Source organism: Microvirga sesbaniae (assembly GCF_025460805.1).
In the GTDB taxonomy this organism is placed as follows: Bacteria; Pseudomonadota; Alphaproteobacteria; order Rhizobiales; family Beijerinckiaceae; genus Microvirga; species Microvirga sesbaniae.
The window spans coordinates 1-113,623 of record NZ_JAMXFJ010000006.1; the positions used below are offsets into that span (position 1 = coordinate 1).

At 66.8% G+C, this 113,623-nt stretch carries 98 protein-coding genes, 1 tRNA gene and 1 pseudogene (1 of these 100 cut by a window edge); 54 read left to right on the plus strand and 46 right to left on the minus strand.

The genetic code is table 11. The annotated features are described in order from the left end of the window. From OCW50_RS10850 to glpD, 3 genes and pseudogenes are all read left to right on the plus strand, one after another. Positions 1–391 (plus strand): annotated as a pseudogene (locus tag OCW50_RS10850) (aldehyde dehydrogenase family protein); the annotation flags it as partial. Positions 392–424: 33 nt separating this feature from the next. Further along, positions 425–1,915, plus strand: coding sequence for a glycerol kinase GlpK (gene glpK, locus OCW50_RS10855; protein WP_262297515.1), 1,491 nt, complete (start codon positions 425–427; stop codon positions 1,913–1,915). Between the two features lie 418 nt (positions 1,916–2,333). Continuing rightward, entirely contained in the window at positions 2,334–3,839 is a 1,506-nt protein-coding gene (gene glpD / locus OCW50_RS10860; RefSeq protein ID WP_262297516.1) for a glycerol-3-phosphate dehydrogenase, read from the plus strand. 341 nt (positions 3,840–4,180) lie between these two features. On the opposite strand, the gene OCW50_RS10865 is transcribed toward glpD, so the two are convergent. Beyond that, positions 4,181–5,515 carry an adenylate/guanylate cyclase domain-containing protein gene (locus OCW50_RS10865; RefSeq protein WP_262297517.1) on the minus strand — a complete coding sequence of 445 codons (1,335 nt, stop codon included), beginning with the start codon at positions 5,513–5,515 and terminating at the stop codon, positions 4,181–4,183. 632 nt (positions 5,516–6,147) lie between these two features. Between OCW50_RS10865 and OCW50_RS10870 the strand changes: the two genes are divergently transcribed. From OCW50_RS10870 to OCW50_RS10880, 3 genes are all read left to right on the plus strand, one after another. Beyond that, positions 6,148–6,918, plus strand: a complete 771-nt coding sequence (locus tag OCW50_RS10870) for an IclR family transcriptional regulator (RefSeq protein ID WP_262297518.1) — start codon at positions 6,148–6,150, stop codon at positions 6,916–6,918. A 78-nt stretch (positions 6,919–6,996) separates the two neighbouring features. Further along, positions 6,997–8,229 carry an MFS transporter gene (locus OCW50_RS10875; protein ID WP_262272638.1) on the plus strand — a complete coding sequence of 411 codons (1,233 nt, stop codon included), beginning with the start codon at positions 6,997–6,999 and terminating at the stop codon, positions 8,227–8,229. 234 nt (positions 8,230–8,463) lie between these two features. Next, complete coding sequence (locus tag OCW50_RS10880; protein WP_262272643.1) at positions 8,464–9,600, plus strand: alpha-hydroxy acid oxidase; 1,137 nt, start codon at positions 8,464–8,466, stop codon at positions 9,598–9,600. 99 nt (positions 9,601–9,699) lie between these two features. Here the strand turns inward: OCW50_RS10880 and OCW50_RS10885 are convergent, their stop codons facing one another. Continuing rightward, positions 9,700–10,581, minus strand: coding sequence for a LysR family transcriptional regulator (locus tag OCW50_RS10885; protein ID WP_262297519.1), 882 nt, complete (start codon positions 10,579–10,581; stop codon positions 9,700–9,702). 191 nt (positions 10,582–10,772) lie between these two features. Here OCW50_RS10885 and OCW50_RS10890 point away from each other — a divergent pair, with 191 nt between their 5' ends. From OCW50_RS10890 to OCW50_RS10910, 5 genes are all read left to right on the plus strand, one after another. Further along, entirely contained in the window at positions 10,773–11,765 is a 993-nt protein-coding gene (locus OCW50_RS10890; protein WP_262297520.1) for a hydroxyacid dehydrogenase, read from the plus strand. A 49-nt stretch (positions 11,766–11,814) separates the two neighbouring features. Further along, on the plus strand, positions 11,815–12,498 hold the full coding sequence (locus tag OCW50_RS10895; protein WP_262297521.1) for an RraA family protein: 684 nt from the start codon (positions 11,815–11,817) through the stop codon (positions 12,496–12,498). Positions 12,499–12,712: 214 nt separating this feature from the next. After that, positions 12,713–13,669 carry a tripartite tricarboxylate transporter substrate binding protein gene (locus tag OCW50_RS10900; protein WP_262297522.1) on the plus strand — a complete coding sequence of 319 codons (957 nt, stop codon included), beginning with the start codon at positions 12,713–12,715 and terminating at the stop codon, positions 13,667–13,669. Continuing rightward, a complete protein-coding gene (locus OCW50_RS10905) occupies positions 13,669–14,139 on the plus strand; it encodes a tripartite tricarboxylate transporter TctB family protein (RefSeq protein WP_262297523.1) in 471 nt (156 codons plus the stop codon). The genes OCW50_RS10900 and OCW50_RS10905 overlap by 1 nt, the downstream gene beginning before the upstream one ends. 3 nt (positions 14,140–14,142) lie before the next feature. Next, positions 14,143–15,651, plus strand: coding sequence for a tripartite tricarboxylate transporter permease (locus tag OCW50_RS10910; RefSeq protein WP_262272632.1), 1,509 nt, complete (start codon positions 14,143–14,145; stop codon positions 15,649–15,651). 337 nt (positions 15,652–15,988) lie between these two features. Here OCW50_RS10910 and OCW50_RS10915 read toward each other — a convergent pair. The 4 genes from OCW50_RS10915 to OCW50_RS10930 form a co-directional block, all read right to left on the minus strand. Further along, positions 15,989–16,079: transfer RNA gene (locus tag OCW50_RS10915), tRNA-Ser, on the minus strand. Positions 16,080–16,841: 762 nt separating this feature from the next. Next, complete coding sequence (locus OCW50_RS10920) at positions 16,842–17,105, minus strand: hypothetical protein (RefSeq protein ID WP_262297524.1); 264 nt, start codon at positions 17,103–17,105, stop codon at positions 16,842–16,844. A 125-nt stretch (positions 17,106–17,230) separates the two neighbouring features. Further along, positions 17,231–17,536, minus strand: coding sequence for a hypothetical protein (locus tag OCW50_RS10925; protein WP_262297525.1), 306 nt, complete (start codon positions 17,534–17,536; stop codon positions 17,231–17,233). Between the two features lie 233 nt (positions 17,537–17,769). Next, a complete protein-coding gene (locus tag OCW50_RS10930) occupies positions 17,770–18,279 on the minus strand; it encodes a YidB family protein (RefSeq protein ID WP_262297526.1) in 510 nt (169 codons plus the stop codon). Positions 18,280–18,694: 415 nt separating this feature from the next. On the opposite strand from OCW50_RS10930, the gene OCW50_RS10935 reads away from it, so the two are divergent. The 3 genes from OCW50_RS10935 to OCW50_RS10945 all read left to right on the plus strand — a co-directional run bounded on the left by OCW50_RS10935 (position 18,695) and on the right by OCW50_RS10945 (position 23,037). Next, positions 18,695–20,368, plus strand: a complete 1,674-nt coding sequence (locus OCW50_RS10935; protein WP_262297527.1) for a calcium-binding protein — start codon at positions 18,695–18,697, stop codon at positions 20,366–20,368. A 379-nt stretch (positions 20,369–20,747) separates the two neighbouring features. Beyond that, a complete protein-coding gene (gene solA / locus OCW50_RS10940) occupies positions 20,748–21,887 on the plus strand; it encodes an N-methyl-L-tryptophan oxidase (RefSeq protein ID WP_262297528.1) in 1,140 nt (379 codons plus the stop codon). A 31-nt stretch (positions 21,888–21,918) separates the two neighbouring features. Continuing rightward, entirely contained in the window at positions 21,919–23,037 is a 1,119-nt protein-coding gene (locus OCW50_RS10945; protein WP_262297529.1) for a branched-chain amino acid ABC transporter substrate-binding protein, read from the plus strand. Positions 23,038–23,118: 81 nt separating this feature from the next. Here OCW50_RS10945 and OCW50_RS10950 read toward each other — a convergent pair whose 3' ends face one another. From OCW50_RS10950 to OCW50_RS10960, 3 genes are all read right to left on the minus strand, one after another. Then, on the minus strand, positions 23,119–23,577 hold the full coding sequence (locus tag OCW50_RS10950; protein ID WP_262297530.1) for a hypothetical protein: 459 nt from the start codon (positions 23,575–23,577) through the stop codon (positions 23,119–23,121). A gap of 153 nt (positions 23,578–23,730) precedes the next feature. Further along, on the minus strand, positions 23,731–24,012 hold the full coding sequence (locus OCW50_RS10955) for a hypothetical protein (RefSeq protein WP_262297531.1): 282 nt from the start codon (positions 24,010–24,012) through the stop codon (positions 23,731–23,733). A gap of 100 nt (positions 24,013–24,112) precedes the next feature. Continuing rightward, positions 24,113–24,898, minus strand: a complete 786-nt coding sequence (locus OCW50_RS10960; protein ID WP_262297532.1) for a Crp/Fnr family transcriptional regulator — start codon at positions 24,896–24,898, stop codon at positions 24,113–24,115. Between the two features lie 288 nt (positions 24,899–25,186). On the opposite strand from OCW50_RS10960, the gene OCW50_RS10965 reads away from it, so the two are divergent. The 5 genes from OCW50_RS10965 (at position 25,187) to groL (ending at position 30,216) form a co-directional block, all read left to right on the plus strand. Further along, entirely contained in the window at positions 25,187–26,710 is a 1,524-nt protein-coding gene (locus OCW50_RS10965) for an amidase (protein WP_262297533.1), read from the plus strand. A gap of 313 nt (positions 26,711–27,023) precedes the next feature. Continuing rightward, on the plus strand, positions 27,024–27,779 hold the full coding sequence (gene trhO, locus OCW50_RS10970; RefSeq protein ID WP_262297534.1) for an oxygen-dependent tRNA uridine(34) hydroxylase TrhO: 756 nt from the start codon (positions 27,024–27,026) through the stop codon (positions 27,777–27,779). Then, positions 27,772–27,984, plus strand: coding sequence for a SlyX family protein (locus OCW50_RS10975; protein WP_262297535.1), 213 nt, complete (start codon positions 27,772–27,774; stop codon positions 27,982–27,984). Before trhO ends, OCW50_RS10975 begins: the two co-directional genes overlap by 8 nt. A gap of 235 nt (positions 27,985–28,219) precedes the next feature. Beyond that, positions 28,220–28,534 carry a co-chaperone GroES gene (gene groES, locus OCW50_RS10980; RefSeq protein WP_262297536.1) on the plus strand — a complete coding sequence of 105 codons (315 nt, stop codon included), beginning with the start codon at positions 28,220–28,222 and terminating at the stop codon, positions 28,532–28,534. A 56-nt stretch (positions 28,535–28,590) separates the two neighbouring features. Further along, the gene (gene groL, locus OCW50_RS10985; protein ID WP_262297537.1) at positions 28,591–30,216 is read left to right on the plus strand and encodes a chaperonin GroEL; all 1,626 of its coding nucleotides are present in this window, start codon (positions 28,591–28,593) and stop codon (positions 30,214–30,216) included. 349 nt (positions 30,217–30,565) lie between these two features. Here groL and OCW50_RS10990 read toward each other — a convergent pair whose 3' ends face one another. Continuing rightward, positions 30,566–31,348: a hypothetical protein gene (locus OCW50_RS10990; RefSeq protein ID WP_262297538.1), complete on the minus strand. Its 783-nt coding sequence runs from the start codon at positions 31,346–31,348 to the stop codon at positions 30,566–30,568. Positions 31,349–31,892: 544 nt separating this feature from the next. Between OCW50_RS10990 and OCW50_RS10995 the strand changes: the two genes are divergently transcribed. Continuing rightward, positions 31,893–32,981 (plus strand): TRAP transporter substrate-binding protein, encoded by a 1,089-nt coding sequence (locus OCW50_RS10995; RefSeq protein WP_262297539.1) that lies wholly within the window; start codon positions 31,893–31,895, stop codon positions 32,979–32,981. 279 nt (positions 32,982–33,260) lie between these two features. Continuing rightward, a complete protein-coding gene (locus OCW50_RS11000; RefSeq protein ID WP_262297540.1) occupies positions 33,261–34,259 on the plus strand; it encodes an LLM class flavin-dependent oxidoreductase in 999 nt (332 codons plus the stop codon). Between the two features lie 217 nt (positions 34,260–34,476). Here OCW50_RS11000 and OCW50_RS11005 read toward each other — a convergent pair whose 3' ends face one another. From OCW50_RS11005 to OCW50_RS11015, 3 genes are all read right to left on the minus strand, one after another. Next, entirely contained in the window at positions 34,477–35,319 is an 843-nt protein-coding gene (locus tag OCW50_RS11005) for an ABC transporter permease (RefSeq protein WP_262297541.1), read from the minus strand. Next, positions 35,316–36,263: an ABC transporter permease gene (locus OCW50_RS11010; protein ID WP_262270974.1), complete on the minus strand. Its 948-nt coding sequence runs from the start codon at positions 36,261–36,263 to the stop codon at positions 35,316–35,318. Before OCW50_RS11010 ends, OCW50_RS11005 begins: the two co-directional genes overlap by 4 nt. A 211-nt stretch (positions 36,264–36,474) precedes the next feature. Then, positions 36,475–37,956: an ABC transporter substrate-binding protein gene (locus OCW50_RS11015; RefSeq protein ID WP_262297542.1), complete on the minus strand. Its 1,482-nt coding sequence runs from the start codon at positions 37,954–37,956 to the stop codon at positions 36,475–36,477. A 198-nt stretch (positions 37,957–38,154) separates the two neighbouring features. On the opposite strand from OCW50_RS11015, the gene OCW50_RS11020 reads away from it, so the two are divergent. After that, positions 38,155–38,442, plus strand: coding sequence for a DUF2218 domain-containing protein (locus OCW50_RS11020; protein ID WP_262297543.1), 288 nt, complete (start codon positions 38,155–38,157; stop codon positions 38,440–38,442). A 343-nt stretch (positions 38,443–38,785) separates the two neighbouring features. Here the strand turns inward: OCW50_RS11020 and OCW50_RS11025 are convergent, their stop codons facing one another. From OCW50_RS11025 to OCW50_RS11035, 3 genes are all read right to left on the minus strand, one after another. Further along, positions 38,786–39,535 (minus strand): SDR family oxidoreductase, encoded by a 750-nt coding sequence (locus tag OCW50_RS11025; RefSeq protein WP_262270971.1) that lies wholly within the window; start codon positions 39,533–39,535, stop codon positions 38,786–38,788. 162 nt (positions 39,536–39,697) lie between these two features. Then, positions 39,698–41,170, minus strand: coding sequence for an aldehyde dehydrogenase family protein (locus OCW50_RS11030; protein ID WP_373371370.1), 1,473 nt, complete (start codon positions 41,168–41,170; stop codon positions 39,698–39,700). Between the two features lie 13 nt (positions 41,171–41,183). Further along, positions 41,184–42,797: an ABC transporter ATP-binding protein gene (locus tag OCW50_RS11035; RefSeq protein ID WP_262297544.1), complete on the minus strand. Its 1,614-nt coding sequence runs from the start codon at positions 42,795–42,797 to the stop codon at positions 41,184–41,186. 134 nt (positions 42,798–42,931) lie between these two features. On the opposite strand from OCW50_RS11035, the gene OCW50_RS11040 reads away from it, so the two are divergent. Next, positions 42,932–44,359, plus strand: a complete 1,428-nt coding sequence (locus OCW50_RS11040) for a coniferyl aldehyde dehydrogenase (protein ID WP_262297545.1) — start codon at positions 42,932–42,934, stop codon at positions 44,357–44,359. Between the two features lie 249 nt (positions 44,360–44,608). On the opposite strand, the gene OCW50_RS11045 is transcribed toward OCW50_RS11040, so the two are convergent. Continuing rightward, a complete protein-coding gene (locus OCW50_RS11045) occupies positions 44,609–46,717 on the minus strand; it encodes a sensor histidine kinase (RefSeq protein WP_262297546.1) in 2,109 nt (702 codons plus the stop codon). Between the two features lie 308 nt (positions 46,718–47,025). Between OCW50_RS11045 and OCW50_RS11050 the strand changes: the two genes are divergently transcribed. Next, complete coding sequence (locus tag OCW50_RS11050) at positions 47,026–48,864, plus strand: ABC-F family ATP-binding cassette domain-containing protein (RefSeq protein ID WP_315974418.1); 1,839 nt, start codon at positions 47,026–47,028, stop codon at positions 48,862–48,864. Positions 48,865–49,100: 236 nt separating this feature from the next. Continuing rightward, positions 49,101–50,066: a DUF6454 family protein gene (locus tag OCW50_RS11055; RefSeq protein WP_262297547.1), complete on the plus strand. Its 966-nt coding sequence runs from the start codon at positions 49,101–49,103 to the stop codon at positions 50,064–50,066. Between the two features lie 206 nt (positions 50,067–50,272). Here the strand turns inward: OCW50_RS11055 and OCW50_RS11060 are convergent, their stop codons facing one another. Next, positions 50,273–50,488 (minus strand): dodecin, encoded by a 216-nt coding sequence (locus OCW50_RS11060; RefSeq protein ID WP_262270966.1) that lies wholly within the window; start codon positions 50,486–50,488, stop codon positions 50,273–50,275. A 120-nt stretch (positions 50,489–50,608) separates the two neighbouring features. Further along, positions 50,609–51,628: a fumarylacetoacetate hydrolase family protein gene (locus OCW50_RS11065; protein ID WP_262297548.1), complete on the minus strand. Its 1,020-nt coding sequence runs from the start codon at positions 51,626–51,628 to the stop codon at positions 50,609–50,611. 73 nt (positions 51,629–51,701) lie between these two features. On the opposite strand from OCW50_RS11065, the gene OCW50_RS11070 reads away from it, so the two are divergent. The 5 genes from OCW50_RS11070 to OCW50_RS11090 all read left to right on the plus strand — a co-directional run bounded on the left by OCW50_RS11070 (position 51,702) and on the right by OCW50_RS11090 (position 57,370). Continuing rightward, complete coding sequence (locus OCW50_RS11070; protein ID WP_262271002.1) at positions 51,702–52,790, plus strand: TRAP transporter substrate-binding protein; 1,089 nt, start codon at positions 51,702–51,704, stop codon at positions 52,788–52,790. Between the two features lie 192 nt (positions 52,791–52,982). After that, positions 52,983–53,486, plus strand: a complete 504-nt coding sequence (locus OCW50_RS11075) for a MarR family winged helix-turn-helix transcriptional regulator (RefSeq protein WP_262297549.1) — start codon at positions 52,983–52,985, stop codon at positions 53,484–53,486. Further along, the gene (gene maiA, locus OCW50_RS11080; RefSeq protein WP_262297550.1) at positions 53,483–54,109 is read left to right on the plus strand and encodes a maleylacetoacetate isomerase; all 627 of its coding nucleotides are present in this window, start codon (positions 53,483–53,485) and stop codon (positions 54,107–54,109) included. Before OCW50_RS11075 ends, maiA begins: the two co-directional genes overlap by 4 nt. Before the next feature lie 87 nt (positions 54,110–54,196). Then, positions 54,197–55,312, plus strand: a complete 1,116-nt coding sequence (gene hppD, locus OCW50_RS11085) for a 4-hydroxyphenylpyruvate dioxygenase (protein WP_262297551.1) — start codon at positions 54,197–54,199, stop codon at positions 55,310–55,312. Between the two features lie 783 nt (positions 55,313–56,095). Continuing rightward, positions 56,096–57,370: a porin gene (locus OCW50_RS11090; RefSeq protein ID WP_262297552.1), complete on the plus strand. Its 1,275-nt coding sequence runs from the start codon at positions 56,096–56,098 to the stop codon at positions 57,368–57,370. A gap of 863 nt (positions 57,371–58,233) precedes the next feature. On the opposite strand, the gene OCW50_RS11095 is transcribed toward OCW50_RS11090, so the two are convergent. Next, positions 58,234–60,273 carry a lytic transglycosylase domain-containing protein gene (locus OCW50_RS11095; protein WP_262297553.1) on the minus strand — a complete coding sequence of 680 codons (2,040 nt, stop codon included), beginning with the start codon at positions 60,271–60,273 and terminating at the stop codon, positions 58,234–58,236. A 207-nt stretch (positions 60,274–60,480) separates the two neighbouring features. On the opposite strand from OCW50_RS11095, the gene dapA reads away from it, so the two are divergent. The 3 genes from dapA (at position 60,481) to OCW50_RS11110 (ending at position 62,653) form a co-directional block, all read left to right on the plus strand. Further along, complete coding sequence (gene dapA, locus OCW50_RS11100) at positions 60,481–61,365, plus strand: 4-hydroxy-tetrahydrodipicolinate synthase (RefSeq protein ID WP_262297554.1); 885 nt, start codon at positions 60,481–60,483, stop codon at positions 61,363–61,365. A 10-nt stretch (positions 61,366–61,375) separates the two neighbouring features. Then, positions 61,376–61,849, plus strand: coding sequence for an SsrA-binding protein SmpB (gene smpB / locus OCW50_RS11105; RefSeq protein WP_262270780.1), 474 nt, complete (start codon positions 61,376–61,378; stop codon positions 61,847–61,849). Positions 61,850–62,122: 273 nt separating this feature from the next. Then, a complete protein-coding gene (locus OCW50_RS11110; RefSeq protein WP_262270779.1) occupies positions 62,123–62,653 on the plus strand; it encodes a glycine cleavage system transcriptional repressor in 531 nt (176 codons plus the stop codon). A 56-nt stretch (positions 62,654–62,709) separates the two neighbouring features. Here OCW50_RS11110 and OCW50_RS11115 read toward each other — a convergent pair whose 3' ends face one another. The 4 genes from OCW50_RS11115 to OCW50_RS11130 form a co-directional block, all read right to left on the minus strand. Next, complete coding sequence (locus tag OCW50_RS11115) at positions 62,710–63,354, minus strand: LabA-like NYN domain-containing protein (RefSeq protein ID WP_262270778.1); 645 nt, start codon at positions 63,352–63,354, stop codon at positions 62,710–62,712. 242 nt (positions 63,355–63,596) lie between these two features. After that, positions 63,597–64,181, minus strand: coding sequence for an orotate phosphoribosyltransferase (pyrE, locus tag OCW50_RS11120; RefSeq protein ID WP_262270777.1), 585 nt, complete (start codon positions 64,179–64,181; stop codon positions 63,597–63,599). Between the two features lie 159 nt (positions 64,182–64,340). Continuing rightward, entirely contained in the window at positions 64,341–65,093 is a 753-nt protein-coding gene (locus OCW50_RS11125) for a gamma-glutamyl-gamma-aminobutyrate hydrolase family protein (RefSeq protein WP_262297555.1), read from the minus strand. 15 nt (positions 65,094–65,108) lie between these two features. Next, the gene (locus tag OCW50_RS11130) at positions 65,109–65,849 is read right to left on the minus strand and encodes an alanyl-tRNA editing protein (RefSeq protein WP_262297556.1); all 741 of its coding nucleotides are present in this window, start codon (positions 65,847–65,849) and stop codon (positions 65,109–65,111) included. 390 nt (positions 65,850–66,239) lie between these two features. On the opposite strand from OCW50_RS11130, the gene OCW50_RS11135 reads away from it, so the two are divergent. Further along, positions 66,240–66,377 (plus strand): hypothetical protein, encoded by a 138-nt coding sequence (locus OCW50_RS11135; protein WP_262297557.1) that lies wholly within the window; start codon positions 66,240–66,242, stop codon positions 66,375–66,377. A gap of 152 nt (positions 66,378–66,529) precedes the next feature. On the opposite strand, the gene OCW50_RS11140 is transcribed toward OCW50_RS11135, so the two are convergent. Together OCW50_RS11140 and rpoZ are read right to left on the minus strand one after the other, a co-directional pair. After that, positions 66,530–68,698 carry a RelA/SpoT family protein gene (locus OCW50_RS11140; RefSeq protein ID WP_262270774.1) on the minus strand — a complete coding sequence of 723 codons (2,169 nt, stop codon included), beginning with the start codon at positions 68,696–68,698 and terminating at the stop codon, positions 66,530–66,532. Positions 68,699–68,882: 184 nt separating this feature from the next. Then, on the minus strand, positions 68,883–69,290 hold the full coding sequence (gene rpoZ / locus OCW50_RS11145; protein WP_262270773.1) for a DNA-directed RNA polymerase subunit omega: 408 nt from the start codon (positions 69,288–69,290) through the stop codon (positions 68,883–68,885). A 395-nt stretch (positions 69,291–69,685) separates the two neighbouring features. Here rpoZ and fabD point away from each other — a divergent pair, with 395 nt between their 5' ends. From fabD to gmk, 7 genes are all read left to right on the plus strand, one after another. After that, positions 69,686–70,633 carry an ACP S-malonyltransferase gene (gene fabD / locus OCW50_RS11150; protein WP_262297558.1) on the plus strand — a complete coding sequence of 316 codons (948 nt, stop codon included), beginning with the start codon at positions 69,686–69,688 and terminating at the stop codon, positions 70,631–70,633. A 12-nt stretch (positions 70,634–70,645) separates the two neighbouring features. Continuing rightward, positions 70,646–71,383, plus strand: a complete 738-nt coding sequence (gene fabG, locus OCW50_RS11155; protein ID WP_262270771.1) for a 3-oxoacyl-[acyl-carrier-protein] reductase — start codon at positions 70,646–70,648, stop codon at positions 71,381–71,383. Between the two features lie 234 nt (positions 71,384–71,617). Next, the gene (locus OCW50_RS11160) at positions 71,618–71,854 is read left to right on the plus strand and encodes an acyl carrier protein (RefSeq protein ID WP_009764365.1); all 237 of its coding nucleotides are present in this window, start codon (positions 71,618–71,620) and stop codon (positions 71,852–71,854) included. A gap of 69 nt (positions 71,855–71,923) precedes the next feature. Further along, positions 71,924–73,186: a beta-ketoacyl-ACP synthase II gene (gene fabF / locus OCW50_RS11165; protein ID WP_262297559.1), complete on the plus strand. Its 1,263-nt coding sequence runs from the start codon at positions 71,924–71,926 to the stop codon at positions 73,184–73,186. Positions 73,187–73,281: 95 nt separating this feature from the next. Beyond that, positions 73,282–74,643: an endolytic transglycosylase MltG gene (gene mltG / locus OCW50_RS11170; RefSeq protein WP_262297560.1), complete on the plus strand. Its 1,362-nt coding sequence runs from the start codon at positions 73,282–73,284 to the stop codon at positions 74,641–74,643. 296 nt (positions 74,644–74,939) lie between these two features. Then, positions 74,940–75,827, plus strand: coding sequence for a YicC/YloC family endoribonuclease (locus tag OCW50_RS11175; protein WP_262297561.1), 888 nt, complete (start codon positions 74,940–74,942; stop codon positions 75,825–75,827). Then, positions 75,817–76,482 carry a guanylate kinase gene (gene gmk / locus OCW50_RS11180; protein WP_262270791.1) on the plus strand — a complete coding sequence of 222 codons (666 nt, stop codon included), beginning with the start codon at positions 75,817–75,819 and terminating at the stop codon, positions 76,480–76,482. Before OCW50_RS11175 ends, gmk begins: the two co-directional genes overlap by 11 nt. A 73-nt stretch (positions 76,483–76,555) precedes the next feature. Here the strand turns inward: gmk and OCW50_RS11185 are convergent, their stop codons facing one another. The 6 genes from OCW50_RS11185 to lptF all read right to left on the minus strand — a co-directional run bounded on the left by OCW50_RS11185 (position 76,556) and on the right by lptF (position 84,656). Then, the gene (locus OCW50_RS11185) at positions 76,556–77,668 is read right to left on the minus strand and encodes a D-alanine--D-alanine ligase family protein (protein ID WP_262297562.1); all 1,113 of its coding nucleotides are present in this window, start codon (positions 77,666–77,668) and stop codon (positions 76,556–76,558) included. Positions 77,669–77,972: 304 nt separating this feature from the next. Continuing rightward, positions 77,973–78,827 (minus strand): 16S rRNA (adenine(1518)-N(6)/adenine(1519)-N(6))-dimethyltransferase RsmA, encoded by an 855-nt coding sequence (gene rsmA, locus OCW50_RS11190; protein ID WP_262270766.1) that lies wholly within the window; start codon positions 78,825–78,827, stop codon positions 77,973–77,975. Beyond that, positions 78,824–79,825: a 4-hydroxythreonine-4-phosphate dehydrogenase PdxA gene (gene pdxA / locus OCW50_RS11195; protein WP_373371371.1), complete on the minus strand. Its 1,002-nt coding sequence runs from the start codon at positions 79,823–79,825 to the stop codon at positions 78,824–78,826. Before pdxA ends, rsmA begins: the two co-directional genes overlap by 4 nt. Positions 79,826–79,849: 24 nt before the next feature. Beyond that, positions 79,850–82,372 carry an LPS-assembly protein LptD gene (locus tag OCW50_RS11200; RefSeq protein ID WP_262297564.1) on the minus strand — a complete coding sequence of 841 codons (2,523 nt, stop codon included), beginning with the start codon at positions 82,370–82,372 and terminating at the stop codon, positions 79,850–79,852. 35 nt (positions 82,373–82,407) lie between these two features. Beyond that, on the minus strand, positions 82,408–83,493 hold the full coding sequence (gene lptG, locus OCW50_RS11205; protein WP_262297565.1) for an LPS export ABC transporter permease LptG: 1,086 nt from the start codon (positions 83,491–83,493) through the stop codon (positions 82,408–82,410). A 2-nt stretch (positions 83,494–83,495) separates the two neighbouring features. Further along, positions 83,496–84,656: an LPS export ABC transporter permease LptF gene (gene lptF / locus OCW50_RS11210; RefSeq protein WP_262297566.1), complete on the minus strand. Its 1,161-nt coding sequence runs from the start codon at positions 84,654–84,656 to the stop codon at positions 83,496–83,498. 204 nt (positions 84,657–84,860) lie between these two features. Between lptF and OCW50_RS11215 the strand changes: the two genes are divergently transcribed. The 4 genes from OCW50_RS11215 to OCW50_RS11230 all read left to right on the plus strand — a co-directional run bounded on the left by OCW50_RS11215 (position 84,861) and on the right by OCW50_RS11230 (position 89,149). Continuing rightward, on the plus strand, positions 84,861–86,348 hold the full coding sequence (locus tag OCW50_RS11215; RefSeq protein ID WP_262297567.1) for a leucyl aminopeptidase: 1,488 nt from the start codon (positions 84,861–84,863) through the stop codon (positions 86,346–86,348). Between the two features lie 67 nt (positions 86,349–86,415). Next, positions 86,416–86,868: a DNA polymerase III subunit chi gene (locus OCW50_RS11220; protein WP_262270760.1), complete on the plus strand. Its 453-nt coding sequence runs from the start codon at positions 86,416–86,418 to the stop codon at positions 86,866–86,868. A 308-nt stretch (positions 86,869–87,176) separates the two neighbouring features. Next, entirely contained in the window at positions 87,177–88,766 is a 1,590-nt protein-coding gene (locus tag OCW50_RS11225) for a S10 family peptidase (RefSeq protein ID WP_262297568.1), read from the plus strand. Next, positions 88,766–89,149, plus strand: coding sequence for a hypothetical protein (locus OCW50_RS11230; RefSeq protein ID WP_373371372.1), 384 nt, complete (start codon positions 88,766–88,768; stop codon positions 89,147–89,149). Before OCW50_RS11225 ends, OCW50_RS11230 begins: the two co-directional genes overlap by 1 nt. A 453-nt stretch (positions 89,150–89,602) precedes the next feature. Here the strand turns inward: OCW50_RS11230 and OCW50_RS11235 are convergent, their stop codons facing one another. From OCW50_RS11235 to OCW50_RS11260, 6 genes are all read right to left on the minus strand, one after another. Continuing rightward, positions 89,603–90,085 carry an AAC(3)-I family aminoglycoside N-acetyltransferase gene (locus tag OCW50_RS11235; RefSeq protein WP_262297569.1) on the minus strand — a complete coding sequence of 161 codons (483 nt, stop codon included), beginning with the start codon at positions 90,083–90,085 and terminating at the stop codon, positions 89,603–89,605. A gap of 83 nt (positions 90,086–90,168) precedes the next feature. Then, entirely contained in the window at positions 90,169–90,444 is a 276-nt protein-coding gene (locus OCW50_RS11240; protein ID WP_262270757.1) for a hypothetical protein, read from the minus strand. A 156-nt stretch (positions 90,445–90,600) separates the two neighbouring features. After that, the gene (locus OCW50_RS11245) at positions 90,601–90,738 is read right to left on the minus strand and encodes a hypothetical protein (protein ID WP_173949114.1); all 138 of its coding nucleotides are present in this window, start codon (positions 90,736–90,738) and stop codon (positions 90,601–90,603) included. An 89-nt stretch (positions 90,739–90,827) separates the two neighbouring features. Further along, positions 90,828–91,010 carry a hypothetical protein gene (locus OCW50_RS11250; protein ID WP_262270756.1) on the minus strand — a complete coding sequence of 61 codons (183 nt, stop codon included), beginning with the start codon at positions 91,008–91,010 and terminating at the stop codon, positions 90,828–90,830. Positions 91,011–91,151: 141 nt separating this feature from the next. Further along, positions 91,152–91,550: a hypothetical protein gene (locus OCW50_RS11255; protein WP_262297570.1), complete on the minus strand. Its 399-nt coding sequence runs from the start codon at positions 91,548–91,550 to the stop codon at positions 91,152–91,154. Positions 91,551–91,703: 153 nt separating this feature from the next. Next, positions 91,704–93,581 (minus strand): ABC-F family ATP-binding cassette domain-containing protein, encoded by a 1,878-nt coding sequence (locus OCW50_RS11260; RefSeq protein WP_262297571.1) that lies wholly within the window; start codon positions 93,579–93,581, stop codon positions 91,704–91,706. Between the two features lie 185 nt (positions 93,582–93,766). Between OCW50_RS11260 and OCW50_RS11265 the strand changes: the two genes are divergently transcribed. Beyond that, positions 93,767–94,453 (plus strand): Crp/Fnr family transcriptional regulator, encoded by a 687-nt coding sequence (locus tag OCW50_RS11265; protein ID WP_262270753.1) that lies wholly within the window; start codon positions 93,767–93,769, stop codon positions 94,451–94,453. Here OCW50_RS11265 and OCW50_RS11270 read toward each other — a convergent pair. After that, positions 94,413–95,114: a TetR/AcrR family transcriptional regulator gene (locus tag OCW50_RS11270; RefSeq protein ID WP_262297572.1), complete on the minus strand. Its 702-nt coding sequence runs from the start codon at positions 95,112–95,114 to the stop codon at positions 94,413–94,415. The genes OCW50_RS11265 and OCW50_RS11270 overlap by 41 nt on opposite strands. Positions 95,115–95,263: 149 nt before the next feature. Here OCW50_RS11270 and OCW50_RS11275 point away from each other — a divergent pair, with 149 nt between their 5' ends. Both OCW50_RS11275 and OCW50_RS11280 read left to right on the plus strand, forming a co-directional pair. Next, the gene (locus tag OCW50_RS11275) at positions 95,264–96,472 is read left to right on the plus strand and encodes an HlyD family secretion protein (RefSeq protein WP_262297573.1); all 1,209 of its coding nucleotides are present in this window, start codon (positions 95,264–95,266) and stop codon (positions 96,470–96,472) included. Positions 96,473–96,477: 5 nt separating this feature from the next. Beyond that, complete coding sequence (locus OCW50_RS11280) at positions 96,478–98,073, plus strand: DHA2 family efflux MFS transporter permease subunit (protein ID WP_262270750.1); 1,596 nt, start codon at positions 96,478–96,480, stop codon at positions 98,071–98,073. A 409-nt stretch (positions 98,074–98,482) separates the two neighbouring features. Here the strand turns inward: OCW50_RS11280 and OCW50_RS11285 are convergent, their stop codons facing one another. From OCW50_RS11285 to OCW50_RS11295, 3 genes are all read right to left on the minus strand, one after another. Further along, complete coding sequence (locus OCW50_RS11285) at positions 98,483–99,598, minus strand: HlyD family secretion protein (RefSeq protein WP_262270749.1); 1,116 nt, start codon at positions 99,596–99,598, stop codon at positions 98,483–98,485. Between the two features lie 7 nt (positions 99,599–99,605). Further along, positions 99,606–101,174: an MFS transporter gene (locus OCW50_RS11290; RefSeq protein WP_262297669.1), complete on the minus strand. Its 1,569-nt coding sequence runs from the start codon at positions 101,172–101,174 to the stop codon at positions 99,606–99,608. Between the two features lie 127 nt (positions 101,175–101,301). Continuing rightward, positions 101,302–101,736 (minus strand): MarR family winged helix-turn-helix transcriptional regulator, encoded by a 435-nt coding sequence (locus tag OCW50_RS11295; protein ID WP_262270748.1) that lies wholly within the window; start codon positions 101,734–101,736, stop codon positions 101,302–101,304. Between the two features lie 397 nt (positions 101,737–102,133). Between OCW50_RS11295 and OCW50_RS11300 the strand changes: the two genes are divergently transcribed. The 3 genes from OCW50_RS11300 to OCW50_RS11310 are packed head-to-tail and all read left to right on the plus strand — an operon-like array spanning position 102,134 to position 105,014. Beyond that, positions 102,134–103,306: an ABC transporter ATP-binding protein gene (locus OCW50_RS11300; protein ID WP_373371377.1), complete on the plus strand. Its 1,173-nt coding sequence runs from the start codon at positions 102,134–102,136 to the stop codon at positions 103,304–103,306. Positions 103,307–103,308: 2 nt separating this feature from the next. Then, entirely contained in the window at positions 103,309–104,214 is a 906-nt protein-coding gene (locus tag OCW50_RS11305) for an ABC transporter permease subunit (protein ID WP_262297574.1), read from the plus strand. After that, positions 104,211–105,014, plus strand: a complete 804-nt coding sequence (locus OCW50_RS11310) for an ABC transporter permease (protein WP_262270745.1) — start codon at positions 104,211–104,213, stop codon at positions 105,012–105,014. The genes OCW50_RS11305 and OCW50_RS11310 overlap by 4 nt, the downstream gene beginning before the upstream one ends. Here OCW50_RS11310 and OCW50_RS11315 read toward each other — a convergent pair. After that, positions 105,008–106,819: an AsmA family protein gene (locus tag OCW50_RS11315; RefSeq protein WP_262270744.1), complete on the minus strand. Its 1,812-nt coding sequence runs from the start codon at positions 106,817–106,819 to the stop codon at positions 105,008–105,010. The genes OCW50_RS11310 and OCW50_RS11315 overlap by 7 nt on opposite strands. Before the next feature lie 433 nt (positions 106,820–107,252). Between OCW50_RS11315 and OCW50_RS11320 the strand changes: the two genes are divergently transcribed. From OCW50_RS11320 to OCW50_RS11330, 3 genes are all read left to right on the plus strand, one after another. Then, complete coding sequence (locus OCW50_RS11320; protein WP_262297575.1) at positions 107,253–107,987, plus strand: CoA transferase subunit A; 735 nt, start codon at positions 107,253–107,255, stop codon at positions 107,985–107,987. Further along, a complete protein-coding gene (locus tag OCW50_RS11325) occupies positions 107,987–108,667 on the plus strand; it encodes a 3-oxoacid CoA-transferase subunit B (protein WP_262297576.1) in 681 nt (226 codons plus the stop codon). Before OCW50_RS11320 ends, OCW50_RS11325 begins: the two co-directional genes overlap by 1 nt. 136 nt (positions 108,668–108,803) lie before the next feature. Beyond that, positions 108,804–109,394, plus strand: a complete 591-nt coding sequence (locus tag OCW50_RS11330) for a cysteine hydrolase family protein (RefSeq protein ID WP_262297671.1) — start codon at positions 108,804–108,806, stop codon at positions 109,392–109,394. A gap of 12 nt (positions 109,395–109,406) precedes the next feature. On the opposite strand, the gene OCW50_RS11335 is transcribed toward OCW50_RS11330, so the two are convergent. From OCW50_RS11335 to OCW50_RS11345, 3 genes are all read right to left on the minus strand, one after another. Beyond that, on the minus strand, positions 109,407–110,543 hold the full coding sequence (locus OCW50_RS11335) for a DJ-1/PfpI family protein (protein ID WP_262297577.1): 1,137 nt from the start codon (positions 110,541–110,543) through the stop codon (positions 109,407–109,409). Between the two features lie 315 nt (positions 110,544–110,858). After that, complete coding sequence (locus tag OCW50_RS11340) at positions 110,859–112,577, minus strand: ABC transporter permease (RefSeq protein WP_262297578.1); 1,719 nt, start codon at positions 112,575–112,577, stop codon at positions 110,859–110,861. Between the two features lie 81 nt (positions 112,578–112,658). Beyond that, positions 112,659–113,623, minus strand: partial view of a Fe(3+) ABC transporter substrate-binding protein gene (locus OCW50_RS11345; RefSeq protein ID WP_262297579.1) — the 3' portion only. Its footprint extends 73 nt past the window's final position; only the last 965 of its 1,038 coding nucleotides appear in the window; its start codon lies off the right edge, out of view; it ends in the stop codon at positions 112,659–112,661.

The window sequence follows — 113,623 nt, forward strand, 5'->3', positions numbered from 1 at the left end:
TTCGAGCCGACGGTGATGACCGGGGTGCGGCAAGGCATGAAGGTGACGAAGGAGGAGACGTTCGCGCCGCTGGCGCCGATCATCGCGTTCCAGGACGAGGCGGAGGTGATCGCGATGGCCAACGACTCGGAGTTCGGGCTGGCGTCGTATTTTTATGCCCGTGACCTGGCGCGGGTGTGGCGGGTGGCGGAGGCGCTGGAGAGCGGCATGGTGGGGGTGAACACGCCGGCGCTGGCCAACGAGATGGCTGGTGGGGGTGAACACGCCGGCGCTGGCCAACGAGATGGCGCCGTTTGGCGGGGTCAAGCAGTCGGGGCTGGGGCGCGAGGGCTCCAAGTACGGCATCGAGGGCTTCCTCGAAATCAAGTACGTCGCCCTCGCAGGATTGTGAGATCCTTGAACCCCATCGTGAGAGGAGGAACGCATGGCCGACTTCGTGCTGGCTCTCGACCAAGGCACCACATCGTCCCGCGCCATCGTGTTTGACGGCACCTACAGGATCCGCGGGCTGGCGCAGCGCGAGTTCCCCCAGATCTACCCGAAACCCGGCTGGGTCGAGCACGATCCCCGGGATCTCTGGGACACGATCCTGGAAACCATGCGGTCCGCCCTCGCCGATGCGGGACTGGCCGCCTCCGACATCGCGGCCATCGGCATCACCAACCAGCGCGAGACCGCGATCCTCTGGGACCGCGCGACGGGGCGCCCGGTCCACAACGCCATCGTCTGGCAGGATCGACGCACGGCGGATCGCTGCGCCGCGCTGAAGGCCGACGGGTCCGAGAGGATGATCACCGATCGGACCGGACTGCTCGCCGACCCGTATTTCTCCGCCACGAAGATCGAATGGCTCCTGGACAATGTCGAAGGCGCCCGGACCAAGGCCGAGCGCGGCGCGCTCGCCTTCGGCACCGTCGACACGTGGCTGCTCTGGCATCTCACCGGCGGCCGGCGGCACGTCACCGATGCGACCAATGCGTCGCGGACCATGCTGTGCAACATCGACACCGGCGAATGGGACGAGGACCTGCTGCGCCTGTTCCGCATCCCGCGATCCATCCTGCCCGAGATCAGGGACAGCATCGACGAGTTCGGCAGCACGGATCCGGGTCTCTTCGGCGTCGCCATCCCGGTCAGGGGCGTGGCCGGCGACCAGCAGGCCGCCATCGTGGGACAGGCCTGCTTCAGGCCCGGGATGATGAAGTCGACCTATGGGACGGGCTGCTTCGCGCTCCTCAACACGGGGCACGAGCGCGTGCCTTCCAAGAACCGCCTTCTGAGCACCATCGCCTACCGCATCGAGGGCCGGACCACCTATGCGCTCGAAGGCTCGATCTTCATCGCCGGAGCGGCCGTGCAATGGCTGCGGGACGGGCTCGGCATTCTCCAGCGCGCGGACCAGTCCGGATCCTTCGCCGCCCAGGCCGATCCGCAGCAGGAGGTCTATCTCGTTCCGGCCTTCACGGGCCTCGGCGCCCCGTGGTGGCAGCCCGATGCGCGCGGAGCGCTCTACGGCCTCACGCGCAACACGGGCCCGAACGAGATCGCCCGGGCGGCGCTCGAATCCGTGTGCTTCCAGACGCGGGACCTCCTGGACGCCATGCGTCAGGACTGGTCGGCCGCGGCCGATACGGTTCTGCGCGTCGACGGCGGCATGGTGGCGAGCGAATGGACGATGCAGCGCCTCGCCGACATTCTGAACGCTCCCGTCGACCGGCCGGTCATTCTCGAGACGACCGCTCTGGGCGCCGCCTGGCTGGCCGGATGCGGCGCGGGAGTCTGGCCGGGCAGCGACGGATTCGCGGCGAGCTGGCGCGCCGATCGTCGCTTCGCGCCGGCCATGGCCGACGGCGAGCGCGAGCGGGCGCTTTCCGGCTGGCGCCGCGCCGTGCAGCGGACGATCTGGCAGGGCTGAAGCATTGGACGCAAAAGTGGGAACCGGTTTTGCGTGAAAAGATGCTTCACAACAAAAGCTCAAAGCATCGTGCGCAAAAGTGGGAACCGGTTTTGCGTGAAAAGATGCTCCAGGCCCGCGCCACTCCCGGCCAGGATAGAAACGCTCCCTCGTCATGGCCGGGCTTGTCCCGGCCATCCCGATCCGGTGAGGCGCGGCGCTTCACAGTATCGAGATCACCGGGACAAGCCCGGTGATGACGGGGAGTGGGGGCAGGGCCGGCACTGCCACCCGCCCCACGTCATGGCCGGGCCTGTCCCGGCCATCCCGATCGGAAGAGCGCGGCGCTTCACAGTATCGAGATCACCGGGACGAGCCCGGTGATGACGTGGAGGGGGGCAGGGCCGGTGCCGTCGGCATCGCCCCGGAGGAGTTGGCAATGTCTCGTTCAGAGTTCGACATCGTGGTGATCGGCGGGGGCATCAACGGCTGCGGAATCGCCCGTGACGCGGTCGGGCGCGGCTACAGCGTCCTGCTGGCGGAAATGCGGGATCTGGCCAGCGGGACGTCGTCGGCCTCCACCAAGCTGATCCACGGCGGGCTGCGCTATCTCGAGCACTACGAGTTCCGCCTGGTCAGGGAATCCCTGATGGAGCGCGAGGTGCTCTGGTCCATGGCGCCTCACATCATCTGGCCGCTCCGCTTCGTCCTGCCCCATCACGGCGGTCTCAGGCCGGCCTGGCTCCTGCGGCTCGGCCTGTTCCTGTACGACCACATCGGCGGGCGCAAGCGGCTTCCGAAAACCACCACGCTCGATCTCGCGCGCGACCCGGCCGGGAAACCTCTGCGCAAAGGCTACAGCAAGGCCTTCGAATATTCCGACGCCTGGGTGCAGGATGCCCGGCTCGTGGCCCTCAACGCGCGGGATGCGGCCGACCGGGGCGCCGAGATCCTGACGCGCACGAAGGTCACCCGGCTCGAACGCGGCGATGCCGGGTTCCGGGTCGAACTCACCGATCAGGAAACGGGCCGGACCCGCGAGGTGACGGCGAGGCTCGTGGTGAACGCCGCCGGGCCCTGGGTCGATCAGGTCCTTCGCCAATCGACCGGCTCGAACGAGCGCCATGTCCGTCTCGTCCAGGGCAGCCATATCGTGGTCCGGAAGCTGTTCGATCACGACAGGTGCTACATCTTCCAGAACAAGGACAACCGGATCATCTTCGCCATTCCCTACGAGGGCGATTTCACCCTGATCGGCACGACCGACCGGGACTTTTCCGGCAGTCCGGACGAGGTCCGGATTTCCGACGAGGAAATCGCCTATCTGTGCGAGGCCGCATCGGAGTATTTCGAGCGCGGCGTCACCCCGGACGACGTGGTCTGGACCTATTCCGGCGTCCGGCCCCTGTACGATGACGGCGCATCGAAGGCTCAGGAAGCCACCCGGGACTACGTGATCAAGGTCGACGGAACCGGCCGCGAAGGCGCGATCGTCAACATCTTCGGCGGCAAGATCACCACCTATCGGCGCCTGGCCGAGTCCGTCCTGGAGACCATCGAAGAGACGCTCGGCGCCCGCGGGCCCGCCTGGACGGCGGGGGCGACCCTGCCCGGGGGCGATTTCCCCGTCCTCGGTTTTGAGGAACTCGTGTCCCGCCTCAAGACGGAGGCGCCCTCCGTGGCCGAGGGCACGATCCGCCGGCTCGCCCGCAACTACGGGACTCGCGCGCGGCACATCCTAGAGCCGGCGGGAAACCTGGGCAGGATCTTCGCCGCCGATCTCGGCGGGAACGAGGTCGATTACCTGATGGACCAGGAATGGGCGCGGGACGTGGACGACGTCCTGTGGCGCCGCTCCAAGCTGGGTCTCAGGATCGGCGCCGACGCGAGGGCCGAGATCGCCGCCCATATGAGCGCCCGGAGCGGTCCGGGGCGAGCTCGGTGATGACGGGGAGGGAGACCATCGCTGTGGCGCGACCCCTCCCGCGTCCCTCCCACGTCCCTCCCCATGTCATGGCCGGGCCTGTCCCGGCCATCCCGATCTTCTAGGGCGCCGAGCCTCACCGGACCGGGATCACCGGGACAAGCCCGGTGATGACGTGGAGAAGGTGGAAAGGGCCGGTGACAACACCCTCCCAACGTCATGGCCGGCCCTGTGCCGGCCATCCCGATAAGGTGAAGCGCCTCTCAGAAGCGGGATCACCGGCACAAGGCCGGTGATGACGTGAGAGGGTGGTGTGAGCGGGTGATGACGGGGAGAGGGTCGGGGTCCGTATGCTCGGGCGATTAGTCGGACTTCCGCGCCGGCCGGTCCGTCTCACCTGGCGATGGGGACGAGCTGGCGATGTGGACGAGAAGGCCTTGCTGCCTGCCGCGGAGCTGGACGTGGCGGGAGGACCGGAACCTCGCGCGCCATGCCGGATCCGCCGCGGCGCGGATGCAATCCTCCGACGCGATGAGCGAGCCCCCGATCTCGCGCGTCGCCTCCTCGAGCCTGCTCGCCACGTTCACCACGTCGCCCACGACGGTGAACTCGATGCGCTCCCGGCCACCGAGATTGCCGACAGTCACCGGTCCGCAATGGACTCCGACCGAGACACGCAGCGGATCGGCGCCGCGGCCGGACCGTTTTCGGCTCCAGCGCTCGATCTCCTCCTGAAGTTCGAACGCGCATGCGAGCGCGCGGGCCGGCGCGTCCGGTTGCAGGCCGATGGACCCGAAGGTCGCCATGAAGCCGTCGCCGAGATATTTGTCGAGGGTGCCGCCATGCCTGAACACCACGGCGCTGCTCCGCTCCTGGAAGCTCCGCAGCAGGGCGAACGTGCGCTCGGGCGAGAGGGTTTCGGTGAGCTTGGTGAAGCCGACGATGTCCGCGAACAGGATGGCGACAATCCGTGTCGCCGGCTCTCCGAACGCGGTCGCGCCGCGGCTGGAGAGGGCCTCGGCCACGTCCGGAGAGACATAGCGCGCGAGATCCGCGCGCACGACCTCGGCCTCGACCTGGTTCAGCAAGGTCCGGCGGCTGCGCCAGACGGTCAGCGTCAGGAGCAGGGTGAACAGGGAGGTTGCCACGAGCTGGGTGTACCATGCGGTCAGGCTGACAAAGGCGGGCTTGAAGGAGAGGTCCAGGACGGCGGCCGACGTCAGCGCGCCCTCCGCGGCGGCATCGTTGAACCGCAGCGTGTCCGGCAGGGAGTAGACCGTGAAGACCCCGACCGACCAGATCACGATGATCGACACGCCCGTCCACAGCACCCGCCTCGGGGAGTAGGTGAGGGCGGCCTCGCCGAGGAGAAGGAGAACGTAAAGAAATTCCTGCCCGCGCAGACGGGTCTGGATGGGCCAATCGCCGCCGAGGCCGGCGGGCGGAGGGACCAGGATGGCGGCCGTCACCAGGGCCACGTCGAGGACGATGAAGCCGAGCTTGATCGCCTCGCCGTGGCGATGGCGACGCAGGCGGTAGGGGATGTAGCCCAGGAGGAAGAACCCGAACGCGTAGGCTCCGTAATAGAGATCCCGTGGCCACGGCACGAGCCAGATCAGCCAGACCGAAACCACGATGATCGCGGTCAGCCGCGCGTAGAAGGCGAACTGGAGGCCTTCGAGCTCCGCCCGTCGCATGTTCGCCTGAAGGTGAACCTGCGAGGTCCGGAGGGACCGAAGCGATCGGAGCCCCTCCAAGGCCCTGGATACGAAGCCGACGCTCCGGGTTGCCAAGTCAAACATCGACTCGCTCTGTTGATGCCGAAAGCTTTAGCGCACCCTACGAGAAAGTGGACCCGGTTTTTCGTGTCGAACGGTGCGCCACTTCGGGAGTTGAGCATCGGACTTATCGGCAGGGCAACTCGGCCTCGGAGCGACGCTCATCCCGGGTGAGGGTCGTGTGGGCGGGTGTTGTCACCGCCTCCCACACCCTCCACGTCATCACCGGGCTCTTCCCGGTGATCCCGCTTCCGTAGGGCGCCGCGCCTCAAACAATCGGGATGGCCGGCACAAGGCCGGCCATGACGTGGGGAGGGTGGCAGGAAGAGCGGAGGGTGCCATGACCGGGAGGGTGTTGTCACCGACCTTTGCCACCTTCTCCACATCATGACCGGGCTCGTCCCGGTGATCCCGCTTCATGCGGGCAAGGCGTTCCGCATGGCCGAGGTGACGTGCCTCAGAAATTGTCTCGCTCGACGGTGCGCTTTGACAGAAGCGCGTTTCCGCAGTATTTCATGGTAGGAAATGTCGTTACGCAGAGTGAAACGATCGTGGCAAGACAGGCCTTGGACATCGAAGCGCGGGAAGAAGGTGGGGTCATCGCCGTGGAGCGGGCCTTGGCCGTGCTCGACGCGTTCACGGCCGATGACCGGTTCCTGAGCCTGGCGGAGCTCGCCCGTCGCGTCGGCCTGTCGAAACCGACCGTTCTGCGCTTCACGAAGTCGCTGGTCCGGGCCGGCTACCTGGTGCGCAACGACGATGCGACCTTCCGGCTCGGACCGAAGCTCGCCCGGCTCGGAACCCTGTACCAGGCAAGCTTCCGGATCGAGGATTACGTCCAGCCGGCCTTGCGGCGGCTCGCTCAGGAGACCGGCGAGAGCGCGGCATTCTACGTTCGCGAAGGCGATATGCGGGTCTGCCTCTTTCGTGTGGATTCGCCGCAATCGATCGGGCATCACGCAAGGACCGGCGATCTGCTGCCCCTCGACCGAGGTGCGCCGGGACGCGTGCTTCTCGCCTTCGCCGGCGAACCCGGCGAGCCATACGATCAAATTCGCCGTGACCTGTTCCATATCACGTTCGGCGAGCGCGATCCGCAAGTGGCCAGCATTGCCTGTCCGATATTCAGCTTCGGCCAGCAGGTCGCCGGGGTCATTGGCGTGGCAGGCCCGACAAGCCGATTCGATGAAAGGGCCGTCGCCCACCATTTCGAGTTGCTGAGGTCTGTCTCCACGGAACTGACACGACATCTGGGCGGAACGCCTGCGGGCCAGGCTTCGACCCGCAGGCCAGGCACGTCTTCCCGCGTCCGCGCTGATTGAACCCGGTCAGCCGCAATCATCAAGAGAGGAAGCCGTGCTGACCATTCCAGAAACACCGTGTCCCCGTGCATGGGCCGCATGACCATGCAAAAGGGATGGCATGGCGTACGCGCGGCCTTGTCCGAGGCCAATTATCGCACTTTCACCATCGGCAACGTCTTCTCGCTCGTCGGAACCTGGGTTCAGCGGGTTGCGCTCGGCTGGCTCGTCTGGGAACTGACGGGCTCAGGGGCATGGCTGGGCGCGGTCGCTTTCGCCGACCTGTTTCCGATGGTCCTCGTGACCCCCTTGGCGGGCGCCATGGCCGACCGGTCTGAGCGACTGCGGGTCACGCGGATCAGCCAGGCCTTGCTCATGGTGCATGCGGGGCTGCTCACCCTTCTCAGCGCCCTCGGCCTGCTCAACCCGGGCCTCGTGCTGGTGCTCGCCCTGGTCGGCGGAATCATCACGGCCTTCAACCAACCCTTCCGGATGGCGCTTCTCCCCAGTCTCGTCGAGCGCCCGAACCTGATCAGTGCGGTCGCGATCAACTCTGTCGCGTTCAACGTTGCCCGCTTCGTCGGACCCGCCATCGCGGGCCTCGTGATTGCGAAGGGCAGCCTCACACTGGCTTTCGCGATCAATTTCGGGACGTTCGCAGTCTTCTCCTGGACGCTTGCCAGGATCCGTCTGGTTTGCGTCGAAACCACCCGACCCGCCAAGGGCGGATTGATCACGGCAGTCGTCGAAGGTTGGCGCTATGCCGCCGGGCATGTTGGCCTCGGCGCCATGTTCCTGACGCTGACGGTCGTCTCGCTCTGCATACGGCCTGTTCTCGAGCTCATGCCGAGCTACGCGGCCCTGTTCGGCCCTGACGCTGGCAAGTTCGCCTTCATGACATCCGTGATCGGCCTCGGCGCCCTGGTCGGGGCGCTCTGGCTCAGCCGGCAGGCCGATCCTGCGGCCCTGGCCAAAATGTCTCTGTCGAATGGCCTTGCGATGGGCGCGGCATTGTTCGTCGCGGCGGTCGCCCGTCACGAGCCGTTGGGGGTCGTGGCCCTGTTCATTGTGGGCTTCGGCATGGTCGTGAGCGGGATCGCCAGCCAGACCGTGATCCAGCTCGCCGTGCCCGATCACCTGCGGGGCAGGATGCTTGCTCTGCACAGCATGATCTTTCGGGGGGCGCCGGCCCTTGGTGCCTTGGTCATCGGAGCCTTGTCGGACCTGACGGGGCTGCGTGGTCCCCTGGTCGCAGGCGCAGCCGTGACCTTCGCCTTCAGCGGGATCGTCTATTCCCGGCGCAAGCTGATCCTCGAGAGCCTCGGTCTGTGAACGTGATCCGGGACAGTCGGTGCACGGACTACGCGACGGGTCACAGCGGCAAGGCGCACGGCTTATTCATTGGTAACCGGAGAGAAGAGTCTCATGAGCAGTCCTGACACGCCGCGCGGCATGGAGCGCTCCACGACGGATCTGGAATCGACGCCGGTCAAGGGGATCGTGCAGACACCGCCTGCTGCTCTGCCGCGGCGCCTCCGCCGGGTCCTGGCATTCGACGACTTCGAGATGGCGGCGCGCCGCCACCTGCCGCGGCCGATCTTCGGCTACGTGTCAGGGGCTGCCGAGACCAACGCCTCCCTCCGCGACAACCGATCGGCCTTCGAGGAGTTCGGCTTCGTCCCGCGGGTGCTCGTCGATGTATCGAGGCGCACTCAGGCCGTCGAACTGCTCGGCAGGACATACGCGGCCCCGTTCGGGATCGCCCCGATGGGAATCAGCGCCCTGTCGGCCTATCGCGGCGATCTGGTCCTGGCGCGGGCAGCCGGGCAGGCCGACATCCCGATGGTGATGAGCGGATCCTCCCTGATCCGCCTGGAGGAGGTCGCCAAGGCGAATCCTGCGGCCTGGTTCCAGGCCTATCTGCCGGGTGAACCGGACCGGATCCTCGGATTGCTGGAGCGGGTGGAACGGGCCGGCTTCGGGACGCTCGTGCTGACCGTCGACACGGCGGTCCTGGCCAATCGGGAGAACAATGTCCGGAGCGGCTTCTCCACGCCCCTTCGGCCCAGCCTTCGCCTCGCCTGGGACGGCATGATGCGGCCGAACTGGACGCTGAACACGTTCCTGCGGACTTTGCTGAAGCACGGCATGCCCCATTTCGAGAATTCCTACGCGACACGCGGAGCGCCGATCCTGGCGAAAAGCGTGATGCGGGACTTCGGAGCGAAGGATCACCTGAACTGGCGTCATCTGGAACTGATCCGCGAGCGGTGGAAGGGACGCCTGGTCGTCAAGGGCATCATGTCCAAGGACGATGCCCGCATCGCCCGGGACAGCGGCGTCGACGGCATCGTCGTGTCGAACCATGGCGGCCGGCAGCTCGATGGGGCAGTCTCACCCCTGCGCGTCCTGCCGGCCATTGCGGATGCCGTGGGAGCGACAATGCCCGTCATGATGGACGGCGGTATCCGTCGAGGCTCCGATGTGCTGAAAGCCATCGCTCTCGGCGCGGCATTCGTCTTCGTGGGCCGTCCCTTCGTTTATGCGGCCGCCATCGGAGGCGAGACGGGCGTCAGCCATGCCATCACCATCCTCTCGACCGAGATCAACCGGAACATGGGCCTTCTCGGCATCAACTCGCTCGGTGAACTGGGTCCGGAGCGGCTTCTCAGGATCAGGGGCGTCGATGGGTCCGGGACCTGAGAGAGCCTCGGATGGCCGGCACGACGGAAACACGCGACAGCATCGCCCAAAGATGTGGTGGACCTCGACGGGTGCGGGATCGGCTGTGGAAGGCGTGTCTCAGCGCGCCACCCCGTACTCGCCGCTGAAGCTCACCAGATGCTGGTGCAGCCGGTCGATCACGATCGTTCGCGTGCTCGTGCGGCGCTCGATCAACCCGATCTGACGATAGACCTGCGGATTCCCGAACGGAGCTGACACGACCTCGCCAATCGCCTCCTTCAGGGCGCTGTAAGGGGCGACGGATGCACCAAGGCCGTTGACCACGCATGCGACGACAGCCGTCATGGTGTCGGTTTCCGCGATCAGGTTCGTCACGATGCCGCTCCTTGCCAGTTCGGTATCGATCAGTTGAGTCAGACGGAACCTGCTGTTGAACCTCACATAGGGGAGGGTCGAGAGCATTTCCGTTGCCGACATTTGCGGCGTGCCGGGCGGTGCGATCGCGAACAAGGGCTCGTTGATGAAGGGACTCCATCTCAGCGCCGAGGGAACCCCGGAGTGCTCGGCCACCATCGCCGAATCGAGCCTTCCCGATACGACATCGTTCAGGAGTCCGTCGCTGTTGGCGACATGAAGCTTGATCTTGAGATCGGGATAATCCGCCTTCAGCGCGACGATCGCCCGGGGCAACAAGGACAGGACACTGGACCGGATGGAGCCGATCGTGAAGGTGCCCGTGATCGCCTTTCCGGATATGGCGTCGATCACGTCATCGGCGGACCGGACGAGGTTGCGCGCGGCCTCGAGCATCTGAAGCCCGTGACTGTTGAGCGTCATCGGCCGGGTCGAGCGGTCGAACAGCTCGGCCTGGACCTCGATCTCCAGGGCCTGGATCTGTTGGCTGACCGCGGAGGGCGTCAGCCCGACGGCATCCGCCGCCTTGGCAAAGGTTCCGTGCTCGGCAATCGCGATGAATGTCTTCAGTTGGCGGATGTCCATCGAACCTTGGCCGGCGCTTATTAAGAAAATCTGTTCATGTTTGCCAGAATTATTCGCTTTTTTCAAGAAATCCTTATGTTACGAATCGACGCCAACGAAACACCGAGCAGAAAAGCTTCGGGACATGGGAGGATGTGATCCAAGGTGCGATACCTCGCACCGCGTCCTCGCTCGTTCCGATCGAGGTACGCATGGACAGCCGCAATATCCTGGTCACTGGCCCCGCCATCAACGAGCAAGCCGTCAAGCTCATCGCCGACAACGGCTACAGCGTCGCTTATGTCCCTCCCTATACGAGCGAGGAGGACCTGGTCCGGATCGTCGCCGAGGTCGACCCGGTCGGGGTCGTGGTCCGGATGGGACGCTTCGGGGCTTCCGCCATTGACGCCGCGCCATCGCTGCGCGTCCTTTCCAAGCACGGTGTCGGGGTGGACAACATCGACGTCGATGCCGCGACCCGTCGTGACATCCCTGTTGTCGTCGCAGCCGGCGCGAACGCCCGTTCCGTCGCCGAGCATGCGATGACGCTCATGCTGGCCACCGTCAAGCGCATCGTACCGCTCGACAGCGGTCTGCGCGCCGGCCGTTGGGAAAAGGCCGGGTTCTCGGGCGTGGAGGTCGCGGGTCTGACCATGGGCCTGGTCGGCTTCGGGGCCATCGCAAGGCACACGGCCGTCTCTGCGAAGGCTCTCGGAATCCATGTCCGCGCCTTCGACCCCTTCGCCGATGACGCGACCTTCGCCGATGCCGGCGTCACCCGGGACGCTGCCGTCGAGGACCTTCTCGCCGCGTCCGACATCGTCAGCCTGCACTGTCCCCTGACGCCTGAGACGCGCAACCTCCTCGACGACCATGCGATCGGCCTGATGAAGCCTGGGTCCTACGTGGTCAACACGGCCCGCGGCGGACTGATCGACGAGGACGCCCTGGTCAGGGCCATCGACAGCGGCCACATCGCGGGCGCCGGCCTCGACACGTTCGCAACCGAACCTCCCGCTCCTGATCATCCCTTCTGGGGACGGCAGCAGATCGTCGTGACCCCGCATGTCGGCGGCGTGACAAAGCAGGCCAACGTCCGGGTCGGAGTCGACGCGGTCGAGGGCATCCTAGCCGTCATCCAGGGCCGGGATCCGGGTCGGGAGAGGATCGTGAACTACCGCGCCCTCGCGAAGGCATCGACCTGAGCGACTTTCGCATTCGACATCCAGTACCGAAAACCATGAGGAGAAGACGTTGAGCATAGGATTGAGGGTTCGGAACCGGGAGCGCGCCGTCGGCCAGGAATGGGTCGAGAAGTTCAAGGAGCTGCCCGTCGCGAATGTCAGCGACAGCATGTACCGCATGTACGCCGCCGGCGCGCAGCTCCGCCCGATGCACCGCGAGGGCAAGCTCGCCGGCCGGGCCCTGACCGTCAAGGCTCCGCCCGGGGACAACCTGATGCTGCACAAGGCGATGGACATGGCCGAGCAGGGTGACGTCATCGTCATGGATGCCGGCGGGGACGTGACCCATGCCCTCATGGGCGAGATGATGCTCGACTATGCGCGCAGGCGCGGCATCGTCGGCTTCGTCCTCAACGGCGCCATCCGCGACGCGGATGCCTTTGTGGAAATGAACGTTCCGACATTCGCCGTCGGAGTGACCCATCGCGGGCCCTACAAGAACGGTCCCGGCGAGGTGAACGGCCCGATCGCCATCGGCGGAATGGTCATCATGCCCGGCGACCTGGTCCTCGGGGATTCCGACGGCGTGGTGGTCGTGCCGATCGACGACGTGGCGGACGTCTACGAGAAGACTGTCGCCAAGTACGCCGCCGAGAACAAGCAGATGGACGCCATCAAGGCAGGCACGCACAAGCCGACCTGGTTCAACGAAACGCTCGCCAAGATGGGCTGCGAATTGCCGTCAAAGGCCTGACCCCGGCATCGTGGCCAGTAAGAGCAGGCTTGGCACCGGCTCATGAGCCGGTGCCAAGCAAAACCGATAAGAGCAGGCTTGGCGCCCGCCTGACAGGCCGGTGCCGAGCGAAACCCAATCCTCCATCAGTGTCGTGATGGAGCCTGAATGAGTTCGGAAGTGAATTCCGAAACGCTTGAGCGGTCACGTCGACCGCCATCAATGGGAGGTACGAATGAAGCAACTGATCTCGACTGCCGCACTTGTCACATCGATGCTGGCTGGTATCGGCGCCGCTCATGCCGAGTGGCCGAAGGACAGGCCCATCGAAATGATCGTGGCCTTCGCCCCGGGCGGCGGCACGGATGTGATGAACAGGACGCTCGCGCCCTACATCGAAAAGGAACTCGGCGCGAAGATCACCATTCTGAACCGGCCCGGGGCGTCCGGTGAAATCGCCTACACGGCGATGACGCAGGCCAAGCCCGATGGCTACACGTTGTCCTCTCTCAACACCCCGGGCTACCTGACGATGCAGATGGACCGGAAGGTCCGCTTCGACCCCAAGAAGATCTGCCCGGTGGCCCGCATTGTCGAGGACCCCGGCTCGTTCATCGTGCAGGCGAACTCGGAGTTCAACTCACTCAAGGACCTGGTCGCCTACGCCAAGGCCAATCCGGGCAAGGTCACCATCGGCACGACCGGCCTCGGGACCGACGAACACCTCGCTCTGCTGCAACTGGAAAAATCGGCTGGCGTCGATCTGACCGCGGTCACCTTCAACGGTGCGAACGAGGCGCGGACCGCGCTGCTCGGCGGGCACGTCATGGCCATCGGGATCAACGTCGGGGAGCTCATGGGTGGCGATCACTCGGCCTTCAAGTCACTCGGCCAGTTTGCCGATCAGCGCGCCGTCATCGCTCCGGATCTGCCGACGGCCAAGGAGCAGGGCTATGACGTCATCGTGAGCTCCGAGCGCGGCATCGCGATGAATTGCGATGTCCCCGAAGCGATCAGGTCGAAGTACTCGGATGCCGTCAAGAAGGCTCTCGACAATCCGGAATTCCAGGAAAAGGCCAAGCAGCAGTCTCTCGCGCTTTCCTATCGCTCGTCCGAAGAGTGGAACAAGGAAATGCCGGCACGGGCCGAGCGGCTCGGGGAAATCTGGAAGCTGGTCAAGGAACAGAAGTGATGGCAGATCCACGCAAGGTTGGGGAGACCGGCAATCGGCCGGATCTCCTGACGGCCGTCATGTTCGTGGGCATCGGTGCGCTCGGCCTCTGGGCCGGGCGCGACCTGACCATGGGCACGGCCTCAACAATGGGGCCGGGCTATCTGCCGAGGATCGTCTGCTGGCTCCTGGTTCTCGTCGGGCTGGCCGTCGGCGGGATCGGCCTGTTCCGGGCGCGGGAGGACATCGCCGCCCCGAAGCTTCGTCCCCTGTCGATCATCCTGCTGTCTGTCGTCGGCTTCGCCTTCATCGCCGAGTACTTCGGCTTTGTGGCCGCGTCGGTCTGGCTGTTGGTGATCGGAAGCCTGGCGGATCGTGAATCCAGATGGCGTGAGGTGATCCTCCTCACGGCGGGCCTGACCGCCTTTGGCGCGCTGGTCTTCATCGTTGGTCTCGGCGTCCAAATGCCAATCTGGCCGTTCTGGGAGTGAACCATGGAATTCCTCCACCTGCTCGCGCTCGGGTTCGGCGAAGCGATGACTCCGATGAACCTGGGCTTCTGCCTGCTCGGTGCTCTCCTCGGGACCCTGATCGGAGTCCTGCCGGGGATCGGCCCGACCGCGACGATTGCCGTTCTCCTGCCGATCACCTTCTACCTGCCCCCGTTGGCCGGCATCATCATGCTCTCCGGCATCTACTACGGGGCGCAGTACGGCGGATCGACAACTGCCATCCTGGTCAACCTGCCCGGTGAGGCATCATCGGTGGTGACCGCGATCGACGGTTACAAGATGGCCCAGAAGGGCAAAGCCGGATCTGCCCTTGCCGTCGCGGCGCTCGGATCGTTCTTTGCCGGAACCGTGTCGACATTCGGCATTGCCGTCGCAGGCCCGACGCTCTCGTCATTCGCGCTCTCGTTCGGCCCTGCCGAATACGTGTCACTGATGCTCTTCGGCCTCCTGGCGGCCACCGTCCTTGCCCGAGGGTCCGTCCTGAAGGCGATCGGCATGATCCTGCTCGGCCTGGTGCTCGGCATGGTCGGCATCGACGCGGCATCCGGCGAGGAACGCTTGACGTTCAGCGCGATCGAACTTTTCGACGGCATCGACTTCGTCGTGATCGCAATCGGCGTTTTCGGCTTTACCGAGATCATCGAGAACCTCGAGAACGTGGAAGCACGAGGCGTCCTGGTCAGTAAGCTCAGCCGCCTCTGGCCGACGCGGGAGGACTTCCAGAAGGCCTGGCCGGCCGTCCTGCGGGGGACGGGGATCGGGACGTTTCTCGGAATCCTGCCGGGCGGCGGTGCGACGCTGGCGTCATTCTGCGCCTACTCCCTGGAAAAGAAGGTCGCGAAGAACCCCCGGGAATTCGGGAACGGAGCCGTCCAGGGCGTGGCAGGGCCCGAGGCCGCCAACAATGCCGGCGCTCAGTCGTCGTTCATTCCGCTGCTCACGCTCGGCATCCCGTCCAACAACATGATGGCGATGATGCTGAGCGCCTTCATCATCCATGGCATCACCCCTGGTCCCACCGTCCTGCAAAACCAGCCGGAGATCTTCTGGGGCCTCGTGGCGAGCATGTGGGTCGGCAACCTGATGCTGGTCGTCATCAACCTGCCGCTGATCGGCGTCTGGGTGAAGCTGCTGACGGTCCCGTACCGTCTCCTGTACCCGGCCATCCTGTTGTTCTGCTGCGTCGGCGTCTACAGCATCAACAACCGGATCTTCGACGTGGTGCTCGCCGCAGGTTTCGGGTTGCTCGGATACCTGTTCCGGAAGGCCAAATGCGAACCGGGCCCTCTGCTGCTCGGCTTCGTGCTCGGTCCCTTGCTCGAAACGAACGTCCGTCGCGCCCTGGTGATCTCTCACGGAAGCCCGAGCGTGTTCTTCGAGCGGCCGATCAGCCTCGTCCTGCTGCTGGCGACCGCCGCGATGTTCATCCTGATGGTCCTGCCGTCCTTCCGCAAGACCCGCGAAGTGGCGTTCCAGGAGGAAGAGGCCTGAGGCCGGCCATGACGTGGGGGGTGTTCGCACCGCCTCACACCACCCCTCTCCACGTCATCACCGGGCTTGTCCCGGTGATCCCGATGGATTGAAACGCGGCGCCCCAAAAGATCGGGATGGCCGGCACAGGGCCGGCCATGACGTGTGGAGGGGCATGGAAGGGGTCGCGCCACAGCGATGGTCACCCTCTCACGGCGTCACCGGGCGACAACCTCATGGGTGGACACGCAACGGAGTTCGCCCCATTCCCGAGACGCGCGAGATCAGGACCGGAGCAGGTCCGAGGGTGCCGATGATTCAGAAGAACTCAATCTTTTCGGCCACTTGCAAAGGCAGGTGGCGGAGACGGAGGGATTCGAACCCTCGATACCCTTTTGGGGTATGCTCATTTAGCAAACGAGTGCCTTCAGCCGCTCGGCCACGTCTCCAGGCGAAAAGGCCGGATCTGGGATCCGCTTCGCAGGTGGCGCAATAGACGCGAACGGGGTCCCTTCGTCAAGGTCCAAAATCGCACGGCCGCCTGCGTGGGAAAGGGGAAGACAGCCTTCGCCCTCAGGGGGCCTACCAGAACAGATGGGACAGGGCGAGGCTTGCGATCCCAATGCCGGACAGGAAGACCGGAAACCACTTCGGACAGGGGCCCTGTGCTTCGTCGAGTTCCACGCTGTCCCTCCGTCGCTTGCTGAACACGCCCTATCAGAACAGCCGCGGGTCCGGGAGGGAAGGGGCCGGGCTGGTGAAAGTTGGGCTTTTCCGCTCAAATGGAGGGCATCGGGCCCGATGAGCGCTCAAGCACCGGACCCGATCCGAGAAGTGAGCCCGCTTTTCACGTCCGATGCTCTCGCGCACCGTGCGAAAAACCGGGTCCACTTTTTCGCGTCGAACGGTGTGCCGGCCAAGAGGGGAGCATCGGACAATTGGGATCACCGGCACAAGGCCGGTGATGACGTGGGAGGGTGGAATGAGCGGGTGATGATACCCTCTCCACGTCATGGCCGGCCTTGTGCCGGCCATCCCGATCTTTTGGGGCGCCGCGCTCCACCGTATCGGGATCACCGGGACAAGCCCGGTGATGACGTGGTGATGGACTGGACGAGCCCGGTGATGACGGGGTGGTGGATCGGCCGGGCGATCAAGACAGGGTCCCGAACGGTGCGCCGCTCAAAGGCTTGAGCGTCGGATCCGATGCGCTAGGACGCGTTCGCCGTCTCGGCGGCCTCGTACAGGCGCCGGATCTCGTCGAAGCTGCGGATGGCCGGGGCCGAGGGGCGGACGATGACGGCGCTCAGCTGCCTGAACTTGTCGTCGGCCCAGTCCTCCACGACCACCGCGATGGCGTCCCGGAGCGGCAACGTCGCGACCTTGCACGCCATGGTCGAGCCCCGCGACCGTTCGAACGGCCGGCTCAGGGCAAGAAGATCCACCATCTCGTCCAGGTCATGGGCTACGGTCACAATGCTCTCCACTGCGAAGGTTCCGACGGCCTCGGCCATTGGCAGCCAATTGTGGCAACCCAATGCCCAAGCTTGCGGCAAGCTTGCCTGGAGGCGCGATGGTCAGGGGGAGGAGCCGCTTCGGCTCACGGAACAGGTCTTCGGGCCGGGTACCGGAAGTGCTTGAGGAGCTCGTCGCTGTGGCCGACCAGCAGGGCGGCCTCCGAGGGCAGGGCGTCCTCGGTCACGCATTCGAAGCCCGAGAAGAACCCCAGGAACGTCGTGTTCGGAAGGCTCATGAGAAGGATCGATTGTCCGGATGTCGGGTCGGCCGCCGCGGCGAGCATCATCTGCTTCGGGCCACCGAGCTTGACGAACAGCTCTTCGAACTGGTCCTGCGTCGGGCCCCAGTCCGCGGGGCCGATTGCCTTCTTCGCCCAGAGCATGGCCACGTCCCGCTCCCGAGGAGCCCATCACCCGTCGCATCCTAACCCAGTCCGGCTCCACAAGCGAGAGACTGCCCGCCGACCCGCGGAGGCGGCCCGCGGGATGCGCCAGCCGAAGGCGGTTCGTCGGAGGAGGACGGCGATGGTGGTCGCAAGCAGGTCAACAGGAGAGAGCGCCCGGCCGTCCGGAACGGCCGGGCGCTCAGCCAGGATCATCCTCGGATGACCGGGCGATGCCGTCAGGCGCTGGGGATCCGGCCCTCCGGGGTATACTGGTCGACAGCCCGCGGAAGCTCCCTGGACAGCCGGGCCAGGATCTCCTCACGGGACAGGCCGGTCTGCTGCGTCAGGGTCGCCAGGGTGTCGGGCCCGATCGCCTGCTCCAGCTGGTGCGGAGCGACCTCCTTGTTGGGGCCGGTTCCAACCCAGGAATCGGCGATGTCGCCCTGGCCGTTCTGCCGGAAGCTGTCGACGAGCTCGCCCAGGCCGCCGCTCAGAAGGCCGCCCGGATTCTGACCGCTCAGGCCACCCAGGAGCCCGCCCAGGCCTCCGAGCCCGCCCCCGAGGGCGCCCCCCAGGGCGCCGCCCAGGCCGCCTTGCTGCGGTGCGGAACCGCCCGGGGCTCCCGGGGCTCCAGCCGGATTGTTGCCCAGTCCTCCGAGCATCTCGGCGATCTTGTCCCGGTTCTGAAAGCCCGCAACGGCAAGCAGTCCCAACAGGGCTGTCATGGATGGAAAGCCACGGCTCATCTGTTCCTCCTCGTCTGATGCACGAGAACCGCAGCAGCGCGGAAACGGTTCCATGATTCCGTCGCCCGGATGATCCTGCGTCACCCGCTTGAATCGCGCGGAGCGGTCGGGCATGACCGAGCAGCCTGGGGCGAGGTCCGTTGCTCCAGGTGGAGAGGACAGCGCGCGTTCAATCCAGGGATGCCGAACGCTATCACGTGCCCTGTGCGGCGACGCACGCCCTGCGCAGGAGGCGAATCCTAGCGCAGGAACATCCAACATGCTGAACGGATTGGGCAAATCATTCCGTTGATCATTTCCGAGGGCCTAGCCCCTCACCTTTGCAATCTTGCAGGCGCTCTTTGCACATGCGTAAACGGCCGAGCTCGGGCCTGAGCAAACAATCCTAAACACGCATGTTCAAGAGGATAGAGTTTTGTCTGAACAATATCAGTATCTCGGCGCTTCGATCGGTTCATCGGCCCTGGCTGCGATCGCCCCCGAGGCGATCCACGGCTCTGACGCCAGTGAAGTGCTGAACGGGCGCAACGATGCTGCCGTGGATCACGCCGACGTCATCTATGGCCATGGCGGCAACGACACGATCAACGGCGGAGACGGCAAGGATTATCTCGACGGCGGCGCCGGAAACGACGTTCTCAACGGCGGCGACAACAACGACGACACTCTCGTCGGCGGCGACGGCGCGGACGTTCTGAACGGCGGTTCCGGAGTGACCTACTGGGATTACGCATCCTATGCCGGTTCGGCGACCGGGATCGTCATCAACCTGCGCGACACGGCGCTCAGCACCGGCGAAGCGGCGGGCGACGTGTACAATTCCATCGAGGGAATCATCGGCACCGCCCACGGCGATCTCATCGTCGGCAACGGCGACAAGCACGTGCTGACGGGCGGGGCCGGCAACGACACCATCATCGGCGGATCCGGGCAGGAGATCATGGACGGCGGCGACGGAATCGACACCGTGTCCTACGCCCTGTCGGGACAGGGCGTTTCCGTCAGCCTCAATGCGGGCGGGGGCGGGGTCAACGACTCGCTCAGCGATACGTGGGTGAACTTCGAGAACGTCATCGGGTCCAGCTACAACGACTCGCTGACCGGCGACGGCAAGGCCAACGTCCTCTCCGGCGGCCTCGGCAACGACTCGCTCTATGGCTCCGGCGGCGACGACACCCTGGATGCGGGCGCGGGCACGGACCATATGCAGGGCGGCGAGGGCAGCGACGTCTATTACGTCGACGATGCCAGGGACGAGGCCCGCGAGCAGTCCTACCATGCGGGCACGGACACGGTGATCGCGAGCGTGAGCTACGATGTCGGCATGAGCGCCGTGGAGGTTCTCCGCGCCGCGGACGGCCATGCGCCGATCAACCTGACGGGCAATGAATACACCACGATTCTCATCGGCAACGAGGGCAGCAACGTCCTCAGCAGCAAGGGGCGTGGCAGCGTCATGCAGGGCGGCGGCGGAAACGATGTCTACTACGTCGACAACGCCAACGACGTCGTCATCGACACGGGCGGCGTGGATGTGGTCTATGCCAGCACCAGCTTCACCCTGGCGGCGAATTCCGGCATCGACACGGTCTATGCGGTCGGCGACGTGCCGGTTCTGAACGGCAACGCGTTCGACAACGTGCTGCTGGGGACCGCGTCGAAGAACACGATGGACGCGGGAGCCGGAAACGACATGATCTACGGCAAATCCGGCAAGGACGTCCTGACCGGCGGCGCCGGAAAGGACTGGTTCGTGTTCGATACGGCGCTGGGAAAGTCCAACACCGACACGATCCGGGACTTCAAGCCAGGGCAGGACAAGATCGTGCTGGACAACGCTCTGCTCAAATCCAGCAAGGCGTTCTACGCCGCGGTCAGGAAGGGCACTCCCGATAAGCCCCTCAAGCTCGCCAAGGCGTTCTTCACGGTCGGCAGCCATGCCGACGACGGGAACGACCATCTCGTCTACAACAGGAAGACGGGCGTGCTGTCCTACGACAAGGACGGCTCCGGCGGCGCCGCGGCCGTCGAGATCGCCCGGTTCAGCAACAAGACGGCGATCAGCGAGAAGGACTTCTTCATCATCTGATCCTTGTGCATCGGGCGTCACCCCGTCGTCATCGCCGGGCACACCACCCTCCACGTCATCACCGGCCTTGTGCCGGTGATCCCGCTTCCGTAGAGCGCCGCGCCCGACAGTATCGGGATGGCCGGGACAAGCCCGGCCATGACGTGAGAGGGTGGTGTGACCCGGTGCGAACACCCTCCACGTCATCACCGGGCTTGTCCCGGTGATCCCGATTGCTTTCGGCGCTGCGCCCCAAAAGATCGGGATGGCCGGGACGAGCCCGGCCATGACGGGAGAGCGTTGCGGTCGCGCCCGGACGCGCGCCCCCGTCGGATTGACGAAGCGGCCGCCCGTGCGGAATCTATGCGCCCAATGCGGGATGGCTTCGACGGGGTGGGCGATGACGACGTTCGATGTGGCTGTGATCGGGCTCGGCGCCATGGGAAGCGCCGCCCTTTTCGAGCTCGCGCGCCGGGGACGGCGCGTGATCGGCATCGAACAATTCGAGCCCGGTCACGACAGGGGTTCGTCGCACGGCGAGAGCCGGATCATCCGGCTGTCCTATTTCGAGCACCCGTCCTATGTGCCGCTGGCCCGCCGCGCCCTGGAGAAATGGCGCGAGCTCGAGGCCCTGAGCGGTCAGACGATCCTCACCGTCACGGGCGTCCTGGAGGCCGGCTATCCGGGCTGCCCGATCGTCGAGGGATCCCTCGACGCGTCCAGGACGCACGGCCTCACCCATGAGGTTCTGAGCGCCGCCGAGATCAACAGGCGCTTTCCCGCGTTCAGGCTCCCGTCCCACTGGTCCGGATTGTATCAGCCGGACGGCGGTTTCCTGCGTCCGGAACGCGCGATCCGGCAGTTCGTCCGCCTGGCGGAGCATCACGGGGCCGAGGTCAGGGCCGGGACCCGCGTCCTGGCGATCGAGCCGCGCGGCTCGGGCGTGCGCGTGAAGACCGGTTCCGGCGAGATCGAAGCCGGGTCCGTGATCGTCGCCGCCGGGGCCTGGATCGGGGATTTCGCGCCCGGGCTGAAGCCGCATCTCAGGGTGACCCGGCAGGTGCTCGGCTGGTTCGACCCGCTGAAGCCGGCCTCCTACGCTCCGGAACGCTGTCCGGTCTTCATCCTCGAGTCCGAGGACGATGCCTGCTACGGGTTCCCGGACTTCGCCGGCACCGGCGTCAAGACGGCCTCCCACCGCCGGGGCGACGACCTCGCCTCGGCCGACGACCTCGCGCAGGACGGCGGAGCGGACGACGAGGCGCAGATCCGCCGCATGCTCGCCCTCGCGATGCCGGACGCGAACGGGCCGCTCAAGGCGATGCGGACCTGCATGTACACCCGCACCCCGGACGAGGATTTCGTGATCGACCGGTCCGCGGCCGATCCGCGGGTCGTTCTCGCCTCGCCGTGCTCGGGGCACGGCTTCAAGTTCGCGAGCGTCATCGGAGAGGTCCTGGCCGACCTCGCCCTTGGAAAAGCGCCCGCCAACGACATCTCTCGTTTCAAGCTCGATCGCTTTCGATCGCAACCGGCCTGAAACCGCCAAGCCCGCAGCAGGAGGCGCCGCCATGAAGAGAAGCCACGTCTGTCACCTGTCGATCCTGGCCTTGCTGGCCGGCACTGGGTTCGCCCGCGCGCAGGACATCACCATCGCGGTGGCCGGCCCGATGACCGGCGCCGTGGCTACGATCGGCGAGCAGCTCAGGCACGGCGCCGAGCTCGCCGCGCAGGCCATCAACAAGAGCGGCGGCGTGAACGGGAAGAACGTCAAGGTCGTCGTCTTCGACGATGCGTGCGATCCGAAACAGGCGGTCGCCATCGCCAACCGCATCATCGCCGAGGGCATCAAGTTCGTCGACGGCCATGCCTGCTCGGGCTCCTCGATCCCGGCCTCCGAGGTCTATGCCGAGGCGGACGTCCTGATGATGAGCCCGGCCTCCAGCAACCCGGCCATGACCGACAAGGCGGCCGAGCAGGGCTGGTCGACCATCATGCGGCTCTACGGCCGCGACGATGCCCAGGGCAAGTTCATCGGGCCGTGGATCAAGCAGAATTACGGAACCAAGAAGATCGGGATCCTGCACGACAAGAGCGCCTACGGCAAAGGCCTCGCGGACGTGGTCAAGGCGTCTCTCAACGGCGCCGGCGTCAAGGAGGTTCTCTACGAGGGCATCAACCCGGGCGAGAAGGATTACAAGGCGGTGGTCAACCGCCTCAAGAGCCAGGGCGTCGAGTTTCTCTATTTCGGCGGCTACCACACCGAAGCGGGGCTCATCATGCGCCAGGCGGCGGACCAGAACTACAAGTTCCAGCTCATGATGGGCGACAGCATCGCGACGCCGGAATTCGGCGCGGTGGCGGGTCCCGCGGCGGACGGAACCCTGTTCACGTTCCCGCCGGACGGCCGCGACAGCGACGCGGCCAAAGGTGCCCTCGAGCAGTTCCGGGAGATCGGCTTCGTGCCCGAAGGCTTCACCCTGTTCTCCTACGCGACCGTCCAGTCCATCGCGGGCGGGATCGGCAAGGCCGGAAGCACGGACCCGAAGGCCGTGGCCAAGACCCTGCGCGGCACGAGCGTCGACACGGTCCTCGGGCCGGTCACCTTCGACGAGAAGGGCGACATCAAGGATCCGAAATACAACATCAACGTCTGGAAGGGCGGCTCGTACAGCAAGCTGACCCAGTAGGGAGCCCGCCGGCCCGAAACGGCAAGGCGAAACGGCAAGGGCGGCTCGTCCGGAGCCGCCCTGGTTTTCGTCCGGACGGGTTCAGTCGCGGGCGGCGGCCTTGTCCTGCTCCCGGGACGGGACGAGGTGCTCGATGGACACCCATTCGGTGCAGGCCCTGAGAATGGGGGCAAGATAAGCGCGGTTGCCTTCGATCTCGACGACCCGGCACGAATACGCCCTCCGGTCGCCCGGGGGACGGTAGATGACCGTTGCGCCGGGCCTGATGTCGCCGCGGGGGCGCGCCGATTGGGTGCAGGTCGTCGCGGGCGCGTCGGCTTGCCTGTTGTCGTGCCTGCTGTCCTGCCTGTTGTCCTGCGCGAGAGCGGCCGGCCGGCCGGCCCGGTAGCGCTCGAGCGCTTCGATCGCCACCCTGGCCCGGTCGCGATACCGGTCGCAGACGACCCGCATCAGGGTCCCTTTCTCCCGGCCCGGATACCACGTCACGCCCCCGATCTTGGCCAGTTCCTCCGCGACGATCTCGATTTCTTCCTCAGTCATTGGCTGCAATCCCTCATGAGCCGTTGGGATGGGCTCAGGTCTCGTGAATGCGCCCGGTCGGCCTGGCCGGCCGAGCGCCCCATGCCCCAAAGAGCTGGTGTTCTTGACTTCGACGGCTGGCGCTCGGACGGCGCCGTAGAGTGAGACGTTTGACTACGCTCTTAATTCCATCATTCGTTTTTGCAGAATTGCGAGCTGCTGAATGTAGGGCTGGCGCCGCTCGTCGTGGCGGGCCTTCAGCTTCTCCAAGGCACGGATCTTGATGGTGGCGTCGGGCGCGGTGTTGAGCCTCTCGCGCTCCTGCTCGTAGTCGAAATCGAGATCGGCCAGGGTCGCCAGAAGAGACTGCACGAGCGGCTGGAAGGAGGGTGAATACAGTCTAGGAAGGAGAGCCCCGTTGTTCGATTCTTCGTTATGAAACTTCGTATCGTTCATCTCGTCCCTCATATTAACTTTGTGTTAATAGGGCCTCACAGTACTAAAGTAGGATTACCCCGTCTGTTGGGAAGCCGACAAAGCCGCAAGAAATCTTCGTTCAGCGCGCGGTGTTGCGATGCCGGACCGGAGCCGGGCGAGGCCGGGGGCGCGGCTCCGTCTGCGGGCGGCTCTCGGGCAGAAGCCTTTCGAAGCTCTGGCGGATGGCGTGGTAGCACTCGCATGAGGTCTCCTCGAGGCCGACCCGGTTGGTGATCCTGATCGTTCCCCGGCCTTGGCTGATGAGACCCATCCGCTGCAGCGCGCTCGTGACGCTGCTCACGGTCGACCGCTGAACCCCGAGCATTTCCGCCAGGATCTCATGGGTCAGCGGGATGTCGTCCTTGTCCGTCCGGTCGCGGGTGCCCAGGATGGCGCGGCAGCACCGGGCCTCCACGCTGTGAACGGCGTTGCAGGCGACGGTCTGGAGCGTCTGCGTCAGGAGAGCTTCGGAATAGCGGAACAGCACCCGGCGGATGGCGGGACGTGCTTCGAGCGTCTTGCTCAGCCGCTCCAGGGCGATGCGCGATGCCGTGCCGGCGATCTGGATCACGTAGCGGCCGAAGGACTGGCGGGTGACGAGCGCGCTCACGAAGCCGAAGACGGATTCCCGGCCGAACACCGCCATCTCGACCGAGCCGCCGTTCCGCAGATCGGTCACCAGGGACACGACCGCATCATGAGGGAAATAGGTGTACCGGATGGACTCGCCCGTCTGGTAGACGACCTTGCCCCGCGGCAGTTCGACGATGTCCAGATGAGGCTCGAGCCACGCGTAGTCGTCGGGTTCCAGAGCTGCGAGCAGCTGGTTTTTTCGATGGAAGGCGGCTTTCGTCCCATTCTTCATGGCAGGGTCATCACCGCAGGGAGGACGTCCGGACAGCGGCACGGTGAATCCTCACAGGACAGCACGATAGCAGATGCAGGTCGCGCGATCTCGCGCCGACGGGGTGAACAGGCGGCTCGGGTTCTGCATGGTTCTCCTTGCCGGCGCGGGCGAGCGCACCCGTCGGATGAAACGGCGACGCGGTGCCTTTGTGCCATGACCTGACGCGCATGCCTCCAAAGAGTAGAATCCGGTCCACCGTCCGGGGCCGCATTCCGCGTCCGCGCTGGCGTCCCGGGTTCTGCGCTGATGTCATGGGCCCATGCGCGCCGGCCGGGACGAAACCGGTTTACCGCTTCCGCCGGAGGCCTCAGCATGGCCCGGGACCGAATCCTTCAGGAGAATGTTGCATTGAGCAAGCCATCACCCTCGCATCGGACGCAGGGCAGCCCGGCGGATCCGGCCGACTGGACGGGAGCCGAGCTCCTCGACGCCTATGCCCGTAAGGCGGTGTCGCCGGTCGACGTCACGAGAGCGGTGATCGCTCGCATCGAGGCTTACGAGCCGCGGCTCCAGGCGCTCTATGCCTTCGATCCCGACGCGGCGCTTCGCGACGCGCGCGCGTCGGAGCAGCGCTGGATGAACGGGCAGGCGAGGGCGCTCGACGGCATCCCTGCGACCATCAAGGAGAACATCGCCACCAAGGGCGTTCCGGTGCCGCTCGGCACGGCCGCGCGGCCGCTCGTCCCGGCCGCCGAGGACGCGCCCGCGGCCGCGCGCCTGCGCGAGGACGGGGTGGTCATTCTCGCCAAGACCACCATGCCCGATTACGGCATGCTCTCCTCGGGCCTGTCGAGCTTCCATCCGCTCGCGCGCAACCCGTGGGACCTGGCGAAGAACCCGGGCGGCAGCTCGGCCGGCGCGGGCGCCGCAGCGGCGGCCGGCTACGGGCCGTTCCATATCGGCACCGATATCGGCGGCTCGATCCGCCTGCCGGCCTCGTGGTGCGGCGTGTTCGGCCTGAAGCCGAGCTTCGGCCGCATCCCCATCGACCCGACCTATTACGGGCGCGTCGCGGGACCGATGACCCGCACCGTGCGCGACGCGGCCCTGATGATGACGAGCCTGACGCGCCCCGATTGGCGCGACCCCATGAGCCTGCCCTATCAGGATCTGCCGTGGCTCGATCTTGGGATCGACCTGAAGGGGCTCAGGATCGGCGTGATGATGGACGCCGGCATCGGCCTCCCGCTCGATCCGGAGGTCCGGGCGGCCGTGGAAGGCGCCGCGCGCGCCCTCGCGGCGGCGGGCGCGACCGTCGCGGAGATGCCGCCCTTCATCACCCGCGCGATGCTCGACGGCCTCGACGATTTCTGGCGCCAGCGGGCGTGGGCGGACATCGCTCCCCTGAGCGAGGAGGACCGCGGCAAGATCCTGCCCTACATCCTGCAATGGGCCGAGGGCGGCCGGGACCTGACCGGCGCCGAGGTCTATAGCGGCATGAACCAGATGATGGTGATGCGCCATGCGGCGGTGGCCGCCACGCAAAGCTTCGACTTCGTGATCTCGCCGGTGGCGCCCTGCGTCGCCTATGCGGCCGAGCTGGCCTCGCCCATCCACAATCCGGAGGAGCCGTTCGAGCATATCGGCTACACGGTCGCGTTCAACATGTCCGACCAGCCGGCCGCCTCCGTCAATGCCGGCTTCACGACGGCGGGGCTCCCCATCGGGCTCCAGATCATCGGCCGCCGCTTCGACGACCTGGGCGTGCTGCGTCTCTCGCAGGCCTGGGAGGACATGTGCCCGGACCGGCGGCCGTGGCCGAGGGTGTAGGAGCCGGGTAGAGGCATCTCCGGGCCCGTCCCGGTGATCCCGCTTTTCTGAAGCGCCGCGCCCTTCCGATCGGGATGGCCGGCACAAGGCCGGCCATGACGTGGGAAAGGTCGCGCCACTCCGACGGTCACTCTCTCACGTCATCACCGGGCTTGTCCCGGTGATCCCGCTTCCGAGAGGCGCCGCGCTCAAGACAATCGGGATGGCCGGCAGAGGCGGGTGATGACCGGCCGGCCATGACGTGACGGGAGAGCGACATCGGGGCTGCGACAGGTGGGTTCCCCGTCTCCGCGCCTGCTGATAAACAGCCGCCATGACGTACAAGGTTGCCGCCCTCTACCAGTTCGTGCCGCTGCCGGACTTCCGGGAGCTCAAGGACCCGCTGCACAGGATCTGCCTCGATCTCGGGATCAGGGGCACGCTTCTGCTCGCCCAGGAGGGCATCAACGGGACGGTGGCCGGCCCGGACGGGGCGCTCGATGCCCTGATGGCCCAGCTGCGCGACGGCGCGCTGTTCCAGGGACGTCTCGACAATCTCGAGCTCAAGTTCTCGACGGCGGCCGAGATACCGTTCAAGCGCATGAAGGTGAGGCTCAAGAAGGAGATCGTGACCCTGGGCGATCCGCAGACCGATCCCCTGCGCCGCGTCGGCACCTATGTGTCGCCGGCCGACTGGAACCGGCTGCTCGAGGAGCCCGGCATCGTGCTCCTCGACACGCGCAACGATTTCGAGGTCGAGATGGGCACCTTCGCGGGCGCGGTCGATCCCCGGATCAAGCGCTTCAGCCAGTTCAAGGACTTCGTGAAGACGGAACTCGACCCGACGCGGCACCGGAAGGTCGCCATGTTCTGCACGGGGGGCATCCGGTGCGAGAAGGCCAGCTCCTACATGCTGGCCCAGGGCTTCGAGGAGGTCTTCCACCTCAAGGGTGGGATCCTCAAGTATCTCGAGGAGGTTCCGGAGGCGGAGAGCCGCTGGACCGGCGGCTGCTTCGTGTTCGACGAACGGGTGGCGCTCGGCCATGGGCTCGTGGAGCGGCCGGACGAGGCAGGGCCGTCCGATGAGTGATCTTGAGGCCCGCACCGACGCGCTCGAAGTGCGCCTCGCCTATCAGGACCAGGTGATCGAGGACCTGAACCAGACGGTCATCGCCCAGTGGAAGCTGATCGACAGCCTCAGGCGTCAGCTCAACGAACTGCTCGACCGGGTCCAGGAGGTCGAGGACAACGCGGGCGGCCCGTCCGCCCCCGAGGCCCCGCCGCCGCATTACTGATCCGGCCTCTCCCGGCCATGGCCGGGACGAGCCCGAAGATGACCGGGAGCAGGCCTCTCGTGCCGCGGCCCGGCTCCCGGGCGAAAAGCCCTGTCGGGGCCCGGTTCCCCACGGGGCAAAATTTTTTTCACGGCCTCTCTTGAACGGTCAAGATTGCTCGACCAAATCATCGCCGCGGAGGCCCTGGAGGCTCCGCTTGAGCAGTTAACATGTTGATATCATTGGAGGAAGCTTCATGAAGTTCCGTCCTTTGCACGACCGGATCGTGGTCCGGCGCATCGACGCCGAGGAGAAGACGGCGGGCGGCATCATCATCCCGGACACCGCCAAGGAGAAGCCCCAGCAGGGCGAGGTGATCGCGGTCGGGCCCGGCGCCCGCAACGAGCAGGGCCAACTGGTTCCCCTCGACGTGAGAGCCGGCGATCGCGTGCTCTTCGGCAAGTGGTCCGGCACGGAAGTGAAGATCGACGGCGAGGATCTCCTGATCATGAAGGAGAGCGACGTCATGGGCGTGCTGGAAGAAGCCGCCGCCCAGAAGAAGGCCGCGTGAGGCCGAACCCACGATCAGAGTCACACATCGTTACGTCTCATCAGGAGTGACGAACAATGGCCGCTAAGGAAGTCAAATTCGCCCTGGACGCCCGCGAGAAGATGCTGCGCGGCGTCGATATTCTGGCCGATGCCGTGAAGGTCACGCTGGGCCCGAAGGGCCGCAACGTGGTGATCGAGAAGTCCTTCGGGGCGCCGCGCATCACCAAGGACGGCGTCACCGTCGCCAAGGAGATCGAGCTCTCCGACAAGTTCGAGAACATGGGCGCCCAGATGGTGCGCGAGGTGGCGAGCAAGCAGAACGACCGCGCCGGCGACGGCACCACCACGGCGACGGTTCTGGCCCAGGCCATCGTGCGCGAGGGCGCCAAGGCGGTGGCCGCCGGCATGAACCCGATGGACCTCAAGCGCGGCATCGACATGGCCGTCGAGGCCGTGGTGGCGGATCTCAAGAAGAACGCCAAGAAGGTGACGTCCAACGACGAGATCGCCCAGGTGGGCACCATCTCGGCCAACGGTGACGCCGATGTGGGCCGCATGCTGGCGCAGGCCATGCAGAAGGTCGGCAACGAGGGCGTGATCACGGTCGAGGAGGCCAAGTCCCTGGAGACCGAGCTCGAAGTCGTGGAAGGCATGCAGTTCGACCGCGGCTACCTCTCGCCGTACTTCATCACCAACGCCGAGAAGATGCGCGTGGAACTCGAGGATCCCTACATCCTCATCCACGAGAAGAAGCTCTCCGGCCTGCAGGCCATGCTGCCCGTGCTCGAGGCGGTGGTGCAGACCGGCAAGCCGCTCCTCATCATCGCCGAGGACGTGGAAGGCGAGGCGCTCGCCACGCTCGTGGTCAACAAGCTGCGCGGCGGCCTGAAGATCGCCGCCGTGAAGGCTCCGGGCTTCGGCGACCGCCGCAAGGCCATGCTCGAGGACATCGCCGTCCTGACGAAGGGGCAGGTCGTGTCCGAGGATCTGGGCATCAAGCTCGAGAACGTCACGCTGCCGATGCTCGGCCGCGCCAAGAAGGTGGTGATCGAGAAGGAGAACACCACCATCGTGGACGGGGCCGGCGACCGGCGCGACATCGAGGCCCGCGTCGGCCAGATCAAGGCGCAGATCGAGGAGACCACCTCGGACTACGACCGCGAGAAGCTCCAGGAGCGTCTGGCCAAGCTCGCCGGCGGCGTCGCGGTGATACGCGTCGGCGGCGCGACCGAGGTCGAGGTGAAGGAGAAGAAGGACCGCGTCGACGATGCGATGCATGCCACGAAGGCGGCGGTCGAGGAGGGCGTCCTGCCGGGCGGCGGCGTGGCCCTGCTGCGGGCCCTCAAGGCCCTCGACGGCGTGACGCCGGCCAACGACGACCAGAAGACCGGCGTCGAGATCGTGCGCCGTGCCCTTCAGGCGCCGACGCGCCAGATCGCCCTGAACGCGGGAGAGGACGGCTCCGTCATCGTCGGCAAGGTGGCCGAGGCGAAGGACTACGCCGCAGGCTGGAACGCCCAGACCGGTGAATACGGCGACCTCTACGCGTTCGGCATCATCGATCCGGCGAAGGTCGTGCGCGTCGCGCTCGAGGATGCCGCGTCCGTGGCGGGCCTCCTCATCACCACCGAGGCGATGATCGCCGAGAAGCCCAAGAAGGAAGCCGCGCCCGCCATGCCGGCCGGCGGAATGGACTTCTAGAGCATCGGGTTGATACCCTCCCCACGTCATGGCCGGGCTTGTCCCGGCCATCTCGATGCGGAGAAGCGCGGCGCCTCTCGCATCGGGATCACCGGGACAAGCCCGGTGATGACGTGGTGTGTGTGTGGCCCGGTGCGAACACCCTCCCCACGTCATGGCCGGGCTTGTCCCGGCCATCCCGATAAGGTGAAGCGCCGCGCCTCAAACAAGCGGGATCACCGGGACGAGCCCGGTGATGACGTGGAGGGTGGTGTGAGGCGGTGATGACGTGGAGGATGATCATCGCTGTGGCGTGACCTTTCCCCCGTCATGGCCGGGCCTGTCCCGGTCATCCCGATTGTCCGATGCGCTAGCGGTGCCTGATCAGAGATCCGTCCTCCGGCTCCGCCACGCTGGTTCTGATCGAGCCGGTCGTGTCCTCGGGCGGGGTCCTGCGCAGCTGGTTCACGAAAGCCGTCAGGCTGTGCATCTTCCCCGCGTCCGGAGCCAGGACGGCGAGGGCGCTGCTGTCGAACGGCTCCTCCTCGATCGTCCCATCGTTCATGATCGTCGTCTTGATGCCGGTCTGCATGTCGAAGGAGACGGATTTCACCTTCGTCTGGTGCTGCGGGATGACCGGCTCGGCAATGACGAGGGATGCGGCCACGGCTGAAGCCAGGACTGGCTTGGCCGGCGCGCGCACGACCGTGACGGCCTTCTGAGCCGGTTTGGCGTCCAGGGCCGGGCGCGCGAGCTTCTCCTGAGGTTTCTCCTGGGGCTTCTCCTGAACCTTCCTGGCAGCCTCGCCGGTGCGCTCGGGAGCCGGCGGAGACACGGCCATGTATTCCGTCGGCCCCGACAGGATCTGCTGAAGCCGCTCCTCGGTCGCCTTGGCTTCCTTCTGCGTCGCCGAGCCGAATGCCGCCGCGAGAGGGTTGCGGGCCTTTTCCGTCTCGGCCTTGGCCTTGGCGGCTTCCGCCGCCTTCGCGGCCGCGATCCGCTTTCGCGCCTCGGCCGTCTGGGCGATGTTGTTCGTGCTGTAGGAATACTGCTTCCCGTTGATCTCGTAGCGGACCAACCGGGCCTCAGCCCCGCTGAACATCATCCCGTTCGTGACGATGGTGGCTCCAAGCAAAATAAGCGTCTTCTTCATCGGCCTATAAGAGCACGTTGGCTCTTCCCCTTGCTCAGGTAAAACTCAGTGGCCGACTGTGGCGAATCTGTGGCCTGAAGCTAGTAATCCTCTGACCCGTAAGAGGTAGTTTATGTAATACTGATGCTGATACAAGTAAATGCTACAGGATTCACATAGTTTACTTTTGCACATTGTTTCCGCCGCGATGACAATGTTCATCTACTTTATATCATTGTGAGAGCTCGCGCGGAAAAACGGAGGAAATGGCTCGATTGCAACGGTTTCAGGCCCCCATATGCAAGCTTGGCAGGGGTGGGCTGCGCCACCGTCATGCCCATCGGACCGCGACGGGGATGGTTCGGCCGGGCCCGGTCCGTCCCGCGAAGCCACTTCCTCGGAAGATCAATGATTTGGCGGACCGGCGGACCCGCGGAACAGTCGGATCATGAAGCCGGTTGCCGGAAGGAGCCGAGTCTTTCGTCTAATTTACTCAAGGGCAACCATCGCCTGTACCCGAGCCTTCCTCACAGCGCGACATGCCCTCGAACAGGAGTAGGCACCCATGAAACGCCGCAACTTTCTCGCCACGGCCGGCGCCGGCCTCGCCGCAGGCGCCGTCGCCAAGCCCGCCATCGCCCAGTCCAGCCCGGAGATCCGCTGGCGCCTGACCTCGGGCTTCCCGAAATCCCTCGACACCATCTATGGCGGCGCGGATTTCCTGGCCAAGTACGTGTCCGAGGCGACGGACGGCAAGTTCCAGATCCAGCCGTTCTCGGCCGGTGAGATCGTCGGCACCTTCCAGGCGGCCGATGCGGTGTCCGCCGGCACGGTCGAGATGGCCCACACGGCCGCCTATTACTATGTCGGCAAGGACCCGACCTTCGCGGCAGCCGCGGCCGTGCCGTTCACGCTCAACGCCCGCCAGCTCAACGCCTGGCAGTACCATGGCGGCGGCATCGGCCTCGTGAACGATTTCATGGCCAAGCACAACCTCTATGCTCTTCCGGGCGGCAACACCGGCACCCAGATGGGCGGCTGGTTCCGCAAGGAGATCAAGACCGTCCAGGACCTGCAGGGCCTCAAGATGCGCATCGCGGGCATCGCCGGGCAGGTGATGTCGAAGCTCGGCGTCATTCCGCAGCAGGTGGCGGGCGGCGACATCTACCCGTCCCTGGAGCGCGGCACCATCGACGCCGCCGAGTGGATCGGTCCCTATGACGACGAGAAGCTCGGCTTCCAGAAGGTCGCGCCGTTCTACTACTACCCGGGCTTCTGGGAGGGTGGTCTGACGCTCCACTTCCTGTTCAACAAGGGCAAGTGGGAATCGCTGCCGAAGAACTACCAGGCGATCCTCCAGGCGGGCTGCATGGCGGCCAACATGGACATGCTGGCCAAGTACGACGCCAAGAACCCGGCCGCCCTGCGCAGCCTGGTGGGCGCCGGCGCCCAGCTGCGTCCGTTCTCGCCCGAGATCCTCGACGCCGCCTACAAGGCGACCAACGAGGTCTATGCGGAGATCTCCGCCCAGAACGCGGATTTCAAGAAGCTGATCGATTCGCTGCGCGCCTTCCGCAACGAGGAATATCTCTGGTTCCAGGTCGCCGAATACGCCTTCGACACCTACATGATCCGCGCCCGGACGCGCGGCTAGAGCATCGGACCCGAAAGTGGACCCGCTTTCGGGATCGGATCCGGTGCTCCACTCTTGGCTGGCGCATCGTTGACGGCGAAAAACCGGGTCCACTTTTTCGCACGATGCTCCGGAGCAACCCGCATGTCATCGGGAAACCCGGCGCCTCAGGCGCCGGGTTTTTCCTTTGCAGGGCAGGGGTGTCCCGGGCGGGAGGCTTTGCGGCTTGCATCCGGAGCCCGGAATGATGATCTCAGGGCGATCCTCGTTCGGCCTTGAACCGCACCAGAAAGTCTGCCCATGCCTCCATTTTCCGTTCTCGATCTCGCGCCCGTTCCCGAAGGCTCCACGCCGTCCGACGCCCTGCGCAACAGCCTCGATCTGGCGCAGCACGCGGAAGCCTGGGGCTACAGCCGCTACTGGCTCGCCGAGCACCACAACATGGTGGGCATCGCCAGCGCGGCGACCAGCGTGGTGATCGCCCATGTGGCGGGCGGCACGAAGACCATGCGGGTCGGCGCAGGCGGCATCATGCTGCCGAACCACTCGCCTCTGGTGATCGCCGAGCAGTTCGGCACCCTCGATGCCCTGTTTCCGGGGCGGATCGATCTCGGGGTCGGCCGCGCGCCCGGCACCGACCAGCGCACCTTGAGGGCTCTGCGCCGGGATCCGAGCGCGGCCGACACCTTCCCGCAGGACGTGCTCGAGCTGCAGGCGCTGCTCGGCCCCGTCCAGCCCGACCAGGCCATCCAGGCGGTGCCGGGCGCGGGCTCGAACGTGCCGGTCTGGATCCTGGGCTCGAGCCTGTTCGGCGCGCAGCTCGCGGCCATGCTGGGCCTGCCCTATGCCTTCGCGTCCCATTTCGCGCCCGGCGCCCTCATGCAGGCGCTCCAGGTCTATCGCGAGCGGTTCCAGCCCTCGGCGCAGCTCGCCCGGCCCTATGCCATGGTGGGCGTGAACGTGATCGCGGCCGACACGGACGAGGAGGCGCGCCACCTCTTCACCTCGGCCCAGCAATCCTTCACCAACCTGTTCCGCGGCGCCCGCGGCAAGCTCCAGCCGCCCATCGACGACATCGAAAGCTACTGGCTGCCGCACGAGAAGGCGCAGGCCATGAACATGCTGTCCTGCTCCTTCGTCGGATCGGCCGGCACCGTGCGGGACGGGCTGGAAGGCTTCATCGCGCAGACCGGCGCCGACGAGGTGATGGTCGCGGCCGCGATCTACGACCATGCCAAGCGCCTGCGCTCCTACGAGATCCTCAGCGAGGTGCGGGAGGGGATGAGGACGGCGGCCTAGCGCATCGAACGATCGGGATGGCCGGGACAAGCCCGGCCATGACGTGGGAGGGTGGCAGGACCGCTTCAACCAACACTCCACGTCATCACCGGGCTTGTCCCGGTGATCCCGCTTCTGTAGGGCGCCGCGCCCTTCCGATCGGGATGGCCGGCACAGGGCCGGCCATGACGTGGGAGCCATGACGTCGGAGGGGTCGGTGCACGATCCGCAGCGCTCCTCAAGCCGTCGCGCCGCGTCCCTTCAGGGTCGGATCGAGGGCGTCGCGCAGGCCGTCGCCGAGAAGGTTGAGGCCGAGCACCGAGAGCGCGATGGCGATGCCGGGCGCGATGGCGAGATGCGGGGCCTGCGAGAGATAGGTCTGCGCGTCGCTGAGCATGCGGCCCCAGCTCGGATTGGGCGGGCGCACGCCGAGGCCGAGATAGCTCAGGCCCGCTTCGGTCAGGATCGCGAGGGCGAGCTGGATCGTCACCTGGACGATGAGCGCGCCCGCGATGTTCGGGATCACGTCCTCCCAGGTGATGCGCAGCGGGTGCTTGCCGATGGCGCGGGCGGCCGCGATGTAGTCGAGGGTCCAGACCTGGAGCGCGACGCCGCGCGTCACCCGGGCGAAGACCGGCACGTTGAACACGGCGATCGCCAGGATGGCGGCGAGCGGGCCCGAGCCCACGAGGGCGCCGATCATGATCGCCGAGAGCACCGCCGGGAAGGCGAAGACCACGTCGGAGACCCGCATGGCGATCTCGTCCGCGAGGCCCTTCCAGGCCGCGGCCGCGCAGCCGATGGCCGTGCCGATGGCCGCCCCCAGCAGCACCGCCGGCCACGCGATGGCGAGCGAGTTCCACGCCCCCACCATGAGCAGCGAGGCGACGTCGCGGCCGAAATGATCGGTGCCGAGCAGGCCCACCTCTCCGGGGGCCTTCAGGCGCAGGGCGACGCGCACCCGCGTCGGCACCTCCGGGGTCCAGACGAGGGAGACCAGCGCGGTGACGATCAGGAGCGCCGTGAGGATGGCGCCCACCACGAGGGCCGGGTTGAGGGGAATGCGCGCGCGGCGGCTCATGACCGGCCCCTCAGGCGCGGGTCGAGGAGGGCGTAGCCGATATCGACGAGGAAGTTCACCCCGATCACGAGTCCGGAAAAGATCAGCACGATGTCCTTGATCACCACGAGGTCGCGCTGGTTGAGCGCCTGATAGGCGAGCCGTCCGAGGCCCGGCAGGTTGAACACGTTCTCGACCAGGATGGCGCCGCCGAAGAAGAACGAGAGCTGGAGGCCCAGGATCGTCGTGACGGGAATGAGCGCGTTCGGCACCACGTGGCGGCGCAGGGTCCCGCCCTTGTCGACGCCCTTGGCGCGGGCGGTGCGCACGAAGTCGGCGCCGATCACCTCGAGGGTCGCCGAGCGCGTCACGCGGGTGAGCACGGCCGCCTGGGGCAGGGCGAGCGCCACGGCCGGCAGGAGCAGCGCCTGGAAGGCGGGCCAGAGCCCCGCGCTCCAGCCGGGAAAGCCGCCGGCCGGGAACCAGCCGAGCCAGGTCGAGAAGAACAGGATGAACAGCAGGCCGATCCAGAAGTTCGGCACCGCCACGCCGAGCTGGCTGAACACCAGCACGGCGCGGTCCACCGGCCCGTCGCGCCGCGCCGCCGCCGCGACGCCGAGCGGCAGGGCGAGCGCCGTCGAGATCAGGATGGCGAGCAGGCTCAGCGGCAGCGTCACGTTCATGCGCTCGGCCACGAGGGTCGCGACCGGCATCTTGTAGGTGATCGACTGGCCCAGATCGCCGTGCAGGATGCCGCCGATCCATTCCAGGTAGCGCACGAGCGCCGGCTGATCGAGGCCGAGCTCCTGGCGCAGGGCCGCGAGCGTGTCCTCCCGGGCGGCGGTGCCCAGCATGATGGCGGCCGGATCGCCCGGCAGCACTTCCATGATGAGGAAGATCGCCAGCGACACCGCCAGCAGGGTGACGGCGAGCGAGACGAGGCGTGAGAGAGTGAGGCGCAGCATGGGTTTACTCTACGCACGCTCCCTCTGGCTTACGAGGGAGACGGGCGCGATCGGAAGCGACGTCGATCCTCCGCGCGTCATGGCCGGGCTCGTCCCGGCCATCCCGATCGGGGGAGGCAGCGTGCTTCACGTCGTCGGGATCACCGGCACAGGGCCGGTGATGACACGGGATGTCCGCATGAGGGCCATCGGGCGAAACGATGCGCCGGCCTCACTCGCTCCACGACACCTCCGTCACGTCGTTCGACGGGATCGGCGAGTTCTCCCACAGGCCCTGCACCTTGGCGTTCCAGACGCCGAGCTTCGGCAGCTGGAACAGGAAGAGCGCGGGCACGTCCTCGGCCAGGATCTTCTGCGCCTCCGCGTATTTCGCGTAGCGCGCCTTCTCGTCCGTGGTCCTGGCGGCCTCCGCCACGGCGGCTTTGAAGGTGTCGTTCTTGTAATTGAAGTAATAGGAGTCGCGGGCGAAGATGTCGATGTCGAGCGGCTCCGTGTGGGCCACGATGGTGACGTCGTAATCCTTGTTCTTGAAGACCTCCTCGATCCACTTGGCCGGGAATTCCGTCGGGACGATCTTCAGGTCGACGCCGACCTCGGCCATCATGGCGGAGAGCAGCTCCGCCGAGCGGCTGGCATAGGCCATCTGGGGCGACTTGATGGTGATCGACAGGCCGTTGCCGTAGCCCGCCTCCTTCAGGAGCGCCTTGGCCTTCTCGACGTCGTAGGGAATCACCTTCGTCGTGTCCACGAAGGCCGGATTGTTCGGCGAGAAGAAGCTGCCGATGGGCTGCCCGAAGCCGGAATAGGCGCCCTCGACCAGCGCCTTCCTGTCGACCGCATGCATGAGGGCGCGGCGCACGCGCACGTCGTCGAACGGCTTCTTGGCGTTGTTCATGCCGGCCACGATCTCGCCCTCGGTGTTGCCGGCCACCGCCTTGAAGCGCGCATCCTTCTGGAACTCCGCGAAAAGCTCCGGGGCCCCGAGATTGGGGAACGCGTCGACATCGCCCGCCTTGAGGGCCGCGACCTGGGCCTGGGCGTCGTTGATGAAGCGGAAGGTGACGCTGTCGAGCTTGGTCTTGTCCTTCTGCCAGTAATCGGCATTGCGCACGAGCTCGACCCGGTCGCCGCGCGTCCACGACTTGAACTTGAACGGCCCGGTGCCGACGGGGTTCGCGGCGTTGCCGGCGGCGGTTTCCGGCGCCACGATCACCGCGTCGCCCCAGCCGAGATAATAGAGGAAGTTGCCCGAGGTCTCCTTGAGCTTGATCACCACGGTGGCGGGATCGGGCGTCTCGATGGCGGTGATCGGCGCGAAGATCTGCTTCTGCGCATTGGTCGATTTCGGATCGCGGGCGCGGTCGAAGGCGAATTTCACGTCGGCCGAATCGAAGGTCGAGCCGTCGTGGAACTTCACGCCCTCCTGGAGATGGAACGTATAGGTCATCCCGTCCGGCGAGACCTCCCAGCTCTTCGCGAGCAGCGGCTGCACCTTGCCGGTCCGGTCGATGCGGACGAGGCCTTCATAGAGATTGACCCAGGTGACCTCGCGGATCGCCACGGGAGCCGCGACCGTCGGATCGAGGCCCGGGGGCTCGATGGGCATGCCGACCACCAGGGAAGTCTTGGCCGCAAAGGCCGGGATGACGCTGACGGAGAGAAGGAGAGCGGCGGTCAGAAGGCGCTTCGTCATCAGGGCTTGAACTCCATCGGGTCACGGGCCGCGACAGGTCGCGGTGGCCCCAGCTTACGCAGGACCGCGCCGGATGGAAGACGTCCATGACCGATTCTTCACTTAACTTCGCCGTGACCGGGGACTAATCATCCGCCTGTGCAGATCCGCCGGAGCCCTCTGTCCAACGCGATCGGCGGAATGAAAGGCTTGAACAAAATGGCTCAAGAGACCGCCCGGGTGCCCACCGCGAACGGCGCCCGATACCTCCAGCAGCTCTGCAAGCACTGGAGCCACAAGCTCGACGTCCAGCTCTCCGGCAACGAGGGCACCGTCCGCTTCCCCGCCGCCGTCGCCACCATGACGGCCGACCCCGAAGGCCTGACGGTCAGCGTGGAGGCGCAGGACGACGAGACGCTCCAGCGCATGAAGGGCGTCGTCGCCTCCCATCTCGACCGGTTCGCCTTCAAGGAGGCGCCCCTGCCGTTCGCATGGGCCAAGGCGTAGAGCGTCGCGTCATGGCCGGCTCACACCACCCTGCACGTCATCACCGGGCTTGTCCCGGTGATCCCGATGCGGTGAGGCGCCGAGCCCGAAAAGATCGGGATGGCCGGCACAAGGCCGGCCATGACGTGCGGAGGGTGTCATCACCGGCTCATACCACCCTCCACATCATCACCGGCCTTGTGCCGGTGATCCCGCTTCGATAGAGCGCCGCGCTTCACCGCATCGGGATGGCCGGCGAGAGGCGGGTGATGACTGGCCGGCCATGACGTGCGGAGGGTGTCAGTGAGGCCGTTCGAGGGCCGGGACAAGCCGGCCGTCGCGGGAAAGGTTGCGCCCGGCCGCCTCAGATGCAGCGTCCGCCGTCGACCTCGAGCACCACGCCGGTGATCATGCTGGCCTCGTCGGAGGCGAGATAGAGCGCCGCGTTGGCGATGTCCTGCGGGGTGGAGAAGCGGCCGAGCGGGATCGAGTTGACGAACAGCTCGCGCTTCTGGGGCGTGTCCTCGCCCATGAAGGTGGCCAGCAGCGGCGTCTCGCCGGCCACGGGAGCGAGCGCGCAGACGCGGATCTTGTTGGGGGCGAGCTCCACGGCCATGGACTTGGTCATGGTGTGCACGGCGCCCTTGGTGCTGTTGTACCAGGTCAGGCCGGGGCGGGGGCGCAGGCCCGCGGTCGAGCCCACGTTGACGATCACGCCGCCGCCCTGGTTCTGCATCAGCGGCACGGCCGCCTTGGCGAAGAGGTAGATCGACTTCACGTTGACCGCGAAGACCCGGTCGAACTCGTCCTCCTCGACCTCCAGCATCGGCCGGTTGCGGTGGCTGATGCCCGCATTGTTGACCACGATGTCGAGCTTGCCGAAAGCCGCCACGGTCTTCTCGACGGCGGCATTCACGTCGGCGGCCTTCGACACGTCGGCCGCAAGCCCGATCGCGCTGGCGCCGATCTTGTCCGCGGCCGCCTTGGCCGCCGCCTCGTTGATGTCGACGATGGCCACCTTGGCGCCCTCGCGGGCGAAGGTTTCCGCGATGCCCTGACCGAAACCGGACCCGGCGCCCGTGACCAGCGCCACCTTGCCTTCGAGGCGATTCATGATTCTTCCCTTCCGATGTGCTTTTTCTGTCCCCGCCAGGGGAGGGTTAGGAGTGGTGAGTGAGGAGCGCCTCCCTCCGACGTCAGGACCGGGCCTGTCCCGCTGATCCTTGGTCATCACCGGCACAAGGCCGGCCATGACATGCGGAGGGACGATCGTGGCCTACCCGTGCGCGATGACCAGCGTCTTGGTCGTGGTGAACTCGATGAGCCCCTCGAAGCCCTTCTCGCGGCCGTGGCCCGAGCGGCCGAAGCCGCCGAAGGGCAGCTCGATGCCGCCGCCGGCCCCGTAGCAGTTCACGAAGACCTGGCCGGCCCGCATGGAGCGGGCGACGCGGGTCGAGCGCATGGCGTCCCGGGTCCACACGCCGGCCGCGAGGCCGTAGGGGGTGCCGTTCGCCAGCCGGATCGCCTCGGCCTCGTCGTCGAAGGGCGTCGCCACCAGGACCGGGCCGAAGACCTCCTCCTGGGACAGGATGCTCCCGTGCGGCACCGGCGCCAGGAAGGTCGGGGCCACGTAGAACCCGCCGGCGGGCGCGTCGGACGCCACCTGGCCTTCGCCGATGACGGTCAGGCCCTCGTTGCGGCCGCGCTCGAGATAGCCGAGGACGCGGCGCTGCTGGGCCTGGTTGATCATCGGGCCCAGGTCGGGCTCGCGCTCGGGGTGCCCTGCGCGCAGGCTCCGGAACCGTTCCGCCACCGCGTCGACCACGTCCTGGAAGATGCCGCGCTGGATCAGCAGGCGACTGCCCGCCGAGCAGGTCTGGCCGCCGTTCTGGATGATCGCGTTGACGAGGACCGGCAGGGCGCGCTCGAGATCCGCGTCGTCGAACACCACCTGGGCCGACTTGCCGCCGAGCTCGAGGGTCACGCCCACATGGTTCTGCGCCGCCGCCGTCTGGACGGCGGTGCCGGTCTCCGGGCTGCCGGTGAAAGAGAGGAAATCGATGTCGGGATGGGCCGCGAGCGCCGCGCCGGCCGTGCGGCCGAGGCCCGTCACCACGTTGAGGGCGCCGTCCGGGAAGCCGACCTCGCGGGCCAGCGCCGATACGCGCAGGATCGTCAGCGAGGCATCCTCGGCGGGCTTCACCACGGTGGCGTTCCCGGCCGCCAGGGCGGCGCCGACCGAGCGGCCGAAGATCTGCATCGGGTAGTTCCAGGGCACGATATGCCCGGTCACCCCGTGCGGCACCCGCTCGACGCCGATGAAATGGGTGTTGAGGTAGGGGATCACGTCCCCGTGCAGCTTGTCGGCGGCGCTGCCGTAGAACTCGAAATAGCGGGCGAGCGCGATGGCGTCGGCCCGGGACTGGCGCAGGGGCTTGCCGTTGTCGCGGCTCTCCAGGAGGGCGAGTTCGTCCGCATGGGCTTCGACGGCCGCCGCGAGCTTCATGAGCAGGCGCCCGCGCTCCGTCGCGGTGAGCCTGCCCCAGGCGCCCTCGAAGGCGGAACGGGCCGCCGTCACGGCCTCGTCGATGTCCTGGGCGGTCCCGGCGGCGATCCGGGCGAGCAGCGAGCCGTCGATCGGCGAGAGCACGTCGAGAGCGAGCCCGTCCGAGGCCGGGCGCTCGCGCCCGCCGATGAGATTCTGGAACACCATGCTGGGCGCGAGGCTCGCGCCGACCTGATCGTTCATGGGTTTCGTCTCCCTAAATCATTGTGTTCATGCCCGGCACCGCGGCCAGGAGCTGGCGCGTATACGCGTCGCGCGGATGGGCGAAGAGTTGCGCGGTTTCGGCCATTTCCACAATCCGACCTTTTTGCATGACTGCCACGCGGTCGCAGATCTGGGCGGCGACCCGCAGATCGTGGGTGATGAACAGGATGGCAAGCCCGAGCTCCTCCTGCAACCCGCGGATCAGCCTGAGGATCTCCGCCTGGACCGACACGTCGAGGGCCGAGACGGCCTCGTCGGCCACCAGCACGTCGGGCTTCATGGCGAGCGCCCGGGCGATGCCGATGCGCTGGCGCTGGCCGCCGGAGAACTCGTGCGGGTAGCGCTCGGCGGCCGTCGCCGACAGGCCGACCTTGTCCAGGAGGATGCGGGCCTCGTCCAGGGCCCGGGCCGGATCCTCCCCTTGCGTGATCGGCCCCTCGGCGATGATGCGCCCGACCGTACGGCGCGGATTGAGGGACGCGAACGGGTCCTGGAACACCATCTGGATCCGGCGCCGGTGCGGGCGCAGCGCGCGCTGGGACAGGGCGCCGAAGCTGAGATCCCCGATCGCGATGGCGCCGCCATCCGGCTCGATCAGGCGCAGGACGCAGCGCCCGACCGTCGACTTGCCGGAGCCGGATTCGCCCACCAGCCCCAGGGTCTCGCCGCGGCGGATGTCGAAGCTCACCCCGTCGGCGGCCTGGACCTCGCGGCTCTTCCTCAGGAAGCCGCGCCCGCCATAGGTCTTGGTCAGGGCGTCGACCTTGAGGACGATGGGCTGGCCTTCCAGCGGCTTCGGCCCGGGGGGCGTCAGCGAAGGCACCGCCGCCAGGAGGCGCCGGGTGTAGGGGTGCTGCGGGCGGGTCAGCACCTGCTCGGCGGTTCCCTGCTCGACGAGCTCGCCCTGCTGCAGGACGGCGACCCGGTCGGCGATCTCCGCCACCACGCCGAAATCGTGGGTGATGAACAGGACCGCCGTGCCCTTCTTGCGGCGCAGGTTGTCGATGAGCTTCAGGACCTGGGCCTGGGTGGTCACGTCGAGGGCCGTGGTCGGCTCGTCCGCGATGAGGAGCTTGGGCTCGAGGGCGAGCGCCATGGCGATCATCACCCGCTGACGCTGGCCGCCGGAGAGTTCGTGCGGATAGGCCTTGGCGATCAGCCCCGGGTTCGGCAGGTTGACCTCCGCCAGGAGGTCGAGCACGCGCCGTTCGCGCTCGGCCGCGGTGAGGAGCCCGTGGGTGCGGAACGTCTCGGCGATCTGGTCCGCCACCCGCATCACCGGGTTGAGCGAGGTCATCGGCTCCTGGAACACGGTGCCGACCTCGCGGCCGCGCACGTCGCACCAGCCGGCCTCGTCGAGGGCGAGGAGATCGCGGCCGGCGAGCCGGATCGACCCGGACAGGACCCGGACGCCCGGCGGCAGGAGCCCGATGGTCGCCATGGCGGTCATCGACTTGCCGGAGCCGGATTCGCCCACGACGCAGAGGGTCTCGCCCGGATTGATGGCAAGCGACAGGTCCCTGATCGCGTGCTGCCGGTCGGCCAGGGCGGGAAGCCCCACGGAAAGGTTCTCGATCGACAGCACGGGGGAGGGGCCGCTCAACATCATGCTCCTGCTGGATGGGTCGCACCATCCTTGCCATCCCGGCCGCAACGTCAATCCGTGTCGGCCGCGCTCATGTTGAGAATGCCGCCGGGTCCGCCATATCATCCCGTTCATCCGGTGGAGCTTCCGAAACCGTGCACGACGCCGTCCCCAATCCGGTGCGAGACCGCCTGCAGGCCTGCCTCGACGCCCAGCGAGCGGCCCTGGCCGAGCGCGGGCCCGTCACGCCGGAGCGCCGGGCCGAGGGCCTCGATGCGCTCGCCACGGCCCTCGTCCGCCATGCGGAGGATTTCGCCGCGGCCGTCGCGGCGGATTTCGGGCACCGGTCCGTCCACGAGACGAAGCTCGCCGACGTCTATGCCGTCGTGGCGGCCCTGCGCCACGCGCGCAAGAACTTCCGCCGCTGGATGAGGCCGCGGCGGCGCCCGATCGACTGGATGTTCCAGCCCGGCCGGGGACGGGTCCTGTATCAGCCCCTCGGCGTGGTGGGCATCATCGGCCCCTGGAATTATCCGGTCCAGCTCACGCTCTCGCCGCTCGCCGGGGCGCTCGCGGCGGGGAACCGGGTGATGATCAAGCCGTCCGAGATCACGCCCCGCACGTCCGCGCTGCTGGAGCAGGTCGTCGGCCAGGTGTTCGACCCGGCCGAGGTCGCGGTCGTGCCAGGCGGGCCCGACGTGGCGAAAGCCTTCGCGCGGCTGAAGCTCGATCACCTGCTCTTCACCGGCTCCACGGCGGTCGGCCGCGAGGTCATGCGGGCGGCGGCCGAGAACCTGGTGCCGGTGACCCTGGAGCTGGGCGGCAAGTCGCCCGCCCTCGTGCTGGCGGATTATTCCCTCGACCGGGCGGCCGAGCGCATCGCCGTAGGCAAGCTGTTCAACGCCGGGCAGACCTGCATCGCGCCCGACTACGTGCTCGTGCCCCGCGGGAGCCAGGAGGCCTTCGTGGCGGCCTATCGCCGGGCGGTGTCGCGGCTTTACCCGACGCTCGCGGGCAATCCCGACTACACGGCCATCGTCAGCGAGCGGCATGTCGCGCGGCTGAACCGTCTCGTCGCCGACGCCCGGGCCCGCGGGGCCGGAATCCACGAGATCAATCCGGGTCGGGACTCCTTCGATGCCGCCGGGCGCAAGATCGCCCCCGTCGTCCTGACCGGCGTGCCCGACGATGCCCTCGTCATGGGCGAGGAGATCTTCGGCCCGATCCTGCCGGTGATCCCGTACGACGACGTCGAGGCCGCCTGCCGGTTCCTGGCGGCCCGGCCGCATCCGCTCGCCCTCTACCTGTTCGGCCGCGACCGGGCGCTGGTGGACCGCGTCCTCGCCCGGACGGTCTCCGGCGGCGTCGCGGTCAACGACACGCTCCTCCACTGCGTGCAGGAGGAGCTGCCCTTCGGGGGCGTGGGCGCGAGCGGCATGGGGGCCTATCACGGCGAGGCCGGGTTCAGGACCTTCAGCCATGCGCGGTCGGTGTTCCACCAGGCGCGCGTCAACGGCGCCGGCATGACGAGGCCGCCCTATGGCGGCCGCATGAACCGTCTTCTGGCCATGCTGCTGCGCTAGCGCCTCGGACAATCGGGATGGCCGGCACAGGGCCGGCCATGACGTGGGGGGGTGTTCGCACCGCCTCACACAACCCTCCACGTCATCACCGGGCTTGTCCCGATGATCTCGATAACGAAGAGCGCCGCGCCCCACCGCATCGGGATGGCCGGCACAGGGCCGGCCATGACATGCGGAGGGTCGTGCGGACGAGAGCGGGCCGCTGAGGCGGCCCTCCGGGGCCGGTCCGAACACTGCTCTCGCGCGCGTTTACGAAGGCAGCACCGGATTGATCACGAGCGCGGGATCCGCTTTCGCGTCCGACGATTTCGCAACGTGCGCAAGCGGCACGGAGATGTCGTAGGCGACGCCGCCCTCCGCGAAGTTGAGCACCATGTAGCCGCCGAGCTCGCCCTCGATGCTGCGGCGGATCAGGCGCGAGCCGAAGCCCTGGCGCTTGGGCGGCGCGACCGGCGGCCCGCCGCGCTCCGTCCAGTGGATGCGCAGCTGATCCGGGCGGTCCTCGTTCTCGACGATGGTCCAGCTCATGTCGAGATGTCCGGCATTGGTCGAGAGCGCCCCGTACTTGGCGGCGTTCGTCACCAGCTCGTGCAGCACGAGGCCCAGATTGATGGCGTAGCGCGCCGGCAGGCGGACGTCCGGACCGGTCAGGACGACCCGTTCGTCGCCCGGCTTGCGGTAGGGGGCGAGCTCCTGCTCGGCCACGTCGCGCAGCTCCGCCTCGCGCCAGGATTTGCGCGTCAGCAGGTTGTGCGTCTTCGACAGGGCCAGCAGCCGGCCTTCGAAGGCCTCCTTGAACTGCGCGGACGTCTCGGTCGTGCGCAGGGTCTGCGACGCGATCGACTGCACGGTGGTCAGCGTGTTCTTCACCCGGTGATTCAGCTCGTCCAGGAAGAACCGCTGCTGCTCCTCCGCGTGCTTCTGCTCGGTGATGTCCTGGAAGATCCCGACGAAGTAGAACGGCTTCTTCTGGATGTCGAAGAACACCCGGCCCTTGGAGTTGATCCAGCGGATGCTCCCGTCCGGGCGGCGGATGCGATACTCGTCCTGGTAGTCGCCCTGGTTCCGGACGGCCTCGCGCCATCTCTGGACGACGCGCTCGAGATCCTCGGGATGGAGGATGTCGAGCCAGTACTGCTGGTCCATGGTCTCGCTGGCGTGCGGATAGCCGAGCATGGCGGTCGCCTGGGTCGACCAGCCTCCGACGCCCTTGTTCGGATCGTACCACCAAGTGCCCATATGGCCCGCCTCGAGGGCCAGGCGCGCACGCTCCTCGCTGGCCTGAAGCGCGTGCTGCCGCTCCGCCACGTCGTCCATCAGATCGTTGAACGCCCGCGCCAGGATGCCGAACTCGCCCGACTTGCCCGGCAGGTCGATGCGGGCCTGGTAGTCGCCCTGGCGCCAGGCCCGGATGCCGTCGGTCACGAGCTCGAACGGCCGCGTGATGAAGGCGCGGCTCAGCAGGGCGGACAGGGACAGAGCCAGGATGAGCGCGGCCGCGATCAGCATGAAGCCGCGCTTCGCCGCCTGGTTGATCGACGCGAAGGCGGCCTTCGTGGACAGGCCCACCGTGATGGAGACGTCCCGCGGGGGGAGCGTGAGCGGGATGTAGCCGACGATCCGGCGAATGCCGTCGAGGCTGGTGGTCTCCGCGGTGCCCGCCTCCTTCGCCTTGGCCTGGAGCAGGTATTCCTGCGGCAGGAGCCTGCCGAGCATGCGCTCCGGCTGAGGATCCTGCACGATCACGATGCCGCGCCGGTCGGCGACCGTCAGGGAGCCGCCCTCCGGGACGGTGCGCTCCTTGAGCTTCTGGCGCAGCCATTCGAGATCGAGCGCCGCCGCGAGGACGCCGATCACGTCGCCCCGGTCGTTCCAGATCGGCAGGGCGAGCGGAAGCACGGGACGGGGAGGAAGCGCGCCTTCCTCGAAGACGGGCGTGTATTCGCCGACGACCATGCCCTTTTCGGACAGGGCGTGATGGAAATAGGGCCTGTCGGCGAAGTAGTGCTGCGTGTCGACGGTCCCGGTCGGGCGGCAGCGGATGTGCCCGCTGATGTCCATCGCCACGAAGGACAGCACGTAGGGCACCTTTTCCTGGATGGCCTTCAGATAGGGGCTGCAGCCCGGCGTATCGAAGGCGCGGATGGATGGAATCTCGTCGATGGCGAGCAGCAGGCTGTGGACGCCGTCGAAGATCCGCTCGAGCTCGGCGCCCACCAGCTGCGCCTGCCTGACGGCGAGATCGTTCACCTCGGCTTCGCGGGCGCGGCGCAGAGAGACTTCCGTGTAGGTCCAGATGACGATCGCCGGCAGAACCGAGATCACGGCAAGAAGAAGCAGACGCCTCGTCAGTGTCATGCAAACGCTCAGCTTGATGTGGGAAAGGGGACCACAAATGTCGGCGACCGTCCACCCTTCATCGCGCATCGTCCGGGCAAAATGAACCCGGATTGCCTTGGAGCCCGGCCAATGCGGCGTCGTCGATTCCTCTCACGTCGTCACCGGCCTCGTGCCGGTGACGACGAGAAACGACGCCCTCCGGATCGAGACGGCCGGGGCGAGCCCGGCCACGATGGCGAGGGGACGCCTTGACCCGGCCTCCGGGCCGTCCTCGACCGGGGCCGGCGGTCTTGCATCTGCGACCAAGAGGTGTCACGTGAGCGGCGATGGCGCTTCCTCCTCTTCTTCTCCTCCAGGACATGGCTCTCACCTTCGGCGGCACGCCGCTGATCGAGAGCGCGGACCTCTCCGTTTCGCCGGGCGAGCGGGCCTGCCTCGTGGGCCGCAACGGCTCGGGCAAGTCCACCCTGCTCAAAATCGCCGCAGGCCTCGTGGAGGCGGACCGCGGCAAGCGGTTCGTGCAGCCGGGCGCCACCGTGCGCTACCTGGCCCAGGAGCCGGACCTCTCCGCCTATCCGACGACGCTCGCCTATGTGGAGGCGGGCCTGGGGCCGGGGGACGATCCCTACCGGGCGCGCTACCTGCTGGAGCAGCTCGGGCTCACCGGCGAGGAGAAGCCCGCCGCTCTCTCCGGCGGCGAGGCCCGCCGGGCGGCGCTCGCCCACGTGCTCGCGCCCGAACCCGACATCCTGCTCCTCGACGAGCCCACGAACCATCTCGACCTGCCGGTGATCGAATGGCTCGAGGGCGAGTTGAAGAGCCTGCGCTCCGCCCTCGTGCTCATCAGCCACGACCGCCGCTTCCTGGAGAGCCTGTCGCAGGCGACCGTCTGGCTCGACCGGGGCCGGACCCGCCGCATGGACCGGGGCTTCGCCCATTTCGAGGAATGGCGCGACCAGGTGCTGGAGCAGGAGGAGGCCGAGCACCACAAGCTCGGACGCAAGCTCGTGGCCGAGGCGGACTGGCTCCGCTATGGCGTGACGGCGCGGCGCAAGCGCAACGTGCGCCGCCTCGGCAATCTCCACGCCATGCGCCAGCAGTACCGCGACCGCAACCGGGCCGTCGGCACGGTCTCCATGAGCCTCGCCGAGGCCGAGCAGTCCGGCACCCTCGTGGTCGAGGCGGAGGGCATCTCGAAATCCTATGGCGACCGCCCCATCGTGTCGAACCTGTCCCTGCGCGTCCTGCGCGGCGACCGCCTCGGCATCATCGGGCCCAACGGCGCCGGCAAGACGACGCTCATCAACCTGCTCACCGGCGCCCTGGAGCCGGACGAGGGCCGGGTGCGGCTGGGTTCCAACCTGCAGATGGTCACCCTCGACCAACGCCGCGCGAGCCTCGATCCCGACGCCACCGTGGCCGAGACCCTCACCGGCGGGCGCGGCGACACGGTCACCATCGGCACGCAGACCAAGCACGTCGTCGGCTACATGAAGGACTTCCTGTTCGCGCCCGAACAGGCCCGCACCCCCGTGGGCGTGCTCTCGGGCGGGGAGCGCAACCGCCTCATGCTGGCCCGCGCCCTGGCGCAGCCCTCGAATCTCCTGGTGCTCGACGAGCCCACCAACGATCTGGATCTCGAAACCCTCGACCTCCTGGAGGAGATGATCCAGGACTATTCCGGCACCGTGATCCTGGTCAGCCACGACCGCGACTTCCTCGACCGCACGGTCAGTTCCGTCCTCGTCTCGGAGGGCGCGGGCCGCTGGCTCGAATATGCGGGCGGCTACACCGACATGGTGGCGCAGCGCGGCCAGGGCGTCCAGGCCCGCGCCGTCGAGAAGCAGGCCAGGGCGAAGGGCGCCGAACGGCCGGCCGCCGCCGCGGCGCAGCCCCAGGTGCGGTCCCAAGTGCGGTCCCAGGTCAGGCGCAGGCTCTCCTCCAACGAGCAGCACGCCCTCAAGACCCTGCCGCAGCGCATGGGCGAGCTCGAGGCCAAGATCGCCCGGGTGAACGAGATCCTGGCCGACCCGGACCTCTACGCCCGCGATCCCGCCCGCTTCCAGAAGGCCATGGACGCGCTCACGCAGCTCCAGGCCGACCTCCACGCGGCCGAGGAGCGCTGGCTCGAGCTCGAGATGCTGCGCGAGGAGCTGGAGGGGTAGGGGTCAGCGCCACCCTCCACGTCATGGCACCCTCCGCCCTTCCTGCCACCCTCCCAATGTCATGGCCGGCCTTGTGCCGGCCATCCCGATACGGAGAAGCGCCGTGCCCATCCAATCGGGATCACCGGGACAAGCCCGGTGATGACGTGGGAGGAGAGGCTGACAGAAGCTCGGACTTCACTAAAGTGACATCACCCGCTCGCTAGAAGCGGAATCGTCACTTTTGGAGGAACGCGATGGAGTGCTTTTCGAGACGTGGCCTGGCCACGATGCTGACGATGGCCTGCCTGGCCGCCATGCCGGCCGCCCTGATGGCCGCCGAGCCCGACCGGGACGCCCTGGCCGACCGCGTGACGAAGCTCTCGCGCGGCACCCAGTGGAAGCCCGTCTCGGCGGTGCCGATCAACTTCGTGACCCATCACCCGCAGGGCATGGTGAAGATCGGCGACACGCTGTTCGTGTCCTCGGTGGAGATCAAGGAGCCGACCAAGCGCTTCCCGCAGCCGGTCGACGGCTACGACCGCGACACGGGGGCCGGCGTCGGGCATCTGTTCAAGCTCGACATGAAGGGCAACCTCATCGCCGACATCACCCTCGGCGAGGGCTCCGTCTATCATCCGGGCGGGATCGACTACGACGGGACGTTCATCTGGGTCCCCGTGGCCGAGTACCGGCCGAACAGCCGCTCCATCGTGTACAGGGTCGATCCGGAGACCATGAAGGCCGAGGAGATGTTCCGCTTTCCGGATCACGTGGGCGGCGTGGTGCACAACACCGACGACAAGACCCTGCACGGGGTGAGCTGGGGCTCGCGCCGCTTCTACCGCTGGTCCCTCGACGAGAGCGGCAAGCCCACCAACGCGGGCGAGGCGCCCGAAAAGCTGAGGGCGCTCAACACCTCGCACTACCTCGACTACCAGGACTGCAAATATGCCGGCAAGAGCCGCATGCTGTGCTCCGGCGTGACCGAGATGCGCGTGACGCCCGATGCTCCGCTGTTCCGCCTCGGCGGGCTCGATCTGGTCAGTCTCTCCGACGGCCGCCCGATCTTCCAGACGCCGGTGCTGCTCTGGACCGCCGGCGGCATGGACATGACCCACAACCCGGTCTGGATGGAGGCGAGCGAGTCCGGGATCCGCGGCTACTTCATGCCCGAGGACGACAAGTCCACCCTCTACATCTACGAGACCGAGGTGAAGTAGCGGTCGCCGTATCCGTAACACCCCGTTGATCCCCGGCCTCACACCACCCTCCACGTCATCACCGGGCTTGTCCCGGTGATCCCGATTGTTTGTGGCGCAGCGCCTTCCGGATCGGGACGGCCGGGACAAGCCCGGCCATGACGTGAAGGGTGGCGGGAAGGGCGGAGGGTGCCATGACAGGACGGGGGTGGGGTGAAAGCGCCCGCTTACCCGCCCGCCTCAAGGGTGAAGCCGGCCTTGATCATCACCTGGTAATGGCGCACCTCGCCGCCCTCCACATGGCCGCGGGTCTGGACGACCTCGAACCACCGCAGGTTCCTGAGGGTCTGGCTCGCCCGTCTGATCGCGGTCTGAATGGCATCCTCGATGCTGGTCTCGGACGAGCCGACGAGTTCGACGATCTTGTACACGTGGTCATCCATGGGGCGCTCCGTGCTGTGCCGAGAGCATGAACCTAGCGCATCGGACGGAAAAGTGGACCCGGTCTTCGCTGGCGCGGCCCTTCGGGTCGCTGACGCGGCCCTCTGGGTCCGTCCGATGCTCTAGCCTTCGGCCCGGTGGGATCGCACGTCCTGCTCGATGGCGCCGAAGATCGAGTGACCCTCGCGGTCCTTCATCTCGATGCGGATCGTGTCGCCGAAGCGCATGAAGGGCGTCCTGGGCTCGCCCTGGAGGATGGTCTCCACGGTGCGCAGCTCCGCCAGGCAGGAATAGCCGAGGCCGCCCTGGTCGACGGGCCGGCCCGGCCCGCCGGCCTCGTCCTTGTTGGACACGGTGCCGGACCCGATGATCGTGCCGGCGCCCAGGGGCCGGGTCTTGGCCGCGTGGGCGATCAGGGTCGGGAAGTCGAAGGTCATGTCGGTGCCCGCGTCGGGCCTGCCGAAAGGCCGGCCGTTGAGGCTCGAGAGCAGGGGCAGGTGGAGCCGGCCGCCGTCCCAGGCCTCGCCCAGCTCGTCCGGCGTGACGGCCACGGGCGAGAGCGCCGAGGAGGGCTTGGCGTGGAAGAAGCCGAAGCCCTTCGCGAGCTCGGCGGGAATCAGGTTTCTCAGGGAGACGTCGTTGACCAGGACGATCAGGCGGATGGCCCCGGCCGCCTCCTCGACGGTCGCGCCCATCGGCACGTCGCCGGTGATCACCGCGACCTCCGCCTCGAAGTCGATCCCATGAGCCTCGTCGACGGCCAGGATCGGCTCGCGCGGGCCGAGGAAGGAATCGGACCCGCCCTGATACATGAGCGGATCGGTCCAGAAGGAGGCCGGCATCTCGGCGCCGCGCGCTCTCCTGACCAGCTCCACGTGGTTCACGTAGGCCGAGCCGTCCGCCCATTGATAGGCCCGGGGCAGGGGCGACGCGCAATCGTGCTCGTGGAAGCGGAAGGCCGGCACCGAACCGTGCTCCAGCTGCTCCGCGAGATCCCGCAGCTGAGGCTCGACTTTTTCCCAATCGTCCAAGGCTTGCTGAAGCGTCGGAACAATGAAAAAAGCGTCTGTCGCGCGGGTCAGGTCTTTCGACACGATGACGAGGCGGCCGTCACGGCCTTGGTTGAGGGAGGAGAGCTTCATTGCCACCGACCGGGTTGTTATGGTCCTTTCAACTTGCAACAGAATGCTTTCCGGGGAAACGCCAATGACGACGATGAAGAGAAGAAACTTCCTGAAGGGGGCAGGGCTGGCGGCCGCGGCCGGAACGGTGGCCGCGCCGGCGATCGCGCAGAGCATGCCCGAGATCCGCTGGCGTCTGACCTCGAGCTTCCCGAAATCCCTGGACACGATCTTCGGCACCGCCCAGACCTTCGCCAAGTACATGGCGGAGGCGACCGACAACAAGTTCCAGATCCAGGTCTTCGCCCCGGGCGAGATCGTCGGCGGCCTTCAGGCCATGGACGCGGTGCAGAACGGCTCGGTCGAATGCGCCCATACCCCGCTCTACTACTATATCGGCAAGGAGCCGGCCCTCGGCATGGGCACGGGCCTGCCCTTCAGCCTCAACGCCCGCCAGCTCCATTCCTGGTGGCACTTCGCCGGCGGCCGGGAGATCATCAACGACGTGCTGGCCCGGTATAACTGCACCTCCCTGGTCTGCGGCAACTCCGGCGCCCAGATGGGCGGCTTCTTCCGCAAGGAAATCAATACGGTCGACGACCTGAAGGGCCTCAAGTTCCGCATCGGCGGCCTGGGCGGGCAGGTCCTGGCCAAGCTCGGCGTCGTGCCGCAGCAGGTCGCCCCCGGCGACGTCTATCCTGCCCTCGAGCGCGGCACCCTCGACGCGGCCGAGTTCGTCGGTCCCTACGACGACGAGAAGCTCGGCTTCCTGAAGGTCGCGAAGTACTACTACGCTCCCGGCTGGTGGGAGGGCGGCGCCATGCTGCACCTCGTGGTCAACCAGCAGAAGTGGAACGAGCTGCCGAAGCAGTACCAGGCGATCATGAGCCAGGCGACGGAAGCCGCCAACAACTGGATGCTGGCCAAGTACGATGCGGTGAACGGCCAGGCCCTGCGCCGCATGGTCGGCGCGGGCGCGGAGCTGCGCACCTTCTCGCCGGCCATCCTGGAAGCCTCCCTGAAGGCCGCGAACGAGCTCTATGCCGAGCTCTCGGCCAAGAACGCCGACTTCAAGAAGGCCTACGATTCCATGGTGGCCTATCGCAGCGACGTCCTGCCCTGGTGGCAGCTCAACGAATACGCCTTCGACACCTTCATGATCCGCACCCGCGGGCGGGCATAAGGCACGGTTTTCAGAGCCCTTGGCGCCGTTCGTTCCAGCGGCGTCGCAGGGCGGTCGCGCATCGATGACGGCGTGGTCGGGGGATATCCGGCCACGCCGTTCCGTTGTGGGCCTCTGACCCAGCGGCAGAAAACCTGGTTGCTCGTGCAACGAATTGTGCTATTGGTTGCCTGTGCAACGATTGAGGTCGCGATGGCAACCGGATCCGCAGCGAAGAAGCGTCCGCCCGACCCGCTGGTGGTTCTCGAGGCATTTCTCCCGTACCGGCTCAATGTTCTGGCCGGGCTGACCTCGAGCGCGCTCGCGCAGATCTATGCCGAGCGCTACGGCCTTTCGATCCCGGCCTGGCGGGTCATCGTGACCCTCGGGCAGTACGAGCTGCGCACGGCGCGGGACATGGCGCCCGACGGGGTCATGCACAAGTCGACCGTCTCGCGCGCCGTCTCGGCGCTGGAGAAGCGGGGGCTCGTCGTCCGGCGCCCCAATCTCGACGACCGCCGGGAGGAGTGGCTGGCGCTGACGCCGCGGGGGCGGGAGATCTACGAGGCCGTTGCTCCCGAGGCTCTGGCCGTCGAGGAGCGTCTCCTGTCCGTCCTGACATCCGACGAGCGGCGGGCGCTTTCGTCCCTGATCGAGAAGCTGACGCGACAAGCCCGGCTGCTCGCGCCGCGAGACCTCGAGGAGGGTGACGCGTGAAGCTCTACACCTATTTCCGGTCGTCCGCCGCCTACCGGGTCCGGATCGCCCTCAACCTGAAGGGCGTGACGTACGAGTCCGTCCCGGTCAACCTGCTGAAGGGGGAGCAGCGCGAGGAGACTTACAGGGCGATCAATCCGCAGGGGCGCGTGCCGTCCCTCGAGATCGGAGCCGCCACGCTGATCCAGTCTCCGGCGATCCTCGAATACCTGGACGAGGTCTATCCGGAGCCGCCGCTGCTGCCGGTGGGCGCGGTGACCCGGGCCAAGGTGAGGGCGATCGCCAGCCTGATCGCCTGCGATATCCACCCGCTCAACAATTCCGGGACCTTGGCCTACCTCAAGAACCGCCTCGGGCACGATCAGGCGGCCGCCGACCAGTGGTATGCCCATTGGGTCCGCGAGGGCTTCGAGGCCATCGAGGCCCTGCTCGGGCCCGGGCCCTTCGCGTTCGGGTCCAAGATCACCCTGGCGGATGTCTATCTCGTGCCGCAGGTCTTCAACGCACGACGTTTCAACGTCCCCCTCGAGGCCTATCCGAAGATCGCCGCCGTGGATGCGGCCTGCTCGGCGCACAAGGCCTTTCATGACGCGGCTCCGGCCAACCAGCCCGACGCGACCTGAACACGAATCCCATCCGCCCCGGGGCGAGTGCGTTGTTTCCACAAGCCGAGGCCCGTCGGTCGACGGCAGCATACCAGGAGGAAAATCATGGGACCTTTCCCGCACGATGCGCCCCCGGCGGCCATCTCCGAAGACAACCCCATGGGGACGGACGGATTCGAATTCGTCGAATTCTGCCATCCCGACCCGCAGGCCCTCGATCGCCTGTTCAAGACCATGGGCTTCAGCGCGGTCGCCAGGCACCGGTCCAAGACCGTGACCCTCTATCGCCAGGGCGACATCAACTTCATCGTCAACGCGCAGCCCGGCTCCTTCGCGGAGCGTTTCGCCTCGCAGCACGGTCCTTCGGCTCCCGCCATGGCGTTCCGGGTGGCCGACGCGAACTATGCCTTCGACCGCGCCCTTGCCATGGGGGCCAGGCCGATCGAGACGCAGGTCGGACCCAACGAGCTCGAGATCCCGGGCATCGAAGGCATCGGTGGACTTCAGATCTACTTTGTCGATCGCTACGGCGCCAAAGGGTCCATCTACGACGTGGATTTCGAATGGCTCGGCGAGCCCGATCCGAAGCCGAAGGGCGTCGGGCTCTATTACATCGATCACCTGACCCATAACGTGTATCGCGGGCGTCTGAACGAATGGGCGGGATTCTACGAGCGCCTCTTCAACTTCCGGCAGATCCGCTACTTCGACATCGAGGGAAAGCTGACCGGACTGCACTCCCGCGCCATGACCAGCCCGGACGGCAAGATCCGGATCCCGATCAACGAGGACGCCGGCGAGACCGGCCAGATCGAGGAGTATCTGCAGGAGTACAAGGGCGAGGGCATCCAGCACGTGGCTTTGGGCTCGCATGACCTCTACGAATCCATCGAAGCGCTCATCGAGGGCGGCCTCGAGTTCATGCCGGCCCCGAACGACATCTACTACGGCCGCATCGACAAGCGCCTGCCGAGCCACGAGGAGCCGCTCGAGCGTCTCCGGAAGAACGGAATCCTCATCGACGGCGAGGGCGTGGTGGAAGGCGGCTTCACGAAGGTGCTGCTCCAGCGTTTCGGAAAGACCGCCATCGGGCCGATTTTCTTCGAGTACATCCAGCGCAAGGGCGATGACGGATTCGGCGAGGGCAACTTCAAGGCGCTCTTCGAATCGATCGAGGAAGACCAGATCCGCCGCGGGGTGATCGGTCCGAAGGTGGCTTAAGGCCCGGACGGGACAACGGGACCCGGGTTCGGGTCCGATGCTCACATCCTGGCTGGCGCATCGGTGATGACGTGGAGTTGGTGGCAAGGGCCGGCGCTGCTCCCTCCGCACGTCATGGCACCCTCCGCCCTTCCTGCCACCCTCCACACGTCATGGCCGGCCTTGTGCCGGCCATCCCGATGCGGTGAGGCTCGGCGCCACTCAGAAGCGGGATCACCGGGACGAGCCCGGTGATGACGTCGAGTGGGGGAGAGATGGCCATCCCGATTGTCCGATGCGCGAGGCCAGGACGATTCTGCGATTCGACGGGAAGGCCGGGTTCGCCCGGCCTTTTTCTTTGGCTCCCGCAGCCGACCTGGCGAAATCGTGACGGTCGTTATTCACAGGCCCGGTCGAGGGTCGGAGCCCGAAGCGGCCTTCACCGACGTCATGGGGGCCTCCGGCAGCGCCCGCCAAACCCTTTTTGCTTAAGGATTTCTGAACTCCGGGCTCCAAGTCTTAACGAAGGGTTAAGAAGCCAGCTTTGAACGTTGCGTTTGTGCAACATGCCCCTGAAAAGCCCCGTCTGCTGCCCGTTTTGCGCCTTCATTCGGTTGCCTGCGGTCCAGTCATGGATAATGTGGCTCCAGCGACGGGGGCACCCCAGTCGTGATCCTGGTGTCTCCGACCGAAAAGGCGGGCCACCGGGTACTAGGGGAAAAGGGACGTGTTTAGGGCTTCGTCGAAGCACTCGAAGCACAAAAACCCGGCCCCCCAGGGTCTCGAAACTTTGGAGGTTTAACCATGAAGCTCGCTAAGAGCCTCTTCCTCGGATCGGTCGCGGGTCTCGCCGCTGTCGCCGGGGCTCAAGCCGCCGACCTTCCCGCGAAGAAGGCCGCTGCTGTCGAATACGTTCGCGTCTGCTCCACCTACGGCGCAGGCTTCTTCTACATCCCCGGCACCGAAACCTGCCTCCGCGTCGGCGGCCGTGTTCGCGCCGAGTACCAGTACCTCGAGGCGAACGACCGCGAAGACGACTCGATCGGCTTCCGTGCTCGCGGCCGCATCCAGCTCGATGCCCGCACCGCCACCGCCTACGGTCTGCTCCGCACCTTCGTGCGCTTCGACGTCACGCACAACACCGGCGTGTACGGCGGTGACACGGCGATCGTCGACCAGGCCTTCGTGCAGTTCGGCGGCCTGACCGCCGGTCGTACCGTGTCGTTCTTCGACAACAGCGACCTGCCCACCGGCCACTTCGGCACCCTGCGCTTCTCGGACGCTCCGACCGTGAACGCCCTGGCCTACACCTTCTCGTTCGGCAACGGCTTCTCGGCCACGCTGTCGCTCGAAGAGGGCCGCTTCGCTCCGGCTGCTGACGGCGTCATCATCAACGGCCCGCTCGTCGCCGGTGTCGACATCTCGGCCGGCCAGCGCGCTCCCGACCTCGTCGGCAACCTGAAGTACGCTGGCACCTGGGGTTCGTTCCAGGTCTCCGGTGCGGCTCACCAGATCCGCAGCAACGTGCTGACGGCCGCCTACGGCCCGATCCTCGAAGGCACGATCCCGGACACCGAGTACGGCTATGCCGTGACGGCCCAGGGCTCGATCAACCTGCCGATGCTGGCTGCTGGCGACGCCCTCTGGCTCGCTGCCACCTATGCTAACGGCGCTCTCGCCTACCTCGGCGCTACCGGCAACATCACGGCCAGCAACGTGACGGGCCGCGTGGTCGACGCCTATATCGGCCTCGATGGCGACATCGAGACGGGCGAAGGCTGGTCGATCGCCGGTGGTCTGCGTCACTACTGGACCCCGACCATCCGCCAGAACGTCTTCGGTTCGTACGCTCGTATCGAGTACGGCAACCAGGTTCAGGCTCTGACCGGCATCGACTTCGACTTCAACGAGTGGCGCCTCGGCACCAACGTGATCTGGTCGCCGGTGGCTGGCCTCGACATCGGTGTTGAAGTTCTCTACGCCAACGTCGACACCAACAACCCGCAGTTCGTCGATGGTCGCCTGCGCGACAGCGGCGACTCCTGGGAAGGCCGCCTGCGCGTTCAGCGCGACTTCTAATCGGCCTGGCCTGATTGGATAAGAGAACCCCGGTGGCGACACCGGGGTTTTTCTTTTGCGGCGTCTCGCGGTGAGATCCCGGGCCCGGTTCTAAAGCATCGGACCCAAAAGTGGACTTGCACTTTTGGGATCCGTCCGATGCTCTAGGGACCGGCAACGCAGAGCATCGGACCCGAAAGGGGACCCACTTTCGGTCCGATGCTCCACTCTTGGCTGGCCCATCGTCCGGGCCTCTGTCTCGATCGCTCGGCCGGATGGTCACCCCTTCGTCATCACCGGGCTTGTCCCGGTGATCCCGCTTCCGGAGGGCGCTGCGCCTCTCCACGTCATGGCCGGCACAAGGCCGGCCATGACGTGGAGAGGGTGGCAGGAAGGGCGGAGGGTGCCATGACGGGAGTGTCGGCACCGGCCCGCACCACCGTGTCCACGTCATCACCGGGCCTGCCCCACACACCACGTCATCACCGGCCTTGTGCCGGTGATCCCGATGGTCTGAAGCGCCGCGCCCCACAGTATCGGGATGGCCGGGACAAGCCCGGCCATGACGTGCGGAGGGTGGCGGGAGGGGCGGAGGGCGGCCATGACGTGGGGAGGGTGTTGTCACCGGGCGGAGGGTGCCGTGACGCGGGAGGGTGTTGTCATCGGACCTTGCCACCCTTCCACGTCATCACCGACCTATCCCACCCCGCAACGTCATCACCGGGCTCGTCCCGGTGATCCCGATCGTTGGGATCGCCCGGTTGCGGACCATCGTCACGGGCGTAAAGCCGCTTTCCGTCGGCCGCGTCGACGAAAAGGTCGCGATAGCAAAAGCTCATGTCGATCCGGTCATGCCGCGCCACGGCGAACGGCAGCCTTTCTCGTCAGTTGGTGCTCGTCGCATCCGCCGTCGCCGGGATCGCCGGAGCCGGCTTGTCGTTCAGCCGCTGCCGGTAGACGCGCAGGTTCTCCAGCACCCGTTGGACGTAATTGCGGGTTTCGTAGAACGGAATCCGCTCGACCCAGTCGACCTCGTCCACGTCCGGCTTGCGCGGGTCCCCGTAGGTCCTGACCCATTTGATCACGTTGCCGCCGCCCGCATTGTAGGATGCGAACGCGAGGACATAGGAGCCCTTCCAGTCCTCCATCAACTCGCCGAGATGCGCCGAGCCGATCTTGGCGTTGTAGGACGGATCCTCGATCAGTCGCTTCAGATCGAAGCCGACGCCGAAGCGCTGCGCGGTCCTCTTGGCGGTGGCGGGCATGAGCTGCATCAGGCCGCGCGCGCCGGCGCTCGAGATGGCGCGCGGATTGAAGGCGCTCTCCTGACGGGCGATGGCGTAGACCATCGCCGGCTCGACCTCGTCGCCCACGGGCTGGAACTCGGGAATGGCCGCGAGCGGGTAGGCATGCTGATCGAGGGGAAAGCCCCGTTGCAGCGCCATCTTGCCGACCGCCAGCACCGCGCGGGGATTCTGCTGGGCGGTGGCGAGACTCGCCAGGGCGTCGAGCTGTCCCGGATCGGTCAGGGTCTGGGCGAGGTCGGTGTAGAGGCTCAGGGCCAGATCCTGCTCTCCGATCTGCTGCAGCAGCTTGACCGCCTGGACCGGGACGAGCGCCTCGAAGGCCTGGCGTTCCTCGTCCGTCAGCGGGTCGACCTTCCGCAGGGAAATCGTTTGTCCGAGCTTCGCCTGGGCCAATTGCCCATAATAGGTCGTGGGCTGGTCGGCCGCCCGCCCGTAGTAGATCCTGGCGTCCTGTCCCTGGCCGGCCGCCTCGGCAGCGCGCCCCTGCCAATAGGCGATCCGCGAGATGGAGATCGGCGTCGAGGCGGTCTTGGCCACGGCGGCGAAGTGCCTGGACGCCGTTGCCGGGTCGTTCAGGAAACGCAGCGCGATCCAGCCCGCATGGAACTCGGCCTCGATCTGCTGCGAGGGCGATTCGGCCGCGTGATGGCTTGCCACCTCGTAGGCGGTCTTCGGGTCGCCCTTGTCGAGGAGGGCGCGGGTGATCAGGCGCTGCTCGGCCCACCATTCATCGCCGTCGACCCGAAGCTCCGGGTCCTGCGGCGCCTGCATGATGATCGCGGCGGCCTCGGCCAGGTTGTTGCTCCGGCGCTGGAGCAGAGCCTTGGAGAACAGGTAGGAGGGGTCGCCGCGCAGGGAGGCCGGGACGGCCGCAAAGGCCTTCTCGGCTTTCTTCTTGCCCTGGAACACGGCCATGCGCGCCTTGACGAGCAGTTCGTATTCCTTGCCGGCATAGCCGGCGGCGCGCTGGGCGCCGCCCCAGTTCTCCTTGAGAAGGAGCCTCTCCATGCGGAAGCGATGATCGGCCTTCGCAAGGACGTCCGGGAACCGGTCGAGAACGCGGCGCTCCATGTCAGGGCCGAAATTGTCCTCCCGCCAGGCATGGCGGATCTTCTCGTTCGCCTCCTGGAGGAAGCCATCCGCCTGCAGGGCGAAGGCGAGGGCGATCCGGCCGGCGGGCGTGACCGGAGGCTGCTTGGCGAAAAAGGCCCGGACCTGAGAGGCGGGCCTGCGCTCGGCCAGCAGGGCATCCTCGCTTCTCCTCCGAAGCTGGCTGGTGACCGGCCATTGCGGATAGTCCTTCTGGAAGGCGAGCATGCGGTCGAGACCCAGGCTGAAACCGCTTCGGATCGCGAACCATTCGATCAGGGCCTGGGCGGCCGGCTGGGTCAGCTTCGTCTTGAGGATCTGAGCCTCGGTCAGATCGTTGTCCCGGTAAGCCTTGAAGATCTCCGGCAGGTGATCCAGGTCACCCGGCACCGGCGCGCTCGGCACGAAGCTTTCCAGAATGGCGGGCTGTTCCGGAGCCGGCGTGCCGGAAGCGGGTTCGGCGTGGACGGAGAGGACGACGAATGGGACAAGCGCGACGGACGTCACAAGACCGAGGAGAGGACGCATGTTGAGGCTCACCCGCTAACCCCTTGCTGCCGCGTTTTATCTTATTGTGACGACGTTTCTCTTGAGGAAACACTAAGAGCCGAGCTAGGACAACTCCCTGAACGAACGTTTGCGCGCATGCGCCGCACCCCCTATGTGTAAAACCCAAATCCCCACGTGTACCTCGGCCCAAGAGAAGGCCCGGCGCGCCCATCGAGGAATGACCCCATGACCCACTTCAAAGGCTCCATCACGGCTCTGGTGACCCCCTTCAAGGACGGGGCCGTGGATGAGGGGGCGTTCCGGTCCTTCATCAACTGGCAGATCCAGGAAGGCACGAGCGGCCTCGTGCCCGTCGGCACGACCGGCGAGAGCCCCACGCTCAGCCACAAGGAGCACGAGCGGGTCGTCGAGATCTGCGTCGAGGAGACCAAGGGCAGGGTGCCGGTGATCGCCGGGGCCGGCTCCAACAGCACCGCGGAGGCCGTGGCCTTCGCCCGGCATGCGGAAAAGGTCGGTGCCGACGGAGTGCTGATCGTGACGCCCTATTACAACAAGCCGACGCAGGAGGGCCTCTACCAGCACTTCAAGGCCGTCAACGACGCCATCGGCATCCCGATCATCATCTACAACATCCCGGGCCGGTCGGTCATCGACATGTCGGTCGACACGATGGCGCGGCTCTACGAGCTCAAGAACATCGCCGGCGTGAAGGACGCGACCGCCAACATGGCCCGGGCGAGCCTGCAGCGTCAGGTGCTCGGACCGGACTTCATCCAGCTCTCCGGCGAGGATGCGACCGCCCTCGGCTTCATGGCCCATGGCGGCCATGGCTGCATCTCGGTCACGTCCAACGCGGCGCCCCGGCTCTGCGCCGAGATGCAGAGCGCCTGCCTCAAGGGTGATTACGCCTCGGCCCTGAAGGTCCAGGACCGGCTCATGCCCCTGCATACCAGCCTGTTCGTCGAGACGAACCCGACGCCGGTGAAATACGCCGCGTCCCTGCTCGGCCTCATGGAGGATACGGTGCGCCTGCCTCTGGTGCCCGCGTCCGAGGGGGCGAAGCAGGCGGTCCGTTCGGCCATGGTCCATGCGGGCCTGATCAACGCTTAAAAAAGAGCTCATGTCCAAAGATCCAAAGACTGCCAACCGGGTCGTCGCCGACAACAGGAAGGCGCGGTTCAATTACGAGATCCTCGATACCTACGAGGCCGGGATCGCCCTGACCGGCACGGAGGTGAAATCCCTGCGCCAGGGCAAGGCGACCATCGGCGAGGCCTATGCCGGACCGTCGGGCGAAGAGTTCTTTCTCTTCAATGCCTACATCCCGGAATACCTTCAGGCGAACCGCTTCAATCACGAGACGAAGCGCCCGCGCCGGCTGCTCCTGCACAAGCGCCAGATCGACAAGCTGATCGGCGCGACCCAGCGCGAAGGATTCACGGTGATCCCGCTCAAGATCTACTTCAACGATCGCGGGCGGGCGAAGGTGGAACTCGGCCTCGGGCGGGGCAAGAAGCTGCACGACAAGCGCGAGACGGAGAAGGAACGGACCTGGAACCGCGAGAAGGCCCGTCTCATGCGCGAGAAGGGCTGACTCTCTCCTTCCGCCCTGAGCGACACCCTCTCCCCGTCATGGCCGGCCATCACCCGCCCCCTCCGCACGTCCTGGCCGGGCCTGTGCCGTCCATCCCGATCCGGTGAAGCGCCGAGCCTCACCGCATCGGGATCACCGGGACAAGCCCGGTGATGACGTGGCGGGTGATATGGCGGTAGGGGGACCCATCCCGAAGGGCCGCGTCAGCGAAGACCGGGTCCACTTTTCCGTCCGATGCGCTAGGTTTCCAATCGAGTGCCTGGGAGGAAAGACATGGCATCCGTCGCTCTGGTGTCCGTTCTCGGCCCCGATCGGGTCGGCCTCGTTGCGGCCATCGCCGAGCATCTGTTCGACGTGGGCGTGAACCTGAGAGACACGACTTTCGCGGCGCTGGGTTCAGGGGCCGAGTTCGTCGCGATCTGCGAGCTTCCCGGGACCCTGACGGCGGGCGAGATCGAGGCCGGCCTCAAGCGGCTCCCCGAGCTCGACGGGGCGGAGATCCGGGCGATCCCCTATGCGTTCGACCCGAGCCCGGGCCCCGCCGGCAACATCACCCATCGCATCGCCATCAGCGGCGGCGACCAGCTCGGCCTCGTGGCGCGCCTGTCGGAGGTCTTCACGCAATACGGGGCCAACATCGTGCGCCTCGAAGCCCGCAAGCTTCCGGAGAGCGAGGGCGGGCTCTATGTGACCCGCTTCGCCGTTTCGATACCGGCGGGGCAGACCGATCCGTGCCTGGCCACGGTCGGCAACACGGCCGGTGCGCTCGGGTTGAGCTGCCGGGTCGAAGAGAGTTCACTCTGAAACGGCCCATGGCCGGGACGGGCCCGGCCATGGCCGCACCGTTCGGTACACCGCCGTCAGGCTTCGAACTCGTCGTCCTGCGGCTGGCGAATGCCGTAGCGGCTTTCCAGGGCGCCGTTGCGGGGCTGCGGGCGCGTGCGCTCGCCGTTCTCGTTGACGGAGCGCTGCGGGCGGTCGGACGGGTCGCGCCCGATGCGGGAGGCGAGCTGCGACAGGTCGAGGAACTCGTCGGCCTGGCGACGCAGCTCGTCGGCGACCATCGGGGGCTGGGTCGTGACCGTGGACACCACCGAGACGCGCACGCCGCGGCGCTGCATGGCCTCGACCAGCGACCGGAAATCTCCGTCACCGGAAAACAGGACCATGTGGTCGATGTAAGGGGAGAGCTCCAGCGCGTCGATGGCGAGCTCGATATCCATGTTGCCCTTCACCTTGCGGCGGCCGGCGGAATCCACGAACTCCTTGGTGGGCTTCGTCACCACCCGGTAGCCGTTGTAATCCAGCCAGTCGATCAGCGGGCGGATGGAAGAATATTCCTGATCTTCTACAAGCGCCGTGTAGTAGAATGCCCGGACCAGGGTGCCCCGGCCCTGAAATTCCTTCAGCAGACGCTTGTAATCGATATCGAAGCCGAGAGTTTTGGTGGTAGCGTATAGGTTGGCGCCATCAATGAAGAGAGCGATCCGCTGCTGGCCTGACATAAGTATTCTCTATTCGTGTCTGCCGGAGCGGCATAACAACCTGTATTGTTCGAGCGGCATCTATTATTTACGCTGGCAATAAAATTGCGCGATAAAATCACGACGCGCCGTGAAACTGGCTGCTATTAACCCTTCGGACGAGTAAAAACGACAAAGTAAAATACTTAATGGCGTGTTAATTCCAAGAGTCAAGTTGGCGGAACCAAGGCAGTCAAGCCTTTGTGTGACAAATAAACAGCTATTTACGATTTCAGGCTGCGGCTGCCGGGTTTGACGGCCGGGAGCGCCGCCAGATCGGCCGGGAGCTGGTCCGGCGCATAGGCTGGAATGTCGAGCTGAACCAGGGACACCAGGGGCACGCCGAGGTCGGCCTTGCCGCCCGAACGGTCGATCAGGCAGGCCGCTCCGAGGATCGTGCCGGGATGCTCCCGCAGGGCCGCCAGGCATTCCCGAGAGGAAAGTCCAGTCGTGACGATGTCCTCGACCATGACGACCCGTGCCCCTTCGGGAATCGTGAAGCCGCGCCGCAGGACGAAGACCCCGTTCTCCCGCTCCACGAAGATCGCCTTGGCTCCCAGGTGCCGGGCCGTCTCGTAGCCCGGGACGATGCCGCCGACGGCCGGCGAGACCACGTAGTCGACCGACCCGAAGGCGTCCTTGATCTTCCCGGCCAGCCCGCGGCAGACCCGCTCCGTCCTGGCCGGATCCTGGAACACGAACATCTTCTGCAGGAAGACCGGGCTGTGCAGCCCGGACGAGAGGATGAAATGCCCCTCCAACAGCGCGCCGGCGGAGCGGAATTCGTCGAGAACGTCGTTCGGGGTCATGGCATCGGTCTCCTCGACGGCTGTTTGGCAGGCCGTCCGGCGCGAGGCAAGGGGAAACAGGCCGCCCGATCCCGGCCGGCCACCCGGTGATGACGGGAAGGGCGGTGTGAGCGGGTGATGACACCCTCCACACGTCATGGCCAGCCTCCGCCCGTTAGATCACCTCCACACGTCATGGCCGGGCCTGTCCCGGCCATCCCGATCCGGTAAGGCGCGGCGCTGGCCCGAGGCCTGCACGAAAGCCTCGAAGAGCCTGTTGCCCGGATGGTCCTGCCTGGCGAACAGCTCCTGATGCCATTGGACCCCGACGGCGAAGCGACGATCGGGAATCTCGATCGCCTCGATGATTCCATCCTCCGCGCGGGCGCTCGCCACCGCCCGGTCGGACAGGGTCACCACGGCTTCGCGGTGAAAGGTGTTCACGGCGAGCGTGGTCTGCCCGACGATGCGCGCGAGCAGGGTGTCCTGCGCGACCGACACCCGATGGACGGCTCCGCGCCGGTCATGGTCCATGACATGGGGCCCGAGCGCCCGCAGGTCCGGCGACAGGCGGCATCCGTGCAGGGCCGCGAGAACCTGCATGCCGTTGCAGATGCCGAGGACCGGCTTGTCGCGCTCCAGGAAGCCGCGCATCAGGGCGATCTCGACGTCCAGCCGTTCCGACGGAGGAGCTTTGGAGACCTGCCCGTCGATGAACCAGGAATCCGGGAAGGCGAAGCGGCCGCCGACGCTCAGGAAGCCGTCGAACCCGTCGATCACCGGATCGACCATCTCCGGACCATACGGGATGCCGAAAGGCAGCCCGCCGGCGCGCTGGATCGCGACGAAATAGGCCTTCGCCATGTCGTAGCGCGTGCCGTCCGCACTGGTGTTCTCGTCCATGATGACGGCGATGCGGGGCAGGTGCGGCATGGGAGGTCCTGACGTTCAGGGTCGCGCATTCGAGGGGTGGCGAGGATCGTCGAAGCCGATCTTGATGCGGCGGTTCTGGCGCCCCTTGTTGTCCACCTTCAGGATCGTCACGGGTCGCGCCAGGCCGGTCGACGTCAGGTGGGTGCCGCCGCAGCCTTGGCGGTCGAGCCCGGCGATCTCGACGATGCGAACGGTGCCGTCGACACCGCGAGGGGGCGAGACCGCCTTGCTGCGAAAGAGGCCCGGCACCGCGGCAGCCTCGTCCCACGGCATCCGGAAGGCGCCGATGGGCAAGTCCTGCGCGATCACGGCATTGATGGGCCCGTCGAGGGCGCGCAGACGGTCGGCATCGGCGCCGGGAAGATCGAAATCGAGCCGGAACGTGCCGTCGGCGGACAGTTGCGCTCCGGTCAGCAGCGCCCCGCCGAACGCGCGGAACACGATGCTGTTGGCGACATGAGCCACGGTGTGGAGCTCGCACATGAGCCCGCGGAATGCCGGATCGACCGCGACGCGGACGATGCCGGTGATTTCCGTGTCGCCGTCGAACGCGTGCCAGACGCCGCGCTCCTCCGCGCGGACCGCCCGGATGTCGACGGTGCCGTGCGTCCACCACAGCACGGCCCGGTCCGGGAGCTGTCCACCGCCGCCCGGGAAAACCGGGGATCGCGCGAGAAGAACGGCGCCCGGGCGTGTATCGAGCACCGGCGCATCGAACTCCAGTGTTCCGGGGTGATCTTCATAGAACGGACGCATCTTCGCTCGAACCGCAAAACGACGCGCCCTTCTTAGCACGAGAGCATCGGACGTGATATGTGGACCCGCTTTGTGGGCACCCCTTCGTCGTCACCGGCCTCGTGCCGGCCATCCCGATACGGGACGCGCCGCGCCCTTCCAATCGGGATGGCCGGCACAGGGCCGGCCATGACGTGGGAGGTGACCTAACGGGCGGAGGCCGGCCATGACGTGGGAGGGTGGCAGGAAGGGCGGAGGGTGCCATGACGCCGGAGGGTGTTGTTACCGGCCCGTTTCACCTCTCCACGTCATCACCGGGCTCGTCCCGGTGATCCCGCTTGTTGGGAACGCCGCACGTCACCGCATCGGGATGGCCGGGACAAGCCCGGCCATGACGTGCGGAGGGTGGCCGTGAGACCGCAGGATGGCCGGCACGAGGCGGGTGACGACCGGCCGGCCATGACCGGGAGGGTGTCGGCCCGTAAGCGGGTGCCAGCTGCAACGGGAGAGGCCCCCGGCGCGGCCCTCTGGGTCCGCACGATGCGCTAGAGCATCGGACCCAAAAGTGGGTCCACTTTTGGGATCGATTCCGATGCTCAATTCCTTAAGCAGCGCCTCGTTCGGCGCGGACCCAGCGGGCCGCGCAAGCGAAAACCGGGTCCACTTTTCGCTGACGCGGCCCTCTGGGTCCGCACGATGCGCTAGCCCGTGACGCGGTCGACGCGGCTCACCACGCGCTTGGCGCGCAGCTCGGCGATGATGGCATTGAGGTGCTTCAGGTCCCAGACCGTCAGGTCGATGGTCATGTCGGTGAAGTCCTGGGTGCGCCGCTTCATGGAGACGTTGTCGATGTTGCCGTCGTGGTCGGCGATCACCTGGGTGATCTGGGCGAGCGATCCGGGCTCGTTGATGGATTGCAGCTTGATGCGCGCCGGGAACCGCTGGCTCGAGCCCGATTCCAGATCCCAGCGCACGTCGATCCAGCGGTCGGGCTCGTTGTCGAAGGCCGCCAGCGACGGGGACTGGATCGGATAGATCGTCACGCCCTGGCCCGGGGTCAGGATGCCGACGATGCGGTCGCCCGGCACGGCGCCGCCCTCCTGGGCGAAGCGGATCGGCATGTCCTTGTTGAGGCCGCGGATCGGGATGCCGGCGGGATGCTCGCTCCCCGGCTTCTTGGTCGCGCCGTCGGGCTGCCCGCCGCGGCCGTCGGCCCCGGCGCGGCGCTCGTCCAGGTAATCGGGATAGACGGCGCGCACCACGTCGCCGGAGAACATCTCGCCCCGGCCGACCGCCGCCAGCACGTCCTCCACGGAGACCCGCGCCAGGCGGGGCAGGGCGCCTTTCAGCTTCTCGTCCGAGAAAGGCCGGCCGGCGCGCTCGAAGGCGCGTTCCAGGATCTGATGCCCGAGGCCGGTATATTGCCGGCGCACGGCCGCCCGGGTGGCCCGGCGGATCGAGGCGCGCGCCTTTCCGGTGACCACGAGCGATTCCCAGGCGGCCGGGGGCGTCTGGCCCTCGGCGCGGACGATCTCCACCTCGTCGCCGTTCTGCAGCTCCGTGAGCAGAGGCGACATGCGGCCGTTGATCTTGCAGCCCACCGCCGTGTTGCCCACGTCGGTATGCACCGCATAGGCGAAGTCGATGGGCGTCGCGCCGCGCGGCAGGGCGATGAGGCGCCCCTTGGGGGTGAAGCAGAAGACCTGGTCGTGGAAGAGTTCGAGCTTGGTATGCTCGAGAAACTCCTCCGGGTTGTCGCCCTCGGCCAGGAGGTCGATGGTCCGCCGCAGCCACTGATAGGCGCGGCTCTCGGTGGCGAGGCGCGAGTCGCCGTTGACGCCTTCCTTGTAGAGGGCGTGGGCGGCGATGCCGTATTCGGCGACCTCGTCCATGTCCTCGGTGCGGATCTGCAGCTCGACGCGCTGGCTGCCGGGCCCGATCACCGTGGTGTGGATCGACCGGTAGTCGTTCTGCTTCGGGGTCGAGATGTAGTCCTTGTACCGGCCCGGCACCATCGGCCAGCTCGTATGCACGATTCCCAGCGCCCGGTAGCACTCGTCGATGGTGTTCACGATGATCCGGAAGGCGAAGATGTCGGACAGCTGCTCGAAGGAGACGGATTTGCGCTCCATCTTGCGCCAGATGGAATAGGGGCGCTTCTGCCGGCCCGACACCGACGCCTCGATTCCCTGCGCGCGCAGCTTGGTCGTCAGCGTCCGCTCGATCTCGTCGACGAGCTTCTCGCTCTTGGCGGAGAGTTCGTGCAGGTGGCGCTTGATGGCCTCGTAGGCCTCCGGGTCGAGGTTCTGGAACGACAACTCCTCCAGCTCCTCGCGCATCTCCTGGATACCCATGCGGCCGGCCAGGGGCGCATAGATGTCGAGGGTCTCCTCGGCGATGCGCTTGCGCTTGTCGGGCGGCATGAATTGCAGGGTGCGCATGTTGTGGAGGCGGTCGGCGAGCTTGACCAGCAGGACCCGCACGTCGTCGGCGATGGCCAGGAGGAGCTTGCGGAAGTTTTCGCCCTGGGCGGCTCGTTTCGACACGAGATCGAGCCGCTTGATCTTGGTCAGGCCGTCGACGAGCGCGCCGATCTGGGGGCCGAAGGTCCTGTTGATCTCCTCCAGGGTCGCCTGCGTGTCCTCCACCGTGTCGTGGAGAACCGCCGCCGCGATGGTCGCGTCGTCGAGCTTGAGGTCCGTGAGGATCGCCGCCACTTCGAGGGGATGGCCGAAGAACAGGTCGCCGGATGCACGCTTCTGGTTGCCATGAGCCATCATGGCATAGATGTAAGCGCGGTTGAGAAGCGCCTCATTGGCCGAGGGGTTGTAGCGCTTGACCCGCTCGACGAGTTCATACTGGCGCATCATGCGGCCGCAATCTCCTTTTGGCCCTTTATCCGGCTGAAATGACGAAGCTATCGAAGATATTGTACAACGTCTTCGGATCGCAAGCCGAATAGCTTGCCGCAGGCGGTCGGTCCCGGGCTTGGTTAAGCCGGCCGACAAAAAAAGCCCGGCATCGAGCCGGGCTTTTCGGGATCGGTGGAGACGCTTATTCGCGGTCGTCGTCGTCCGCGCTGCTGCTGGGCGGCACGAGGCCTTCCAGGCCGCGGAGCAGGTCTTCCTCGCTCATGCGGTCGAACTGGATGTCCGTATCGTTGTCGCCGCCGGTCGACGGGGCGGCCGCCGTATTGCTGAGCATCGGAACGGCTTCCGCCTCCGGCTCGTCCACCTCGACGTATTTCTGCATCGAGTGGATGAGCTGCTCCTTCAGGTCGTCGGGGGCGATCGTCTCATCGGCGATCTCACGCAGGGCCACGACCGGGTTCTTGTCGCGGTCGCGGTCGATGGTGAGCGGCGAACCCGAGGAAATGAGGCGAGCCCGGTGGCTGGCCAGCAGAACGAGCTCAAACCGGTTGTCGACCTTGTCGATGCAGTCTTCGACGGTCACGCGAGCCATGGGGGCTCCTTCTTCAGTCTTGAGGAATTCGGAAGAGGGACCGGATACACCGTCCGGGGCGAGAAAACAAGAGGACGCGTTCCCGGGCAGGGACTTAACCGGACGTGACACCCCGCATGCCGGCCTCGACACCCCGTCGCTATGTTGTTTCAGGCCGGGAGGCGGCGCCGAAGGTGATCCTTGAACGGTTCGCGCAAGGCCATGAACGGAATCGGTCTCGACCGAAGCCTCCTGGCCGGCCGGCGGCGGCCTATCCGGTGATCGGGGCAAGGGCGGCCCGGCATATCCGCGCCTTGACTCCGTGTCTGCGCCTTGACTCCGTGTCTGCGCCTTGACTCCTCGACGCCCGGGTGCGAGTCCCGCGCGGATTCGATCAAACGAGGGTTTCGCTCCCGATGAAGCGCGCATTCATTTTCCCCGGCCAGGGAAGCCAGGCCGTCGGCATGGGCAAGGCCCTGGCCGATGCCTTCCCGCAGGCCAAGGCGGTGTTCGACGAGGTGGACGAGGCTCTCTCCCAGAAGCTCTCCACCGTCATGTGGGACGGGCCGGCCGAGGAGCTGACCCTGACGGCCAACACCCAGCCGGCCCTGATGGCCGTGAGCCTGGCGGCCATCCGGGTCCTGGAGGCTGAGGCCGGTCTCGATCTGGCGAAGCATGCCGCCTTCGTGGCCGGTCACTCGCTCGGCGAGTATTCGGCGCTGGCCGCCGCCGGCAGCCTTTCCGTTGCGGATACGGCCCGGCTGCTGCGGATCCGCGGCAACGCCATGCAGAACGCCGTTCCGGTCGGGCAGGGCGCCATGGCGGCGCTCCTCGGGCTCGAATACGACACGGCCCTCGAGGTCGCCCGCGAGGCGGCGCAGGGCGAGGTCTGCGATGCGGCCAACGACAATGGCGGCGCCCAGGTGGTCGTGTCGGGCCACAAGGCCGCCGTGGAACGGGCGGTCGCCATCGCCCAGACCAGGGGCGCCAAGCGCGCCGTGATGCTGGCCGTCTCCGCGCCCTTCCATTGCGCGCTCATGCAGCCCGCGGCCGACGCCATGCGCGAGGCCCTGGCCCGCGTGACGGTCAAGGCCCCGGTCGTGCCCGTGGTGGCCAATGTGGAGGCCGCCGCCATCACCGATCCGGCCGCCATCCGCGACGCCCTGGTGCGCCAGGTCACCGGCACCGTCCGCTGGCGCGAGAGCGTGGCCTTCATGGCCGCCCAGGGCGTTGAATCGTTTCACGAGGTGGGTTCCGGCAAGGTCCTGACCGGCCTTGTCAAACGCATCGCGGCCGGCAGCTCGGCGGCCTCCATCGGCACCCCCGAGGATGTCGCCGCCTTCAAAGCCACCCTGAACGGATAAGAGGAGCCCTGCATGTTCGATCTCACCGGCCGCAAGGCTCTCGTCACCGGCGCCACGGGCGGCATCGGCGGCGCCATCGCCCGCGCGCTCCACGCCCAGGGCGCCACCGTGGCCCTGTCCGGAACCCGGCGGGCGGCCCTCGACGAACTGGCGTCCTCCCTGGGCGAGCGCGTCCATGTGGTCGAGGCCAACCTGTCGGACAAGGACTCGGTCGAGGCGCTCGTTCCGGCCGCCGAGGCCGCCATGGACGGGCTCGACATCCTGGTCAACAACGCGGGCGTGACCCGGGACAACCTGTTCATGCGCATGAAGGACGAGGAATGGGACACGGTGATCGCCGTGAACCTGACCGCCTCCTTCCGCCTGTCGCGGGCGGCCGTGAAGGGCATGATGCGCCGCCGCTACGGCCGCATCGTCAATATCGGCTCCGTCGTGGGTTCGACGGGCAATCCCGGGCAGGGCAACTATGCCGCCTCCAAGGCGGGCCTGATCGGCATGACCAAGGCTCTCGCGGCCGAGGTCGCCAGCCGCAACATCACGGTCAACCTCGTCGCCCCGGGCTTCATCGAGTCGCCCATGACGGACGTGCTCAACGAGAAGCAGCGAGAGGGAATTCTGGGCACCATTCCCATGGGGCGGCTCGGCCAGGGCGATGAAATCGCCTCGTCGGTGGTCTATCTCGCCTCCACGGAGGCCGCCTACGTGACCGGCCAGACCCTGCATGTGAACGGCGGAATGGCCATGTTCTAAAGGAACTTATCCCGCTTTCCGGAATCTGTTTGCAGGAGCCGTTCACCCCTCGCCAGACAGGATAAGCTTGTGTTAAGCATGGTCCCGATCAGGTCAAAGGGGTTGACCGGCGCTTAAAAATGCGGCTTTGCACGGCGCAGGATGGCCGTTTCAGCGTTGTCAGCTGAACAGCTGATCTAGATTGATTTCTTAATCCGCCCAATTCCTGAGGCGGCAGCCACTGAGGAAAAAACGATGAGTGACGTCGCTGATCGCGTGAAGAAGATTGTTGTCGAGCACCTCGGCGTCGAAGCCGACAAGGTGACCGACAACGCCAACTTCATCGACGACCTGGGCGCCGACAGCCTGGATACGGTCGAACTGGTGATGGCCTTCGAGGAAGAGTTCAACGTCGAGATCCCGGACGACGCGGCTGAGACCATCGTGACGGTCGGCGACGCCATCCGGTTCCTCGAGAAGAACGCGGCCTAAACGGCTGAGACAGGGCGTCGGATGACTCATTCGACGCCCGAATTTTATGGATCGATAGGGCAGGAATTCATGCGCCGGGTAGTCGTCACAGGTCTTGGCATGGTCACGCCGCTCGGCAGCGGGGTCGATGCCACATGGTCCCGCCTCGTCGAGGGTCAGAGCGGCGCCAACACAATCACGGATTTCAAGGTCGACGACCTGGCCTGCCAGATCGCCTGCCAGATCCCCCGGGGCGACGGCTCCGCCGGCACGTTCAATGCCGACGAGTGGATGGAGCCCAAGGAGCAGCGCAAGGTCGATCCGTTCATCGTCTATGCGATGGCGGCCTCCACCATGGCCCTGCGGGATTCCGGCTGGGAGCCCAAGTCGTACGAGGACCAGTGCGCGACCGGCGTGCTGATCGGCTCCGGCATCGGCGGCATCGGCGGCATCTACGAGGCCTCCGTCACCCTGATCGAGCGCGGCCCCCGCCGCATCTCGCCCTTCTTCATCCCCGGGCGTCTGATCAACCTGGCCGGCGGCTACGTGTCCATCGCGCACGGCCTGAAGGGCCCGAACCACGCCGTGGTGACGGCCTGCTCCACCGGCTCCCACGCCATCGGCGACGCGGCCCGCCTCATCGCGCTGGGCGACGCGGACGTGATGGTGGCCGGCGGCACGGAATCGCCCATCAACCGGCTCTCCATCGCGGGCTTCGCCGCCTGCCGGGCCCTGTCGACCAATTTCAACGACGACCCGACCCGCGCCTCGCGTCCCTACGACAAGGACCGCGACGGCTTCGTCATGGGCGAGGGCGCCGGCATCGTCGTGCTGGAGGAATACGAGCACGCCAAGGCCCGTGGCGCCAAGATCTACGCCGAGGTCATCGGCTACGGCCTGTCGGGCGACGCCTATCACATCACCTCGCCGTCCGAGGATGGCGACGGGGCCTATCGCTGCATGGCCGCGGCCCTCAAGCGGGCCGGCATCGACGTCTCGGAGATCGACTACGTCAACGCGCACGGAACGTCGACGCCGCTGGGCGACGAGCTGGAGCTGAAGGCCGTCGAGCGCATCGTGGGCAACGCGGCCGGCAAGCTCTCCATGTCGTCCACCAAGTCGGCGATCGGCCATCTCCTGGGAGCGGCCGGCGCCGTCGAGGCGATCTTCTCGATCCTGGCCATGCGCGACGGCATCGTTCCGCCGACCATCAACCTCGACAATCCGTCCGTGGACACGGCCATCGATCTCGTGCCCAAGCAGGCCAAGCGCAAGGAGATCAACGTGGCCCTGTCGAATTCCTTCGGGTTCGGCGGGACTAACGCTTCGCTCATTCTTCGTCGCGTATCCTGAACCCGGCGACCGCCCGTTACGGCTTTTCGCCATATTCCCCGTTAGGGTGTCGGCGGACCGGCAGGACCGCCGGCCGATACCAGAAAAGCGGCGTAATGTTCGGACGAAAGAAAAAGCTCCTTCTCCCTCCCGTGGACGATTCCGACCACGGCTCGCAGCCGCGTCTGGCACCCCGCTCCCCGAACGAGGCCATCAAACCCTCCATGGCGCCGCCGCCGCCGCCGAAGCTCCGCCGCCGCCGCAGGGGGATGCTGTCGCTCCTGAGCGGCCTGCTGACCCTTCTCGTCGCCGTGGCGATCGCCGGCATCTTCGGCTTCTCCATGCTCCAGCACGAGGTGGCGGTTCCCGGCCCGCTGCAGAGCGACAAGGTCGTGGTCATCCCCCGCAACACCGGCACGGGCGAGATCGCCAACATCCTCAAGGAGGAGGGCGTCATCGATCAGCCGCTCCTGTTCCAGGCCTATGCCCACATGAACCGGCAGCGCGGCCAGCTGAAGGCCGGCGAGTTCCAGTTCAAGGCTGGCACCAGCATCGAGGACGCCATCGACACCCTCATCCAGGGCAAGGCGATCCTGCATACGGTCACGGTTCCCGAAGGCCTGACCAGCGAACAGATCGTCGCCCGCCTGTATGAGCAGGAGATCCTCACGGGCGACGTGACCGAGACCCCGCGTGAAGGCTCGCTCCTGCCCGATACCTACAAGTTCGAGCGCGGCACGACCCGCCAGCAGATCATCAACACGATGCAGACGGCCCAGCGCCAGGCCATCGAGCAGATCTGGCAGCGCCGCTCCAGCGAGTTGCCGATCAAGTCGCCCCAGGAGCTCGTGATCCTCGCCTCCATCGTGGAGAAGGAGACGGGCCGGGCGGACGAGCGCACCCGGGTTGCGGGCGTCTTCATCAATCGCCTCATGAAGCGGATGAAGCTTCAGTCCGATCCGACCATCGTGTACGGGCTCGTCGGCGGCAAAGGCACGCTGGGCCGCGGCATCCTGCGCAGCGAGATCGAGGCCGCCACCCCCTACAACACCTATGTGGTCGAAGGCCTGCCGCCGGGTCCCATCGCCAATCCCGGCCGTGCCGCCCTCGAGGCCGTGGCCAACCCGTCCCGGACCAAGGATCTCTACTTCGTGGCCGACGGCTCGGGAGGCCATGCCTTCGCCGAGACCTACGAGCAGCATCAGCGCAACGTGACGCGCTGGCGGCAGATCGAGAAGAGCCGTCCGGCTCCCGACGCCACCGATGTGGACCGGGTGGTGCCCGATTCCGCCGACCAGACGAGCCTGCCTCCCGGCGTGACCCCGGCCCTGCGCGGCTCCGCGAATGCGCTGCCCGCGTCGGGCGGACGGCTCAGTCGCGGCTTCGACGCCAGCGAAGGGACCGACAAGGACCCGCTCAAGAACAAGACCTTCGACCTGAACAATCCGAAGAACGTTCCGCCTCTGCGTCAGCCGTGACACCGCCCGCCGTCACGGCCGGCGCAAGGCCGGCCATGACGTGCGGAGGGTGTCAGGAAGGGCGGAGGGTGCCATGGCGTGTGGAGAGTGTTCGCACCGCCTCACACATACACCACGTCATCACCGGGCTTGTCCTGGTGATCCCGCTTCCGAGAGGCGCCGAGCCTCACCGGATCGGGATGGCCGGCCATGACGTGGGGAGGGAACCCCCACGAAGAAATCGACTGAAGAAATCGACTCTTCGACCGGCGCGCATTATGGTCGCGCCGACTTTTCATTCCGTTCGAGGTTTGCGCATGTCCATTGCGAGCATGACCGGCTTTGCCCGCGAAGCCGGTGTCACCGGTTCCTATCAATGGGCCTGGGAGCTCAAGAGCGTGAACGGGCGGGGGCTCGAGGTCCGGGTTCGCACGCCGTCGGGCCTCGACGCCGTGGGCGAGGACGCGCGCGGCCAGATCCTCAAGGCGCTGACCCGCGGCCAGGGCCAGCTCAATCTGTCCCTCAGCAAGGCGTCGTCTGCTCCCAGGCTGCGCGTGAATCAGGACGTGCTGCAATCGCTGCTCTCGGCGATCGGCGGCCTGACCCTCCCGGACAATGTGCAGCCCGCCTCCCTCGATGGCCTGCTGTCCGTGCGCGGCGTGGTCGAACTGGACGACGATGCCGCCGATCCGTCCCAGGACGAGGGCCTGGTTGCGGCTCTGAAGGCCGGGATCGGCGCGCTGATCGGGTCTCTCAAGGCCGCCCGGCTCAAGGAAGGGCAGGCGCTCGCGGCGGTTCTCGGGCAGCAGCTCGATCGCATCGCCCAGCTGGTCGACGAGGCCGAGGCGGCACCGGCCCGTCGGCCCGAGGCCATCCGCGCCCGGCTGGAGGCCCAGATCGCCGAGCTGCTCGACGGCAGGGCCGGTCTCGATCCCGACCGCCTGCATCAGGAAGCGGTGCTCATCGCGGCCCGGGCCGACATCCGCGAGGAACTGGACCGGCTGCGGGCCCACGTGGATTCGGCCCGCGGCCTCCTGCAGGAAGGCGGGCCCGTCGGACGCCGCCTCGACTTTCTGGCTCAGGAATTCGGGCGAGAGGCCAACACCCTGTGCGCGAAGGCCAATGATGTCTCCCTGTCGCGGATCGGGCTTGAATTGAAGGCCGTGATCGAGCAATTCCGTGAGCAGGTTCAGAATGTGGAGTGATGCGGTGAGCCAGGATTCGAAGCCCCCGGTCGGTCGTCGCGGCCTCATCCTCATCCTGTCGTCCCCGTCCGGCGCCGGGAAGACCACCCTGACCCGCAGCCTCGTGGAGGAGCGGGCCGGCGTGCTCTCGGTGTCCGTCACCACCCGACCCAAGCGCCCGTCCGAAATCGAGGGCAAGCATTACCACTTCATCGACGTGGACGAGTTCAAGGCGATGCGCGAGCGCGACGAGCTCCTGGAATGGGCCGAGGTGCACGGCAACTTCTACGGCACGCCGCGCAAGCCCGTGGAGAAGACGCTGGCCGCCGGCCAGGACATGGTGTTCGACATCGACTATCAGGGCACCCGCCAGGTCCGTCAGAAGCTCCCGGACGACGTGGTGACCGTGTTCGTCCTTCCGCCGAGCTTCAGGGAGCTGAAGGCGCGGCTCGAGCGCCGGGCCGAGGATGCCCCCGAGGTCATCGCCAAGCGCCTCGCCAATGCCAGGATCGAGATGGAGCGTTGGGTCGAGTACGATTACGTCATCGTCAACGAGGACCTCGGCAAGTCCTTCGAGAGCCTGAAGGCGATCCAGACGGCCGAGCGGCTGAAGCGCGAGCGCCTCGTCGGTCTGTCCGACTTCGTCGAAGGATTGCTGGCAGAAAAGATCGACTGACGCTGCCGATGCTCCACTCTTGGCTGGCGCATCTTTTCACGCAAAACCGGTTCCCACTTTTGCGTCCGATGCTCTAGACCAGCGCGAGCGCGTTCCGGCGCGCGTGGCGGGCGATGGCGTGGGCGATCAGCACCTCCATGAGCTCGTCCTGCGGCAGGCCTCCGGCCTCCCAGAGCTTGGGATACATGCTGATCGCCGTGAAGCCCGGCAGGGTGTTCACCTCGTTGACGAAGAGCCCGTCGTCGCTCTTCGGATCCAGGAAGAAATCGACCCGGGCCAGGGCCTCGCAGGCGAGCGCCTTGAACGTCTGGACGGCAAGTTCCTGGATGCGGCGGCCCAGAGCCGGCGGGACGTCCGCCGGAATGCGCAGGAGAGCGCCGTCCGCATCGACATACTTGGCGTCGTAGCTGTAGAAGCCGTGGCTGTCGGACGGCACGATCTCGCCCAGGGGCGAGGCGCGGACCTCGCCGGCGGCGTCCTCCAGGACCGAGCATTCGATCTCCCGTGCCCCCGTGACGCTGCGCTCCACGAGCACCTTGCCGTCGTAGCGGAACGCGCGCTCGCACGCCCCGTCGAACTCCTCGGCGGAAGCGGCCCGCGACACGCCCACGGACGATCCCATATTGGCGGGTTTCACGAAAAGATCGGCGGTGCCCAGGGCCTCCGCGGCGGCCCGGTAGGCGACACGGGTGCGGGGCGTGAGCGTCAGGAAGGGAACGACCGGCAGGCCGCCGTCGCGCAGGAGGCGCTTGGCGATGTCCTTGTCCATGCCGGCGGCGGAGCCCATCACGCCGGATCCTACATAGGGAACATTGGCCAGTTCGAGACAGCCCTGGACGGTGCCGTCCTCGCCGTTGGGCCCGTGAAGCACGGGGACGACCGCATCGAGGCGCAGGGTTCGCGGCGGCCTGTCGCGGTCGAGCACGATCGTCTCGCCGGACCCGCCCGGCAGAAGGGCCACCTGCGGAGCTCCCTCCGGAATCTCCAGGGACCGGGCGCCGCGTCCGCCGCCATTGCCGCCGTCGCAGAGGAGCCAGCGCCCGTCCCGGCCGATCCCGATGGGGACGATGTCGTAGCGGTCGGGATCGAGGGCGCGCAGGACGTTGGCGGCCGACAGCTTCGAGACCTCGTGCTCGGCCGAGCGTCCTCCGAACAGAAGTCCGATCGTCTTTCGCGCCTGCGCCATGCCCGCTTCCCTTCCCGCGCGGCCGCCGGGGCCGCTCTCGTCGATCCGATCTTGGGAGAGGCGCGGTTAAGGTATCATGAAAAGGGTCGCCCGGTCCGACACCCTCTCACGTCATGGTCCCCTCCGCCCTTCCTGCCACCCTCACCACGTCATGGCCGGCCTTGTGCCGGCCATCCCGATCGGAAGGGCGCGGCGCCTCTCGTATCGAGATCACCGGGACGAGCCCGGTGATGACGTGGAGGGGGTGGTAAGGGCCGGCGATGAACCGGGGGCGAACGTCCTGTCCGCACGATGCGCCAGCCCCTCAGGGCGTGCGCGTCGCATCCCAGGCATTGGCCAGCGCCACATAGCCTTCCACCGGGACGTTCTCGGCGCGGGTCGTCTCCTCGAGCCCGGCGGCCGCGATGACGGGGGCCGGGTCGGCCATGATGGACTTGAGGCTCTGGCGCAGCATCTTCCGGCGCTGTCCGAAGGCCGCCCGGGTCACGGCCTCCAGGGCGCCGATGCGGCAGGGCAGCGGATCGGCCCGCGGGGTCAGGTGGACGACGCTCGACGTGATCTTGGGCGGCGGCACGAAAGCCCCGGGGGGCACGTCGAACAGGATCCGCGCCTGCGTGCGCCAGCCGCAGAGAACCCCGAGGCGCCCGTAGTTCTTCGGATCGCTCTCGTCCGCCACGATCCGCTCGGCCACCTCGCGCTGGAACATGAGCGTGAGCGAGCTCCACCACGGCGGCCAAGCCTCTCCGGTGAGCCAGCCGGTCAGCAGCGCCGTGCCCACGTTGTAGGGCAGGTTGGCGATGATCCTCACGAGCCCGTGGCCCGCCAGAGGGCGCGGGTCGAATTCCAGGGCGTCGGCCTCGACCACGTCGAGCCGGCCCGGATAGCGCGCGGCGATCTCCGCGAGCGCGGGCAGGCAGCGGGTGTCGCGCTCGATGGCGATCACCTTCCCGGCGCCGGCCGCCAGGATCGCGCGGGTCAGGCCGCCGGGACCCGGGCCGACCTCGATGACGGTCGCGTCTTCCAGAGGACCCGCGGAGCGGGCGATCCGGCTGGTGAGGTTGAGGTCGAACAAAAAGTTCTGGCCGAGGGACTTCTTGGCCATGAGCCCGTGGGCGCGCACCACCTCGCGCAGGGGAGGAAGGTCGTCGATCTGGCTCATGGGCGCCCCAGGCGGGCGGCGAGCTTCAGGGCCGCCATGAGACTGTCGGGGCGGGCCACGCCCTTGCCGGCGATGTCGAAGGCGGTGCCGTGATCGGGCGAGGTCCGCACGAAGGGGAGCCCGAGGGTCACGTTGACCGCCTCGTCGAACGCGATGGTCTTGATCGGGATCAGGGCCTGATCGTGGTACATGGCGAGCGCCGCGTCGTACCGGCTGCGCGCGCGGGCGTGGAACATGGTGTCCGCCGGGAGGGGGCCCGCCGCATCGATCCCCTCGGCGCGCAGGATGTCGACGGCCGGAACGATGATCCCGGCGTCCTCGGCCCCCATGGCGCCGTTCTCGCCCGCGTGCGGATTGAGCCCCGCCAGGGCGAGCCTTGGACGCTCGATGCCGAACCGATCCCTCAGCTCCCGGGCCACGATCCGGCCCGTCAGGACGATCAGATCCGTGGTCAGGGCGGAGGGCACTTCCGAAAGGGCGATGTGAACCGTCACGGGGACGACCGCGACCGGCTCGCTCCACAGCATCATCACCGGATGAGGGGGCTCGGCTCCGCCGTCCGCGGCGAGGGCCGCGAGGTATTCCGTATGTCCCGGGTGCCTGAAGCCGGCCTCGTAGAGAACGTGCTTGGCGATCGGGTTGGTCACGACGGCCGCCGCCGAACCGTCCCGAACGAGCCGCACGGCCCTGTCGATGGATTCGAGCACGGACGGAGCATGGCCCGGATCGGGGCGTCCCGGCTCGGCCGACACGGCGACGCTCAGCGGCACGACGGGCAGCGCGTCGGTAAAGGCGGCTCGGACCTGCTCCGGCGCCACGCGCGCGATGGGAACGCTCCATCCGAAGCGGGCCGCGACCCGGGCGAGATGATCGGGATCGCCGAGAACGGCGAAGGGCGGCAGAGCGGCCCGATCCCTCTCGAGCCAAGCCCTCAGGCTGAGCTCCGGCCCGATCCCGGCCGGATCACCTTGAGTCAACAGGAGAGGGCGCTGGTTCACACCTGACACCGGGCCGCCGCCCCATCATTCATCGCTCGTGCCGTTCAGGTTCTGCGTATAGCCCACCTCGCCGAGAGACCGGAACTCGAGGCTGAACGCGATGGTGTGGTTCTGGTTCTTCTCGCCCGAATTGCGCACCACCTCGCGCGGGGTCACGCTGTAGCTGACCGAGAAGGTCGTGCATTCGTCCATGTAGCCGAGGCCGAGGGACATGCCGCTCACATAGGCCTTGTCGTCGCTCTCATAGACGGCGTTCGGATTGGTCGCGAGCTGGGCCAGGTAGGTTTCACGCGCCAGCAGGTAGCGGTCCAGATCCAGGAGCACCGAGCCGGTCACGTACCAGTTCGGCGAGATGTCCCACCGGGCCGAGCCGAGCAGTCCCTCGCGGCGCAGCGGGAAGCCGATGGCGGGCTGCGCCGCATAGTTGGCATAGGTCAGCGAGGTCGACAGCGGCAGGTATGGATTGAAGTTCGCCCGGAACCCGGCCTCGACCCGGTTCACGTCGAAGTTTTCCTGGTCGAAGCGCGCGCGGGTCACGAACGCGAAGTTCGCGTTCGGGGAGATCTGGAAGCGGCCCACATAATCGGAGGCGCGCGAGTCGAGGCCGGAATCCAACCCGACATTGGCCAGGTCGGGCTGCCGGAACGAGTTGCGCCCGGCGATCTGGTAGGACTGGCCGAACAGCACGTTGGCGTAGAAATCGTCCGCGCCGGTCACGGTGTACTGGATGCCGACATTGGCCCTGACGCCACCCTCGACCCGGTCGTAGCCGGAGAACTTGTCCCAGTCGAACAGGGAGGTGTCGTCGAAGACGAGGCTCTGGGCATCCTCGTTCGGGAGGCTGCCGATCCGGGTCTCGTTCGGCCGGGCGATCACCTGGGCGATCGGCTCGAGGATCTGCTTGCCGGAGGTTCCGAGGCTGGCGATGAAGGGATAGCGGTACTCGACGCCGACCGCCGGCATGGCCCGGAACACAAAATCGTCGTCGGAGTCGAGGAAGTTGCCGAGCTGCGCGTTCTGATACCCTTTGAAATCGGGGTCGATCCAGATGTTGTCGGCCCTGACATAGGCGAACGGCGTCCAGACTTGGCCGATGGGGTCGACGAACTCGCGGCGCCAGGACGCCATGACCGATGCCCGGGAGGTCGTGCCGCTGATGCCGCGCACCAGGCAGGAGGCCGGATCGAACACGATGCAGGTCTGGGCCACGCCGAAATAGGTCGTGTTGGCGACGGACAGCGGGTCGAACTGGGCGGCCTCGCGGGAGATGTGCGTCACGTTCACGTCGATGGCGGCCTCGCCGCCGATGGACGCGGGGGTGAAGCGCTTGTTGTAGTCCAGGACCGGGGCCACGATGGGCTGCTGCTTCTGCCACTCGCTGCTCGACAGGGTCTGGAAGTAGTATCCGCGCACGTCGAAGAAGGATCGGTCGCCCTGCCCCTGGAGGTACAGGGTCGAGATCGATTCCTTGATGTAGTACGAGCTGAGGCTCTCGCTGCGGATCTTGTAGTTCGTCAGGAACCACTTGTCCGAGAGCAGGGCGATGTCCCAGCCCCAGCGCCAGTTCTGGTTGATGTAGAACAGGCCGTTCGTCTCGAGGGAGCCGCGGAAGTCGCGGTTGCCGGCCCCGTAGGGGGGCTGGAGAAAGGCGTCCGGCTCCTGCTGGAAGATGCCGGCGGCCCGGATGTTGTAGGTGCCGTTCTCGAGCCGGTGGCGCCACTCGGCCTGGCCGAGCACGCCCTGGCGGCTCAGGAAGGTCGGGCTGATCGTCAGGTCGTAATTCGGCGCGATGGCCCAGAAGAACGGCACGGAGGCGCCGTATCCGAGCGCGCTCGAATAGATGTAGCGCGGCGACAGGAAGCCGGTCTTGCGCTTCACCGTCGGGTCGGGCGTCCAGAAATAGGGCAGGTAGGCGACCGGGATGCCGAGGAGCTCGAGGGTCGCATCCTCGTAATAGATCGTCCGCTCGCTGTTGTTGTGGATGATCTTGGCGGCCTTGACCTGCCAGAGCGGCGGCCGCTCCGGATTGTCCTTGCAGGGCTCGCAGGCCGTGTAGGTGCCGCGCTCGAACGTCGTGGTCTCGCCCTCGGCGCGCTCGGCGCGCGGGGCCGAGAAGCGGGTCGTGAGGGGGCGGCCCTGCTCGACGGTGGTCTGGACCACCCGCAGGGAATCGATGAAGCCGTTCTTGAAGTCGTCCGTCAGCTCGAAGCGGTCGCCCGTCGCGACGGTGCCGCTGGCGTCCGTGAGCCGGGCATTGCCTTCCGCGAAGACCCGGCCGGTGTTCCGGTCGTAGGTGACCCGGTCGGCCTGGAGGGTCCGGCCCTGGTAGTTCATCTGGACGTCGCCGGAGGCCGCGATCGTGTTCTTGTCGTTGTCGTAGACGATTTCCTTTGCGTCAACGAGCAGCCGGTCCTGGCCGGACCCCGACTGGGCGCGGCCGGCGATGGCCTCGTTCAGGGTCGCCTGGGCAAGCGCAGGCACAGACACAGCAGCCAGCAGAGCCGCTGCGATCGCAGACGTTGCGATCGTTGTCCTAAGCCGCCGCATCCCCACTCCTTCGCAAGCCTTCTTGTCGAGGACGGTCAGCCGTCCTCCTGGTGCAATAATGCCAAGGTCCCTAACAGACTGCCTACTACAGCCGGGAACCAGGCTGCAACAAGGGAACTGATGATTCCAGACGCGCCAAGCTCCGCCATTAGCTCCGTCGCGACATAAAGCACGAAGCCGGCAGCGACGCCACCCAGAACCATCATCGCTACACCGCCAAATCGAAAGAATCTTAACGATACGGATGCGGCTACGAACACCATCGCGATGAACAGCAGCGGGCGCGCCAGAAGCAGGTCGTAATGGAGCTGGTAGGGCGTGACGTTGATGTCCGCCTGCTCCATGCGGTCGATCGTCTCCTTGAGGTCCCAGAACGGGACCGCGTCCGGATCGGTGAAGCTCTGTCGAACCTGCGAGGGCTGCAGGTTCGACGCGATCAGGTAGCGGTCATGCGCCTGGGGCTCCTCGGTGGCCGACAGGATGCGGGCGTCCTTGAGCTCCCAGAATCCCTCGTGCAGGGTCGCCTCCCTGGCTTCGACCCGGTGGGTGAAGACGCCCATGGGATCGAAGGCATAGACCGTGACGCCGACGAGGGTCGCCGTATCCGCATTGGAGCCCTCGCCCCGGAGGATGGCCTGTCCGTCCTGGCTCCTCTGGCGGATCCAGATCGGCTTCTCGCGGGCTTGAACGGGGCGGGAAAAGATCTGCGTCTCCAGGGCGGTGCCGCGCTGCTTGAGGATCGCCGAGACCGGGTTGTAGACGGTCACGGACACGATGCCGATCAGCAGGGCGATCAGGAGTCCCGGCTGCAGGAACTGCCAGGCCGAGATGCCGGCGGCCCGGGCCACGACCAGCTCGAGCTTGCGGCTGAGCTGGAGCAGGGCGGCCATGCTGCCGAACAGCACCGCGAAGGGCATCACCTGCTCGGCGATGGCCGGCGTGCGGAACAGGGCCAACTGGGCGATCACCGCGGTCGTGGCGGCCGGCGCATCGCCCGCCCGGCGCATCAGCTCGACGAAGTCGAGCGTGTAGACGAGGGTGAAGACAGTCGCGAAGACAAGGAAAATCGTCTTAATGAACTGTCGCGAGAAATAGAACCCGAGGGTACGGCCGATCAGCATGGTCACGCCTTCTGAGGTGCCGGGGAGCGTGACGGCTGCAGGCTGCGGAGCGCGGCCTGCAGCCTCGCATGCGCGGACCGCATGGCCGGTCCCTTGAAGATGAGCAGCAGGCTCACCAGGATGCCGGTGAGCGGGATGCCATACATGGCAACCACCGCCACCGGGGTCCGGGCCACGGCGCTCGATGCGGCAAAGCCCAGGATCCGCAAGAGAACGATGGCGACGACCGCCCCGGCCATGGCGATGCCGCGCCCCTGGCGGGTGGTCCGGGCCTCCCCGAGGGCCGCGAAGGCGATGACCATCATGGCGAGCGGGTAGAGCCAGGAGGACAGGCGCTCGTGCAGCTCGGCCCGGAAGCGCCCCCGCTGCTCCTGGTAGATCAGTTCGTTCTTGTCGGGGAACAGGAGCTGGGTCGTGCTCCGTTCGCGCGGCTTGTAGATGACCTCGCCGCCTTCCTTGTTGAAGGCGGACAGGTCGACCGCATAGCGTTCGAAGGCCACGATCGACGAATCGCGGCTGTTGGGCTCCTTGCGCTGAACGCTGCCCTTCTGAAGCACGAGATAGGCGTTTCCGCCCTGCTCGACGGTCTGGCCGCGCTCGGCGAGATACACGATGGCTTTGTCCTTCTCCCGGAGATCTTCCATGAAGATCCCCAGGAGGGCGTCCCCCGAGCGTTCCCGGTAATGGAACGTGATGCCGCTATCGAGGGTGATGAACTGCCCCTCCTTGGCCATGGTGCCGACGAAATCGGCCCTGATCTTGGTGAAGAGCTGGCGCATTTCCTGGAAACTGGCGGGCATCAGATAGAGCGAGATGATCGCCACCACGACGCACACGAAGGCCGCCAGGGCCAGGAAGGGGCGCAGCAGGCGCTGCGGCGGCATCCCGCCGGCGCTCATGACGATCAGCTCGGAATCGCCGTTGAGCTTGTTCAAGGTGTAGAGCGTCGCCAGGAACAGGGCCACCGGGGCGATGACGTTGATCAGGGCCGGCAGGGACAGGCCGGTGACGGTCAGGAAGATGAAGAGGGTCTGGCCCTTGCCGGTCAGGAGGTCGAGTTCGCGCAGGGCCTGCGTGATCCAGATCACGCCCGTCAGGGCGACGAGACACGCGGCGAAGGCATTGAATGTGTTCTTGAGGATGTAGCGTTCGAGAAGTGTCATGAAGCCCTTCGCCCCCGGGCGGCGCAGCCCTGGGTATCCTGTCACATGATCTCAGGCAAGACGGCTGTTTTCAACAGATCGGGATTACGCCGTTTTCACGGCGGCTTCCCCGTGCCTTAACCCGCCATATGATATATGTCCCCAGGCGTCAGCGTCGCAGCCGGCCTGAAGACCGGCGATGTGCATCACAACAAAGAGGATTTCATGGCCGACAGCTTCAAGATCGACTTCCAGCCCCACGGCGCGGTCGAGACCGGCGACCTCGTCGTCTTCGTCGGGGAGGATCTCAAGCCTTCGGACGCGGTTGCCCGGCAGATAGGCCCGGAGGCGGTCGATCTCATCGCCAAGGCTGCGGCCGCCGAGACGTTCAAGGGCAAGGCGAAATCCTCGATGTCCATCGTCGTCCCGGCGGGCCTGTCCGTCGACCGGCTGATCGTGATCGGCCTCGGCGGCGAGAAGGACCGGGCCGGCCTCGACTTCGTTCAGCTGGGCGGTCTGGTGGCCGGAAAAGCCAACGGCAAGGTCGCCACGGTGGCGCTGGACCTGCCCGGGGTCGAGATCACGCCGGATGCGGTCGCCGACATCGCGCTCGGCGCTCAGCTGCGCCGCTACAGCTTCGATCGCTACAAGACCAAGAAGGACGACAACGGCCCCGATGCCGGCCGCCTCGTCCTGAGCGTGTCCGATCCCGCGGCCGTCAAGAAGATCTACAAGGCCCGCGAGGGTCTCCAGCAGGGCGTGGTCCTCGCCCGCGACCTCGTCAACGAGCCGCCGAACGTGCTCGGGCCCGAGGAATTCGCCGCCCGGGCCCAGGCTCTGACCAAGCTCGGCGTGGAGGTGGAGATCCTCGACGACAAGGCCATGCGCAAGCTCGGCATGCAGGCTCTTCTCGGCGTCGCGCAGGGCTCCGTGCGCGGCGGCCGGGTCGCCATCATGCGCTGGAACGGCGGCAAGCCCGGCGACAGCCCCATCTCATTCATCGGCAAGGGCGTGGTGTTCGACTCGGGCGGCATCTCGATCAAGCCCGGCGCCGGCATGGAGGACATGAAGGGCGACATGGCCGGGGCGGCCTGCGTGGTGGGCCTCATGCATGCGCTCGCGAGCCGCAAGGCCAAGGCGAACGTGGTCGGGGCGATCGGCCTCGTGGAGAACATGCCCGACGGGAATGCGCAGAGGCCCGGCGACATCGTCACCACCATGTCCGGCCAGACCATCGAGATCATCAACACGGACGCCGAGGGGCGCCTCGTGCTCGCCGACGTGCTCTGGTACGTGCAGGACCGCTTCAAGCCGAAATTCATGATCGATCTGGCGACCCTGACGGGCGCGATCCTCGTGGCCCTGGCCCAGGAATATGCGGGGCTGTTCTCGAACGACGACGAACTGGCCGAGCGCCTGACCGCCGCCGGAAAGGCGACCGGCGAGCGCGTGTGGCGCATGCCGCTCGGGCCGGAATTCGACAAGATGATCGAATCCAAGTTCGCCGACATGAAGAACTCGGCGGGCCGCTTCGGCGGTTCGAGCACGGCGGCGGCCCTGCTCCAGCGCTTCGTCAACGACGTGCCCTGGGCCCATCTCGACATCGCCGGCACGGCCATGGGCTCGCCGGCGACCGAGATCAACAAGGGCTGGAGCTCCGGCTGGGGCGTGCGCCTCCTCGATCGCCTCGTGCGCGACCATTACGAGGCCTGAGGATGACGGCCGAAAAGGACCAGGCACGCCTTCAGCCCGTTGCACCCGCAGGGGATTGTGATCGTCGATGACCGAGGTCCTTTTCTACCACCTGCAGCATCAGCCCCTCGAGGCCGTGCTGCCCACGCTCCTGCAGAAGACCCTGGAGCGGGGGTGGCGCGGGGTCGTGCAGGTGACGACCGAAGAGCGCATGTCGGCGCTCGACGATCACCTGTGGACCTTTGCCGACGAAAGCTTCCTGCCGCACGGGACGGACCGGGAAGCCCATGCGGCGGACCAGCCGATCCTCATCACCCTGTCCGGGGACAACCCCAACGGCGCCTCGATCCGCTTCCTGGTCGAGGGCGCCGATCTGCCCGAGGACATCGCCGGCTACGAACGGCTCGCGATCCTCTTCGACGGCAACGACGTCCAGGCCCTGGCCTTCGCCCGCGACCAGTGGCGCGCCGTGAAGGAGGGCGGCCACGACGCGACCTACTGGCAGCAGGACGAGCGCGGACGCTGGCAGCGGAAGGCGTGAAACCCTCGCCGGAGCCATCGTCCCACCGCCCGACAGGCACCCTCCGCACGTCATGGCCGGCCTTGTGCCGGCCATCCCGATCCGAAGAGCGCGGCGCCTCTCGTATCGGGATCACCGGGACAAGCCCGGTGATGACGTGGCTTGTTGGCACAAGCCCGGTGATGACGTGGCGCGTGGCACGGGCCAGTGACGACACCCTCCCGTGATCCCGGCCTCGTGCCGGCGCCCGCACACGAAGACTTCATCGGGCCGGAACTTGCCGCGGCAGGGCGGCTCTCCAGTTTCAGGGAGGCCGAAAGGAACTCCCGATGACCCGAGCGACGCGTCTTCCCCTCCATGCCGCCTTCGTCCTGTCCCTGGCGATGCCCGTTCTGTCCCTGGCGATGCCCCTGGGAGCCGCCGCGCAGGAACAGGCGGGCAGCCGCGAGCAGCCTCAGGGCCAGCCGCAGGAGGCGCGCCGGTCCCGGCCGGAGGCGCGGGACAACCAGGCGCTCCCGCCGGAATCGGTCACGCGCCACACCCTGCAGCTGCCGGGGCGGACCCTGTCCTTCACGGCCGCCGCCGGGCATCTGACGCTGACCGACCAGCAGGGCGCCCCCCAGGCCGAGATCGGGTTCGTCGCCTACACCCGGGACGATGCCGACCCGGCGACCCGGCCCGTGACCTTCGCGGTGAACGGCGGGCCCGGCGCGTCCTCGGCCTATCTGCATCTTCTCGCGGTCGGTCCGTGGCTGCTGCCGACGGATGGGCCGGCGATCAGCCCCTCGGCGTCTCCGGCGCTCGTGCCGAATGCCGAGACCTGGCTCGACTTCACGGATCTCGTGTTCGTCGATCCGCCCGGCACGGGCTACAGCCGCGTGGTCGGGGGCGACCCGGTGCGCGAGCGGTTCTATTCGGTGGCCGGCGATATCGACGGGCTCGCGGCCTTCGTGATGCGCTGGCTGAAGGAGAAGAACCGGCTCGTCTCGCCCAAATTCTTCGTCGGCGAGAGCTACGGCGGCTTCCGCGGACCGCTGCTGGCCCAGAAGCTGCAGAACGACCAGGGCGTCGGCTTCAGCGGCCTCGTGCTCGTCTCGCCGGTCTTCGACTTCGACTGGCTCGAGCAGGGGACCGCCGGGGCGCCCTGGACCTATTCGGCTCTGCTGCCGTCGCTCGCGGCCGCGAAACTCTCCCGCACCGGGCCGGTGTCGCGGGAGGCGCTCAGGGACGCGGAGGCCTACGCGTCCGGCGACTACCTCGTCGACCTCATGCGGGGCCTGCAGGACAGGGCGGCCGTCGACCGGATCAGCCGGCGCGTGGCGGAGCTGAGCGGGCTCGACCCCGAACTCACCCGCCGCCTCGCCGGACGCGTCGACATGCGCACGGTCCAGCGCGAGCTGAGGCGCGGATCGTCCGAGGTCGTCAGCGCCTACGACACCAACGTGGCGATCGCCGACCCCAATCCGGCGTCCCAGTCCTCGCGCTTCGACGATCCCGTGCTCGACGCGATGACGGCGCCCCTGTCGAGCGCGATCATCCATCATCTGACGGACACCCTGAACTACAGGGCGGACGGGCGCTACAACCTCCTGAACGGGTCGGTCAACGGGGCCTGGCGCTGGGGCGGCGGCCGCAGCGGTCCCGAAAACCTCGACGAGCTGCGGCAGGCTCTCTCCCTCGACGGCAAGATGCGCGTGCTCGTCACGCACGGTTTCACCGACCTGGTGACGCCCTATTACGCCTCCCAGCTGCTCCTCAACCAGCTGCCCGAACTCGGTCCCCAGCCGCGTGTCACGCTGAGTGTTTACGAAGGCGGCCACATGTTCTATTCGCGGCAGGCGTCACGGCAGGCCTTCAAGGCCGATGTGCAGCGCCTCTTCGACGAGGCCCTGCAGGCGAGGGCCGACAACAGGGATTGATGGGGATGCATGTGAAGGTTCTCTCGAGCGTCGCTCTCGTCGCGCTGGTTCTGGCCGCCTGCACCAGCACGGGCAGCGCTCCGCCTGCTCCTGCCGTAACGATCGCTCCGGCGCCGATTGTCGCTCCGGGACCGGCCATCGACGGGCCCACGCTCGGACCGGACGGCCGCTGCACCGTCACGGGATTCGGCCGGGCGACCACCATCGAGCCCGGAATCACCGAGTGCGATCTCGTGCGCCTGAAAGGCAAGCCGGCCACCGACGTGCTGGTCGGCGAGAGCGGCAAGGGCCAGCGCGAGGTCCAGGTGCTCTATTCCGAGCCCGGCGGCCGCGAGCTGTATTTCTTCGTGAACAACCGGCTCGACCGGATCGTGAAGCCTTAAGAGCGCCTCGCGGCCCCGGGTCTCAAGCATCGGACGTGTGATCGACCTCACGCCCGATGCCTTAGCTTTTGTTGTGGAGCATCTTTTCACGCAAAACCGGTTCCCACTTTTGCGCCCGATGCTCGAGGCCCGCGCCACTCGCCGGCCATCCCGATTGCTTCGGGCTCAGCGCTTCAGACGATCGGGATCACCGGGACAAGCCCGGTGATGACGTGGTGTGTGTGTGGCCCGGTCCTAACATTCTCCGCACGTCATGGCCGGCCTTGTGCCGGCCATCCCGATCGGAAAGGCGCGGCGCTTCACCGTAGCGAGATCACCGGGACGAGCCCGGTGATGACGGGGAGGGGAGAGACGGCTCTCCCGATCGTCCGATGCTTGGGCTTTTGCTTGGAGTATCTTTTCACGCAAAACCAGTTCCCACTTTTCACGTCCGATGCGTGAGCCTGGGGCGGTTCACCGGCTGCCGCGCGGAGCCGGCCCGACGGAGATGTCGAAATGCAGCACCTCCTCGCGGGCGCCGAGCTTGTCATAGAGGGCGATGGCGGGATCGTCGCCGTGATCGGCCTGCACGTAGACGACCCATCCTCCGCGCTGCGCGGCGATCCCGCGCAGGTGCTCGATGAGCGTGGTGGCGATGTGCCGGCGGCGATGGGCCGCGTCGACGGCGAGATCGTAGATATAGAACTCCCGTCGCGCCTTCTCGAACTTCTCCAGCTCGTAGGCGACCAGCCCGCCCAGGACCTCGCCGTCCGCCAGCGCCGCCAGGGCGACGACATGCTCCTTGGCGAGGAGTTCTTCCAGATAGGCGTCGCTCGGCGGCTCGGACGCGTAGGAAGCGGGATCGTCGAAGACTGCGGCGAACAACGCGTTCAGCTTGCGCAGAAGCGGGACGTCGCCGGGGCCGAGACGGCGGATGCGGAACGGGATCGGCGACATGGGCTCATCATAGGGCGGCTGCGGCATCCATGTCATGCCCCCGGAGCCGGCGATGCCTCATGGCGCTGACGCGGGATCGGTCGTCAGACGGGGCGCCTGATGCGGCATCCCGCCCGGGAGGTCGCGCGGTCGTAGAGACGTCGGATGTCGTCGAGGCTGCGGATCGCCGGGCCGGACCGTCTCTGGATCACGGCGCTCAATTGCCGGAACTTGTCGTCGGACCAGTCCTCGATCACAAGGGCCACGGCCTTCTTGAGAGGGAGCGTCGCGACCTTCACGGGCAGAAGGTCGGCATTTCTGGACGGCCTGCCGATGGCAAACAGATCGACGATCTCTTCGAGATCATGAGCAGCGGTCACAATCCTCTCCCTGCCTCTCCCTGCGGGCCCGACCTGGCGCGATCACGGGCAGAGGAATGTCGCAGTCCACGACGCGGGCCTTCAAATGACCAAAGGAGGTAAGCAACAGCCATCATGGGCATGGGCCTTTCCGGCCCTCGAAACCGGATGACATCGTTAGCGCCAGACGCACGGGAAGGGGGCCAGCGGATCGTTGTCGTTGCCCGGTTCGACCTCCCGGGCTCTGAAGGGTGCAAGCGGCACGAAAGCCCGCGAGAAGAGCCTTGCCGTGCAGTAGGACATCACCTGATTCATCCGAGCCTCCATCAAAGGCAGCCGAAGGCTACCTTAGGGATAGCTGGACAGATGTGCTGTCCCGCACGCGATATTACCTTACGGCATCATTACCTAACCGCATGCTGCGCCGGGAAGGCGGCACGCTTCCCATGCAGGCGGGCTTTCGATTTGATCGGCAGGCGGGACCCATTGTCATTGACGGCGGACGCCGAACTGTCCGTCAGATGGGCCAGCGGCAAGAGACCCACCTCGAAGACTTTGTCGGTGCAGGCGGAAATCTGGATTCTCATCGGTCAGCCTCCCCCATAAGGCTCTTTCGAGAATACGTTCCTGCTCCGATTCTGCGCGGGCCCCGAGTAGGTAACTCCGGGGCCCTGCGGGGGTAGGCACGAGGGGGTACGGGCCGGATGCCTGCCGGTCCGCGCTCTGCCTCAATAGACCTCGTAGCGCCGGACGGGCCGGTCATAACCGTCGTCTCTGTCATCGCGGTCGTATCCGCGGTCGTAGCCGCGCCGCGGCGGCCGGCCGCGATATCCGTCGTCGCGCCACCGGTCGCCCCGGTCGTAGCCGCGCGCCACGAACGCGCAGCGCTTCGGAATTCCTGGCGCGGGATCGCCGAAGACCCGGTTCGAGCACGGGACGCCACGCTCCCGCACGAACATTTCCGCGCTCCGCCCGGGAACGCCGTAGATGACGCGGGTGGGGTAGGGGACGCGGCAGAATTCGTGTTCCCGCGCACAGGGCACCAGGCTCTGGGCCTGCGCCGCCGGCATCGTCCCGAAGAATGCGCCGGCGGCCAGGACCGCCGTTGCCAATACTGCGCGAAGCATGTCTCGTTCTCCATCGTGAGGTCGTCACTGTACGGCGCGGAGGATGAACGATGTTATAACGCGTTGTTCAGGGGCGATTGTCCGTCTCGCGGCCAGCTGCCGGATCCGCCCCGACGACGACGAAAAACCGTCCGTCGCCGACCCGGCAATGTGCTACGCGCCCGCTTCCTCGATCTCGCTGCTCAGCGTCAGCCATTCTTCCTCGACGGAGGCCAGGGTCCCGGCCGCTTCGGCGCGCATCCTGGACAATTCGGTGGCCTTCGCCGGGTCCTTCCGGAAGGCGGTGCCGTCGGCGAGCGCGGCGTCGATCTTGCCGATCACGTCCGTGAGCTTCGCCATCCGGCCTTCGAGCCCCTCCAGCTTCTTGCGCAGGGGCGCCAGCGCCACCCGCCGCTCGGCGGCGGCGCGACGCTCGTCCACCTTGGAGGCCCCGGGCGCCTGCGGCTTGTCGGAGCGCCTCTGCGGATCGAGATCGCCGGAGAGCACGAGCTGGCGGTAATCGTCCATGTCGCCGTCGAAGGGCTTCACCCCGCCGTTGCCGACGATCCAGAGCCGGTCGGCGCAGGCCTCGATCAGGAAGCGGTCGTGGCTCACGAGGATCACGGCCCCCGTGTAGTCGTTGATCGCTTCCATGAGGGCCGTGCGGCTGTCGATGTCGAGATGGTTCGTCGGCTCGTCGAGGATCAGCAGGTGAGGGCCGTCGAAAGCCGCCAGCCCCATGAGCAGGCGCGCCTTTTCGCCGCCCGACAGGGCGGAGACCGGCGTGTCGGCCTTGGCGCCCGGAAAGCCGATCTGCGCGGTCCGGGCCCGGATCCTGGCGACCGGCGTATCGGGCATCCGCTCGGCGACGTGGTCGTAGGCGGTCGCCTTGGGGTTCAGCTCGTCGAGCTGGTGCTGGGCGAAATACGCCACGTCCATGCGGCCGGGCGTGCGCATCTCGCCCTTCATGGGCGCGAGCCGGCCGCCGATGAGCTTGCAGAAGGTGGATTTGCCGTTGCCGTTCGAGCCGAGCAGCGCGATCCGGTCGTCGGGCGCGATCGTCAGGTTGAGGCGGTCGAGCACGATCCGCTCGCCGTAACCGACGGCGCCGCCCTCGACCGTGATCAGCGGCGGCGCGGCGGGACGGTCCGGGCCGGGCAGGTTGAAGGGCAGCACGTCGTCTTCCACGATGGTCGCGACGGGCTCCAGCTTGGCGAGGCGCTTGACGCGGGACTGCGCCTGCCGGGCCTTCGAGGCCTTGGCCTTGAAGCGGTCGACGAACGCCTGGAGATGCTTGCGTTCGGCCTCCTGCTTGGCGGCCATCTTGGCCGTCAGCTCGCGCTTCTCCGCGAACTGCTTGGCGAAGGACGTGTAGCCGCCGCGGTAGATCGTGAGCTTGCCCCGGTCGAGATGGAGGATGTGGTTCACGCAGGCGTCGAGAAGCTCGCGGTCGTGGCTGATGACCAGCACCGTGTGCGGGTAGCGTCCAAGATAATCGTAGAGCCAGAGGGTGCCCTCGAGGTCGAGATAGTTGGTCGGCTCGTCGAGGAGCAGCAGGTCCGGCTCGGTGAAGAGCACGGCCGCGAGGGCCACGCGCATGCGCCAGCCGCCGGAGAAATCCGAGCAGGGCCGGTTCTGGGCCTCGGCGTCGAAGCCGAGGCCGTGCAGGATCGCGGCGGCGCGGGACGGGGCCGAGTGGGCCCCGATATCGGTGAGCCTGGTCTCGATCTCGGCCCGGCGGAGGCCGTCCGCCGTCTCGGCCTCGGCCATGAGGGCGCTGCGCTCCCTGTCGGCGGCGAGCACCACGTCGATCAGGGATTCCGGGCCGCCGGGTGCTTCCTGGGCCACGGCGCCGATCTTCATGCCCCGGGGCAGGGTGACGCCGCCGCTCTCCGTGGCGAGCTCGCCCTGGATGATCCTGAACAGGGTGGTCTTGCCCGCGCCGTTGCGCCCGACGAGCCCCACCTTCGCGCCGGCGGGCAGGTTGAAGGAGGCGCGGTCGAGGATCAGCCGGTCGCCGATGCGGTAGGTCAGGTCGTTGACGTGAAGCATGTCGCCTTTTGGCGCGTGATCGCCGCTCTTGCAAGGTCTCGGGCCCAGGCCGCGACCGGACGCCACCTAGCCTGAATCGCCAGTGACAAGACCCGCAATGCCTGGGAAAGGGATGGGTCAAATGACATACTGGCTATGGAAAATTTGTGCTATAGCCAAGGATAGCATTCAGGGGGAGAGGACCGATGGCGCGGCTCGCCGGGATTAAGCTCTTCAAGGGATTGGACATCGATCTCGAACGTTTCGAGGCGCGGGCCAACTGGCGCCGCTTCGACCCCGAGGAGGTTCTGGTCGACTTCGACGAGCCATCGACCGACGTCTATTTCCTCCTCTCCGGCGAGGTCCGGGTCCTCATGCGGACGGCCTCGGGCAAGGAGGTCATCCTCTACGAGATGAAGCCCGGCGACCTGTTCGGCGAGCTGGCGGCGCTCGACGGCGTGCCCCGTTCGGCCAATGTCACGGCGCTCACCCGCGGCGAGGCCTGCGTGATGCCCGCGACGGTCTTCAAGGAGCTTCTCTTCTCCCACCAGCCCATCGCCGAGCGGCTGTTCTGCCTCATGGCGTCCCGCATCCGCGAGCTGAACGCCCGCTTCATGGAACAGACGGTGCTCGATCTCCGGCACAGGCTCTATTCGGAGCTCCTGCGCCTCTCGACGCCCCGTCAGGACCGGTCGGGGGAGCGGGTCATCACCCCGCCGCCCTTCCACCACATCGTGGCCGCCCGGATCGGCTGCCGGCGCGAGCAGATCACCCGGGAATTCACGATGCTGACGCAGGAAGGGCTGATCGAGCGCACGCGCGGCGCCCTGATCCTGCGGCAGCCGGACGTGCTCAAAGCGCGCGTGGCCGAGGCGATGCAGACGGACCACTAGACGCATCCTTCGGGCCGTAGGCGGCGAAGAAGACCCGAAGCGCGTGCTCCACGTTCTTCTGGATCTCGGCTTCCGTCGGCGGCTCTCCCACCGAGAAGAGCAGGCGGCGCAGCATGCCCGACACGCACAGGTCGAGGAAATGCTGGGCGGCCACATGGGTATCCTCGATGGACAGCCGGCCCGCTTCGACCTGGCGGTCGAAATAGGCGCCGAGGCGGGCGAGCCCCTGGCAGGGACCTGCCTCATAGAAGGCCTGGCCCAGATGGGGGAACTTCTCGGCCGCGCCCATGACCATGCGGATCGACGAGATGTGTTCGGGCTTGCCCATGCGGCGCAGATAGCCGAGGCCGAGCGCCTTCAGGACGCCGCGGACGTCGGGATCGTTCGCATCGAGCTTGAACAGGACCTCGGCCAGGCCCCGCTTCTCCTCGGTGGTCAACGCGGCGAAAAGGCGTTCCTTGCTGTCGAAATAGACGTAGAGCGTCCCCTTGGAGACACCCGCCACCTTGGCGATCTCGCCCATGCTGGCGCCGTCGAAGCCCTCGGCCAGGAAGACCTTGCGGGCGCCCTCCAGGATCTGGCGGCGCTTCGCGTTCTCCGGGCTCTCGTCGGCCGGAGAGGAAAGTGCCTGATCTCGGGTGCTGTCATGCACGGCGCTCATAGCCTCTCTCGTATCCTTTTTCGTTTGCGCTATTGACCGAACGGTTCGGTCAACTCATATATGGCAGGCGACTGGCAGATATCAAGTCTGCAACGATAAGCCCGAACCATTTCGATCGACGGGCTTTAAGTTGGCTTGCAGAGGTTCACATGGCTTACCGGGATGAGTTTGAGCAGGGCGCCAAAGAGCGCCCCGAGACGGCCAAGGGCGGGCAGCCCGTTCAGGCGCCCGAGCCTGTCCAGGCTCCGTCCGAGGCGCCGTCCCAGGCCGCCGAGCCCAAGGCACGCAAGAAGGGTTTCGGAAAGAAGCCCGTGATCCTGGCGATCCTGGCGGCTGCTCTGGGATTCGGCGGCTACGAGGGCTACCACTGGTGGACCGACGGCCGCTTCATGGTCTCGACCGACGACGCCTATGTGCAGGCGGACATCACGATCCTGTCGGCCAAGATCTCCGGCTACGTCGCCTCCGTGGCCGTCACGAACAACCAGAGCGTCAAGGCCGGTGACCTGATCGCCAAGATCGACGACGGCGACTATCGTCTTGCCCTCCAATCCGCCAAGGACAAGCTTGCGACCCAGCAGAGCGCGATCGTGCGCCTCGGCCGCCAGATCGAGGCGGGCCGCGCCTCGGCCCTGCAGGCCGAATCGCAGGTGGTCAGCGCGCAGGCCGAGGCCGAGCGGGCCGAGGGCGACTATGCCCGCCAGCAGCAGCTCGCCCGGTCCGACTACACCAGCCGCGCCGCGCTCGAGAACGCCAAGGCCGCCCGCGACCGCGCCAACGCCGACGTCAAGAGCGCCCAGGCGGCGGTGGCGGCCGCTCAGGCCAATGTCGAGGTTCTCTCCGCTCAGAAGAATGAGGGCGAGCGCCTTGCCGCCGAGTACCAGACGGCCGTCGACAAGGCCGAGCGGGATCTCTCCTTCACGGAAATCCGCGCGCCCCTCGATGGGGTCATCGGCAACAAGGCCGTGGAGGTCGGCACCTACGTCCAGCCCGGCGCCCGCCTGGCGGCCCTCGTGCCGCTGACCAGCGTCCATGTGGATGCCAACTTCAAGGAGACGCAGCTCGCCTCCCTGCAGCCCGGGCAGACGGTGCACGTGAAGGTCGACGCCTTCCCGGATTCCGACATCGTCGGCACGGTCGAGAGCGTCTCGCCCGCCGCCGGCGCGGTGTTCAGCCTGCTGCCGCCGGAGAATGCCACCGGCAACTTCACCAAGATCGTCCAGCGCGTGCCCGTCCGCGTGGCCGTCAAGCCCGAGGTGGCGCAGCAGGGGCTGCTGCGCCCCGGCCTGTCGGTCGTGGTCGACGTGGACACCCGCACCGGTGCCCATCCGGCCAAGACGGCCAGCATCAAAGAGTAGGGACCATGGCCGCATCGGCTGCCATCCAATCCAGGCCTCAAGGCATGCCTGCCGCGAAGCCGGCGCCGCTCGACCGGCGCCGGACTTTCGCGTTCTTCTGCATGGTCTTCGGCATGTTCATGGCGATCCTGGACATCCAGATCGTCTCGGCTTCGCTCGCCGAGATCCAGGCGGGCCTCTCCGCCTCGTCGGAGGAAATCTCCTGGGTGCAGACCAGCTATCTGATCGCCGAGGTGATCATGATCCCGCTCTCGGGCACGCTCTCGCGCGTGCTCTCGACCCGCTGGATGTTCGTGATCGCGGCCGGCGGCTTCACGGCCATGAGCTTCCTGTGCGCGACCGCGACGAATATCGAGCAGATGATCGTGTACCGCGCCCTGCAGGGCTTCATCGGTGGCGGCATGATCCCGACGGTCTTCGCCTCGGCGTTCACGATCTTCCCGCCGGAGAAGCGGCCCGTGATCTCGCCGATCATCGGCCTCGTGGCGACCCTGGCCCCCACGATCGGCCCGACGCTCGGCGGCTATCTGACGGATCTGTTCTCCTGGCACTGGCTGTTCCTGGTCAACATCGTGCCGGGCATCTTCGTGACCGTGTCGACCTACCTGCTGGTCGATTTCGACGAGCCCGACCTCAGCCTGTTCAAGAGCTTCGACTGGGTGGGCCTCGGCTGCATGGCGGCCTTTCTCGGCAGCCTGGAATACGTGCTGGAGGAGGGGCCCAACAACGAGTGGTTCCAGGACGAGGCGGTGCTGATCCTCGCCATCGTGTGCGCCGTCGGGGCGATCGGCTTCTTCTACCGCGCCTTCACGGCCAAGCAGCCGATCGTGGACCTGCGCGCCTTCGCGGACCGCAACTTCCTGGCCGGATCGTCCTTCAGCTTCGTCATGGGCATCGGCCTCTACGGCCTGACCTACCTCTACCCGGTCTATCTGGCGCGGGTGAGGGGCTACTCGTCCCTCCAGATCGGCGAGACCATGTTCGTGACCGGCGCCACCATGTTCCTCATGGCCCCGGTGGCCGGGATGCTGTCGCGCAAGATGGACCCGAGGCTCATGATGGCCATCGGCTTCGGCGCGTTCGCCTTCGGCACCTGGCAGATCACGGGCCTGACCAAGGACTGGGATTTTTGGGAGCTGTTCGTGCCGCAGATCTTCCGCGGCGTCGGCCTCATGATCTGCATGGTTCCGATCAACAACATCGCCCTCGGCACCCTGCCGCCGGACCGGATCAAGAATGCGTCGGGCCTCTACAACCTGACCCGCAATCTCGGCGGCGCGGTCGGCCTGGCGGTGATCAACACCCTGCTGAACAACCGCCTCGACCTGCATCTCCAGCGCCTGCGCGAGAGCGTCAGCTGGGACAGCTCCCGGGCGATGGAGACCCTCAACGCCCTGACCATGCGGTTCCAGGGGCTCGGCGCGGACGCCAACGCGGCGGCGATCAAGACCATGTCGAACATGGTCAGGAAGGAAGCCCTGGTGATGTCCTTCGCCGACGTGTTCCTGCTCCTGACGGTGCTGTTCCTGGGCCTGATCTGTGCCTTGCCCTTCATCAAGAAGCCTCGCGCCGCGCCGGCAGGCGGCGGCGGGGGGCATTAGAGCGGCGCTTTTCCGCATCGGGATGGCCGGGACAGGCGCGGCCATGACGTCGGGCGGGTGTTGTCACCGCCTCATGCCACCCTCTCACGTCATCACCGGGCTTGTCCCGGTGATCTCGATACGGTGAAGCGCCGCGCTTCAAAGCATCGGGATGGCCGGCACAAGGCCGGCCATGACGTGGATGGGTGGCAGGAAGAGCGGAGGATGCCATGACGTGGGAGGGTGTTCGCACCGCGGTCTCATACCACCCTCCACGTCATCACCGGGCTTGTCCCGGTGATCTCGATCGTCTGGAACGCCGCGCCTCACCGGATCGGGATGGCCGGCACAAGGCCGGCCATGACGTGGGGAGGGTGTCGTCACCGGGTCACACCACCCTGCACGTCAGCACCGGACTCGTCCCGAGGCTCTAGCGCCGATCCTGCTCCGACGTCACGCTCGAACCCTGGGGCTGGGCGGTTGTTCCCGTCGCCGGAACGTCCGCGGGACGGGCCTGGGTGTCGACGCTCACCACCACCGACATTCCCGGCACCAGACGCTCCGTGAGCGCCTGGCCCGGATCGATGGCGATCCTCACGGGCACCCTTTGTGCCACCTTGGTGAAGTTGCCGGTGGCGTTGTCGGTCCTGATCACGCTGAATTCGGAACCGGCGGCGGGCGAGAAGCGCTCGATCCGACCGGCGAGCCGGGCATGTTCCAGAGCGTCGACCGTGAAGGTGACGGGCTGGCCGACTCTCATGCCCGGAAGCTGGGTTTCCTTGAAGTTGGCGACCACCCAGATCCGCTCGGGCACGAGCGCGAGCAGCTGCGTGCCGGCCGACACGTATTGACCGACCCGCGCGCCGACCTCGCCGAGGCGTCCGTCCTCGGGGGCCAGGATGCGCGTGTTCTGCAGATCGATCTCGGCCAGCCTCACGGCCGCCTCCGCGCCCTGCACGGCCGCCTCGAGGGATTGGCGGTTGACCAGCGTGGAGGCGAGATCCTGGCGCGAGACGGTCAGCGCCGCCTCGGCCTGGTGCAGGGCGGCGGTCGCCTGGTCGAAACCGGCCCGGGCCTGATCGGCCTGGCTCTGCGTGGCGACCCCCCGTTCCAGAAGCGGCGCGATCCTGTTCCAGTTCGCTTCCGCGGCGCTCAGGGCCGCCCGGGTGCTGTCGACCTGGGCCTCGCTCGACTGAATCCGCGCCCGGTCCGAGCGCTCCTTCTGCTCGGAGTTGGACAGGGCCGCCTGCTGGCTGGCCAGGGTGGCCTTCGCCTGCTCGAGCTTCTGCGCGAAGATCCGGTCGTCGATCTTCACCAGGAGCTGCCCCGCGTTCACATGCTGGAAGTCCTGCACGGCCACTTCGGCCACGTAGCCGGCAAGCTGGGGGGCGATCACCGTGATCTGTCCCCTGACATAGGCATTGTCCGTGGTCTCGACCGAACTCGTGAAGGGCGGGAGACGCCAGGCATAGAGCACGAGGGCGACACCCGCGATGCCGATGATCGCAGCGACGAGGGAGGCGGTGGATCGAAAGAACTTGGTCATGATGATCTTAGCTGACGGCCGGTTGCGGTTCAGGCGAAAGGCCCCTGCGGATCGCGCGGAGCCCGAGATGGAGAAGCATCGCCGCGAGCGCGGCGGCGGCCGCGAGGGCGATGGCCAGGAAGGCGTCGTTGTAGGCGAGCACGGTCGCCTCGCGGGTGACCTGCTGCCCGAGGAGCACGAGACCCTCGGCATTGAGCAGGGATCTGTCCGTCAGGACGCGGCCATAGGCTGCGGCAAGCTGCGCCATGCGCTGAGCGACGAGCGGATCCGTGGACGCGAGGTGATCGGCCAGGGCCTGAAGGTGGAACCTCGTGCGCCACGTGATGAAGGTGCCGACGAGCGCCGATCCGATCACGCCGCCAAGGCTCTGCGTCGTCAGGAACACGACGATGAAGTTCAGGATGAAGGTCGGCCCCCGCTGCAGCGCCAGCGCCAGCCCGGTCGCCATGGCGGGAGGCAGGAACAGGACGCCGGCCGCGGCGATCAGCGCCTGGCTCACATACATCTGCTCGGGCCTGGTGAGGCTCGTCGCATTGCTGTCCATGAGCGCGCCGATCAGCAGCAGGACCAGCGCGACCATCTGGGCGGCCGTCTCGCGGCCGGGCTTGACAAGAAGGATATAGGCGAGGCCGGCCGTGACGGACGCCCCGATGACCACCAGGGACAGGACCGTCATCTGCTCGTTCTGCAGCCCCAGGGACTGGAAGAACGTGAAGGCGCCGGCCGTCTGTTCCGACATGAGAAGGCGGAAGATCATGAGGGTGCCGGCGAGGTGCAGGATCTCCTTTTGGGCAAGCCAGCGGATATCCAGGAAGGGCGTGTCCCGGTTGAGCTCGATCACGATCGCGCAGGTGAGCGAAGCGAGGCCGACGGCGAGCATGGCTCCGAGCCAGGGCGCTTCGAACCACCAATAGACCCGCCCCAGCGCGAACACCATGGCGATGAGACCGAAGCCGACGGCGATGAAAAGGTAGCTGACCACGTCGAGCCAGTGGATGACCTTGGCCCTCGGCGGAGGCGTCAGGGGCAGGAGATACACGGCCGCGAAGGCCATCATGGCGAGCGCGATCTCGAACAGATACAGGCCATGCCAGTCGCCCAGCATCAGAAGGTCCGGCGAGATCAGACGGGCCAAGGGGGCGCCCAGGGCGATGTTCGTGAGCACGAGGGGCTGGCCGACGCTCAGCTTCTTGGCCGGGGGCAGCGGTTCCAGCATGTACAGAAAGGCGAGCGTCGAGATGGGCGACGCCGCGATGCCGCTGAAGAACCGAACGACGAGGGCGGATTGCAGATCCCGCACGAAGATGTGCAGCAGCATCACGAGGACGAACACGAGAATGCTCAGCTCCGCGAAGTTGCGAAGTCCGAATTGAGCCCGGACCTTCACGAGGATCAGCGACAGGCTGACATTGGGCGCCATGTAGGCGGCGATCAGCCAGGTGACCTCATTCGTCGTGGCGCCGAGCGGCCCCTGAAGCTGAGGCAGGTTCGCCGCAGCAAGGTTCATCCCCAGACCTTGCGTGAGAGACAAGAGAAGGGACGTCAGCATGTAGAGGACCGCCCGGGACCAGGGCATGGGGGCGGGCGCCGGCGGAGCGGGCGAAGGCTGCGGCTCGACCGGCTTCGAAGCGGTCACAGGATCGGAGCCGGAGCCGTGGGGAGAATTGTCGTCGGAGGTCGCTGTCACCGGATGCACCCCATCGTCAGCCGGCCGATTCGATGTTCCGCACCATCGCGCGGAAAACGCGGAGAGCCGCCTCGAGATCGTCCTCGCTGATGCCTTTCAGGACATCGCCGCGGAATTCCTGAACGAGAATGTCCACATGGGCGGCCTGTTCCTGTCCGGCTTCCGTGAGGGCGATCTGCTTGGCGCGCCGGTCGCCATCCACCGGGCGGCGCTCGATCAGGGCCTGTTTCTCGAGACTGTCGAGAAGGGGCACCAGGGTCGGCCCCTCGATCTCGAGCAGGTCCGCAAGCTCCGTCTGGGTCATGCAGCCGTTCCGGCCCAGGAACATCAGGGCGCGTGCGCGCGCCAGGGTCAGGCCCTGCGCCCGGACCCTGGCGTCGAAGAGGGTGCGCATCTTCCGGCTGACCTTCCAGATCTCCTCGGAAAACGCCGCTTTGGCAGGAGTGGTCATGACCATCCTAGGCTGCATATTATTAGGGCACTAATTATATGGGTGCTCCATAATCCACACGCGGGCCGCGTGCAAGCCCGTTCCCCGACTCCCTCGGCAGGGGTGGGTTGCAGAGAACGCGGCTCCCGATCCGGGGGGCGGCGGCTTCTCGAGCCTCGGACGCGGCCCTCTGGGTCCGCACGATGCGCTAGAGCCTCGGACCCAAAAGTGGACGCCACTTTTGGGATTCATCCGAGGCTCCCGCTTCTTTGGAGAGCGCATCGTTCGAGCGGACCCGAAGGGCCGCGTCAGCGAATACCGGGCCCACTTTTCCGCACGATGCGCTTATGTGTTGTTCTCGACGGCCGAACATCCTAGCTTGCCGGCAGGTTCCCTCGTTCAAGGTCGAAGTCGAAGCATCTTGCCTGCTCCCTCCCGCCAATCCGCCTCCGTCGGCGCCGTGCGCCGTGCGTTCGCACCCTGGTCGAATCCCGATGCCAAGCCGCTCATCCGCTTCGACAATGTCACGAAGCGGTTCGGGGACGCGGTGGCGGTGGACCACCTTTCCCTGGACATCTTCGAAGGCGAGTTCTTCTGCCTGCTCGGCCCGTCCGGCTGCGGGAAGACGACGCTCATGCGCATGCTTGCGGGGTTCGAGACGCCCAGCGAGGGCGGCATGACCCTGGGCGGTCAGAATCTGGCAGGCGTGCCGCCCTATCGCCGTCCCGTGAACATGATGTTCCAGTCCTACGCGCTCTTCCCTCATATGAGCGTGGAGAAGAACATCGCCTTCGGCCTGAAGCAGGACGGCTTGCCGAAGGACCAGATCGCGGAGCGTGTCGGCGAGATGCTGCGTCTCGTCCAGCTCGAAAAGCTCGCAAGGCGCTACCCGAGCCAGCTCTCCGGCGGCCAGCGGCAGCGCGTGGCGCTGGCCAGGGCTCTGGCCAAGAAACCCAAGGTGCTGCTGCTCGACGAGCCGCTGGGCGCCCTCGACAAGAAGCTGCGCGAGGAGACCCAGTTCGAGCTGATGGACATTCAGCACGAGCTGCACATGACGTTCGTGGTGGTCACGCACGACCAGGAGGAGGCCATGACCATGGCCGACCGGATCGCCGTGATGGATCACGGCCGCATCGTGCAGGTGGCCACCCCGGGAGAGATCTACGAGCAGCCGAAGACCCGTTTCATCGCCGAGTTCGTGGGGGACGTGAACATCCTGGAGGGCCACGTGCAGGGCCGGGAGAACGGCCTCTGGCGTGTGAAGGCGTCATCGGCCGAGCACCCGCTCACCATCGACGATCCGGACGAGGTGCTGCATTCCGGGCAGGCGGTGGCCATCGCCGTGCGGCCCGAGAAGATGCTGATCCACCGCGATCCGCCGGAACCCGGCGCCGTCAATGTGCTCAGTGGCGAGGTGTGGGACATCGGCTATCTCGGCGACTGGACGGTCTACCGCGTGAAGCTCGCCACCGGCGAGATCCTGCGCGTCACCCGGGCCAATGCCTCCCGGTTCGTCGACAATCCCATCGATTGGGACGAGCAGGTCCATGTCACGTTCGCGCCCGATGCGGCGGTGATCCTGGCGGAATAGCCATGGTCGAACGATCCCTCCTGCGACGGGTGACCGCCGGCCTCGTGCCGGCCATTCCCTATCTGTGGCTCGGCGTGCTCTTCCTCGTGCCGTTCCTGATCGTCCTGAAGATCAGCCTGTCGGACCCGGCGGTGGCCCAGCCGCCCTACAAGCCGGTCTTCGAGTGGGGCGACATTGCCGGGTTCTTCGGCGCTCTCGATCTCGAGAATTTCGAGCTCCTGACCCAGGACGACCTCTATTTCCGCGCCACGCTCTCCTCCGTGCGGATCGCGGCTTTCTCGACCCTCCTGCTCCTGCTGGTGGGGTTCCCCATCGCGTACGGGATGGCCCGTGCGCCGGAGCGCGTCCGCTCGCTGCTGGTGGCGCTGGTCATCCTGCCGTTCTGGACCAGCTTTCTCATCCGCATCTATGCCTGGGTGGCGATTCTGAAGCCGGAGGGCCTGCTCACCCAGGCGCTGACGGGCCTGGGCCTGATCGCCCAGCCCCTGGACATCCTCAACACCGAGACGGCCGTCTATATCGGCATCGTCTATGCCTATCTGCCCTTCATGGTGCTGCCGCTCTACGCGACGCTCGAGAAGATGGACGATACGCTGCTCGAAGCGGCCCTCGATCTCGGCTCGCCGCCCTGGCGCTCGTTCTGGACGATCACCGTGCCGCTCGCCATGCCGGGCATCGTCGCCGGCTCGCTCCTGTGCTTCATCCCGGCGGTGGGCGAGTTCGTCATCCCGGACCTGCTCGGCGGCTCGGAAACGCTGATGATCGGCCGGCAGCTCTGGAGCGAGTTCTTCTCCAACCGGGACTGGCCGCTGGCTTCGGCCGTCGCCATCCTGCTGCTGATCATCCTGGTCGTGCCGATCGTGATCTACCGCGACGTCGAGGCGCGGCGCGTGGAGGGACGGCCATGAACCGGCGCCTGAGCCTCTTCAACGTCACGTCGCTCGTGATCGGGTTCGCGTTCCTGTACCTGCCGATCCTGCTGCTGGTGATCTATTCGTTCAACGCATCCCGGCTCGTCACGGTCTGGGGCGGCTTCTCGACCCATTGGTACGGGGCGCTGTTCCGGAACGAGGCTCTCTTGGAAGCGGCCTGGGTGACGTTGCGCATCGCGCTTCTCTCCGCGACGCTGGCGACGGTCCTCGGAACCCTCGCGGCGCTGGCATTGACCCGCTACGGGCGCTTCCCGGGGCGGACGCTCTTCACCGGCATGGTCTACGCGCCGATGGTCATGCCCGAGGTGATCACCGGCCTTTCGCTGCTCCTGTTCTTCGTGGCCGTCGACCTGGACCGCGGCTTCTGGACCATCACGCTCGCGCATACGACCCTCACCATGTGCTTCGTGACCGTGGTGGTGCAGTCGCGTCTCATGACATTCGACCGCTCGCTGGAAGAGGCGGCCATGGATCTCGGCGCTCCGCCCCTGCGCACGTTCTTCTCCGTGACGCTGCCGCTGATCGCGCCGTCCATCGTGGCGGGCTTCCTGCTGGCCTTCACCCTGTCCATGGACGATCTGGTGATCGCGAGCTTCAATGCCGGGCCCGGCGCCACGACCCTGCCGATCAAGATCTACAGTCAGGTGCGGCTGGGGCTCTCACCGGAGGTGAATGCCGCCTCGGCCATCCTGATCGGCATCGTGACGCTCGGCGTGATCGGCGCGACCCTGCTCAGCAAGCGCTCCGTCCTGCGGTCGCGCCGGACGGCTCACTGAGCCGTCGCCTGGGGGCGCGGCTCGTTGGCCGGAACGCGCTCGGAGGGAAAGAGCGGCTTGGCGGCGCCCGAGCGCTCGATGAGGGAACGGACCTGCGGCGAGACCGCGACATTGTCCCAGTCGCCGACGACGTTGAAGACGAGGGCCGGGGACTGGCCCGCCGGGGATCCGGCCGGCGAGACGTTCGCCGTCACGCTGAGCTGGCGGTCGACCAGAAGAACCTGGCCCTGAAGATCGGCCTGCACGGCAGGCCCCCGAAGGTGGGCCTCGGCGATCTCCCCGACACCGTCCTTCACCAGAATCTGGGCCTGGGCCCTGTCGAAGGCCGTGCGGCCGCCCTTCCAGTTGAGCGAGGCCAGAAGCGGCCGCTTCTCCACCCGGCGGAGGGCATCGTCCAGGGCGATCCCGACGATCTCTCCGTCGCTCACCTCGATGGAAGAGCGGCCCTGCGCCTCGCGGATCACGTCAGCCGGGTTCTTGCCCAGTCCTTCGAAGCTGAACTGCCCGGTCGCCTGGCCGGTGATCCAGCGAGGCTCTCCCATGGCGGTCAGGAAGGGCGCGATCTTCACGCCCGCGAAGGTGCCCTGGCTCTTGAACTCGACCTGGCCGTTCTGCTTCACCAGGGACAGGCGGCCTTTGAGGGTGCCGTCGTTGAAGCCGGCCCGGCCGATCGAGGCTTCGATGCGGCCGGATTGCACGAGCACGCTGGCCGCCATGTCCTCGAGGCTGAGCCGGCCGAGGCTTGCGCTCGCGGCCGAAAGACGCAGATCGAGGTCGGCCCCGGTGGCCCTGGCCAGATCGATGGTCTCCTCGCTCCAGGAACCGGAGGAGGTCCGGGCCTGCGAGAAGGGCGCGAACAGGTCCGACAGGTTGAGCGTGTCCGCCGCGAGGGTTCCGGTGATTACCGGGCGGTCCGTGTCGAAACGGACGCCCAGTGTTCCCTCCAGCTTGTCCTCGCCCATCGTCACAGAGACGGCCGGCCAGGACAGGCGCCGACGGTCCATGGAGAAGTCCCCGGCGATGGACACGGCGCGCACCAGGGAGCCGAAGGGCAGGTCGACGCCGCTCCAGCGCGTGAAGTCACGCACGGATTTGGCCTGAAGGGTGCTTTCCCCGGTGATCCGGGGCGTTTCCCCGAGCTGCGCCTCGCCCTCGGCGGCGATCCGCACGGACGGGGAGGCCAGGGTCAGGGCGAAAGGGCTGATCCGGTCCGACGCCAGAAGCTCCGGGAAGACGGACGCCTCCTCGAGGTGGATTTCCTCGTCGCGCCAGAGAGCCGAGCCCGCCATGGTGAGGGGCTCCGCCGCATCGGCCCATCGGATGACGAGGTTGAGCCGGTCCAGGTTGGCATCCTTCAGATCGGTCCAGCGCAAGGTGGATTTGCTGACGATGAGGCGGCGGGCATAGGTCTCGCTCGCACGATCCCTGAGCGCCTCCGCCCACTTGACCGACCGCAGGGCCTGAACCGACCCCGTGATGCGGGTCTCCGAAAGGTCGAAATCCGAAAGCTCGATCCGGCCCAGGAGCAGGGGCAGCAGGCGCAGCTCGCCTCTCAGGGTCCCGCCATCGGCCCTGAGGGCCTGGTTCGGAAACTCGAGCGTGACATTCTCGAACTTCACCCGCGGAATGGGCAGAACCGCGAAGGTGCTGCGCCCTTTCACCGTCAGGTCGAGGCCGTACCGGTCCTTCACATGCTGCGTCAGCTCCGCCGACAGGCCGCCCCCCGGCAGCGTCCAGGGAGAGGCCGCCGTTCCGAGAACGGCGAGCGAAATCAACGCAATGAGCAGGACAACGCGGCGGGACATGGGACGAATGTTGTAAACCTTGGGGCCTGCCTCGCAAGCGGGGACGTGGGGATGTCCTCAGGCAAGACCGAAATCGTGAATCGTTTCCATATATCCATAGGAAGGGATTGTCTAAATTGAGGCCAGGTTGCAGGGTGGCGGCCATTCGTGCCGGGGCGGAGCGGCCAAAACGTCGCAACCCGTTTCCGGTCGTTTCTTCCGGCGCGTCGCGCGGCAAGAGTGGACCCGGGCCGGCTGACGCGACCGTCGGGTCCGTCCCGAACGACACGCCGGCCAAGAATTGGAGCATCGGGTCGATCCCGAGGGTGCCTTCCACTTTTGGGGCCGATGCGCCGGTCAAGAGAGGGAGCCTCGGATGAATCCCAAAAGGGGTGTCCACTTTTCACGTCCGAGGCTCTGGCGAGCATGAACATGCCCATGGGGAGAAGTTTCGATGGATAAGGTGTACAGCGATGCGCAGGCAGCGCTGGCCGGAATGGTCAAGGACGGCATGACCATCATGGCCGGCGGCTTCGGCCTGTGCGGAATTCCGGAGGCCCTGATCGAGGCGATCCGTGATTCGGGGGCGAAGGGTCTGACCTTCATCTCCAACAATGCCGGCGTGGACGGGATCGGGCTGGGCCGCCTCCTGGAGACCCGCCAGATCCGCAAGATGATCTCGTCTTACGTCGGCGAGAACAAGCTGTTCGCCCAGCAATTCCTCTCGGGCGAGCTGGAGCTGGAATTCAACCCGCAGGGCACGCTGGCCGAGCGCATCCGCGCCGGCGGGGCGGGCATCCCGGCCTTCTACACCAAGACGGGCGTGGGCACGCTAATCGCCGAGGGCAAGGAGGTGCGCGAGTTCGACGGCGAGAAATACGTCATGGAGACGGGCCTGTTCGCCGACATCTCCATCGTGCACGCCTACAAGGGCGATACGGAAGGCAATCTCGTCTACCGGAAGACCGCCCGCAACTTCAACCCGATGATGGCGACCGCATCCCGGCTGACCATCGCCGAGGTCGAGAACCTGGTGCCGGCCGGCTCGATCGATCCAGACTGCATCCATACGCCGGGCATCTTCGTGAAGCGCATGGTCCATGTGCCGAACCCGGTCAAGCACATCGAGCAACGCACGACCCGCAAGCGCGCCGAGGCTGCGCCTGCCGGAGCAGGGGAGGAAGTCTGATGGCCTGGACCCGTGAGCAGATGGCCGAGCGCGCGGCCAAGGAGCTGCGCGACGGCTTTTACGTCAATCTCGGCATCGGCATCCCGACGCTGGTCTCCAATTTCATTCCCAAGGGCATGCGCGTCCAGCTCCAGTCGGAGAACGGCATGCTCGGCATGGGTCCGTTCCCGTATGAGGGCGAGGAGGACGCGGACCTGATCAATGCCGGCAAGCAGACGATCACCGAACTGCCGACCACCAGCTATTTCTCGAGCGCCGATTCCTTCGGCATGATCCGCGGCGGCCATATCGACCTGTCGATCCTGGGCGCCATGCAGGTGGCCGAGAACGGCGATCTCGCCAACTGGATGATCCCGGGCAAGATGGTCAAGGGCATGGGCGGCGCCATGGACCTGGTCGCCGGGGTGAAGCGCGTCGTCGTGGTGATGGAGCACGTGGCCAAGGCCAAGGACGGCTCCGAAGACCCCAAGCTCCTCAAGAGCTGCAACCTGCCGCTGACGGGAACCGGAGTGGTCGATCTGGTGATCACCGATCTCGGCGTGTTCTCCATCGACAAGAAGGGCGGAACCGGCATGACCCTGATCGAACTCGCCGACGGCGTGACCGTGGAGGAGATCAGGGCCAAGACCCAGGCCGAGTTCAAGGTCGCCCTCGGCGGCGGCCAGGCCAGCGCGGCCTGATCGTCACGCCGCCCGCAAGGACCGGGCGGAGGATCCTCGTCGGGCCCCGGGGCAGTCCGGGGGCCCGACGTCGCTCCGTGGAACCGAGGGTGACAGCGGCTCGTTGCCCACCATCGTCGCTCTCTCGCCCAAGCCCATGACACTCCTCGGACCGGCAGCCCTCCATCTCTGCATCGACATGCAGCGCCTCTTTTCAACCGAGGGGCCATGGCCGACGCCGTGGATGGAGCGTGTTCTGCCGACCGTCGTCCGGATTGCCGAGCGCGCGCCCGACCGTACGGTCTTCACCCGGTTCATCCCCCCGGTCCGGCCCGAGGACATGCCGGGCACCTGGCGCCGCTATTACGAGGAGTGGCGCCAGGTCACCCGCGAGCATCTCGATCCGCGGCTCCTGGAACTGATGCCGCCGCTGCAACGGCTCGCGCCGCCCGCCATCGTTCTGGACAAGCCGGTCTATTCGGCGTTCGCCGGCCATAGGCTGCGCGATCTCGTCACCGAGCGGGGCGTCGATACTCTCCTGATCACCGGATCCGAGACCGATATGTGCGTTCTGGCCACCGTGCTCGGCGCGGTCGATCTCGGGTTGCGCGTTCTCATCGTCGCGGACGGCGTCTGCAGTTCATCGGACGAGGGGCACGATTCCCTCCTGACCCTGTATTCCAAGCGCTACAGCTATCAGGTCGAGACCGTGAGCAGCGAGGTCGTGCTGAGTCAATGGCCTTCGTGAGGATGCCCGGCTTCAGGGCCTGTATTCGAGCTGCATCGCGACGAGATCGGCCGTGGACGTTCCATAGCGCGCCGCAATGCCCTGCAAGGCGTGGTCGAGAGCTTCCGCGGGCCGCTGGGTGCCGATGGCCGGCAGCAGGTGGTCCGCCGACCAGTTGGTCGCGACCTTGTCGGGGATGATGCGGATGTGGCTCCGGGTCTCGAGGGGATCCTCGCTCCTGGCGAATGCCACGGCCCTCGATCGGTAGGTCCTCGACCAGGCATCCGCCACGAGGGCGAGGGAAACTTCGTCCGCTCCCGGGCGCAGATCGATGCCCAGCTGCTCGCGGTTCCAGAAGGCCAGGCTGTTGCCGATGACCGTGAGGGCGAACGGGCGCGTGACGGCGAACGCCTCGCTTGCGTGGCGCGCGTCCCAGTGGGGGAGGCCGAGATCCCGCGCGACGGCCTCGGCCTTCGGCCGGCCCGCGATGGCCTCGATCAGGGTGAGCGCCATCGGCATCGAGGCGGTGATCCCCGTGGTCGTCATGACGCCTCGGTCGACCACGAACCTCCGGTCCGCGACGTAGCGCATGGCCGGATTCCTTTTGCGCAACTCGTCGATGAAGTACCAGTGAGTGGTCGCCTGCTTCCCGTCGAGCAATCCGGCGGCGCCGACGATCTTGGCGCCGGCGCAGACGCCGATCACGATGGCGCCCTTGGCGGCCTGGTCCCGGATCCATTCCAGCACGACCGGATCGTCGTCACGGCTCATGGCGGGAACGATGACGAAATCGGCCCCGTCCTTGTATCGCTTGTCGAACTCCGCGACGGTCATGTCCGGCATGACCTTGAACGCCGGGTAGAGCGTGACCGGTCCCGGCTTCGTCGCAAGCGCCACCACGCTGGCCACCTCGGCCCGCCGCAGGATGCCGTAAGGCATGAGATAGTCGGTGGTCTCGGTCGCATCGTTGAGGCCGATGACCGCGATGACCGGACGCCGGCGCTTGGGAGGTTTCAGGGCCTCCAGGACGGCATCGGCTTCCGCCTTCGGCACGGACGCTACGCCGTCGACCTGCGGGGCCGAGGGAAGGGAGAGGATCCAGACCGTGCCGATTGTCGCGAGGAGTGCGGCGACGCAAAGACAACTCCACAAGACAAGCCGCTTCTTCATGCCAGTCATGCTCCGGTGAGCCTGCCCTAACGTATCCTAGGCGGTGTTGCGGATAGGGTCTACGTCATCCCTTCGGGCCATGTCGCCTCTTCACAGGTCTCTCGGACGAGACCGGATTGACCGACGATCTGTTGCATCAGATTCGTGTTGCGGAGCCCTAAAGCATCGGACGTGAAAAGTGGACTTGCACTTTTGGGATCCATCCGATGCTTTCTTCTCGAATGAGAGCATCGGTCAGAACGGACCCAGCGGGCCGCGCCAGCGAAAACCGGATCCACTTTTCACTAGCGTGGCCCGCTGGGTCCGTCCGATGCTCTAAGAACCGGTTTCCGAACCGTCCGGGCCTTCCGCCGTTCTCGGGCGGGACTCGGCGCTGCGGACGAGCTGGATAACCGGAAGAAGACCGACGAGGACGATGACGAGCGCGGCGAGCGACCCGTCTTCGAAGCGGCCCCGCGAGGCATAGGTGTAGACGAGGGTCGACAGGGTTTCCGTGTTGAGAGGCCGCAGCAGGAGCGTCGCAGGCAGCTCCTTGATGCAGTCGACGAAGATCAGCAGGGCGGCGCTGGCCAGGGCCGGCCGCATGAGCGGAAGCTGGATCGTCCAGACCATCTCCCGTCGCGAAGCGCCGAGGGTGCGCGCCGCGTCCTCGAGACTCGGCGATACCCGGTCCAGGCCGGCCGAAAGCGAGCCGGTCGCGATCGACAGGAAGCGGATCACATAGGCGATGACGATGCCTCCGGCGGCCCCCATGAGCAGGAGGCCGATGCGCTCCCCGGTGAGACTGCGCCAGAGGGTCCCGATGAGATTGTCGATCCCGACGAGGGGCGTCATCAGCCCCAGGGCCAGAACCGTTCCGGGCACCGCATAGCCCAGCCCCCCGATGAACAGGGCGCCCCTGGTGAGAGGGGTTCTGGACAGGCGCGCGGCCGAGACCAGCACGACGGCGAGGAAGAGCACGACGCCGGTCGCAACGACGGAGAGACCGATCGTGGTCAGGAAATGGGCGAGGAACTCGGAATCGAACTGGTCGAAGAGGCTGCCGCGGAAGGTCTCACGCAGCAGGAACGCCGTCGGCAGGACGAAGCCCAGCACGACCGGCACGGTGCAGAGCGCCGTCGCCACGAAGCGGCGCGCGCCGCGAAGCGGAACCGGATGCACGTTGCGGTGCCGCTTGGGCGAAGCCGCATAGCGTCGGTCCCGCCGGCCGTAGCGCTCGATCAGGATCAGTCCCATCACGAAGGCGAGCATCACGCAGGCGATCTGCGCCGCGCCGGGCAGGCTGCCGCGGTTGAGCCAGGTGGTGTAGACCGATACGGTGAGCGTGCGCACCCCCAGATACTCGCTGGCCCCGATGTCGTTCAAGGCCTCGAGGAGCGCGAGCGACACCCCGACCGCGAGGGCGGGGCGGGCCAGCGGAAGCGCGATGATCCGGAAGAGCTTGATGCGGCTGGCGCCGAGGGTGCGGGCCACCTCCAGCATGCTTGCGCTCTGCGTCAGGAACATCGCCCGGGCGGCGATGTAGATGTAGGGGTAGAGCACCGCGGACATCACGACGATGCAGCCCGGGAGGGAACGGATCTCCGGGAACCAGTAATCGGTCCTCGACTTCCAGCCCATGAGGTCGCGCAGGGCCATCTGCACGAGGCCGGCGGAGTCGAACACCTCGACGTAGATATACGCCGTGATGTAGGTCGGCACCGCGAGCGGCAGCGGCAGCAGCCAGACCAGGATGCCCCGGCCGGGAAACCGGTGCGCGGTGACGAGCCAGGCCGCGGTGATCCCCATCGAACCGGCCACGATGCCGATTCCGGTCAGCAGGGCCAGGGTATCGATGGTGCTTGCCGGAAGAACGTTGGCGATGAGATGCGGCCAGATTTCCGCGTCGCCTTCGGCGGCGATGCCGATCAGGGCGGCGACCGGCAGGAGAACGAGCAATCCGATCGCCGCGACGGCGGCCGAGAGCCACCAGGGAAGGCTCTTCGCCTTTCGCCCGACCGAGCGGCCGAATGCAGTCTGGGTTTTCGCAATCACGGTCAAAGGGAATCGGCGCCCCCGCGGCCGGCGGCGCCTCTCGAAATGGCAAGGGAGCGGCTTGATCCGCCGCTCCTCGTCTTATTGGTCGAAGCCGACCTTGTCGACCAGCTCGCTGGCCTTCTTGCGCAGCTTCGCGATCTCGGCGATCGGGATGGTGTCGGCCTTGAGCTCCCCGAAGGACGCGATCGTCGGATGGATCTTGATGCCGGCCTTGATCGGATATTCCGAGTTGGCTTCGGCGTGAATCTGCTGGGACGCATCCGAGACCATGTACTCCATGAACTTCACGGCGTTGGCCTTGTTGGGGGCGTATTTCGTCAGGGCGAGGCCCGAGACGTTCACATGGGTTCCCCCGTCCTCGAAGGTCGGCAGGATCACGTTGATGGCCTCACCCCACTTCTTCTGCTCGGCATCGCTGCCGTTGAGCATGAGGGAGACGTAGTAGGTGTTGCCGACCGCGATGTCGCAGACGCCGGCCAGGATGTCCTTGGCCTGCTCGCGGTCGCCGCCCGAGGGCTTCCTGGCCAGGTTGGCCTTCACGCCCTTCAGCCACTCCTCGGCCTTCGCCTCGCCCTTGTGCGCGATCATGGCGGCGATCAGGCTGATGTTGTAGAGGTGCTGCCCCGAACGGATGCAGACCTTGCCCTTCCACTTGGGGTCGGCCAGCTCCTCGTAGGTGATCTTGTCCTGCTTCACGCGCTCCTTGGAGGCATAGACGACGCGGCCACGGAGGGCGATGCCGAACCAATGGCCTTCGGGATCGCGATAGGCGGCCGGGATGACCTTCTCGAGCGCTTCGGACTTCACCGGCTGCGTCACGCCATAATCCTTTGCGGCCGCCAGGCGGCCGATATCGACCGTGATGATCAGATCGGCCGGGCTGTTCTGGCCCTCGGTGCGGATCCGCTCCTCCAGACCGTTGGCGATGAAGATCGTGTTGACCTTGATCCCGGTCTCCTTGGTGAACTCGTCGAGCACAGGCTTGATCAGACCGGGTTCGCGGGTGGTGTAGATGTTCAGCACCTCCTGGGCGAAGGCCGAAA

What these genes read in the sequence shown, in the direction of transcription:
- glpK (WP_262297515.1), top strand. Translation starts at nt 425, where the DNA reads ATGGCCGACTTCGTGCTGGCTCTCGACCAAGGCACCACATCGTCCCGC.
- glpD (WP_262297516.1), top strand. Translation starts at nt 2,334, where the DNA reads ATGTCTCGTTCAGAGTTCGACATCGTGGTGATCGGCGGGGGCATCAAC.
- OCW50_RS10865 (WP_262297517.1), bottom strand. Translation starts at nt 5,515, where the DNA reads ATGCGACGGGCGGAGCTCGAAGGCCTCCAGTTCGCCTTCTACGCGCGG.
- OCW50_RS10875 (WP_262272638.1), top strand. Translation starts at nt 6,997, where the DNA reads ATGACCATGCAAAAGGGATGGCATGGCGTACGCGCGGCCTTGTCCGAG.
- OCW50_RS10880 (WP_262272643.1), top strand. Translation starts at nt 8,464, where the DNA reads ATGGCGGCGCGCCGCCACCTGCCGCGGCCGATCTTCGGCTACGTGTCA.
- OCW50_RS10885 (WP_262297519.1), bottom strand. Translation starts at nt 10,581, where the DNA reads ATGGACATCCGCCAACTGAAGACATTCATCGCGATTGCCGAGCACGGA.
- OCW50_RS10890 (WP_262297520.1), top strand. Translation starts at nt 10,773, where the DNA reads ATGGACAGCCGCAATATCCTGGTCACTGGCCCCGCCATCAACGAGCAA.
- OCW50_RS10900 (WP_262297522.1), top strand. Translation starts at nt 12,713, where the DNA reads ATGAAGCAACTGATCTCGACTGCCGCACTTGTCACATCGATGCTGGCT.
- OCW50_RS10905 (WP_262297523.1), top strand. Translation starts at nt 13,669, where the DNA reads ATGGCAGATCCACGCAAGGTTGGGGAGACCGGCAATCGGCCGGATCTC.
- OCW50_RS10910 (WP_262272632.1), top strand. Translation starts at nt 14,143, where the DNA reads ATGGAATTCCTCCACCTGCTCGCGCTCGGGTTCGGCGAAGCGATGACT.
- OCW50_RS10930 (WP_262297526.1), bottom strand. Translation starts at nt 18,279, where the DNA reads ATGAGCCGTGGCTTTCCATCCATGACAGCCCTGTTGGGACTGCTTGCC.
- solA (WP_262297528.1), top strand. Translation starts at nt 20,748, where the DNA reads ATGACGACGTTCGATGTGGCTGTGATCGGGCTCGGCGCCATGGGAAGC.
- OCW50_RS10945 (WP_262297529.1), top strand. Translation starts at nt 21,919, where the DNA reads ATGAAGAGAAGCCACGTCTGTCACCTGTCGATCCTGGCCTTGCTGGCC.
- OCW50_RS10950 (WP_262297530.1), bottom strand. Translation starts at nt 23,577, where the DNA reads ATGACTGAGGAAGAAATCGAGATCGTCGCGGAGGAACTGGCCAAGATC.
- OCW50_RS10955 (WP_262297531.1), bottom strand. Translation starts at nt 24,012, where the DNA reads ATGAACGATACGAAGTTTCATAACGAAGAATCGAACAACGGGGCTCTC.
- OCW50_RS10960 (WP_262297532.1), bottom strand. Translation starts at nt 24,898, where the DNA reads ATGAAGAATGGGACGAAAGCCGCCTTCCATCGAAAAAACCAGCTGCTC.
- OCW50_RS10965 (WP_262297533.1), top strand. Translation starts at nt 25,187, where the DNA reads ATGTCATGGGCCCATGCGCGCCGGCCGGGACGAAACCGGTTTACCGCT.
- trhO (WP_262297534.1), top strand. Translation starts at nt 27,024, where the DNA reads ATGACGTACAAGGTTGCCGCCCTCTACCAGTTCGTGCCGCTGCCGGAC.
- OCW50_RS10975 (WP_262297535.1), top strand. Translation starts at nt 27,772, where the DNA reads ATGAGTGATCTTGAGGCCCGCACCGACGCGCTCGAAGTGCGCCTCGCC.
- groES (WP_262297536.1), top strand. Translation starts at nt 28,220, where the DNA reads ATGAAGTTCCGTCCTTTGCACGACCGGATCGTGGTCCGGCGCATCGAC.
- groL (WP_262297537.1), top strand. Translation starts at nt 28,591, where the DNA reads ATGGCCGCTAAGGAAGTCAAATTCGCCCTGGACGCCCGCGAGAAGATG.
- OCW50_RS10990 (WP_262297538.1), bottom strand. Translation starts at nt 31,348, where the DNA reads ATGAAGAAGACGCTTATTTTGCTTGGAGCCACCATCGTCACGAACGGG.
- OCW50_RS10995 (WP_262297539.1), top strand. Translation starts at nt 31,893, where the DNA reads ATGAAACGCCGCAACTTTCTCGCCACGGCCGGCGCCGGCCTCGCCGCA.
- OCW50_RS11000 (WP_262297540.1), top strand. Translation starts at nt 33,261, where the DNA reads ATGCCTCCATTTTCCGTTCTCGATCTCGCGCCCGTTCCCGAAGGCTCC.
- OCW50_RS11005 (WP_262297541.1), bottom strand. Translation starts at nt 35,319, where the DNA reads ATGAGCCGCCGCGCGCGCATTCCCCTCAACCCGGCCCTCGTGGTGGGC.
- OCW50_RS11010 (WP_262270974.1), bottom strand. Translation starts at nt 36,263, where the DNA reads ATGCTGCGCCTCACTCTCTCACGCCTCGTCTCGCTCGCCGTCACCCTG.
- OCW50_RS11015 (WP_262297542.1), bottom strand. Translation starts at nt 37,956, where the DNA reads ATGACGAAGCGCCTTCTGACCGCCGCTCTCCTTCTCTCCGTCAGCGTC.
- OCW50_RS11020 (WP_262297543.1), top strand. Translation starts at nt 38,155, where the DNA reads ATGGCTCAAGAGACCGCCCGGGTGCCCACCGCGAACGGCGCCCGATAC.
- OCW50_RS11025 (WP_262270971.1), bottom strand. Translation starts at nt 39,535, where the DNA reads ATGAATCGCCTCGAAGGCAAGGTGGCGCTGGTCACGGGCGCCGGGTCC.
- OCW50_RS11030 (WP_373371370.1), bottom strand. Translation starts at nt 41,170, where the DNA reads ATGAACGATCAGGTCGGCGCGAGCCTCGCGCCCAGCATGGTGTTCCAG.
- OCW50_RS11035 (WP_262297544.1), bottom strand. Translation starts at nt 42,797, where the DNA reads ATGTTGAGCGGCCCCTCCCCCGTGCTGTCGATCGAGAACCTTTCCGTG.
- OCW50_RS11045 (WP_262297546.1), bottom strand. Translation starts at nt 46,717, where the DNA reads ATGACACTGACGAGGCGTCTGCTTCTTCTTGCCGTGATCTCGGTTCTG.
- OCW50_RS11050 (WP_315974418.1), top strand. Translation starts at nt 47,026, where the DNA reads ATGGCGCTTCCTCCTCTTCTTCTCCTCCAGGACATGGCTCTCACCTTC.
- OCW50_RS11055 (WP_262297547.1), top strand. Translation starts at nt 49,101, where the DNA reads ATGGAGTGCTTTTCGAGACGTGGCCTGGCCACGATGCTGACGATGGCC.
- OCW50_RS11060 (WP_262270966.1), bottom strand. Translation starts at nt 50,488, where the DNA reads ATGGATGACCACGTGTACAAGATCGTCGAACTCGTCGGCTCGTCCGAG.
- OCW50_RS11065 (WP_262297548.1), bottom strand. Translation starts at nt 51,628, where the DNA reads ATGAAGCTCTCCTCCCTCAACCAAGGCCGTGACGGCCGCCTCGTCATC.
- OCW50_RS11070 (WP_262271002.1), top strand. Translation starts at nt 51,702, where the DNA reads ATGAAGAGAAGAAACTTCCTGAAGGGGGCAGGGCTGGCGGCCGCGGCC.
- OCW50_RS11075 (WP_262297549.1), top strand. Translation starts at nt 52,983, where the DNA reads ATGGCAACCGGATCCGCAGCGAAGAAGCGTCCGCCCGACCCGCTGGTG.
- hppD (WP_262297551.1), top strand. Translation starts at nt 54,197, where the DNA reads ATGGGACCTTTCCCGCACGATGCGCCCCCGGCGGCCATCTCCGAAGAC.
- OCW50_RS11090 (WP_262297552.1), top strand. Translation starts at nt 56,096, where the DNA reads ATGAAGCTCGCTAAGAGCCTCTTCCTCGGATCGGTCGCGGGTCTCGCC.
- OCW50_RS11095 (WP_262297553.1), bottom strand. Translation starts at nt 60,273, where the DNA reads ATGCGTCCTCTCCTCGGTCTTGTGACGTCCGTCGCGCTTGTCCCATTC.
- dapA (WP_262297554.1), top strand. Translation starts at nt 60,481, where the DNA reads ATGACCCACTTCAAAGGCTCCATCACGGCTCTGGTGACCCCCTTCAAG.
- smpB (WP_262270780.1), top strand. Translation starts at nt 61,376, where the DNA reads ATGTCCAAAGATCCAAAGACTGCCAACCGGGTCGTCGCCGACAACAGG.
- OCW50_RS11110 (WP_262270779.1), top strand. Translation starts at nt 62,123, where the DNA reads ATGGCATCCGTCGCTCTGGTGTCCGTTCTCGGCCCCGATCGGGTCGGC.
- OCW50_RS11115 (WP_262270778.1), bottom strand. Translation starts at nt 63,354, where the DNA reads ATGTCAGGCCAGCAGCGGATCGCTCTCTTCATTGATGGCGCCAACCTA.
- pyrE (WP_262270777.1), bottom strand. Translation starts at nt 64,181, where the DNA reads ATGACCCCGAACGACGTTCTCGACGAATTCCGCTCCGCCGGCGCGCTG.
- OCW50_RS11125 (WP_262297555.1), bottom strand. Translation starts at nt 65,093, where the DNA reads ATGCCGCACCTGCCCCGCATCGCCGTCATCATGGACGAGAACACCAGT.
- OCW50_RS11130 (WP_262297556.1), bottom strand. Translation starts at nt 65,849, where the DNA reads ATGCGTCCGTTCTATGAAGATCACCCCGGAACACTGGAGTTCGATGCG.
- OCW50_RS11140 (WP_262270774.1), bottom strand. Translation starts at nt 68,698, where the DNA reads ATGATGCGCCAGTATGAACTCGTCGAGCGGGTCAAGCGCTACAACCCC.
- rpoZ (WP_262270773.1), bottom strand. Translation starts at nt 69,290, where the DNA reads ATGGCTCGCGTGACCGTCGAAGACTGCATCGACAAGGTCGACAACCGG.
- fabD (WP_262297558.1), top strand. Translation starts at nt 69,686, where the DNA reads ATGAAGCGCGCATTCATTTTCCCCGGCCAGGGAAGCCAGGCCGTCGGC.
- fabG (WP_262270771.1), top strand. Translation starts at nt 70,646, where the DNA reads ATGTTCGATCTCACCGGCCGCAAGGCTCTCGTCACCGGCGCCACGGGC.
- OCW50_RS11160 (WP_009764365.1), top strand. Translation starts at nt 71,618, where the DNA reads ATGAGTGACGTCGCTGATCGCGTGAAGAAGATTGTTGTCGAGCACCTC.
- fabF (WP_262297559.1), top strand. Translation starts at nt 71,924, where the DNA reads ATGCGCCGGGTAGTCGTCACAGGTCTTGGCATGGTCACGCCGCTCGGC.
- mltG (WP_262297560.1), top strand. Translation starts at nt 73,282, where the DNA reads ATGTTCGGACGAAAGAAAAAGCTCCTTCTCCCTCCCGTGGACGATTCC.
- OCW50_RS11175 (WP_262297561.1), top strand. Translation starts at nt 74,940, where the DNA reads ATGTCCATTGCGAGCATGACCGGCTTTGCCCGCGAAGCCGGTGTCACC.
- gmk (WP_262270791.1), top strand. Translation starts at nt 75,817, where the DNA reads ATGTGGAGTGATGCGGTGAGCCAGGATTCGAAGCCCCCGGTCGGTCGT.
- OCW50_RS11185 (WP_262297562.1), bottom strand. Translation starts at nt 77,668, where the DNA reads ATGGCGCAGGCGCGAAAGACGATCGGACTTCTGTTCGGAGGACGCTCG.
- rsmA (WP_262270766.1), bottom strand. Translation starts at nt 78,827, where the DNA reads ATGAGCCAGATCGACGACCTTCCTCCCCTGCGCGAGGTGGTGCGCGCC.
- OCW50_RS11200 (WP_262297564.1), bottom strand. Translation starts at nt 82,372, where the DNA reads ATGCGGCGGCTTAGGACAACGATCGCAACGTCTGCGATCGCAGCGGCT.
- lptG (WP_262297565.1), bottom strand. Translation starts at nt 83,493, where the DNA reads ATGCTGATCGGCCGTACCCTCGGGTTCTATTTCTCGCGACAGTTCATT.
- lptF (WP_262297566.1), bottom strand. Translation starts at nt 84,656, where the DNA reads ATGACACTTCTCGAACGCTACATCCTCAAGAACACATTCAATGCCTTC.
- OCW50_RS11215 (WP_262297567.1), top strand. Translation starts at nt 84,861, where the DNA reads ATGGCCGACAGCTTCAAGATCGACTTCCAGCCCCACGGCGCGGTCGAG.
- OCW50_RS11220 (WP_262270760.1), top strand. Translation starts at nt 86,416, where the DNA reads ATGACCGAGGTCCTTTTCTACCACCTGCAGCATCAGCCCCTCGAGGCC.
- OCW50_RS11225 (WP_262297568.1), top strand. Translation starts at nt 87,177, where the DNA reads ATGACCCGAGCGACGCGTCTTCCCCTCCATGCCGCCTTCGTCCTGTCC.
- OCW50_RS11230 (WP_373371372.1), top strand. Translation starts at nt 88,766, where the DNA reads ATGGGGATGCATGTGAAGGTTCTCTCGAGCGTCGCTCTCGTCGCGCTG.
- OCW50_RS11235 (WP_262297569.1), bottom strand. Translation starts at nt 90,085, where the DNA reads ATGTCGCCGATCCCGTTCCGCATCCGCCGTCTCGGCCCCGGCGACGTC.
- OCW50_RS11245 (WP_173949114.1), bottom strand. Translation starts at nt 90,738, where the DNA reads ATGAATCAGGTGATGTCCTACTGCACGGCAAGGCTCTTCTCGCGGGCT.
- OCW50_RS11250 (WP_262270756.1), bottom strand. Translation starts at nt 91,010, where the DNA reads ATGAGAATCCAGATTTCCGCCTGCACCGACAAAGTCTTCGAGGTGGGT.
- OCW50_RS11255 (WP_262297570.1), bottom strand. Translation starts at nt 91,550, where the DNA reads ATGCTTCGCGCAGTATTGGCAACGGCGGTCCTGGCCGCCGGCGCATTC.
- OCW50_RS11260 (WP_262297571.1), bottom strand. Translation starts at nt 93,581, where the DNA reads ATGCTTCACGTCAACGACCTGACCTACCGCATCGGCGACCGGCTGATC.
- OCW50_RS11265 (WP_262270753.1), top strand. Translation starts at nt 93,767, where the DNA reads ATGGCGCGGCTCGCCGGGATTAAGCTCTTCAAGGGATTGGACATCGAT.
- OCW50_RS11270 (WP_262297572.1), bottom strand. Translation starts at nt 95,114, where the DNA reads ATGAGCGCCGTGCATGACAGCACCCGAGATCAGGCACTTTCCTCTCCG.
- OCW50_RS11275 (WP_262297573.1), top strand. Translation starts at nt 95,264, where the DNA reads ATGGCTTACCGGGATGAGTTTGAGCAGGGCGCCAAAGAGCGCCCCGAG.
- OCW50_RS11280 (WP_262270750.1), top strand. Translation starts at nt 96,478, where the DNA reads ATGGCCGCATCGGCTGCCATCCAATCCAGGCCTCAAGGCATGCCTGCC.
- OCW50_RS11285 (WP_262270749.1), bottom strand. Translation starts at nt 99,598, where the DNA reads ATGACCAAGTTCTTTCGATCCACCGCCTCCCTCGTCGCTGCGATCATC.
- OCW50_RS11290 (WP_262297669.1), bottom strand. Translation starts at nt 101,174, where the DNA reads ATGCCCTGGTCCCGGGCGGTCCTCTACATGCTGACGTCCCTTCTCTTG.
- OCW50_RS11295 (WP_262270748.1), bottom strand. Translation starts at nt 101,736, where the DNA reads ATGACCACTCCTGCCAAAGCGGCGTTTTCCGAGGAGATCTGGAAGGTC.
- OCW50_RS11305 (WP_262297574.1), top strand. Translation starts at nt 103,309, where the DNA reads ATGGTCGAACGATCCCTCCTGCGACGGGTGACCGCCGGCCTCGTGCCG.
- OCW50_RS11310 (WP_262270745.1), top strand. Translation starts at nt 104,211, where the DNA reads ATGAACCGGCGCCTGAGCCTCTTCAACGTCACGTCGCTCGTGATCGGG.
- OCW50_RS11315 (WP_262270744.1), bottom strand. Translation starts at nt 106,819, where the DNA reads ATGTCCCGCCGCGTTGTCCTGCTCATTGCGTTGATTTCGCTCGCCGTT.
- OCW50_RS11320 (WP_262297575.1), top strand. Translation starts at nt 107,253, where the DNA reads ATGGATAAGGTGTACAGCGATGCGCAGGCAGCGCTGGCCGGAATGGTC.
- OCW50_RS11325 (WP_262297576.1), top strand. Translation starts at nt 107,987, where the DNA reads ATGGCCTGGACCCGTGAGCAGATGGCCGAGCGCGCGGCCAAGGAGCTG.
- OCW50_RS11330 (WP_262297671.1), top strand. Translation starts at nt 108,804, where the DNA reads ATGACACTCCTCGGACCGGCAGCCCTCCATCTCTGCATCGACATGCAG.
- OCW50_RS11335 (WP_262297577.1), bottom strand. Translation starts at nt 110,543, where the DNA reads ATGAAGAAGCGGCTTGTCTTGTGGAGTTGTCTTTGCGTCGCCGCACTC.